Genomic DNA, 115343 nt, shown 5'->3' with positions numbered 1-115343 from the left:
TTGGCGGCGGAACCGCGACCCTGGCAGAGGATGCCCTGCGCCCGCGCGAAGCGGACGATCTCGTGCACCGTCAGGAAGTAGCGGGCGTAGTCGAGGCGGCCGATCAGCGAGAGCTCCTCGCGCAGGCGTGCCTCGATCGCCTCGGGCACCACGGTCCAGCGTTCCGCCGCGGCCGCCGCGACACGCGCCGCCAGGGTCTGCTGCGCGGTCCGCCCGGGGTCGAGGATTTCTTCCGGATATTCATAGCGCAGCTGGTCCAGCGAGAAGCCGCGCGTCGCTTCCAGCACGCGCAGGGTGTTGCGCACGGCCTGCGGCGCGCGGCGGAACAGGCGCACCATCTCGGCGGGGGATTTCAGGTGGCGCTCGGCATTGGGCTCGGCTGCCTCGCCGAGGTTGTCCACCGTGGTGCGCAGCCGGATGGCGGTGAGCAGGTCGGCCAGCGGCCGCCGTTCCGCGACGTGGTAGCGCACCTCGTTGGTGGCCAGCAGCTCGATGCCCAGCACCCGCGTCAGCTCGTCGAGGGCCTCCAGCCGGTCCTCGTCGATGTCGTCGAAGCGGATCGTGGCGGTGCAGAAGAGCGGCAGCGGCAGCCGCCCGCGCAGCGCCGCCGCGTCCCGGCCGAGCTGTTCCGCGAAGCGCAGGTCGGGCCGCACCGGCGACACGGCGGCGAGGCAGAGTCCTTCGGCCGATCGCAGCAGGGCGTCCCGCTCCACCGCTTCCTCGCCCTTGGGCGCGCGCATCCTGGCCTCCGACAGCAGCCGGGTCAGCCGGCCGTAGCTCGCGCGGCTGGTGGGCCAGGCGAGGTATTCGCCCCCGTCCGCGAGGCGCAGCCGCACGCCGGGCACGAAGGGCAGCTCGAGTTCGCGCGCCGCGACATGGGCGCGCACGATGCCGCCGAGGCTGTTGGTGTCGCACAGCCCGATCGCGGCATGGCCCAGCTCCTGCGCGCGCAGCACCAGTTCCGCCGGGTGCGACGCCCCGTCGAGCAGCGAGAAGTTGGAACGCGGCGACAGTTCCACGTAGCCGGGAAGCATGGCGTTTTTCACGGGCCCAGCCTCAGGCGAAGTAGCCGTGCAGGAACCACCGGGCCGGCGCGTCGGCGCGGTTCTCGCCCAGCCGGCACACCCAGAGGCGTGGGCCGCCGGCGGTCTGCAGGCGGAAGTAGTCGCGCCGCGCACGGGGCGGCCCGTCTTCCCACCAGGGCGGTTCCAGCCGTTCCGGCCCGGCCGCGCGCAGGACGCGATAAGTGTTCCGCCCGAGGATGAGGCGCAGCGGCGGCCCGTCCGGGACCTCGGCCAGCACGCCCAGCGGCCTGGGGCGGCGCAGGAGGCGCACCGGCCGTTGCCGCAGGCCCCAGCCGGATGGCAGCGGTGTTTCGGGGGAGAGCGGCGCGGCGCGGGCGACGGCGTGTTCCGGCAGGTGCGCGGGCCGCGGCGCCGCGCGCCACACGCGCGTGCGCTGCCGCAGCCGGTCCACCAGCGCGGCCAGGGCCTGCCGCTCCGCCCCGGCCGGGCCCAGGGTGGCGGCGTGCAGCTGCTCCGGCGGGAGGGGGTTGGTTTCCGTGGCCTCCAGCACGAGGCGCTCGAAGCCCAGATCCGGCCGCAGCGTGCCCAGCGGTTCCCGCAGCAGCCGCGCGAGGTGGGCGGGGTCGGCGCTGGGCAGAAGCGTGCCGACGGCGAGTTCCTGCACCTCGCCATCCACCCGGAACCCCGCGAAGCGCAGGCGACGCGCGCCCTGCCCCGCCTGTCGCAGCGAGGCGCAGAGCTCGTGCAGCAGGCGATCGGCCTGGAGGTCGATGGCGGCGCGGGTAAGGATCGGCTCCGGCAGGTCGCGCGCCGCGGTGAAGTCCGCCGGTGGACGGACGGAGCGCAGCGGCCGGGCGCGCTGCCCGGTGGCGTCGTCGAGTGCCGCCATCACCTCCGCCCCGAAGCGCCGCACCAGGGGCGCGCGCGGCTGGGCGGCGAGCTCGGCCAGGTTGCGCAGGCCGAGCCGCCGGAGCTGCGCCACCGTGTCGCCGGGCAGCCGCAGCACGCCGATGGGTGAGCCGCGGAGCGCCGTTGCTTCCTCGCCGGGCGGGACGGCGAGGTCGCTTTCCACGCTGCGCGACAGCGCCGCCGCCATGCCCGGCGTGGCCGCGGCCACCACGCGGGCCGTGAAGCCGGCGCGCCGCAGGGCGTCGCGCAGGCGCGCCACCAGCGCGCGCTCCCCCCCGAACAGCGCGGCCGAGCCGGTGGTGTCGAGCAGCAGGCCGTCGGCCCCCTCCACCGCCACGACCGGCGTGAAGCGCAGGCACCAGAGCGCCAGCCGGTGCAGCAGCGCCGCTTCCGCCGCCGGGTCCGCAGGATGGAGGAGGAGGTCGGGGCACAGGGCCTGGGCATCCGCCAGAGCCTGCCCGGGGTGGAGCAGGCCGGGCGGCAGGGCCGGTGCATCCACGCTGTCCAGCAGGCGGCGGTTGCCTTGCACGCGCCAGGTGGCCAGGGGCCGGGTGGCAGGGTCGCCCGTCGCCGTGGGCGGCTGGTCACAGGGCGCCCGATGCAGCCGCCGCAGGCGCTGCGCCCCCAGCCGGGGCAGAAAGGCGGCCAGGATCCGGCGGCTCATGCCCGGATCGCCCCCGGTCCTGTTGGTTCATGCCCGAGCGGTTCATGCCCGGCCGATTCACCTTCGGTCGTCTCGACCGCGAGGCGGCGGGTCTCGGCTTCCCAGCGCACCTGCCACTGCCCGGCACGGCCCGCCCGCGCGCGCAGCAGTTCCAGCCGCCAGGACGGCTGCCAGGAGAACTGCCAGCGGGGCTGCCAGCGGGGCTGCCGACTGGGAGCGGCCGACCCCGTGGAACTTTCGTGCGCCGCCGCGACGCGCCAGCGGGTCAGCGCCGCGGTGGGCAGCGCGGCGCCTTCATCCGGCCGCAGCAGCAGGCCGAGCCCGCCCCCTGCCTCCGCCGCCAGCTGAAGGCGGCGCGCAGCGGCGAGGCCGGGCGAGGCGGTGACCAGCAGCGCGCCGGCCAGGGCGGAACAACGCAGTGCCTCTTCCATCGCCCAGAGCGCGTCGGCGGGCTCGGTGGCCGCGACGAACAGGATCGCGGCGGGTTCCAGCCCGAAGCGCCGCAGCCCTTCCGGTGCCGCGTCCGGCTCCGGCGCGATCCAGGCCACGGTGCCGCCGAGGCGACCGAGCACCATGGCGCAGAAGCCGACCGCCGCGCCCTCGTCGCCCGACAGCACCTCGTGCACCGCCCCGCGCAGGAGGCCGTTGTCGGGCAGCCAACCGTCGATGGGGGCGCAGAGCGGCACCGCGTCGCAGACGGTGGAGCCGCGTTCCAGCCGCGAAACCTGAGCGCGGAGCTGCTCCAGCACCGTGTTCCGTTGGGTGGCCGACACAGGGCGTCACCCTGCCGGCGTGGCGGGTCGGGGGATGCGAATCGGGGCGGCGTTGGGGAGGGATGCGGGGGGCATGGGCGGAAGCTAGCCCTCCTGCGCGAACCAGAACAAGACGTGAACAAAAACGCCGCCCGCCTGTTCCGGGCAAAGTGAGCGGGAGGGCACCGGCGCCGACGCTCGCCTGCCGCGCGGTGATGACGGGCACCGGGATGGTGCCTCGCAAAGGGATGCCGCCACTGCAGCGATTTCCGACGGCAGGCGCTCAGGGGCGTGTGCGTCGACCCTGTATCGCGAACCCTGCGCCGCGAATCCTGGGGTGCAGGGCCCCGTGGCAGCAGCTTGACGCGCCCGCGGTTCGGGAGTGACGTCCCGCCCGGAAGAGAAACATCCCCGGTGGGGTGCCCGGACTTCAAATCCGGTGGAAGGCGCTGCGCGTCTTTGGCGGGTTCGACTCCCTCCTCTTCCGCTTCAAACCCTTGCCGGTTTTTCCCCCTCTGTTCCCGTGCGTGTTGATTAACACCTTGATTCTGCCCTACGAGGGAGTTCCGTGTTTCCCCTTCGTTCCGGAATTTCCTGCCCTTGCGTGCGGCAAACCGGGCAAATGACCGGGTAATGATGGACGGTTCCGGATCTCGCGGCGGCTGCGGCGGCGCTGTCGAAGCTGACCGGGCTGCTGAAGCCAGTGGGCATCCCAGTCTCGGCCGTCGGCGCGGGGACCTGAGCCATGGCCGACATGATGACCCGCGCCGAGTTCGTGCCTTCTTCCTCGCCCTCAAGGTCAATGAGCGCGGCTTGTCCATGGTCTCGACCGACCCCGGCAACTGGACCGGCGGCCAGGTGGGCAAGGGCAAGCTCAAGGGCACGAAGTACGGCATCGCCGCCGCCAGCTACCCGGCGAGGACATCCAAAACCTTACCGATGAGCGGGCGATTGAGCTGTACTTTCGGGATTTCTGGACCCGCACTGGCTGCGACGAGCTATCGCTGCTGCTGCGCGACCTCGTCTTCGACAGCGCGGTGAACAACGACCCCGGCAACGCGGGGCGGTTCCTGCAGCGGGCGCTGGGGGTGCCCGATGACGGCAAAGTCGGCGCCATCACTCGCGCTGCCATCGCCACGGCCGACCCGCTGACGCTGGGGGAGGCGTTCCAGCGCGAGCGGACAACCTTCTACACGAAGCTATCCACCTGGAAGGGCTTCGATAGGGGCTGGGCGATCGGCTCGCTACAGTTCCGTTCCAGGCTATGCGCCTCGCCCAGTGAGTGCTTTGCCATCACCACGACCGATCCGCGCCTGTCTCAGGCGCCGCGCCGCGAAATCACGTGGTTGTGAGTATCTTAGATGAAGCAATGCAGGCAGTAGCGCGCGCCATCTTCCATCCCGGCTGCGGAACTTTTCACATGACAGATGAAGACGCAGCCACAGGGCATCTTGCCTCTCAGTGGGTGCAGACCCAGCAGGTGATTGGCGTGTTGCTGATCCAGTTTCAGGGGCACGAGCTCCCGCTCAGCCTGACCGAACTCGCTGAGCAGACAGGGTTGCGTAAGAGCGTGCTGCTGCGTGCGCTCGCCGCCGCCGAAACGCGAGGCGATGTTGTGCGTGTCGGCGACTTCACTTGGCGTCGTGGAGACTAGCCTGGGGCTGGCACTAGATTGGCTGACGCGACCTCGGTGTTCCCGGATCAGGCGTCTGCCTGCTGTCGTGCAGCGTTCCCCACTGCTCCTGCCACAGACTTTCATCGTCGAGGACCACGATGTCATTTCGATCGATGGTGCGCTTGAGTGCCTGCAGGATTGCCTCCGGCATCACCCAGACCGCGTCCTCACAGTCATCTGGCCCGATGATCTCGGCCAGAACCCGGTCGCCTTCACTGAACAGTATCAGCGTCACGCCCTTCGGAAGAAGGTCGCGTGTCGTGCGGAATTCCAGCCCAGCCATGCTCGTCCAGAGTAATAGTTGGAGAACCGCAGGTTGTGCTCACGAGAATGTTTCGTCAACCACACAAAACGTTGGGTGGATGCGGTTACATGAGGTAGGCATGCTCGCGGTCTGCCGCTGGGCTCCTACCTAACCTGCTGCCCCCTGATCGGGTCGTGGCCGCCCGGTGGCTAGGGGAGTTCCCTTAGCTGCCGGGCGTTTTGCGCTGTTGTAGCTGCCGCGGCGGACATGGCGCAGCGGCTGGTTCCGTCCGGGGGTACTGGGTAGCCCAGCGGGGACCTCGCAGCATACTTTTCGGCCAAGTAGCTTTCCTTGCCATCTTAAACCCACAAAGCCGTCCTGAGTTCAGGCATCTCCGCTAGGCCATGGCCAGGAGGCCTTGAACAGAATGCAGGCAGAACTTGTCGGGCAACCTGGCCCTGATCAGGTAAACACCCACTACGTCAGTCTGATCCTGATCCAGCTGCAGGCGCATGACCGGCCGCTCAGCCTGGCGGAACTACGGGCAGCGACGGGACTGCTGAAAAGCGTCTTGCTGCGCGTCCTCACCGTGGCCGAGCATCGCGGAGAGGTGGCGCGGGTCGGGCAGCTTCAGTGGATAGCAGGTGAGCCAACCTGAGAGTGATCCAGGTTATTCGGAGATGTTCCGGCACTGAGCTTCTGGTCACGTAGCTTCCCCCATTCGGGCTGCCAGAGTGCCTCGTCGTCCAGGACTGCGAGGTCCTTCTTCCCCTGACAACGATCGAAGGCGTATTTGATCGCGGCCGGCATTGCTATGACAGTGTCTTCGTGACCCTCAGGGCCGATGATCTCGGCCATGACCTGATCGTTCTCGCGAAAAAGGATCAACGTCACGCCGTCTTCCAGAAGGACGTGAGTGATCCAGAACTCGCCTGGGCTGACCATCCTTTTGCCCTCCGCAACTACTGCAGGCTGTGCTCCGCTGATCGTTGGGTCAACGAACCGGCCATGCGCAGTTCGTCGCATCACAGAGGTTTGCTGCTGCTCTGCAGCGATGCTGGCGCGCTGCCGACGGAGCGCGACGAGGGCTGGGCCTACTACCAGCGTAACTGGCGCCCGGGGAAGCCGCACTCGGTGACCCAGGAAGTGAAGTGGGCAGCCGCCTAGACTACGGGCTGCGCCTTGCATCTTTGTCACCTCTCGGGACCTGTGGTGGAAAGGTGCCGCGGCTCAGATCATTGCCCCTACAAGGAGATGGTTTGATGTCGCGCCGGGTTCTTCCCACTACGCTGGTTGCGGCCGGGCTCGGCTTGGCTGGATGCGTGTTGCCACCTCCGCCACCGCCTCGCCCACCCCAAGCGGTGTTGCTGCCTTATCCGCCCGTGCCACCGCCGCGACCTGAGCAGCGCCCACCCCCGCCAATCGGGCAATATGTCTGGCAGCCAGGTGCCTGGCACTGGAACGGCGCAGCCTATGACTGGATTGGCGGCCGGTGGATCGTTCGCCCGGTGGCAGGTGAGCACTGGGTAGCGGGCCGCTGGGTCTGGGGACATGAGGGCCGCTGGGTTTGGCTGCCGGGCCACTGGACCTGATCAGGCCTGGGACAGCGCGGACGAGGTGTCGCTCGTGTTGAGCGCTTACCTAACCCGCCGCCCCCGATCAGGTCATGTGCCGCCTGGTGGCTAGGGGAGTTCCCTCGGCTGCCGGGCGGTTTTTGCGTTGTAACTATCACACTAGAACCGCGCCATGTCCTACAAAGTCAAGTAGCAGGATGCCATAAGCCTGAGGTCACCCAGTTGCCGCGCACCGCCTCCTCAGCTTTCTTGCCACTTCGAAAAGAGGTGGAGCAGCATGGTTATCTGGAGTGGCTGGGGCATCCTGACGGTGGTGATTGTGGCGCTGGTGGGTGGCTCGGTGACAGCGATCCTGGCCAACCTGGCCGGGCCTGGAAGCAGTGCTGCCGGTTATGCCTTGGCGGTGGGCCTGCTGGTGTCGGCGGTAGTCAACTGGTTCGTCGGACAGCGCTTGAACGCTGCCCCTGGGCGCGAGCTGGTGGACCCGGCTACGGGGCAGAGGGTGACGCTCCGCCGTCGGCACAGCCTGTTCTTCGTGCCGATGCAGTGGTGGTCGGTGCCGCTCGTGGTTGTCGCATCTGTAGCGCTCGGAGCGATGCTGTTCGGCAGATAGCAGCGCCGATGTAGGAATAGTGTTCGGGATTTCGTGCAAGCGCCCTAGCCAGCCGCCGAGCAAGCAGCTCAGTGGCCTGACCGTCACCAATCTCAGGCAGCCTTTTAGGCCCCTCTGCGTCGTCCGCGGCAAGGATGGTGGCCGGGCTTCGTCGTCCTGGGCGAGGCGGAACTCGAGCGCCGCTGGTACTGCTACGCTCACCGCGACCAGGGTGAGACGTGGCGTACGGAGATGCTGTGGGGGTAGCTGCGCATCCTTTGGACAGTTCGGCGCAGCACCTGCCGTGGATCTGGCAGCCTGCTATGGTCAGCCAGGATCACCCGCCGGAGGAGCCCTGTATGTCCCGTGTCGTGGCCAGCATCGGCTTCCTGGCCGCCATCTCGGTGAGTGGCTGTACCCTTCCACCGCCTCCAGAGTTCGTGTTGGACCCGCAGCCGCCGGGCACTGTCCTGCCGGCCGATCAAGATCTGGCACGAGCGAATGGCAATGTGGCAGTGTTTGTTCGCCTGAAATGCGGCTCTCGCCGGGGGACGGCGACTTGCGAGGTCTTCGTGCAGGATAGGCCTGGGGCTTTTGCGCCCTATGTGACCATCACGTCCAGCCAACAGGACACTATGCTAGAGGGTCTGCCTGAGAACCACAGTCGTACCGGTTGCACTTCCTGGAACTTCCTACGCGCTCCATCGGGGCAGCCGTTGCGTGCCGATCGAGACTTTGACGTCGTAGTGAAGCGCACCAACTCAGATTTGGTGGGAAGCGTGGAAACAAGAAGGTTCGTCCATTACACAGACGAACAGCACATTTCGCGATCTGGCAACGTGCTGCGGCTTCAGGAAGTAGGCGACTACCGCTGCTATCCGGATCAGCGAGTCGACGAGACTTGGCGACGCTTAGGCCTGTTGCGAGGCTAACCGCGCGGCTTGAAGAGGTCGTGGCCACCAGGCCGAGACATGTCGCAGACGACGCGTTGCTCTCGCGCCACCTCGGCACCGTGCAGCCCAATGATGACCTCGCTGCCGCGGCGGTGGTGCGCCGGCGCCAGGATCGCCCCCCTTTCGGGCCTGCGCAGACAGTGGCGGCAACGGAAGCGGCGGATCAGGTCAGCGAAGGTCGCGTGCGGGTAGTCCTCCGCGATACTGCCCATCGTCACCATCAGCCGGTGGCCGCGCCGACATCCTCCGCCAGGATCTCGTGCACGCCGCCCAGGGCGAGGCCGCCATCCGGTGGCGCAGCGTCGATTTCGGTCGAGACGGATACCACTGGCCGGTCCAGGCTGGCGATTTGGACACCTCGCTCGATCACCAAAACCCGGGAGCGCATCTCCTCGAGGAGGGCGCGGCGGTCCGGCGCGGGCTCTGCGGCGCTCATCAGAACGGAAGGGCGGGCCAGCCGTCCGCCGGGCGCAGCATGACGTAGCCTTGCCGCACCAAGTGCACCGCCAGCTTCTCCGCCGTCAGTGCAGCCGCAGCATGGGTCCGCCGCGCCGGTCCCGGATGTTCTTGCCTGCGAGCAGGGCACGCTCCAGCGCCTCTGTGAGCTCTGCTGGCGTAGCTGGGGAGAGTGCCGGACTGGGCTTGAACGAATCCATGGTGGGCTTCCGGGTGAAGGAGGCTCAGGGTTAGATTTCATTCTAATTTTGTTCTTTACAGAAGTCGCTCTGAGCTGCGTTCCTGAGCCATCATCAATGCGTTCCAAGGATCACATTTTGGGCGAGCCAGCACCTCGCTCCACAAGGTGGTGTATTGGGTAACAGCGCAGGATATTTAGCTATAAGTGAAGTGAAAACAACGCACTAATATTCCGCGTTGACTTCTTTCTTCTCTGCTTCGAAGCGTCCCACCCCATCTCCGCGCGTTCCCGTTCGCTCTGCTCCCACCCTGTTCGCGCCCCGCGACGAGGCTTCGCGCTTCCTCACCGGTTCCCGGACATTTCGGGCTTGCCGCGGCGGCGTGGTCGGACCGTGCTGCTCCGGACCCGACAATCCGGATCGCCATGCAGGAAGAGCCGGGCTCCTTCCGGCCGGGCAAACGCTGGCAGTGCCGTCACTTCGCGTGATGAAGCCTCACATGGCTTGGACCCGCACGCGCGGCATGGGCCTGGCCGTTCCGGTGCGACGCGAGGGGATTGTTCGTGCCCCGGGCTCTGACCACGGGCGGTGCGGGTCGGAAAGCACTCGTTCATAGCTGAACGGCGAGTTGGGTCAGGCGCCTGTGGCCTGGGCGCCCGTCGCGTGAGCCTCGTGGGAGCGTGGTGCCTTTAACAAATTTTGCGTTTGCCTCACGGGCACATTGCATGCAGTAGCAAGCTGTAAGTCCTACCTAGAGCACGAAGCCCCCGCGTGACAGAAGAAGAAGCCGCAAGGCACCGAGACTCCGATCCGGAACGGACGCAGCAGGTGATTGCTTTGATCCTCAGCCACCTCCAGGGACATTCTCTGCCCTTGAGCCTGGCGGAACTGCGGGAGATGACAGGATTACGGAAGAGCGACCTGTTGCGTGCCCTCGCCGCGGCTGAGCAACAGGTCAGGGTCGTGCCGGCCGGTCGGTTTCAGTGGCGGATTGCACAATCCGGGCCGGACAATCTGAACCGGGCGTAACGGGTATCACCGCCGCGTCAGGCGAAGCGCGGCTTGTCGCCCCGCAGATGACCCCAATGCCGCTGCCACAGTTCCTCGTCATCGAGGACCAACAGGTCATCCCGGCTGGGCACCCGCGCCATGGCGATCTGGATTGCCGCCGGCATCACCATCACCGCGTCATCATGACCGTAGGGTCCGATGACCTCCGCCATGACCTGCCCGCTTTCCTGAAACAGGATCAGCGTCACGCCATCTTCCGCGAGGCTGTGGGTGGTCCAGAACTCGTCGGCGGCATCGGTCATCGGGCCGTATGGTAGGGCAGTGTCGGACCGTGAAGATTGAAACGTTCAGTCAACATTCGGGTAGCGGCGAGCGTCCGGCCCCCACGACGTGACGTCTCCCTGCGGCGCTGCCGATCGCTGCCGGGCCGCACGAGCGCCATGCCACCGGAGTGGCGATACGGCGGTGGAAAGCAGCACCCAGCCTGGACGGGTCACGATGCAGGTCACCGCACGCTGGATACGGAGCAAAACAACGCACCAAGGCCTGGGTGCGCGGGCCACCTCATCCGCCACGCTCGCGGTAGGCCGGCCGTTCTTCCGGACTGCGCTTCCCGGATCGCGGCCGCCACGGCCCCGCGGATCTTTCGGGGCCTCAGCTCCGCCCGAGCCAGCGCCGCAGCCGCCCCAGCAGCCCGTCCCCCGCGGAACCGTCGCGCCGGGGTGGTGGCGCCTCCGACGATGAGCCCTGGTGGGTGACGTGCGGTCGCCGTGCCGGTGGCGGCAGGGCCGAGGCCAGGGTGTGCCGCCCATCATCGTGGGCCGCGATCAGGCGCGCTTCCAGCCCCAGCACCTGCGTTGCCGGATCACTCGGGAGGCCCCCGCCGGGCGACGCGCTCAGGCCGGCCTGGGCGTTCCGGCAGGAGGAGGCGGCATCGTCCCAGGCCCCGGCGCGCCGCAGCGCGTCCACCACGCGCACCGACTGTTCCTGCGACAGCGGCGGACCGGAGCGCCACAGCGCCACCGCTTCCAGCCGCCAGGTTCGGGCGAGTTCGGGCATGGCCTCGTCATCGGCGACCCAGGCGGCCTGCAGCGTGGCCTCGGCCGCGGCGTGCAGCGCGCCGCTTTCCTCCAGCACATGCGCCCAGGCCAGGAAGCGGCGGGCGAGGAGCGGGTGGGCGGTGTCGTTCACCAGGGCTCGGAACGGCGCCGCCGCGACGGCTTGCGCCACCGCCGGGTGGGCGCGGGCGATGTCGGGCGCGCTGTAGCCACAGTGCGGGCACTGCTGCAGCCAGAACTCCATGGTGGAACGCAGCGGCTCCCCCGGCCGGAGGTCGAGGTCAGGGGCCTGTTCCGGCGCCACCGGGCGCGGGCGTGGCTGCCGGCTCTCGGTGCCGCAAACGCCGCAGCGCGGGCTGTTGGGGGCCGGCTTGCTGCCCGCCCGCGCGGCGGCCGCGCGGCCCGTACCCGGCTTCGACGCGTCCGGCCCGGAATCGCCCGCGGCCTCCCCGCTTCCAGAGGCGGTGTGATCCGGAACGCCGTTCTTCGGACGGTCCGGTCCCGGCATGCCCCAGGCCGGGGCGCCGGGCGTGCCGGAGCCCGCCTGCGCCCCGCCACGCGGAGCGGCGGGGCGCCTGGGCTTCGGGTCGCCGCCGGGCGGCGTGCTGGAAGGAGGAAGGCTGGGCATCGACCTCAATTTGGTGCGCGGATGCCCCGGGCGAAGAGGGCCGCACGGGGGCGGAAGCGTGGCCGGACGACTGAGGGGCCGATCGCGGCACGCATGATTGCGCCATCCTGCCGGTTCGGGCCACAAGGTGCCATGCCGCGCGGCGACCTTTTCCCCGATATTGCCCCCTACGAGACGGGATTGCTGCCGCTCTCGCCGCCCTCCGACGGCGTCCGGGACAGCAGCCCGGCGGACGCGCCGGGGGGCACCCGCCACCTGATGTACTGGGAACAGGTGGGCAATCCGCGCGGGCAGCCGGTGCTGTTCCTCCATGGCGGCCCCGGAGCGGGGGCGGGTGCCGTGCATCGCCGCTTCTTCGACCCGCACCACTGGCGCGCGGTGATCTTCGACCAGCGCGGCGCCGGACGCTCCCGCCCGCTGGGCGAGCTGCGCGAGAACAGCACGGCGCACCTGGTGGAGGATATAGAGACCCTGCGCCGCTTCCTCGGCATCGAGCGCTGGCTGTTGTTCGGCGGCTCCTGGGGATCGACGCTGGCGCTGGCCTATGCCCAGGCCCATCCCGAGCGCGTGGTGGGCTGCGTGCTGCGCGGCGTGTTCCTGGGTCGGCAGTCGGAGGTCGAGTGGTTCCTGTACGGGCTGCGACGGGTCTTTCCCGATGCCTGGGCGGGCTTCGCCGAGCACGTCCCGCCCGAGGAGCGGCACGACCTGCTGGGCGCCTACCTGCGCCGGCTGTGCGATCCGGACCCGGCGGTGCACCTGCCGGCGGCGCGCGCCTGGAGCAACTACGAGGGGCTGTGTTCGACGCTGATGCCCTCGCCCGAGCTGGTGGCGAGCTTCGCGCAAGACCGTTCCGCCCTGGGACTGGCGCGGATCGAGGCCCATTACTTCGCCAACGCACTGTTCCTGCCCCCTGAGAAGACGGATGGCACGGGACCGGGCGGGCTGCTCGGCGGGATGGAACGCATCGCGCATATCCCGGCCGAGATCGTGCAGGGTCGCTACGACATGGTCTGCCCGCCGGTCAGCGCCTTCGAGTTGCTGGACGCCTGGCCTTCCGCCCGGCTGACAGTGGTGCCCGATGCGGGGCACTCGGCGCTGGAGCCCGGGGTCCGCACGGCGCTGGTGGCGGCGGTGGAGCGGTTCCGGCGCCGCGGGTGAGGTCGGGGTGCGTCACGTCGGGGCCATGGCAGGCGTCCCGCCAGTGCCGTGCGCGGACGCGGCGGAGCACACGCCGCGCCTTGCCACTCGGGTGTGCCCTCGGGTAGCCTGCGCCCGCCCGTCCCCTTCTTCGGCCGGGCAAGTGTCCGCGTAGCTCAGCAGGATAGAGCACAGGATTCCTGAAAATTGGGCGTCGCCAGGGGAAACCGGGCGGCGGATCTGCTCAAATTCGGGGAACGCGCCGGGGCTCTCGCCCCACGCCGATCCCGAGCCAAGCCCTGCGCGCGAGCATGGGGAAGGTGTAGAGACTGGATGGGCAGCGCCTAAGGGTTCTCGCGGCGGGTCGCACCGCCGGAGGTCTAGGGTGAAGGGACAGTCCAGACCACGAACGTTTCGGCCACCGGCCGGGGCGGCGGCGAAAGCCGAAGTGGGATGAATCCTGGGGCCGTGGGTTCGAATCCCGCCGCGGACACCATTTTCCCGCAGATTTCTGCGGGTTCCCGGTGGTGACGCACCATCAACATTCCCCACCTTCGGCAACAGCGGCCTGCTCTTCAAGCACCCGAGGTCGGCCGGTAGAAAAAGTATCTGCGGAGACAACCTCTTCCTAATTGTTCTGCCAGGTGGCACAACCTCCGAGGACGTCGTGGTGTCGCAGATGGCTCTCTATCAAAACGTTGGCTACGTTACTCAGGCTGACGAGAAGGCTTTCACCGTAACCTACCAGGCCGGGCGCACGGCGCCCTATGCCGGAATCTACCGTTGCCAGAGCTGTGGGCACGAGATCGCGAGCGCCGAGGGCCAGGTGCTCTCACCGGAGCCGCACCCGCACCATCCGCAAGGCAAGCCCATCGCGTGGCAGCTGCTGGTGTTTGCCAAGCCGAACCGGGGATAGGTGCTGCTGCCGGTCCTGGTTCAGGAACCAACCGGTCGCCCATACATCCCCCCTGCGGATCCATCGACACAGGACGATGTGCGGTACGTCCTGCATCGCGGACACAATAGCCGGCGCCGCGCGTGGTCATGGCCGGCAGGCTCTGCCCTGATCATCGCGCAGGTGCGTCCGCCGGGCACCTCGCCAAGGCGGAGCCCTTCAGCGGCTCATTTGTTGTTCTCCGCTTTGCCGAGAACGGCATCCAGCCAAGCGGCTCCACAGCGTCGCCCCGAGGCATCGCCCTGAGGCATCGCCCCGAGGCGTCGCCATGATCCATGGGCTGCCGATCTCACGGCGGAGAAGCTGCGCCGACCTGTTCCGGCGGACGCCGATCGTGGTCCCTTTCGCGCGGCCGCGGCTCCAGACCCTGGTGTTGAAAGAGGCCGTGTCGGGTGACCGCCAGTTGCAATGCAACATGGCCAACGCGAAGCACCGTGCCTGCAGCAGATGCCACAGCGCCGCGGGCTGTTCCGGCTGCGGGTCAGCATACCCCGGTGGATTGGCGGAAAGGATCGTTCCTCCCTCGGAATCGCGCTCGTGGAAGCGTCGCTTCTAACCTACCTTATAGCGATATCGTATCGACTGGTGCTCGCCTTGCGCGAGTACTGTTCAAGGAGATCGTGCATGGCTGACCCCAGAGACATCTCCCCCTCGATCTGCGTGCAGTTCGGTCCTCAAGGAGGACCGGTCTGGCGCTACCGGGGTGCGCTCATCGAAACGGGTTCCACCAGGAACGGGGCCCAGAACTACCTTCGTTTGTTCCGGCATCCCTGCGACGGCCTTCGCTTCGATGATCCGTCCGACATCGTCAACCTCGTGGACTGGTGGATCGACGGCAACCAGACCGACGAGCGAGCCCTCCAGATCCTGGAGATCGGCCGGGCGCTGCAACGCCGGGACTTCTGAGGTCCGAGGAGCAACGGGGCGCCCGGGCTTTGCTGGGCGCTGCCCCGGACTTGCTTCACGGCGCCCTTGCTGCAGCGTCAGGGCCGCCGGGTGGACGGCAAATCCCGCCCTGCCCGTCTCGAATGCTTTTGCTGGGCCCGATCCGTGAGCCCAGGCGTTGCGGGCAGGCGTCCCGCGACGATCACGCCAGGGCGCTCCGGCCTGCCTGGAACAGCGCTCGATCGAAGCACTGCGGAACCGTGCCGTTCACTGCGCGAAAAGGCGGGCCGGCACCAGGTACAGGCCTGGCGGGGGCGGAGCACGGAACTGCTTCCACAGGGGTCCGGCTGGCAACAGGCCTTTGGAACGGTGCACCAGCCACGCGCGACGGCATCGTGGGCAGAGTGCCCGTGGCCATGATGGAAGCGCATTTCATCATGCTGCGGCGCAGGAAAATGCAATCATAGGACCCGCGACGCGGCGTGCCATGCCTCCGGCACAGGCTATGATGCGCCAGGCTCGTATGATTCGTTCCGATCCACGAGGACCCGCACGCATGACCGCCTTCAGGCCCAAGTACGTCACCTTCGACTGCCATGGAACGCTGATCCACTACCGGATGGCGGAAGCGGCGCGCGCGCTCTACGGCGAGCAGCTCGACCAGGCACGGATGGAGAAGTTCAACCGCAACTTCACCGCCTATCGGCTCGACGAGGTCATGGGCGACTGGAAACCCTATGCCGAGGTCGTGCACGACGCGCTGGAGCGCAGTTGCCGCGCCAACGGCGTTTCCTTCCGTCCCGAGGATGCGCGGAGCATCTACGACGAAGTGCCGCGCTGGGACCCGCATCCGGACGTGCCGGAAGGCCTGGCGCGGGTCGCCAAGGAGATCCCGCTGGTGATCCTGTCCAACGCCATGAACGCGCAGATCCACGAGAGCGTGGCGAAGCTCGGCGCCCCCTTTCACGCCGTCTACACGGCGGAACAGGCCAGGGCCTACAAGCCGCGCTTCCGGGCCTTCGAGTACATGCTGGACATGCTGAACTGCGGGCCGGAGGACATCCTCCACTGCTCCTCCTCGTTCCGCTACGACCTGATGTCGGCGCATGACCTGGGCATCAAGCACAAGGTCTGGGTGAACCGCGGGCACGAGCCGGCGAACCCGTATTACGGCTACACCGAGATCAGGGATATCTCCGCGTTGCCCGGCGTGGTCGGCCTGTAAGGACGCGCGGTGAAATACACCTCCTACTGGCACGACACGGCGCCGCGCTTCACCGGCGCCGCGCAGGGGCCGGTGCAGGGGCGCTGCGACGTGGCGGTGGTGGGTGGCGGCTTCACCGGCCTCGCCGCCGCCTACACGCTGGCCAGGGCCGGTGCCAGCGTGGTGGTGCTGGAAGGCAGCACGGTGGGCGCCGGCGCCTCGGGCCGCAACGGCGGTCACCTGAACAACGGGCTGGCGCACAGCTTCCCCGCGGCGGTGGAGGCGCTGGGCAGGGAGCGCGCGGTCGCGCTCTACCGCAGCTTCGACGACGCGGTGGACACGATCGAGCGCCTCGTGGCGGAGGAAAACATCGACTGCGCGTTCCGTCGCTCCGGCAAGCTCAAGCTCGCCTCCAAGCCCGGGCACATCGCGGCGATCGAGCGCAACTTCGAGGCGATCCACCGCGAGGTCGATCCCGACACCGCCCTGCTGCGCCGCGCCGACCTCGCGGGTGAGATCGTGACCGACGCCGCGCACGGCGCGATGCTGTTCCGCAAGAGTGCCATGATGCATATGGGCCGCTTCGTCACGGGCCTGGCGGAGGCCGCCGTGCGGCAGGGCGCCACGATCCACGAGAATGCGGCCGTCACGGGGCGACGCATGGCAGAGGGCCGGCATATCTTGCAGATCACCCGGGATGGAATGCCGGGAGGCGAGGTTTCCGCGGGCGAGGTGCTGCTCGCCACCGGCGCCTATACCGGCACCTATCGCGGGGCACCGTTCCAGTGGTTCCGCCGCCGCATCGTACCCGTGGGCAGCTTCATCGTCGCGACGCGGCCGCTCACCGAGAACGAGATCGCCCGCACGATGCCCGGCAACCGCACCTGCGTGTCCTCGCTCAACATCGGCAACTACTTCCGGCTGGCACCGGACAACCGGCTGATCTTCGGCGGCCGCGCACGCTTTTCCGCCAGTTCCGACCAGCGCTCCGACGCGAAGAGCGGCGCGATCCTGCGCGCCGCGCTGGCGCGGATGTTTCCGCAGCTGGGCGATGTCGAGATCGACTACTGCTGGGGCGGACTGGTGGACATGACCCGCGACCGCTACCCGCGTGCCGGGCGCGAGGACGGGCTCTGGTACGCCATGGGCTATTCCGGTCACGGCGCGCAGATGTCGACGCAGATGGGGGTGGTGATGGCCGAGGCCATTCTCGGGCAAGCGGACCGCAACCCGGTCAAGGGCCTCAACTGGCCCGCCGTGCCGGGATATTCCGGCAAGCCCTGGTTCCTGCCGCTGGTGGGGCTCTACTACAAGGCGCTAGATCGCTTCCGGTAAGGATGCATCGCGGCCAGGGGAGAAGGACCTCCCTCCCCCTGGATCGCCGCTCGTCCGGTCACGCGCAAATGCCACGCGGCGATGAAGGCCATTGCAACGGCACATGAGAACTGCGCAGCAGCCGACAGGCTTCGAGCGATGCGCAGGATCCATCAGGATCGTGCTTCACGATCGCTGCGACGCACGAAAGCGATGGTATTTCCTTATCCCGCCGCTAAGATCGTTGCCATCATGCACACAGATTCCGCTGTCGGTCACGGTCAAGGACACACGATGTCGCAGGCGACGAGTCCGGTCCGCACGCCAGTCTGGCAGAACAGCCTGATGCGGCAGCTGGCCGCATCGGCCGCCTACCCGCTCCTCTGGGCCATCAACAGGCCCTCTGCCGCCTGGCTGGGCAGAGCAATCTATGATTTCGCGCTGCGCTGTAACGGCATCGCCATCAACTTCAAAGGCAGGCACGGCCTCAACGTCGCGGAAGAACGCTTTCTGCGCAGCATGGCGGGGCGCCTGCAAGGCGGCGTGTTGTTCGATGTCGGTGCCAACTACGGTTCCTACGCGGATTACCTCGCGCGCCTCGCGCCGACCGCGCGCATACACGCCTTCGAACCGCATCCCCGTACCTTCGAACGCCTTTCGCGGCACCTGTCCGGCCGCAGCGTCACGCTGGTGCAGACGGCGCTGTCCGATCAGCGCGGCGAACTGGAACTGTTCGACTTCGCCGATGGCGATGGCTCCACGCAGGCCAGTCTCAGCCGCGACGCCGTGGACATGTTCGCGGACCGGGTCGTACGGCACGTGATCGAGTGTACCACCCTTGATGCCTACCTGGAGCAGGCGGGAATCGACCGGGTCGATTTCCTGAAGATCGACACCGAGGGCTTCGACCTCAACGTGCTGAAAGGTGCCGAGCGCGCCATCCGGGATCGCCGGATCGGCATGATCCAGTTCGAATTCATTCCCGCCAACATCGCGACGCGCGCCACGATGCGCGACTTCTTTACTGCCCTGCCAGGCTACGAGATTTACCGCCTCTGCCTGAACGGTGCCCTGCTGCCGCTTTCCCCCTACGACGTGAAGCGCTGCGAGATCTACGTCACGCAGAACCTCATCGCCTTTCCCGCATAAGGCGGCGACAGGTGTTCCGGGCCGAGGCCGAAGCCGCTGCGATAGTTGAACACCAGGGCGCGATCGGAAACCGGCGATCCATCGCGCGAGCGCCCGCGCTGTAGTCCGCAGAGGCAGAGCGGTCGTCGTCGATCAGCACCGGCACGCCGCCGGCAACCGGGCAGGCGGTGCCACATCCACAGCAGCGCAGCATGGCACCCTTCACCTCCAGGGCCCGGCCGTCCTTCGGACAGGCGAGCCGGATTCCCCGCAGGGTCGCGAAGATCTGTGCCGCGCCGTCCATCATGGTCTCATCGTTTGTTCGATCAGTCTGGCATGGGCCTGGAACATGTTTTCCTGGTCGTAGTCGCGCTCCGCCTTGAAGCGGTTCGCGCGGCCGATGCGATGCCGCAGCGTGGCGTCGAGCAGCAGCGGCCGCAGCGCTTCGGCCAGGGCGGCGTCGGAGCGCGCCGCCAGAAACGGCGCATTCCCTTCGGACAGCATCAGGCGGACATCGCCGACCTCGGTCGCCGCGACGGGCAGGCCCGTCGCCATCGCCTCCAGCACCGAGAAGGGCATCTGCTCGGTGTCGGAAGACAGGGCGACAATATCCATCGCCCGGTAGGCCGCCGCCGGGTCCGCCACGTGGCCCGCGAAACGTGTCACGCCACCGATGCCGAGTTCCCCGGCCAGGGCTTCCAGCCGCGGCCTTTCGGGTCCGTCGCCGATCAGCACCAGACGGAATGCCACGCCCTGTTGCCGCAGCAGGGCCGCCGCGCGCAGGAGCCGCGCGAGGTTCTTTTCCGGCCGCAGCGCCGCCACGGTGCCGATCAGCGGCCCCTCGCCGCCTAGGCCAAGCTGGGCCTTCAAGCCGTCGGGCCGGAAGCGACGGAGGTCGATGCCGTTGGGAAGGTGGCTGAGTTGCTGCGTCGGCAGCCGCCAGACTTCCTGCGCGGCCCGCAGCAGGGTTTGCGACGGCAGCATGACACTGCTTCGCCGCAGCACGAGGCGGCGGAACAGGATCCGCCGGCGGAACTGCCCACCGCTTTCCTCCGGCCCGAAGCCATCCTCCGTGTGCAGATGCGGCAGGCGAGGACCGAGGCGGTTGGCCATGGCCCATTCGATGCTGCCCCAGTTGCTGGTCACCAGCAGCGCGGGGTTCAGCCGGCGCAGCAGCGCGGCGATGCGCGCCAGCCGCTGCGCTGGTCCTGGCGATACCTCCCAGGGTGGCTGGATCGTGGTGACGGACGCCCCGGCCTGGATGCGCTTCAGGCAGTCGGAGCGGCCGTCCAGGGTGACGACGACGTGCCGCCAGCGCGCGCCGAAGCGGTTCGCCAGCGCGGCGAAGCGCACCTGCGCGCCGCCGACCGCGAAGCTGGGAAAGACGTGCAGCAGCAGCGGTGCCGCGGCGGGTGCGGCCGTGGGTTGCTCCTCTTCGGGCGCAACCTCGTCCAGGATGGGTGCGGACAGGGACATCAGGCGGCGGGCTCCGGCGCGGTGCCGGCGGCGGGTCGCGCGCCACGACGGCTCGCTTCCGCGGCGGCGAGGCGGGCGACGCGCCGCGCATGGCCCTGCCAGGTCAGGTCGCGGCGCAGGATCTCGGCCCTTGCCGCCTCGCCGAGCCTGCGGCGCAGCGCCGGATCGCCCGCCAGCCGCATCGCGCCGCGCCAGAGCGCATCCGGATCGGCGGGATCGAAGAGCAGGGCCGTGCGGTCATGCTCCAGCAGTTCCCGGATGTTCGGTTGGTCCGGGGCGAGAATGGGGCGGCCGGCGGCCATGTATTCGAGCACCTTCAGGGGGCAGGCATAGGCCACCGCCGCCGGCTGCAGCGCGATGTCGAACCCTGCGATGACCTCCGGCACCTGCTCACGCGGGATGAGGCCGGTGAAGCGCACCCGGTCCGCCACGCCGCACTCGGCGGCGGTCCGCTCCAGCCCTGCGCGGGCCGGCCCGTCGCCCGCCACGTGCAGCACGGGACGCAGCGCTGGCTCCACCGCCGCCACGGCGCGCACCACCGAGGCCAGGCCATGCCAGTCCCGCAGAAAGCCGATGAAGCCCAGGACGATGTTGTCCCGCGATGGTGCGGTGGGACGGGCGGGGAAATCCTCCGGCGCGATGCCGTTGGGCACGACGGTGATGCGCGAGGCCGGCACCCCCGCCTGCGCGACCTGCGCCGCGAGAACCGCCGTGACCGGCAGCACCCGGTCCGCACGGCGCCACACCAGGCGCTCGAACAGGGCCGCGATCGGGCGCAGGGCCAGCCCGCCGAAGCGCGCCCGCTCCTCGGCCAGCGGGGCGTTGACCTCCAGCAGGAGCGGCAGCCCGCGCCGCGCCGCGACGACGGTGCCGGCGAGGTGGAACAGGTTTGCGCGCTCATAGATCGCGTCTGGCCGGAAGGTGGCGGCGGCGCGGTCGAGGCGGATCGTGGCCGGCACGGCGTAGGCCAGTTCCGCGAGCTCCCCAACCCAGGCCGGCAGGCGCCGGCGGATAAAGGACACGGCCTGGCTGTCGCCCCCGAGGGAGCCGCGCTCGAAGCCGGCGGGGCCCACGACCCGCACCTCGTGCCCTTCCGCGCGCAGGGCCGCGACCATGGCCTCGAGATGCACGGCCTGCCCGTCGCGCGAGCGGATCCGGTGGCTGTAGAGAATCCTCATGCGTCCTCCCTCTGCGCTTCCCCGGCAGGAACCGCCCGCCGCCAGGCCATGACCTTCCGCCGCCCCCGCCCGGCCAGCTGGTGCGCCAGTTCCAGCATCCCCGCGGGGTGCCAGGGATCCGTGATCACCAGCCCGACCCGCTGCCGGCGCTCCGCGACCCAGAGCCGCTTGTAGGGATCGTCGCCGCGGCCGAAGTCGAGCTCGCCGACATCATCGTCCTCGATCAGCGCGCGGATCATCAGCGCGGTCAGCGCAGTGCCGGGGGATGCCGCCCGCTCCGCCTCGTCGTGCGACAGCTTCAGGAGGGTGGCGCGGCCGCCCGTGACGACCCAGTACTGCGCGGCCAATGGCCGGGCGTCGGCCGCGCGGTGCAGCAGGCCGAGGCGCAGGGTGCCAACGGCCGCGGCGGCGCGCATCAGGGCGGCGTCGAAATCCGGCGCGGGCTCGGGCGGCTTCCAGCTACGCGCCCGCACGGCGTGGTAGTCGCGGATGGCGGCGTCCAGCACGGCGCCCGGCGCCGTCACGAGCGTGAAGCGCGACTCTCGCGCGGCGCGGGCCAGCTTGCGCTCGATGGTGGTGCGCAGCGCCGGCGGGCGGTTCGCCAGGTAGCGCGACCAGCCGCCGCCGGGCGTCAGAACCTGCCGCCAGTTGCCGAAATGGCGGTAGCGGTCGAGGGCGAGCCCGCCGGCCCGGAGGCCGCGCGACATCCCCGCCATCACGGGCGACGCATCGTCCATGGCTTCCAACCGGGTCGGCGGGCGGCCGCGGAGCAGCCCGGCGAAGGCGCGACCGGCATCGCGCAACGCGGTCTCGCCGGTGCCCGAGGCGGCGAGCGGCTCCCAGCGCAGCGTGTAGGGCGTGGCCAGGGCGCGCAGCCGCCGCCCCTCGCTCAGCAGCGGAAGCACCACCGTGCCGCACACCGCCAGCAGCGGCGCGGCACCCGGCGGCACGGCATGGGCCAGAACGGTGTCGTACCAGTCCCGCGCGGCGAAGAAGTCGTCCCCTGGCGGCGCCAGGTAGCGGTCGCACCAGGCCGGGAGGCGCGCGTCCTCCAGCCGCACCAGCCGGGCGGCCGTGCTGGCCCCGGTGCCGGTTTCAGCCACGGATGGCATAGAACAGCCTCCCCACCCATTCCCGCAGGGCGAACCAGCTTTCGGCCAGGTAGTCCGCGCGGGGCAGCCACTGCGGCAGGCCGAAGCGGGGTGCGGCGTCCAGGTCCGGCGCCTCCGGCACGGCGGCCAGCCCGGTCCGCCCGAAGGCTTCCAGCGCCCGCGGCAGGTGCCAGGCATGGCTGACGACGAAGGCGGCCTCGATCCCCTCGGCGCGCAGCATGGCGGCGCTGAACACGGCGTTGTCGCGCGTGTCGGCGGCCCGCGGTTCCACCCACCGGACGGGGGCGTGGAAGTCCTCGGCCAGGCTGCGCGCCATCAGGGCCGCGAGCGGGGGGTCACCGGGCGACAGCACGCCACCCGTGACCAGGAGCGGCAGGCCCGTGCGGCGGTGCAGGGCCGCCCCGGCACGCAGCCGCTCCAGCGTCAGCGGCCCGACCGTCGCGCCGTGCCGGCCATGCGTCACCTCGGCCCCGAGCACGATAATGGCCGCCGGCACCACGCCCGAGACGGGTGCGGGCGCGGCGATCTCGCGCTCCAGCGAGGCCATGAGCAGGGCGGAGATGGCAGGCGTGGCCAGCAGCAGAAGCATCGAGGCGATGATGGCCACGCAGAGCCCCGCGGCCCGCGAGCCGCGCCAGGCCAGCAGCCCCCCCGCCACGCAGGCGAGAACGAGAACCAGCGGCGGCAGGCCGAGCGCGGTGAGCACCTGACGGAGCGGGATGCTGTTCTCCATCATGACGCCAGCGCCAGCGGCGACGCGGCCGCCGCGGCCGTCCCGAAGCGCACCTCCCGCCAGGTGGCGTTGCGGCCACCCACCTCTTCCCGGAAGAAGGTGTAGTAGGCGTCCAGCCAGGCCAGGAAGCGGTCCCGCTGCGCCACCGTGCGGACGTAGGGCGTGTTGCCGGGCTCCAGCGAAGGGGAATGGTAGGTCAGGACAAAGACGCGGTGGCCTTGCGCCAGCATGGCGCGCGTCAGCCGCTTCGCTTCCTCGACCGTCATGCCTTCCGGGCTGAGGCGTATGCGCTCCAGCAATCCCAGCCGGGCCGCGGCACCGGCGAGGCGGAGCCGGTCCGCCCCGGGGCGGAACAGGAACGGCGCCACGCGTCCGCCATGCCGCGCCAGGCGACCGACCAGGGCCGCGGAGACCGGGATCTCCATCAGCGTCCGCTCCCCGTCCACCCAGTAGGGCCCGGGAGGGCTGGCCCAGGCGCCTGGGTCGTGGCGCTGCGCCGCCGCGGGCCAGCAGGGGGAAACGCTGCTGTCCGCGACGTAGCCGAGTTGCTTGAGCACGTCCGCGGTGCGCGGGCCGACGCCGAAGCGCCCGGTCCGGTAGATTTGCGGCGTGATCGCGAAGGCGTCCTCCAGCGCACCCGTCAGGCAACGCGCCTTTTCCAGCTCCACCGCGACCGGCAGGTTGCCGGCATAGCTGTTGGCCTCGCCGATCGCCTCGGTGAAGGGCGGCGTGACCCAGGGGTGAAGCTGCGCGCCGAGATCGCAGAGCCCACCCTGCAGCAGTTCCCGCAGCGGCGCCCGCCCGGCGTCCTGCGACGCCACCGGATGGTCCGCCAGGTAAACGGGCACCACGCCGTGACGGGAAAAGACGCGGTGGGCGAGGTGCTGGCTCCGCATGGAGGTGACGTCGCGCGCATCGCGCGAGAAGGGATGGGTCCAGTCGAAGGCTTCTTCCGCATCCACCATGGTCAACAGCAGCGGGACGCCCTGCGGATCGGCGGCGGCGGTGCTGGCCTGGGCGTGGAAGCGGCTGTCGGTGATGGAGGCGGTGCAGCCGAGCCCGCTTTCCGGTCCCTCCGGCGATGGCACACCGGCCTCCGCCACGCCGTAAACCCCGAGGTAGCGTGCCGCCACCTGCCGCATCCCGAACTTGCGGGCGCAGAGCGCCTTGCCCGCCGAGCCCAGCCGGCGCCGCAGCGCCGCGTCACCGGCGAGGCGCAGGACGGCCTCCAGGTAGGCAGCCTGGTCTTCCATGAGGAAGCCGGTTTCCCCTTCCAGCACGAAGCTGTCGTTCACCCCCGGCAACCGGCGCGCGACCACGGGCAGCCCGTGCGCCATCGCTTCGGGCACCACCGTGCCGAAACCCTCCAGCCGGGACGCGAAGACCAGCAGGTCGGCCGCCTCGAACCAGGGATGCGGGTCCAGCTGCTCGCCCGCGAAGACGACCGACGCGCCGGTCCCGGCCGCGGCCGCCGCCTCCAACTTCTGCACGTAGTCCGGCTCCAGCGGCGGCCCCACGAGGACGAGCCGGGCCCCGGGATGACGCGCCAGCACGGCCGGCATCGCCTCGATCAGGAAGAGCGGGTCCTTGCGGGCGCAAAGGCCGCCGACGAAGAGCAGCACGGGATCGGCCGGCCGGACGCCGAGCGAGCGGCGCACGCGCTCCCGCGTTCCGGGCGTGGCCAGCGGCACGGTGACACCGCAGGGGATGAGGTGGCAGCGCTCCGGCACGGCCGCGGCGGCGCGGTTCTGCTCGTGCAAGCGGGGGCTGATGCCGACATAGGCGTGAAACAGCCGGAACCCCACCGCCACCAGCCGCCGGAGCCCCGGCCGGTAGTGGTTGATCAGCACGGGCAGGCTGTCGTCCAGCGTGGCCGAAAGCACCAGCCGCCGCCCCGCCAACCGGGTGAGGAGGTAGGTGACGAAGTACCAGTCCGCGTGGGTGCGGAAGTGCACGGCGTCGTAGCGCCAGAGGTTCCGCAGGAACCACCATGCCAGCCTGGCGTGGTGCAGGACGGTTGGGACCGGCCCGGCATTGAGGTAGAGCACCCGCCGCAGCGTGGAACAGAAGCCCGCCGCCTCTGGACGGCTCGGGCGTGGCGTGTGGGTGACGAGGAGGTCGTGCTCCACCGTTCCCGCCAGTTCCTGCATCACGGCGCTGCAGCGCTCCAGGAACACGCCCTCGCCGGTGAAGGCCGGACGGTAGTACTTCAGCACGTGCAGGACGCGGCGCGACGATCCGGTCATCGGCGCGGCCCCCACGTTGTGCGGTGCCGCCATGGCGGGGCAGGATCGTTCCCGTGCAGATCACCGCCCATCCCGTGCGCGACCTCGCCCAACTGGAAGCGGAATGGCGCGCGCTCGAGCCCGAGGTGGCGGAGCTGTCCTTTTTCCAGTCCTGGAGTTGGGTGGGATGCCTGGCGGAGGAGCGCTACGGTGACCCCGTCCTGGTGCGGGTGAGCGAGGGCGGGCGCAACCTCGCGCTCGCCCTGTTCAACCGTCGCCGCGGCCGCCTCCATCTCGCGGAAAGCGGCGATGCGGCGCTGGACGCGCCCTTCATCGAGCACAACGCGCCCCTGGTGTCGGCACGTGCCCCGGAAGGAACCGCGGCCGCCGTGCTGCGCGCCGCGTGGCAGGTTCCCGGCGTGCGTCGCCTCGTTCTCGGCGGCACGGCGCCGGCGCTGGCCGCCGCGGCCGGGGGCACCGTGCTGCGCGAGATGGAGCGCCCCGTGCCGCTGCTGGACCTCGCGGCCGTGCGGGCTTGCGGCGGCGACTACCTCGCGACCCGCAGCGCCAACACGCGCCAGCAGCTGCGCCGCTCCGCCCGCGCGCTCGCGCAGCGCGGCCCGCTGCGGCTGGAGCGCGCGGCGGAGGCCGGCGAGGCGCTGCAATGGTTCGAGCGGCTCCGCGCGCTGCACGACCGGACGTGGGCGGCACGCGGCGCGCCCGGCGCCTTCGCCACGCCCTTCCTGCTGCGCTTCCACCGCGCGCTGATCGCGACCGCCGCGGCGCGCGGGGAGTTGGACATGCTGCGCGTGACCGCAGGGGAAGCCGAGGTGGGCTACCTTTACAACTTCCGCCTGAGTGGGCGCGTGCTGGCCTATCAGAGCGGGCTGGCGGCGGCGGCACCCGCGGAAAAGCCGGGGCTGACCTGCCACGCGATGGCGGTGGAGCGCGCGCTGGCGGCGGGCGATGCCGTGTACGATTTCCTGGCCGGGGACGCGCAATACAAGCGCAGCCTGGCGAACGGCGCCGGGCGCCTCATCTGGTCGGAGCGTGTGCCGGCGCTGTCGCCGCTCGCCCTCGCGGCGCGGCTCCGGCGGCTGGTGAAGGGCTGAGCGCGGGGTCATGCGGCCTCCGTGTCCATGACGAGGCGCGGCGCGAGGTCACCCCAGGGCGCGGCGCGGCGCATCCGGCGCAGGGCCAGCGCCGCGAAGGGATCGCGCCAGAACCGCGGCGCCCGTGCCGTGGGGTCACGCGCGATCCATTCCAGCACGTGCCGGTCGGCATCCCCGGGCATGGCGCCGAAGCCGCCGCGCCCGTCCGCCGCGTAGAGCACGTCGCGCAGCGCCGCCCATTGCAGCCGCCCGCGCCCCTGTTGCACCAGGCGGTGCCAGTGCCGACGCGCGTCGCGCCAGCGCAGCGGGCTCAGGGTCGGCGCCCGCCAGGTTGCGCCTTCCTCCACCAGCAGGCGATCGGTCCGCCAGCCGCCATGCGCCGCGTCCAGGTCGTGCATCACCAGCGAGCCGACCAGCCCGTCGCCGCGGTAAAGGCCGAGCGGCAGCCTTACCCCCGCCGCCGCGACCCGGTCCAGGAAGCGGCCGCGCAGCGCGAAGAGCGAGCCGTGCAGCCCGGGCTCCACCCGCATCCGCTCGCGCAGGGCGGCGGCGCTGCGGCCCGTGCTCGGCACGGCCGCACTTGCCAGGGCGTCCGGGTGCGTCTGCAGCCGCGCGGCCAGCCGGCGCAGCGCGTCCGGCTCCACCGCGGCGTAGGCATCCACGAAGAACCCGACCTCCGCCCTCGGCCGCAGCGCGTGGATGAACTGGTTGAGGGCGTTCGCCTTGTCGGCCTGCGGGATCAGGAAGACCCGGCCGCGCAACCCGGCCTCGCGCAGGGCCGCCGCCGCCAGGGCTGCGGAACCGTCGGTGGTGCCGTTCAGCAGCACCGTGACGTGCAGGTTTCTGCCCTCCCCGGCCCTGGCCAGGGCGCGGATGCAGCCGGCGATGAAGGGCGCCTCGTTCCGTCCGAACACGGCCGCCGTCCATTCTGCCTCCCCGCGATCCGCGCCCACGGGCAGCAGCTCGTCGCGCGACACCGGCATGTCCATGTCAGCTTTCCCGCGCCAGCGAGGCACGCCCGCGCAGGCGCGGGAAACGCCCGGCGATGCGGCGGATCAGCGCCGTCATGTCCGCTTCCGCGCCCACCGGCCGCCCCATGGCGAGCCAGCACAGGGCAAGCACGGCGACGAAGACCGCGGCGCCGAGCGCGACGCCGGCGAGGAGCAGCGGTGCCGCCGCGGCCGCCGTGTCCGGGGCAGGCGCCCAGCCCAGCCCGGTCCACCAGAGCACGGCGGCCATAACCGCCGTCGCGATCACGGGCCGCCGCAGCTGCGCCAGGAAGCGCCCGAGCGGCATCCGGAGGGCGCGCAGGGCCAGGCCCACGAGGAGGAGGTGCTCCGCCATGACCGCGAGGCCCACTGCCAGGCCGGCACCGGTGAGGCCGTAGGGCCGCGTCAGCAGCACCAGCAGGACCACGCGCACGGTGGCCGCCGTCACGGTGACGCCGAGCAGGGTCCGCAGGGCAACTCGCGCGTTCAGCATCGCCGCGCTGACGCCGCCGAACAGCGTCAGCGTGCAGGCGACGCCGAGGATCCGGACCACCGGCACCGCCTCCACCCAGGCCGGCCCGAAGGCCAGCGCCACCACCGGCCCCGCCACGAGCGAGATGCCGAAGCCCGCGGGGATAGTCAGCAAGGCCGTCAGGGCGACGATGCGCAGGTAGGCGTTTTCCAGCATCACCGGATCGCCGTGGCGCAGGGCGGCGGCGAAGCCGGGCATGCAGGCGCGGCAGATCGGGTCGACCATCTCGGTGGTCGGCAGCACCGCGACCTCCGCCCCCACGGCGTAGACGCCCAGCCGCGCCGGGCTGAGCACGCGGCCGATCACGAAGCTGTCCGCCCGGTCGCGCACCACGGTCGCGAGGCTGTTCGCCCAGCTCCAGACCGAAACGCCCGCGAGTTCCCGCCAGGCCGTCAGCGACAGGCGCGGCCGGTAGGGGTGCAGCCAGTGGCTCGCCACCACCAGGCCGAGGCGGTTGACGAGGATGCCCAGCACCAGCGCCCAGTGGCTGCCCAGCAGCCAGGCGCCCGCCACCGTCACCACGATGCCCACCACGCGCGGCAGGAACTGGAGGTGGAATTCCTTCTCGAAGCTCAGGTGCCGGCGGAAATCCGCGATGCCGACATTGGTCAGCCCCGTCGCGGCTGCCGAGGCCGCGAGGGCGAACAGGATGGGCGCCAGCCGCGCGTCCCCGAAGAAGCCGGCAGCCGGCACGGCCGCCACCGCGATCAGGACCGCGAGCAGCAGGCAGCGCAGGACGTTCAGCGTAAAGGCGGTGTCGTAGAGCTCCGGCCGCGGATCGTGCGAGCGCACGATCTGGTCCTCCACCCCGATCGAAACGCAGACGTCCAGTGCCAGGGCGAAGGCCGTGGCCAGGGCGACGAGCCCGAACTCGCCGGGCGGCAGCAGGCGCACGAGGATCAGCGTGCTCAGCAGCCCCAGCAGCCGCGTCATCATGCGCCACGCCATCACCCAGCCCGCGCCGCGCGCCGTGGCCGCGAGGATGCCGTCACGCGACGGCGGCACCGTGCCCTTCACCACGCCAGCGCCGCAGCGTCGGGCACGGCGCGCTCCTCCGCCGCGGCACCCGCGAGAAAGCCCTCGAGCACCAGCAGTTGCCAGAGCACCTGTGCGTGGTCGAAGCGGCCATCGGCGTGCTGCGCGATCAGGCGCGCCAGCGCCGCGCCGTCGAACAGACCGCTGTCGAGCATGGCCGGGCCGAGCAGCCGCGCGCGCAGCTGCGGCATCCGGGCGCGCAGCGCCTTGCCCATCGGCGCGGCGAAGCCCTGCTTGCGCCGCGCCGGCACCTCGTCGGGCAGCAGGCCGTGCACCGCGTCCCGCAGCACGCGCTTGCCGGTGCCGCCGCGCAGCTTCAGCGCGGCCGGCAGGGCGAGGCCCCATTCCACCAGCGTGTGGTCGAGCAGCGGCGGCCGCACCTCCAGCGACACGGCCATGCTGGTGCGGTCCACCTTGGTCAGGATGTCGCCGGGCAGGTAGGTGTGCAGGTCGGCGTACTGGGCCTGGAGCAGCGGCTCGTCCGGGTCGCATTCCTCCATCAGCGCGCCGAAACGCGCCGCGGGGTCGTGCCCTTCCACCGCGCTCCGCATCGCTGGGGAAAGCAGGGCGCGCCGCCGTTCCTGCGCGATGCGGCAGACGGTGTTGTAGTAGCCGAGCGCGCTGTCGAGGCTGATCTCCGTCAGCGTGTGCTTGGCGCGCAGCCAGCGCGGTGCCCGGTCCAGCTTGGGATAGGCGCGGGCGAGCGAACCGATCAGCGGGCGGCGGATCCGCGCGGGGATGTGGCGCCGAACCGCCTCGGCCAGCTGGTGCCAGCGGTAGCGGCGGTATCCCGCGAAGACCTCGTCCCCGCCATCGCCCGACAGGGCCACGGTGACGTGGCCGCGCGCCAGCCGGCACACCGCGAGGGTTGGCACGGAGGAGGTGTCACCGAAGGGTTCGCCGAACAGGGCAGCCTGCGCGCGGGCGTCTTCCAGTGGGTCACTTGCGGCGGCCTGGGCGCGGTGCGTGCCACCGAGCAGTTCGGCCAGCGACGCGGCGGCGGGCCGCTCGTCCTCCGCGCCCTCGAAGCCGATGGTGAAGCTGTCCAGCGGCTGCCCCGCGCGCGCCGAGGCGGCCGCGACGGCGCTGGAATCCAGGCCGCCCGACAGGAAGCAGCCCAGCGGCACGTCCGACATCAGCCGCAGCCGCACGGCCTCCTCGAGCCGCGCCGCCAGTTCTTCCGCCGGTGCGCCGCCGGGCGCGACGACACCGCGAGGCGGTTGCCAGTAGCGCCGCAGCGGCGGCAACCGCGTTTCGCCCCTGCTCAGCCGGAGGAAGTAGCCGGCCGGCAGGCGCCGGATCGCGGCATGGATCGTGTGCGGGTCCGGCACGTAGCCGAGTGCCAGGAAATCATCGATCGCGGCCGGGTCCAGGCGGCGCGGGAGTGACGGCAGCGCCAGCAGCCCGGCAATCTCGGAGGCGAAGGCGATGCTGCCATCCGGCAGGGCGGCGTAGTGCATCGGCTTTTCGCCCAGCCGGTCACGCGCGAGGAAAAGCTGTCCGCCGTCGCGATCCCACAGCGCGAAGGCGAACATTCCGTTCAGGCGGTCGAGACAGCCCGCGCCCCATTGCCGCCAGCCATGCAGGATCGCCTCCGTGTCGGAGCGGGTGGCGAAGCGATGTCCCAGCGCCTCCAGCTCACGGCGCAGCGCGGCGTGGTTGTAGATCTCGCCGTTGAAGGAGATCACCAGCGCACCGTCGGGCGTCGCCATCGGTTGCGCGCCGCCGGCCAGATCCACGATCGCCAGGCGCCGGTGGCCGAGCGCGAGGCCGGGTTCAGCGTGGAAGCCGTCGCCGTCCGGGCCGCGATGCCGAACGGCCTCCGCCATGCGACGGACCAATGCGAGGTCCGGCGTTGCGAAGGATGGTTGGAAGATGCCGACCACACCACACATGCTGAGCAGATCCCCTTTGCAACCGCTGACGACCTTCGTCCGTGCTATGGACAGCCTGTCCAGGACGGCCACGGAGGAGGGCCGCCGCGCATCACGGCTCGCTCGCGCCGCAGGAGACATCGTATGAAACCTGGCCGCACCGACCCCGGGCGGACCGCTCCCGACCGGGGCACCAATGGTGCGGAGCCGGCTGACACGACCAGCCCGCGGCGGATGTCCTGGCCTGCGGCCTCGCTGCTGATCGCGGCGCTCTCGCTGCTCGGGTGGGGGCTCATCGGCCTTGCCGTATGGGCGCTCTGGCGCTGAGGCCGGAGTGAGCCGATGGTGCCAGCCCTGGCCGTCCTTCCCGCATCCAGGCCAGGGTCGCTTCCAGCCCGTCGCGGATCGCCACGGTGGAGCCCAGGCCGAGATATTCCCGCGCGCGAAGGGGTGAACCGATCGAGTGCCGCACCTCTCCAGCCCGCGCGGGCTGGTGGATGATCTCGGCTTTTACGCCGCAAAGATCCGCCACCAGGGCGGCCAGCTGCAGGACCGAGGTGCCTTGCCCGGTACAGATGTTGAAGACGGGCGCCGTGGTGTCCGCACGCGCCATCGCCGCGAGCAGGGCACGCACGACGTCCTCGACGAAGATGAAGTCGCGGGTCTGCTGGCCGTCCCCGAAGATGTTCAGCGCCTGCGTCCGCAGAAGGCGGTCGCAGAAGATGGAGATCACGCCCGAGTAAGGCGAGGTCGGGTCCTGCCGCGGACCGAAGACGTTGAAGAAGCGTAAGCCCACGGTGGGGATGCCGTGGACGTGGCCCGCCACGCGCGCGTGCTGCTCGCAGCCCAGCTTGTCGGCGCCGTAGGCCGACAGCGGACGGACAACTGAATCCTCGTGCAGGGGCAGGGCACCGGTGCTGCCGTAAACGGCGGCGGAGGAAGCGTAGACCACGGGAATGCCGCGGCCACGCGCCGCCTCGAACAGCGCCACCGTCGCGGACAGGTTGGTGCGATGGGTCACCAGCCATTCCCGCTCGCCACGCTGCACGGAGGCGATGGCCGCGAGGTGATAGCAGCCGTCGACGCCGTCCAGGGCCTCGCGCAGCGCCATGGGTTGGCAAACATCGCCGAGCAGAAACGTGCTGCCGGGCACGAGATTGGCTTCCGAACCGCTGGAAAGATCATCTAGTACCCGCACTCCATGCCCATTGGCACGAAGCGCGGCGCAAAGGTGGGAACCGATGAACCCGCAGCCACCGGTCACGAGGAACGTCGCCATCGCTGTGACTCCCTTCGACAAGACCACAAAGCGGAAAATAACCTGACAGCGGCGCCAGCATAAGTATTATTGTGATATTTACATTATTTACATTTTACATTCGCTTAGTAGGGCTAATTTTCTTTAAAATTGACGCTGATACACTTAGTTTTTGCCCGTTTTCATTGATGAATTTCCCAGGTTGTCAGAGATTGTTTCCAAGGCTCCTCCTTTTGGCGGTCAGGACCGGCCCTTGGAACTCAGCGTCATCTGTCCCGTCTTCAACAGCGATCCGGCGTTGCTGCGCGCCGCGGCACGGTCGGTGCTATCGGAAGGCGAGAAGAGCGGCGTCGCGGAGCTCATCCTCGTCGATGATGCGTCGTCGAAGCCCGCCACGCTGGAAGCACTGCGATGCCTGCACGCCGAGCCGCGCGTGCGCCTCGTCCGGCAAGACAGCAACGGTGGCCCGGCCTCGGCGCGTAACCGCGGCATCGGCGAGGCACGGACGGAATGGATCGGCTTCCTGGACGCGGACGACCTCTGGTTGCCGGGGCGGATGGAAGCAGCCCGGGCGCTTGTCACGCGGCAAAGCCCGGAATGGATCGGCGGCCGGCACGTCACGCTGCATCGCGACGGCCGTTTCTGCAGTGAACCGGGCATCGCTGAAGCAATGGGCAGCGTGGAAGGTGCCGTGCATCGCGGCCCCGCCCTCACGCGTCAGCTGATCGCAAATTTCTGGATGCATCTCGGCGCAGTCATGGTGAAACGCGATCTCGCTTCGCGCATAGGCGGTTTCGCGGATGGTCTTCGCTACTACGAGGACTTCCTGTTTCTCGCCAAGCTCTCGGTTCTGGCGCCACTGCACCTGCTCAACGCCGATGTTTATGCGTGGCGGCGCACCGGCGCGGGCCTGACCGCCTCGTCAGCCCGTCTCCTGCCCTCCTCCCTGCGGATGCACCGCCTGGCGGCCGCGGATCCGTTGCTGCGTGACGTCCGGCGGGAGCTGCGCTGGGCGCGCTACAGCGCGAGCAAGGGGCTGGCACTCAACAACCTTCTTGCGGGGCACCGCTTCCGCGCGCTGCGCTTGGCCCTCCAAACCTACGGCATGGACCCGCGCGAGATCGGTGATCTCGCCGTCTTCCTGCGGATGTGGCTCGGCGGCGGCACCGGACCGGCCCAGCGACTCCGCTACGCCCGCACCGAGATCTTTCCCCTTCAGGACATCCGATGAACGCGACCGTGCTTTCGCAAGGCTTGCCCATGGTGCTGCGCGCTGCCTGCAGCGGGCTGCGGCTCTACTTCCGGCACGTTCCGCTGCGCTCCGGCAAGGAATGGCTCTGGCGACGCATCGTTCACCGCCACATCCTTTGGCGCTCCTTTCGCATCGAGGCGCGGACGCGCTTCGGGGCAAGGCTGGAGGGTGCCTTCCCGGACGTGGTGCACAGCTACGTCTACTTCTTCGGGGTTTGGGAGCCTTCGGTCACGGCGCTTCTCCGCGCCGCGCTGAAGCCGGGCGACGTGGTGATCGACATCGGCGCCAATGTCGGTCTGCACACGCTGCTCGCCGCCAGCCTCGTCGGGCCGCGCGGGCGCGTGCACGCGGTGGAAGCCTCGCCCGGGATCTTCCGCCGTCTGGAGCGGAACCTGCGAGCGAACGGCGCCTCCAACGTGCACGCCTACAACATGGCGGCCACGGCGGAAGCGGGTCCGGTAACCGTCTTCCTGCACGATGACACGAATCTGGGCGGCACCACCATCGTCGCCGAGGAAGCGGCCCGCAACGGCGCCCGGCGGGAGGCGACGGTGGAAGGGCGGCCCCTCGCGCAGATCGTGCCGGATGAGGAGATCGCTGCGGCACGGCTGATCAAGATCGACGTCGAGGGTGCGGAGTGGATGGTGCTGCAGGGCATGAAGGACGTCCTGCCGCGACTACGCGCGGATGCCGAGGTGCTCGTCGAGGTGAAGCCGGCGGCGCTGGAAGAAACGGGCGGATCGCTGGAAGCGCTGCTCAGCCTGTTCCGGGAGGCCGGCTTCCATCCCTTCGAGGTCGCGAACGACTATCGTCCTGGCTTCTACATCCGTCCCGTGTCCACCACTCTGATCCCCTTCACCCGCACTTCCTTCGACATGGCCGACCTCATCTTCCGGCGGGTCGGGTGACGCCGTGCCGCCACGGGCAGCAGCGGCCATGACCGGACCGGCGGAAGGCATGCCTTCGCCGGAGCATCCGTGCATCAGCGTCGTCGTCCCGACCTACAACCGCGCGGCGCTGCTGGGCGAGACGCTCGACGCCATCCTCAACCAGAGCCTGCGGCCGCACGAGATCATCGTGGTGGATGACGGTTCCACGGACGGCACGGCCGCCATGCTGGCCGCGCGCTACGGGGGCCTCGTCACGGCCTGCCGCATCCCGAACTCCGGCGATCTCGCGGCGCGCAACTTCGGGCTTGCTTCCGCGAGTGGCGATCTGGTGGCCTTCTGCGACAGCGACGATCTCTGGCATCCGGATTTCCTCGGTGCCATGGCGGCGCTCTGGGCGGCCGAACCCCGCACGCGCGTCGCCTTCGCCAACTTCACCATCCTCCAGGACGGACAGCACGGCACGGCACGGAAGTTCGATGCGGCGCCGCCCGGCTACTGGGGCGGCCTCCGCCCCGTGACACCGGACGGCGGCGCGGTGTTCGACGCGCCGATCGTGGACCGGCTGATCCACTTCCAGCCTTTCTTTCCGTCCTGCATGGTGGCGGACCGGCGCTTCCTGCTGGGTATCGGCGGCTGGGACGCGTCGGTGGGGCGCGTGGTCGGCACGGATTTCGCGACCGCCCTCTTGCTGGCGGAGCATGCGCCCTTCGGCGTGGTGTCGCGGCCGCTGGTCGAGATCCGCAAGCACGCCGGCAACTATTCCGCCGACGTGCAGGCGATGAATCTCGGCGACGCGGCGATCCTGGAGCACGTGCTCCGGCGGCGCCCTTCCCTGGTGCAGCACGCCGCCGCCATCCGGGACAGCGCCGCGCGCCGGCGCGCCGACGCGCTCGACATCGCTTTCGGGCGCCACGACCACGCGGCGGTGCGGCAGATCTACGCGCAGCTGCCCGGCGGGCACCGGGGGTGGAGAACCAGGCTCAAGCTGGGGGTTTCCACCCTGCCGCCGCCGCTACCGCGCTTCCTCGGCGGCACGCTCCTCGCCCTCGGGTCCTGGCGCGCGGGTGGCGGCCGGGGCTGAGGCGTGCTGCCGGGCGGGTGACGGGACTGGCCCGCCGGCGGGGCGGAACAGTTCCGGAAAGCCACGACGCAGGATGGTCCGGTACGCCACCGCCTGCGCTTCCGGCCCGCGGCCCTCGCGCAGCCGGCGCAGCGCCGCCACCTGGGCCTCGTAACGGGCACGGTCGGGGCCCCTGGCCAGCACATCCTCCAGCACCGCCTGCATGCCCGCGAGATCGTCGCAGAGATGGCCGATGTCGCCGCCCTCGTCGAACAGCGCCTCGGTGATGGGAACCCGGGCGGCGATCACCGGCTTGCACCAGGCCACGGCATCCATCAGCCCGCCGCTGGGCGAAAGGCTGTAGTAGCCGGGCTGCAGCGGCAGGAACACGTAGTGCAGCTGCGCCAGCCGCGCCACGAAGGTATCGCGGGGGATGTGCCCGATCTCCACGGGATGCGCGATGTCGGCGAAGCACTCGGCCGGAATGGTGTGCGGGCGACCGCCGACGATGTGGAACTCGATCCGGTCGCCGTGGCGGGCGCGGAACAGCCGCGCGGTGCGCAGGAAGGCGTCGATCCCCTTGGAGCCCGTGGCCATGCCCACGATGCCGATGCGCAGCGGCCCGTCCAGCAGCGGCGGTGGGTGACCCGCCGCTTCTCGCGTGTCCACGGGATGCGGCAGCACGTCGGTGCGACGCAGGCTGCCGGGAATGATGGATTCCAGCGCTTCGCGGATCACGGTCTCGAAGACCAGCAGCCTCAACCGTCGCGCCGGCCGCGCGAGCATGGCGTGCAGGTCGAGCCGGCGGATCAGCGGATGGCGCGATCGCCAGCCGACCACCTCGTTCAGGTTGCCGTGCATCCCGACCTGCACGGAGATGGACTGCCGCGCCGTGCGCGCCACGATCAGCGCCGCCAGGATGGCCGTGGGCGTGGTGGAGGCGAGCAGGATGAGGTGCGGCTCCGCGCTGCCCGCCTCGCGCGTGGCGGCCCGCAGCGCGGTTCGGATCGTCCGCAACTCCCGCCAGAAGCGGCGTGCCGAGACGATATGCGTTTTCCAGCGGTGCAGCGGCGAGAGCGTGATGGCGGCGAAGCGCAGGTTCGGCAGGCGCCGCATCGCCGGATCGGCGCGCAGCGCGTCCAGGTGGTCTGCCTCGGCATAGAACCGCACAGCGGTGCCGGGAAGGGCGAGCGCCACGGCCTGCAGCAGGCCGCGGTTGATCGGCACGTGGGCGGTGCCGCCGTTGGTCATGTCGAAGACGAGGATCATCGCTTTGCCCTTCGCCCGCCCCTCATGCCCAGCCGCTCATGATGCGCACCGGGAACCGCCGCGCCCACGCGGGACGATGTGGAAGGTCGGGTCGCGGGCGAAGTCCTGCGGGCGGGTGAAGGGCGCGCCGGCACCCGCCAGCCAGGCGTAGGCCTGTTCTGCCTCCTCGGAGCCGAGCGCGTCGGAAAGGGCCGCGAGCGATGCGAGTGCCAGCTGCGCGTAGTCGCCCTCACTCTTGCTCCAGCCCCCGCCGTTTGAAAGGGCTCTGGCCCGCGTCGCGTCCCCGATCGCCGCCCAGCTGCCCAGGGACTGCCCGGCGGAGGACAGGTTCGCGATCAGGTAGGCGGCTCCGTCGTTCCGGGCAAAGCCGCGGTTCGCCGCCCCGAAGCGCCCGACGAGGAAATTTGCCATCCAGGCCAGCACGGCACGCGCTGCCTCGTCCCCCCGTCGCGCGGCGATGGCCGCCGTGGAGGCAAAGTAGTCCTGCTGCCAGGGCGGCAGCACGCCGGGGGTGCCGTACTCGCCTGGGATCCAGCCGTGTGCCTCGCCCTGGGCTGCCGTCCAGCCGGGGATCTGCGCGCGGATCCAGGCCCAGTTCCCGGCGGCCGCGGCCCGCAGCCAGGGGCGGTCGGGATCATTGTCCGGGCTGGCCCAGGCCGCGTTCTCGAGCTGGCGCAGGGACCAGGCGGCGCCGCGCACCTGGTTGCCGCGCACCACGTTCACGCCCTCCCCCGGCCCCGCGGCGCCGGACGTCCCGCGCGCCATCGGCGAGGGCCACTGCGACACGACGCACCACGAGGCCTGGGCTTGCAGGTTGTCCAGCAGCGCCCGGCGCCCAGTCAGCAGGAAGGGCACGAAGTTCAGGTCCGGCTGGTGCGCGCAGTCGGCCCGCCAGCCGGTATCGCCCGCGATGGGCTGCATCAGCCCGCCCGGCGCGGGGCCGCCCCGCCCGTCGCTCCAGAGCCGGGGCCAGCGGCGCGTGTCGATCCAGCCGCCGGCCCCGCTGCCGCCGGAAGGGTCCCAGTAGTGCCAGGGGATGGAGCCCGCCGCCTCGGCCTGTCCCAGGGCATAGGCGGCCGCGCGTGGGTCGCCGGTGATCAGCCAGGCGGCCTGCGGCATGGTGGCGGGGCCGATATCGGCCCGCCCGCCGGTCTGCGCCATGTCCTGCGTGATCCCCCGCCCGGTCAGGGCCGCGGCCCAGCCGGGCGAGGTCACTGCCTGTCCCATCCGCGCCAGCACGCCCTCGTCGACCCCGGTCGCGAGATCGTAGCGCGCGACTGCCGCCGCGTCGGCGAGGTAGGCGGCGTCGTGCCGCACCCAGGGCGGGGCGGGGGCCGCGCCCTCGCGAACAGTGCCGATGAGACGGCCCCAGCCGGTGTACTGGAACTGCCGTGGAATCCTGGCCTCCAGCGCCACGCGCCCGTCCATCACCAGCTGTGCCGCGTAGGCGGCCTCGCCGCCGTTCGGGCGCATTGCCACGTCGTTGCGGAACCAGGCCTCCACCCAGAGTGATCCATCGGCCCGCAGCGCCACGTCCGCGACGAGCCGCAGCGAGGCGACGCCCCCTGTCGCGGAGGCGGGCACGGCGGCCGAAACCCGCGCCGCCACCGCCAGCGGTCCGCTCTGCCAGGGCGCCTCCGCCAGCGCGGCCCGGAAGGCGGGCAGGAGATCCATCCTCCACTCCGCCCCGCCGGCCGCCCCGCCGGCCGGACGCACCGTGACGATGGCCTGCCGCCCGGCCAGTGCCGCGGTGAGGTCCAGCGGCGGCCCCGCCGCCTCCACGGCGGCTGAAAGCACCACTCCCTGCCGGCTGCCGCGCGACAGGGCCGGACAGGCCAGGGCCACCACTGCCCAGCGGGCCGAGCCGTCGGGGTGGCGGGTCTTCACGTCGAGCTGGACCGGCAGGGGCCGCCCATCCGCGAGCCGCGCCCGCAGCCCGGCGCCCCTGTTCGGCACGTCGCCCGGCCGGAAGGCCTGGCCGAACACGGCGACGCTGCCGGCCGGCCCGCCCGTTCCTTCCAGCACCAGCCCGACCACGTCGCCGGGCTGTGACGCGCAGGCCGGCGCGGGGGCGCGCACCTGCGCCACCGCTCCGCCGGGCACGGCGCAGGCCGCCGCGGCGGCCAGGAGGTCGCGGCGACGCATCACGCCCCCGCCCTCGCCGCCAGGACGCGCCGGAACACCGCCATCTGGCCGGCGGTGGTGTCATCCCAGCCGAAGCCCTCGGCATAGCGGCGGGTGGCGGCCCGGTCCGGCGAGTCGGCCAACAGGCGCCGCACCCCGGCGGCCACCGCCTCCGGCGTCGTTTCCTCCAGCACCAGCCCCGCGGCGGGCGAGCGCACCGCCTCGCGGCTGCCCCAGGCCGGGCTCGCCACCACCGGCGTGCCGCAGGCCATGGATTCCAGCAGCACGTTGGCCCAGCCCTCGCGGCTGGAGGCGAGCACCATCGCATCCGCCGCGCCGTACCATTCCGGCAGGGCCGCATGCGGCTGTGCGCCGACGAGCCGCACACGCTCCTCCACCCCCAGTTGCCGCGCCAGGGCGAGCAGCGCCGCGCGTTCCGGCCCTTCGCCCAGGATCAGCAGGCGGTGGCCCGGCAGCATCGGCAGGGCAGCCACGACGTGATGATGTCCCTTGCGCTCAATCAGATGGCCGACCGAGATGAGCACGGGCTCCTCGCCCAGCCCGAGAGCCGCGCGCGCGGCCTGGCGGGAGGGCGGGGGGTGAAACAGGTCCAGGTCCACGCCGTTGCGCAGCACGGTCACCTTTTCCGCCGGCGCGCCGAGCGCCATCAACCCGTCCCGCAGCCCCGCGCTGACGGCGATCAGCGCGTCGGCTCCTTCGATGGCCCGGCGGATCGCGCGCCGTGGCAGGCGATAGTTCGGGAGCTGGCTCACGTCGGAGCCCCGCGCCGTGATCACCACCGGCTTGCCGAGCTCCTGCCCGAGCCGGAGGGCGGCCACGCCGTCGGGGTAAAGGTAGTGCGCGTCGATCAGGTCGAAGTCGAAGCCGCCCTTCCGCAGGCGTGCCAGCGCCGCACGGGCCGCGGCGTAGAGGGTGGCGGGCGCCGTCAGCATCCCCAGCCCGGGCGGGGCGAGGAAGCGGGGGTGATGCACCCGCAGCCCGTGCCGCAGCACCTCCGCCGGGCCTCGCCCGCCGCGCAGGGGGAACCACGGCACCGGCGCCAGCACCGTGCTTTCCGCCTCACCGCCCGCGACGAGATGCCGGAGACGGTTCTCGACGAAGACGCCATGGTTGGGGCGGCCGGGGCTCGGATAAAGGCTGCTGAAGGTCAGGAGCCGGATCGGACTTTGCGCGCGCCGCATCGGCATCGGAATGGGCGCGTCGACCGCGCGCGACGCGCTCACGACGCTGCCGTCCCGACGCGCGCCGCACCGGCGGCGTCTCGCCTCGCATGTCGAAGGGCGACCAAGAGGCGTTGTCCGGATCCCGCACCGCCCACCAGGTGAGCCACGCGATGCCCGCGAGCATTGCCAGGAAGTAGAGGCCGTCCATGCGCGCGCTCCTTCAACAGCCAGGTCATGCGCCGGCCTTTCCCGCGACGCGGGGAATGGCCGGTCGCCCCGCCAACGCCCGCCAGCCTCGCGCCGCGCCCATCGCCGCTTCGGCCGGCGCAGCGGCTCGCCCGGACAGCGCTGCGCGCGCCAGGCCATGGGTGGCGCCCACGACCACCAGCAGCGTCCAGTAGAAGTCCCAGTAGGAGAGCGACAGGAAGGTGCCGCTGACGAGGTAGGCGGCCATCGAGACCTGGGCCATGCGCCCGAGGTCCCGCGCCCAGGTCAGGTCCGGCCGGTCCCGCGCCACGCGGCCGAGCCGCCAGGCGTAGAACAGCCCCGAGACCGTCAGCCCCACCCAAAGGAAAAAGGTCGGGAAGCCGTGCTCGCCCAGCAGCTCGAACCAGATGCTGTGCACGGCGCGCGCCGGCCCGCCCGGTGCCACCGTGTCCACCGCCGCGCGGTTGTAGGGGCCGGTGAAGCCCGCCCCCACCAGCGGCCGGCTGAGCGCGAGGTGGAACGAGATGTTCCACAACACCAGACGCTCCGAAGCTGATTCGTCCTCCTGGTAGGTGGAGATGGTGTTCATCCGGTCCGTCCAGGCGGCCGGCATGAAGGTGATGGCACCGGCCAGGCAACCCGCCAGCACCGCGCCGGAGATGATCTTGCTGCTGGTGCGCAGCCACATCACGAAGGCCGCCGCCAGTAAGCCGAGCAGCGCGCCGCGCGAGTAGCTGGCCACCGTCGCCAGCAGCGTCAGTGCCATCGCGACCGCGAGCCCGTTGCGCACCAGGCGGTGCGCCGAGTGCATCCGCAGCCAGTTCATCAGCGGCAGCGTCACCAGCATGGCCGCGGCCAGGTGGTTGTTGTCGGTGATCATCGTCTGCGCCGGGCCCCAGACCCGGTAGTTGCCGCCGTTGACGATCGCGAAGATCCCGCCGCGCACGCCGTAGTAGCCGAGCGAGATCACCATCACCCACACCAGCGCGTGCACCCGCCGCCGGTCCGTCAGCATCGATGCGGTGACGAGCAGCACCAGCAGCACCTTCATGGTCTGCTCCCACTTCGCCCAGACCGCCGTGGGATCGCCCAGCGCCGTGACCGAGGTCACGGTGAAGCACGCCATCAGCCCCAACAGCAGGATCGTCACCGCGTTCCAGACGGGCCTGCGCACCTCGCCCACCGCCACGCAGCCGATCACCAGCGCGGCGAAAACGGACAGCGCCCAGGGCATTTCGGAGGCGGGTCCCCAGACCAGCCGGTGCGGGTTCATGAACGATATCCAGGACCACAGCAGGATCCCGGCGAAGGGCCGGGCCACCACCATTGCCAGCAGCGCCACCAGCGTCGCGGCGAAGAGAAGGTCGCGCATCGCCGCTCCTCAGCGAGGCGAGCGCAGGTCGACGAGGAGGCGCTCCGCATCAGCCCGGTCGGGAAAGGCCGGCGCGCCGTCCAGGGCAGCGGTGAGCACCGCCAGCGCTTCCTCCCTGCCACCCGCGGCACGGAGCGCGTAGGCCAAGCGGTAGGCGGAGCCGGGATCAGGCCGCCCCGCCGTGCGCGCCGCGGCGGATTGCCGCAGCAGGGGCACCGCCTGCGCCGCCTGGCCGTCGCGCGCCATGATCCAGCCCAGCGTGTCCGCGGTGTCGGGGCTGGGCGTCAGGAAATACGCACGCTCCGCCAGGGCCAGTGCCCGGGACTGGGCCACCGCGTCCCCCGTGTGCTGCCCGAGCAGCCAAGCCAGGTTGTTGAGCGAGACGGGATCCCCCGGACGGCGCGCCACGATCTTCTCCAGGCGCTGCTCCGCCTCGGCATTCCGCCCGGCCTGTATGTCGAGCTGCGACAGGAAGAGCTGGGCGTTCTCGTCGTCCGGCTTGGTGGCCAGCCAGGACCGCAGGGCGGCGGCCGCCCCGTCCGCGTCGCCCGCGCTGCGCAACGCCGAGGCCTGGCGTATCGCCAGCTCTCCCGACGGGGACCGCGCCAGGGCCGCCGCGTAGGCCGTCGCCGCGTCCCGCGCTCGCCCGGCGGTGGCGAGCACGTCGCCACGCAGCGACAGGCTGGCCGGCTGCGTACCCGGCTGCCCGGCCAGCTGGTCGGCCAGGGCGAGCGCCGCGTCCAGGCCCCGCGCCTGCAGCGCCAGCACGGTCAGCGTCTGCTGCAGCGCCGCGTCGGCCGGGTGCGCCCGCAACCCCTGCTCGATCAGCATTTCCGCCCCGCGCGCATCCCCGGAGCGGACCAGCAGCCCCGCCAGCTGCCGGCGCGCCGGCGTGGAGTCCGGATCCAGGGCCAGGGCCGCGCGGCTCTGCCGCTCCGCTTCCGCCCATTCACCGGCCGCCGCATGGGCCTCAGCACGGGCCAGAGGCAGCGCGACGCCACCCTGGGACTGGAGCGGCGGCGCGGCCAGGATCCGCGCGGCGCCGGCGGCATCACCGGTGCGCATCATCACGCCGGCCCGCGTCACCGCCAGCGGCAGCACGCCGGGCGCGGCCTCCTGCGCCGCCGCCAGCACGGCCCCGGCCTGGGCGGCCCGCGGCGCCCCTGGCGCTGCCGCGGCGGCGAGCTGGCCGATCGCCTCGGCATTGGCCGGATCCGCCCGCAGCACCTCGCCGAGCAGCCGCTCCGCCTCCTCGGGGTGACCATCGATCCGCGCGACGCGCGCCAGGCCGTTCCGGGCGGCGGTGGAAGCGGGATGGTCGCGCAGCACGTCGGAGAAGACCGCGCGTGCGGGCTGCAGTTCGAACCGCGCGAGGTGGAGCGTGCCCTGCAGCACCCCCGCCGCCTCGCCACGCCGCGCAGCCGGGTCCAGGCGTCCCAGTTCCGCCTCCGCACCCGGCAGGTCGCCGCGCTGGATGGCCGTGAAGGCGAGCATCTCCCGGACGCCGGGCCGGTTCGGGTCGCGTTGCAGCGCCCCTTCCGCCGCCGCCGTCGTGCCCGCGGTGTCGCCCGTGGCCATGCGGGCCGCGGCCAGGCGGCCGAGGATGCCGGCGTCGTTCGGCGCGAGTTCCGCGGCGCGCGACAGGCTGGCCGCGGCGTCCCGCGGGCGCCCCGCCTGGCTTTGCAAGCGCCCCAGCATGTCCAGCGCTTCCGCGTCCGCCGTTCCGCGCTCCGCCACGCGCGACAGAACCGCGATGGCCTCCTCGGGACGTTTCGCGTCGATCGCGAAGGCGGCGACGAGGCGCGCGCCGCGCGGGTCTTCCGGGTGGCGTGCCAGATGGCGCTGCGCGGCGTCCTCGGCCTGCGCCGTCTGGCCCAGCCCGCGCTTGGCCAGGGCCAGCATCAGGAAGCCGTCGGGAAAGTTGCCGAGAACCGCACCGATCGGCTGCAGGGCGGCGTCCACGCCCGCCCAGTCCTGCGATCGGGACAGCATGACAGCGCGGAGGTAAAGGCCGGGCGGGCTGTTCGGCGCCACGGCCAGGGCTGCGTCCAGGTCCCCCTTGGCCCGCGTCGCGTCGTTGAGCTGGAGCAGCACCTCGGCCCGCCGCAGATGCGCTTCCACGTTGCCGGGCGCGGCGGCAACGGCGCGAGAGAAGCTGTCCAGCGCCGGCTGCAGCTCCCGTCGTTCGAACTGCAGCGAGCCCTTGCGGAGCAGCCCGTCCACGGATCTGGGATTGCGCGCCAGCAAGCGGTCCAGCGTCGCCTCGGCCCCGGCGCGATCGCCGGCCACCATCGCGAGCGTGGCGTTGGCCAGTTGCACCTCCTCCGCGTCCGGTGCCAGGCGCAGCGCCGCCTCGCCCGCCTCGCGCGCCGGCCCCTGTTGCCGGGTCGAGAGCAGCGCCAGGACCCTGCCCGCCTCGATCTGCGCCGCCACCGCCGGATTGGCCGGGCTGGGGCTCGATGCGGGGAAGTCGCGCAGCAGCTCCTCGAAGCGGCCGGTCACGAGATAGGCCCGGATCAGCAGCGCGGTACCGCGCACGGGATCGTAGCCGCGTTCCATCGCGGCCCGCGCCTCGCGCTCGGCGACCTCGCCGTCGCCGAGCTCCAGGCTGGTCTGCGCCAGCGACGCATGCGCCGTCGCCGAGCCGGGATCCTCGCGCACCGCGTTTCGCCATTCCAGCTGGGCAGCCCTCAGGTCACCCCGCGCCGTGGCCTCCTGCGCGCGCTCCAGCGCCGCGGCCATGGCCGGCGGCACCAGCGCGGCGCTGCCGAGCAGCATGACGCCGGCCAGGATCGCACCTCGCGCGCCTCGCCCCGCGATGCCGGCATGGGTGCGCGCTGAGATCGGGCAGGACATCACGGAGCTCCGGCTCATTTATCGGTATTGGGTGGGTTCGCGGGTGGCTCGACGTAATGGCGGCCGCCGCTCAGCCCGTGGGTTTCCAGCAGCGCGTAGATCGTGGGGCGGCTGACGCCGAGCAGGCGCGCCGTCATGGTGAGGCTGCCGCTGCTGCGCGCCAGCGCACGCTCGATCGCGGTTCGCTCGGCCCGCAGCCGCGTGGCGCGAATGTCTAGGTCGTCTTCCGGCGCCGCTTCCGGCTCGCGCAGTTCCAGGTCGGCCGGCGTGACCAGCTGCGCATCCGCCATCAGGGCTGCGCGCCGGACACGATTGGACAGTTCCCGCACGTTGCCCGGCCAGGTATGAGCCTGAATGGCCTGGGTCGCGGCGGGGTCGAAGCCGCGGAGGCGACGGGAAAACTCCCGCGCGTAGCGGGCCAGGAACCAGCGCGCGAGAAGCAGGGGGTCCTCGCCACGCTCGCGCAGCGGCGGCACGCGGATGGTCAGCGAGTTCAGGCGATACAGGAGGTCGGCGCGGAAGCGCCCCGTTTCCGTCTGCTCCTCCAGCGGCTGGTTGGTCGCGGACACCACCCGCACATCCACCCGGATCGGCGTGCGTCCGCCTACCCGCTCGATCACCTGTTCCTGCAGGAAGCGGAGCAGCTTGGCCTGGAGGGATGCGGGCAGGTCGCCCACCTCGTCGAGAAACAGCGTGCCGTTGTTCGCCGCCTCGATCCGGCCGGTGACCTGCCGCACCGCGCCGGTGAAGGCGCCGCGCTCATGGCCGAACAGCTCGCTTTCCAGCAGCGGCTCGGGAATGGCGGCGCAGTTGATCGCCACGAAGTTCGCCTTGGCGCGCGGCCCCATCTCGTGCAGGGCGCGGGCCAGCGCTTCCTTGCCGGTGCCGCTTTCCCCCAGCAGCAGAACCGGAACGGACACCTGCGCCAGGCGTTCCACGATCCCGCAGACCCGCAGCATGCCTTCGTCGGCCGTGATGATGTCGCGCACCGGACTCGGCCGCGGCGCGGCGGCCAGGCGGAGATTCTCCTCCTCCAGTTCCCGCAGGCGCAGCGCCCGGTCGATCACCGTGCGCAGCAGCGCCACGTCCACAGGTTTCTCGCAAAAGTCATACGCACCGAGCGCGATCGCGCGCAGCATGTTCTCGCGTTGACCCTGGCCGCTGCAAACCACCACGGGCATGCCCGGTGCCACGCGACGCAGGACCTCGAGCGTCGCGAAACCTTCGGTCACGCCCTCCGGATCGGGCGGCAGCCCGAGGTCGAGCAGGGTGACCGCGGGCTGCTCCTTTTCGGCGAGCTGCTTCGCCTGCGCGCGGTTCTGTGCGAGCACCACGCGGAATTCGGGAAAGGCCCAGCGGTACTGGGCGGCGAGGCCGGCATCATCCTCGACGATCAGAAGCTTCGGCTTGCTCAAGGGCATGCCTCCGCGGCCAGTTCAGCCGGCTTCTGCGCGGCGGGGATGGGCGCCGAGGGCTCGGTCGGCACCAGCATGCGCATGGTGGTGCCGCTTCCCAGGCTGCTCCGGGCCAGCAGGTCGCCTCCGGCACGTCGCAGCAGTTCCCGCGCCTGCCAGGCGCCGATGCCGTTTCCATCCGGCTTCGAGGATGCGAGCGGTCGGAACAGGACGTCCCGCAGGAAGGCCGCCGACATGCCCGTACCACGGTCCACGATATCCACCGCCATCATCTCCCCCTGTCGCTGCAGCCGGATCACCACCGGCTGCCCCTGGGAGGCCTCCACCGCGTTGTCGAGCAGATGGGTCACCGCAGCGTCGAACGCTTCCGGCGCCATGGCCACCAGGGTTTCCTCCTCGTCACCGGCCTCGATCAGGATCGGGACAGGCCGGCGCCCCACCAGTTGCTTCAGCCGTGCCCCCGGCCGGATGCGAGACGCGGACGACGGCGTTCCCTCTTCCGGCATCCGCAGCCTGGCGATCAGCGTGTTGATCCGCTCCGCCGCGGCGCGAACCGTGACCAGCATGTCCTGCTGAAATTCCGGATCCCCGATGTTGGCATCTGCGTTGGCCAGCAGCAGGCTGAGCTGCGTTCCCACCGTTTTCACGTCGTGCGCGACGAAGGCGAAGCGCCCGGCATAGGCCTGGATACGCTCGGCATCCGCCACGCGCTGGGCAGCGCGGCGTTCGGCCAGAAACATGGCAACCTCGCGCCCCAGGGCGCGCAACAGAGCGAACACCTCGCCGTCGGGCGCAAAGGACGCCCGAGGCGGGGAAAGCAGCACGACGCCGAGCAGCCCGTCGCGATGATGCGTCAGCGGCACGGCAAGCCAGATCGGACCGAAGCAGCGCCGCAGGTCCTGGAACTCGCCCGGGCCTGGCTGCGCCACCCAGGCCCCGTTCCGCAACGCCAGGACCAGCGCGTGCCCGGCCGGAAGCGTCATCGGAACCGCCGGGCCATTCCAGGACCCCGCCCAGGAAAGCGCCGGCGCGCGCGACGGCGCGTCGCCGGGATCGCGCAGCAACAGGATGCCCGCGGGGCTATCGGCGGGATCGGCCACCGCGCGAATGGCCCGGACCTCCGGCGAAGCTTCGGCATCCGGCGCCGAGAGCGTGGCAACGCAGCGCAGCCATTCCCGCCGATAGTCGTAGCGGGCATGAAAGAAGTGATCCACCACGAGCCGGCGCAGGCGAGAGCGGATCGAGCGCGCGGTAACGGCCACGGCCAGCGTCATGACCGTTCCCGCGAGCAGCCCCACCTGCGCCACGCGTGCCCAGGGACCGCCCAGCCTGTGCAACGCTTCGCCCACGACGCCGGCCCCCAGCAGGAAGGTGCCGGCGATGAGCAGGGTGGCACCGTGGAACACCAGCCCGCGCGACGCGGGCGCTTCGCGCTGGGCCCTCCGGTCACGCATCGCGGCGATCGCGAGCAGCGGTGCCGCCAGCGCCGTCAGCACCGCGCGGGAGTCAATCAGCACGTCCGAGAAAGCGCCGGACAGAGCAGCATCCGCGTAGAGCCAGAGGTCGAAGGCGGCCAGCCCACCGAGCGCGATGCAGGGCAGCACCACGTGCCACCGCATGTCCTCGGGCGCGTTGCGATAAAGGTTCTCGCCGACCAGCACTACGAGCAGCGCCAGGGCAGGCCGCGCCAGGGTGAGCACGGGAGCGAGGCCGTGCAGCCTCGCAGCCTCCGCGGTGGCGGGCAGGAGCGACGCCGCGGCGAGCACCGCCGTGACGAGGCCGAGCGCACCGAAGCTCCGCAACAGGGCCGCCCCGCCGGAACCCGTCAGCCGCCGGCAGAGCAGCAGCAGCACCGCGAGCCAGGTTGCGGTCCGCAGCACATCCGCGAAGCCCGCGATGCCGTCGAGAGGATTCTCCGGCGTCAGCGCCACGGTCGTTGCCCAGAGCACGATGGTGGCACCCGCCACGGCCGGTGGCCGGGCCGCGGCCCCGCGTCCGACCACGAGCACGAGCACCGTCCAGGCCGCGCTGATCGCCGCGCATCCCGCATGAAGGGTGAAGGAAGCGGTGCCGCTCACGCCGCGCGCCCTGTCACGCCGGAAGTCACCGTGCGCCATCCTGGAACAGCACGACCCGCACCGTCGACACCATGATGATCAAGTCAAGGAAAAGGCTGCGGCGGCAAACATAGTACAGGTCGTAGGCGAGCTTCATCCGTGCATCCTCGACCGAGGCACCGTACGGGTAGTTCACCTGCGCCCAGCCGGTGATGCCGGGCTTGACCAGGGCACGGTCGTTATAGTGCGGAATGACACTGCCGAGCTGCTCGACGAAGCTCGGGCGCTCGGGCCGCGGCCCAACGATGGCCATGTCGCCGCGCAGCACGTTGATGAGCTGCGGCAACTCGTCGATGCGGCTGAGGCGCATCAGGCGGCCGAGACGCGTGACGCGCGGGTCGTTGCGCATGGCCCAACGGGCTGCGCCACCCGCCTCGGCATCCACCACCATGCTGCGGAACTTGTAGAGGGTGAAGTGTTTCCCGTGTTGGCCGACCCTGACCTGCCGGTAAAGAACAGGTCCCGGACTATCCAGCCGCACGAGCACCGCCGTCACCGCCCAGACGGGGAAGGTGACCAGAAGGATCATCAGCGCCACCACGACATCGACCGCGCGATGCAGGGCCTGGCCGAGCTGCGAGCGCCGCAGGCCGCGCGCCGTTGCTAGCCAGTCCGCCGGCAGGCGCTCGGGCGCCACGCGGTTCAAGCGGCATTCATCGAGTTCGTCCGGGCTGAGGATCCTTACGCCGGCTTCCTGGAACTGCTGACGCATGGCGGCGGTCACGGCGGCGGATTCGGCCACTACGGCCCAGATCCGCTGCGCCCTCAGCCAATCCGGGCTGGGGGCCTCACCGGCGGCGAGATCGGCCGGCATGTTCACCGGCACCAGGAGGTCGCGTCCCGCCTCGCCTTCCCTTAAGCCGACCAAGCGGGCCGGCACGTTGGGAAGAATGAGCAGGCGGCGGGTGAGCAGGCCGTAGCGCGACGCCGCGATGCAGCCGAGGCGCGCCACGGCCACCCCGAGCGCGCAACCCAGCAGCACCGCACCCACCATACCCCAGGAAAACGGATCGCGGGCGGGAACGAGGAGCTGGAGGCCCAGCCAGGTAAGAATGAGCAGCAGCAGGGCAGCGACGAACCCCCCGGCAACGAGCCGCCTGGCGCGCGACAGCACCTCTGGCCTGTAGAGGCCGCTGGCGCCCACCACCACGCCGCAGCAAAGCGCGACCGCCATCGCGACGAGTCCGGCGTCCAGCGTGTTGACCGGCGTGTCCTGCGCTACGCCCAGCACTGCCAGCGCGTAGACGGCGAGGAACACGGAAGCCGTTTCTGCCAGGTACAGGATCAGCAATTCCGAACGGACGTCATGTCCGAACATGCTCGTCATCAGGCCGCTCCCGAAGAAAAGCCCTCTCTGTCCGTAGTATTTACCATTGTGGCCCAGGAGGCGGAAGATTTTATAACAGCAATGAGATTTGATTGTTGATTGAAAGAAGCAAAAAATCTGGTACGTAATTTCATGAAACGTGAGAAAAAATCTTTCAATTCAATATTTTTTCTGATCAATACTTTTATTTTCGTTCAGAGTTATTCAAATGTTGTAAGATATTCATTGATGGCGGTCCTAACGCTGGTAAGTTTCCCTGCGTCCGACAGCGGAGATAACGGCCGTCGGACAACAGCATCCACCCGGCACAGCGTCGGAAAGGGGAGCGGAAGCCCGCCATGTCCCGCATCGGATATCCACTCCTGCTTCTGATGACAGGGGTTTCCCTGGCAGGCTGCAGCGGGCCATCGGGCGCGCCACGCGACATCGCGGCGGCCTCGCAGCCCTCCTCCGAATACGTGCTCGGTGCCGGAGACACGCTCTCCATCTTCGTTTACCGGGCCCCGGAGCTGAGTGCGCCGGACCTGCCGATCCGGCCCGATGGCCGGCTCTCGCTGCCCCTTATTCCGGACATCGAGGCGGCCGGGCTGACCGCTTCGCAGCTGGGCAAGCACATCGAGGAAAGGCTGCGCACCTACGTGCGCGATCCCGTGGTGACGGTGATGGTCCGGTCCTTCCAGGGCCCGCCGGATCGCCAGATCCGCGTGATCGGCGAGGCTGCGCAGCCCATGTCGATGCCTTACCGGGAAGGCCTGACCGTTCTTGATGTCATGATCGGCGCGCGCGGGCTGACCCGCTACGCCGCGGGCAACCGGGCGGAAATCATCCGGCGCGACGCGGGCGGCCGTTCCACCGCCATTCCGGTCCGCCTGTCGGACCTGCTGCGGGACGGGGACATTTCCCAGGATGCCGCGATGCGCCCGGGCGACACGCTGGTCATCCCGCAGGGCTGGTTCTGAACCATGCAGGCAACCGCTTTTCTTCGCCGTCACGCACGGGCCGGCTGGCGACACCGCTGGGTGGCAATGGCCATCGCCTGGCTCGTCTGCCTGGGCGGCTGGGCCGGCATCCACGCGCTGCCCAGCCAGTACGAATCCAGCGCGCGGCTCTACGCCGATGCCGATGCGGTTCTCGGCCTGCTGCTGCGCGGCATCGCGATCGATGGCACGCCGGCCGGACAGGTCGAGGTGCTGCAGCGCACGCTGCTGAGCCGCCCCAACGTGGAAAAGGTCATCGCCCGCACAGGGTTGGACGAGCAGGCACCCGACACCGCTTCGCGCGACATGATGATCCGACGGTTGATGCGGGACATCCACATCACCACGCAGACGCGCAACCTCTTCACCATCGATTATCGTGACCCCAGCCCTCACGTGGCGCGCGCCGTGGTGCAGACCACGTTGAACCTTTTCATGGAGGCTGCGACGGCGACCGACCGGCAGCAGATGGAAAGCGCGCGCACCTTCGTCGCCCAGCAGATCGCCTCCTACGAGCAGCAGCTGCGGCAGGCGGAGCGGCGCAAGGCCGAGTTCCAGGCACGCTACATCGACCTGCTGCCATCCGATGCCAACGGCGGCATCTCGCGGCTGGAAGCGGCGCGGGCGCGGCTGCAGCAGGTGCAGGGCGAGCTGCAGGATGCCCGCACCAAGCGTGACCTGACGCAGCAGCAGATAGACGCCACGCCGGCCCAGATCGTCGCGGAAACGGGCGGCGGTGGCGGGGGTGGTGACGGACGCATCGCCGAGGCGGAGCGCAACCTGCGAGAGCTGCGCCTGCGCTACACCGACCAGCATCCCGACGTGCAGGCAGCCCAGCGTACCCTGGCGGCACTGCGCGCGGGCGGAGGTGGCAGCACGGCGCCGCGCGTCGCCGCGCAGCGCATCACCCGCTCGAACCCGCTCATGGAGCAGCTGCGCGTCCGGCTCGTGGACGTGGAAGCCCAGATCGCCTCCCTCGAGCGTCAGGAGCGCACGGGCCACGCGGAGGTGGACCGGCTGGACGCCGTGGCCCGCAGCGAGCCAGAGGTGCAGGCGCAGTACCTGAACATCGACCGCGACTACACCGTGCTGCGGCGGAACTACGAAGAGCTGCTGGCCCGGCGCGAGTCCATTCAGATCGCCGGCGCCGCGCGTACCAACTCCGACCGGATGAGGCTGGAGGTGGTGGATCCACCGACGCTGCCGCTTGTACCGGTCGCGCCGAACCGCCTGCTTCTCGCGGCCGGCGTGCTGATGGCGGGGATCGGGGCCGGGGTGCTGGCCGCGGCGGCCCTCGTCCGGCTGGATCGCACCTTCTACACGGTCCATGACCTGCGCAGCCTCGGCCTGCCCGTGCTGGGCGGCATTTCGGCACCCGCGGCCCCGCGCCGCCTTCTTCCCGCTCTCGCCTTCGCCGGGGCCTTCGTCCTGTTGCTGGCGGGTTTCGGCGCAATACTCGGCGGCGTGCCGGGTCAGGTCATGAGGATCCTGGCATGAGCCCGGCCGCCCCCCAACGCACCCACCTGGTTGAACGCGCCGCCGAGTTGCTGGGCGGGCATGGCGGGACGCAGGACTGGCGCACCGCGCGCCCTGACACGCCGCCGATCCCGGAAGCGCCCGCCAGGCCCGCGACGGTGGTGCCGCCGGAGCCGCCGCCGATCGCGTCGGAAAGGCTTCAGGCCACCGGCCTGATCGTGGCGCAGAACGGGCCCGGACGGAGCCGCGCAGTCGAGGAAATCGCCGTCGTCCAGCACCAGATGCTGCGGACGGTGCAGGAAGGTCCGCGATCCTCCACGCCGCAGGGCCGCATCGTGGTGGTGACCAGCGCGCTTCCCGGCGAGGGCAAGACCTTTGCCGCGCTCAACCTGGCCGCCGCGGCAGCTGGTGGCGCGGCCGGCGTGGTGCTGGTGGATGTCGACGGGCGCCAGGGCGGTTGCAGCCACGCGCTCGACGTCGCCGGGCGACCCGGGCTTTACCAGCTGGCCTCGGACCCTGCGCTCCGCCCGACCACGCTGCCGCTGCGCACCGCGGTCGATCGCCTGCTCTTCCTTCCCCACGGCGTGGGCGGCGTGGCTCCGGAGCCGGGCAGCCGCCGCGACCTGCCTTCGGGCGCGGCGATGGCGGACGCCATCCTGCGCCTGGCTTCCGCCCTTCCGCGGCACGTCATCGTGCTCGACACGCCGCCTAGCCTTTCAACCAGCGAGGCGAGCACGCTGGCCTCCATTGCCGGCCAGGTCATCCTAGTGGTGGATGCGGAGCGGACGCAGCGTAACGAGGTCGAAGCCGCGCTCGACATGCTTGAAGCCTGCCCGGTGTTGCAGCTCCTGCTGAACCGCGTGCGCTTCTCCGCCAACGACACCTTCGGCGCCCATGGAAGCTACGGTGCGCCCGATGTGGGCTGAGACCGTACGGAAGTTGCTCGCCAGCAGGTGGTTTGCCCTCGGCACCGCGCTTGCCCTGGCGTCCCAGGCGCATGCCGAGCCGCCGCTGCCCCTCCTTTCGGAACCCTCCCTGCCGGTGGATGCGACGGCGCCGGAGCCGGGCTCGGGCACCACCGCGGGCACGGGTGCCGCCGCCGGGCCCTTCACCCTGCCGCAGGCCGCGGACAGCGGCACCGTCCGGCTCGATGCGGCCAACTTCCCCTACGGCGTGGTGGCGCCGCCGCCCGAACCATCTGGACGTGGCTGGAGCATCACGCCCAGCCTCGGCCTGGAGCTTCTCGCCACCGACAACCTGTATCAGAGCCACACGAACCGGCGCGCGGACTTCGTCACCAGCGTCGTCCCCGGCCTCCTCCTGTCGGTGGATACGTCCCGTCTCCGTGGTCTGCTCAACTATGAGCCCAGCATCGAATTCCACGTTGCGCGGGGCGAGCAGAACCGCGTGGACCAGAACTTCAACGGGCAAGTGCTGGCCACGGTGGTGCCGGACTCTGTTTTTCTCGACATACGCGGGGCGGGCGCGACCCAGGCCGCGAGCGGCGGCTACGCGCCGCAGGGCCTGGCCGTCACGGACCGGAACAATCGTGTCCAAACAAGCAGCGTCCAGATCTCCCCTTACTTCGTCCACCGCTTCGGCGGCCTCGGCACGGTGCAGATCGGCTACGCCTTCCAGGCCGTGTCGCAGGATATCGGCGGCAACGGCATCGGCGGCGGCCGGGACGACGGCGGTTTCACGCCCAACGGTCAACGCTACTTCTCCGACCAGGACTTCACCGCGCACGAGTTCTACGCTGTGGGCCGCACGGGCGAGAACTTCGGTCCCCTCGCCTTTCAGACCAGATTGGACTCGACCAGCTACGACGGCACCGGCGTGCTCGACGGCGCCTACCGGCGGATCGCCTCGGTGGAAGCGCGCTACGCCGTCACCCGCACCATCCTGGCCCTGGTGGAAGGCGGCTACGAGGGGCAGCGCTACAGGGGCGTGCCGGGCATCGAGATCAGCGAGCCGGTCTGGGCCGTCGGCGGGCGGCTGAACTTCTCGCCCGACAGCTGGATCACCGCCAAGTACGGGCACCACGACGGCTTCAACTCGGCCACGGTGGATGCCGTGATCGGGGTGGGCGGGCGTACGCAGATCTTCGCGAACTACGCCGAGCGCCTGACAACCAACGCCCAGCGCGCCGTCGACCTCCTTGCCGCCACCACGCTGGACGAGCAGGGCAACCCGGTTGACTCCGAGACCGGCGCACCGACGGCGCAGCCCTTCGCCGACTCCTTTCTCGGCGTGCAGAGCAATCTTTTCCGTGTCCGCCGCGGCGCCATCTCGGTCAGCCAGACCTGGCCGCGCGACCGCATCACGCTGACCCTTTCGCGCGAGGATCGCCAGCCCGTCTCGGTCGAGGCCGGAACCACCGCCTTCAGTCAGCGCGGCACCTCCGGAAGCCTCACATGGTCGCACGATCTGACCCCGGCGACCTCCACGGTCGGCAGCGTCCAGTACGGCCGCTTCAACTCCCCTGGCTCCGGCCGAGGTGACGTGTTCAGCGCGAGCGCTGCGCTCGTCACGCAGCTCATGCCCAGGCTCAGCGCCTTTGCGCAGTACGCGTTGACGACCCGCGGCGACGACTACGCTTCCGGCAGGGCGTTGCAGAACGTCGTGCTCGTCGGATTGCGTCAGACCTTCTGAGGGATACGCCATGCAGATTGACCGCTACGGCTTCCGCGAGCAGCCCTTCCAGATGACGCCGGATGCGCGGCTCTTTTTTCCCAGCTCCGTTCACAGCCGCGCCTATGCCCATCTCACCTACGGGCTGGCGCAGCGGGAAGGCTTCATCGTCGTCACCGGCGAGGTCGGCGCGGGCAAGACCACCCTTGTTGAGCGCCTTTGCGGCACGCTGGACCCGGAGGGCTTCGCCGTCGCGCGCATCGCCACCACGAAGGTTTCGGGCGACGACGTGGTGCGCCTCGTGGCCGACGCCTTCGGGGCGCCTTCGGGCGGCACCAAGGCGCGCGTGCTGCTGGGCATCGCCGCCATTCTGCGCAACGGGGCCAAGCGCCACCTGCTGATCGTGGACGAGGCGCAGGGCCTTCCACTTGCGGCGCTGGAGGAGCTGCGGATGCTTTCCAACGTCACCGATGGCGGCCAGGCGCCGCTGCAGACCGTGCTGCTGGGCCAGCCGCAGCTGCGCCGGATGCTCGCCAGCCCCGATCTCGACCAGCTCCGCCAGCGCGTTCTCGCCTCCTATCACCTCGGCGGCCTGTCCCGGGAAGAAACGCACGCCTATGTCGAGCACCGCCTGCGCGCCGTGGGCTGGACCGGCACCCCGAGCTGGGAAGCGCCCGCGCTGGATCTCGTGCACCGCTACAGCGGCGGTATCCCCCGCCGGATCAATCGCCTTTGCGCCCGCGTCCTCCTTGCCGGCGCGCTGGAAGACACCGACCAGCTGACCGGACCGATGGTGGAGGCCACGGCGCTGGAACTGGAGGACGACCTCACCGGCGGCACGGCGGACCTAGCCGGGCCCGAAACCTTCCGCCCGGGCGTGGAATCGCTGGACCGCCTGACGCACCGGGTGGAAGCCCTGGAACGCCTCACGGCCCGCCGCGAGCGGGTCCTGGATCGCATCTCCGAACTCTTCGGCGATGGCGCCTGGGCGCGGCGCTGAGGCCGTGATGGACAGCCTCACCAACGCCATGAGCGTGGACGTGGAGGACTGGTTCCAGGTCCAGGCCTTTGCCGGCGTGATCCGCCGCGACGACTGGGATGCGCTCGCGCCGCGCGTCGTCGCCAACACCGACCGCGTGCTGGACCGTTTCGCCCGCGCCGGGGTGCGGGCGACGTTCTTTACCCTGGGATGGGTGGCGGAGCGCCAGCCGGCGCTGATCCGCCGCATCGTCGCGGCCGGCCACGAGCTGGCAAGCCACGGCTTCGGGCATGAGCGGGTCTACGAGATCGGTCCCGATGCCTTCCGCGCCGACATCCGCCGTGCCCGGCGCGTGCTGGAGGATACCGGAGGAACGGCGGTGACCGGCTACCGGGCGCCCACCTTCTCCATCGGCCCCGCGCTCACCCCCTGGGCGCACCGCATCCTGGCCGAGGAAGGGCATCGCTACAGCTCTTCCGTCTTCCCGGTCCGCCACGATCTTTACGGCGCGCCCGACGCCCCGCGCGGGCCGCACCGCCCGTTTCCCGACGGCGTGGTGGAACTGCCCATGACGACCCTGCGCGCCCTGGGCCGCAACCTGCCCTGTGCCGGCGGGGGCTGGTTCCGCCTGCTGCCCTATCCCGTGTTCCGCGCCGGGCTGCGGCGGGTCAACCGGGCGGAACGGCGGCCGGGCATCTTCTACTTCCATCCCTGGGAGGTCGATCCGGGCCAGCCCCGCATCGACGACGCCCCGCGGCTGTCCCGTTTCCGCCATTACAGCCGGCTCAGCAGCATGGCGCCGCGGGTGGATCGGCTGCTGCGGGATTTCCGCTGGGACCGGATCGATCACGTGCATGCCGCCCAGATCGGCGCGGTTCAGGAATCCTAGAATGGCCGTCCGCATTCGCCCCCTCGAGGACAGCGCCGCCGGCGCCTGGGACCGCTTCGTCCACGCCACACCCGACGCCACCTTCTTTCATCTTTCCGCCTGGCGCGGCGTGATCAAGGAGGCCTTCAGCCACGCCACGCACTATGCCCTGGCGGAGCAGGATGGCGCGGTTGTCGGGGTGCTGCCGCTGGCACGTCTTCGCACGCGGCTCTTCGGCGACGCGCTGGTTTCCACGCCATTCTGCGTCTACGGCGGCCCAGTCTCGGCCACGCCGGAGGCCGCGGCGGCACTGGAGGATCACGCGCGCGACCTGATGCGCCGCACCGGCGCGCCATCCCTCGAGTTCCGTCGCATCGGCGCGCCCGACCCCGGCTGGCAGGAGCGCCCGCCCCTCTACTACACCTTCCGCAAGCCCATCACCGGCGACGCGGAGGTGGACATGAAGGCCATCCCTCGCAAGCAGCGCGCCATGGTGCGCAAGGGTCTGGGCAACGGTTTGACCTCGGTCGTGGACGGCGACACGGACAAGCTGCACCGCGTCTACGCCGAGAGCGTGCGCAATCTCGGCACACCCGTCTTCTCGCGCCGCTACTTCCGGCTGCTCGGCACCGCCTTTCCCGGCATGTCGGAGGTGTTGACGGTGATGCACGAGGAACGTCCGGTAGCGTCCGTGCTGAACTTCCATTTCCGTGATGAGGTGCTGCCCTATTACGGCGGCGGCACGCGGGCGGCACGCACCCTGGCCGCCAACGACTTCATGTACTGGGAGGTGATGCGCCGCGCGGGCGCGGAGCGCGGGGCGCGGCTCTTTGACTTTGGCCGCAGCAAGTCGGGCACGGGCGCCTTCGACTTCAAGCGCAACTGGGGCTTCCAGGCACAGCCGCTGAACTACTGCTACCAGTTGCGGGAAGGCGCGCGCCTGCCGGACAACAACCCGACCAATCCCCGCTTCAAGTTCATGATCGCCGCCTGGCGCCACCTGCCGCTGTCGGTGGCGAACCTGCTGGGGCCGCCCATCGTGCGCGGCCTGGGGTGAACGCGATGCGCCCCAGGCTCCTCTTTCTTTGCCACCGGATCCCCTACCCGCCCGACAAGGGTGACAAGATCCGCGCGTGGCACATGCTCAGCCATCTGGCACGCCGTTGGAGCGTGGACCTCGGCTGCCTGGTGGACGATCCGGCCGATCTTGCGCATCTGCCGGCACTGCGCGCGGTCTGCGCCGAGGTGGAGTGCCGTCCGACCGGGGCGCGCGCCTCGGCCGCCGCCCGCGCCCTGCTGCGCCTGCGCCCGGGCCTTCCGCTCACGCTCGGGTGGTTCCACGCGCCGGCCCTGCAGGACTGGGTCGCGGCAGGCCTCGCGGCCGGGCGTTACGACGCGATCCTCGTCTACTCCTCCGCCATGGCCCCTTACGTCATGGGCCCGCATGCCGCGGGTCGGGGCGGGCGGGCGATGCCGCGGCGCATCCTGGACCTGGTGGACGTGGACTCCGCCAAGTGGGCTGCCTATGCCGTCGGTGCCGCACCGCCGATGCGGCAGGTCTGGGCCCGCGAGGCACGCACCCTCCTCGCCTTCGAACGCCGGGCTGCGGCCGCCTTCGACTGCACGCTCCTCGTTTCGCGTGAGGAGCGGGATCACTTCGCCACTCTGGCGCCCGAAAGTGCGGCGCGGCTGGACTGGGTGGACAATGGCGTCGACCTCGCGCGCTTCGATCCCAGCCTGCATCACGAGAATCCGTATCGCAGCGGGGCGCGGCCCATCGTCTTCACCGGGACGATGGATTACCGCCCGAACGTCGAGGCGGTGAGCTGGTTCGCGCAGGAGGTCATGCCAATGCTGCGTACCGCCGCGCCGGACCATCAGCCGGAGTTCCACATCGTCGGTGCCAACCCCGCCCAGGCCGTGCGCGCGCTGGCAACGCTGCCGGGGGTCTACGTCACGGGCCCGGTGCCCGATACGCGCCCCTACATCGCCCATGCCGCGGCGGCGGTTGCGCCGCTCCATATCGCGCGCGGCATCCAGAACAAGGTGTTGGAAGCCATGGCGCTTGCCCGCCCCGTTGTTGCCTCGCCCCAGGCCTTCGAGGGTGTGCGCGCCAACGCCGGCCAGGACCTTCTGGTCGCCGATGGCAGGCTGGCGACGGCGACCGCCCTTTCCGAGGTGTTGCGAGGCCTGCACCCGGATCTCGGAGCCCGTGCCCGCGCCGCGGTCGTGCGTGGGCACGACTGGTCTGCCACCCTGCGACGACTGGACAGGCTGTTGCCAGGGGAGCCGGCTGCCTACGCGCCCCAGGCCGCGGAATGAGCACGACCCGAACGGCGCTCCCCGGCACCGCGGCTGCCCGCCTGCCGCAGGGCTGGATGACTGCCATCCTCGTGCTGCTCGCCGCCCTCGTGGCGCTCGGCGTTCTTTTCGCGGAGGAGGCGGAAGCGGCGATCAACACCTGGGATCGCTCGACGGCCTATAATCACTGCTGGCTCGTTCTTCCGGTCGCGGCCTGGCTCGCCTGGAGCCGCCGGGCGCGCCTCGTCGGCCTGAGACCGGCACCGACAGCGCTCTTCGTGCTTCCGGCCCTCGGAGCCGCCGTCGCCTGGCTTGTGGCGGAGCGGCTCGGCATCATGGAGGGCCGTCAGCTCGCCGCCCTGGCGCTGACGGTGCTGGTGGTGCTGTCGGTGCTGGGATGGCGGATTGGCTGGGCCATGGCGGCCCCGCTCGCCTACCTCGTCTTCCTCGTGCCGTTCGGTGCCTTCGCCGTACCGTCGTTGCAGAAGGCGACAGCCTGGATGATCGTGCTGGGCCTGAGGCTCCTCGGCATTCCGCATTATGCCGACGACCTGATCATCGAAATCCCTGGCGGCACCTTTCTCGTCGCGGAAGCTTGCGCCGGGCTGCGCTTCACCATCGCTTCGCTCGCCTTCGGTGCGCTCTACGCCGCCGAGATGTTTCAAACCACCGGGCGGCGGCTCACGGTGCTCGCCCTGGCGCTGGCCGTGCCGGTCGTGGCGAATGGCTTTCGAGCCCTGGGGATCGTGGTGCTTGGCTACCACCTGGGCAGCGCGCAGGCAGCGGCGGCAGATCACCTGGTTTACGGCTGGCTCTTCTTCACTGTGGTGATCCTGGCGCTCGTGCTCCTCGGTCTGCCGTTCCGGCAGGATCAGCCACGACCTGCCGCCCCTGCAGCACTTGGCGGCGCCCCGCCTCGTCCAGCCCTGCTTCTCGGCATTGCCGGACTACAGCTGGCGGTCACCGCCGCCGCGCCCGCCCTCGTGACCCGGCTGAGCGCCGATGATAACGGACAACCCTCGACGATAACGGCCGCGCTGGTGGCACCGGAAGGCTGCGCCACCCTGCCCACCGGCGAACTGCGCTGTCAGGACCTCACGATCTCCGGGCGGCTTCTGGTGTTCTCGTCTCACGTCACATGGTCGACCGTCACAGCCGAGAGCAACCGCCTCACCGGCGAGGACGACGAGGCAGTGAGTTTTCGCGTGGCGGAGGGAGATGCGCTGTGGCGGGCGCGGCAATCGCCCGACGGTACGCGCCTCGTGGCGGTGGGGGCCTGGCTTCATGGCCGACCGGCTGATGGCGGACTCCGCAGCCGTGCGGAGCAGGGCTGGAACAGTCTGCGCGGCGGAAGCAAGCCGGTCCTTGCCGTGGTAACCCTGCAGGAACGCACCGGCAGTCAGGATGCGGCATCGCGCCTTCGCGATCGTACCCTCGTGCGACGCGTGCTGGAGGCACAGACCCCCGGGCCCGTGCAACGGGCGGCGGAACTGTCCCGCCGCCCTTGAGCAGGCCGGAGCCGTGCTAGTCCGTGTGGCTGCTGCTTCCGGCAGGGCGGCCGCCGTACTGTGCGGCCATCATCCTGGCCACGGCGACCAGGGCGCCGCGATGCTTCGGATCGGTGATCATGCCGAAGACCTGGATTAATTCGACGATGTCGTCCCCCGGACCGGATTGGCTGATGGGCGGGGGTGGGCTCGCGACATCGCCGGTCGAACCGGCCGCGAGCAGCGCATCGGGGCGGACGCCCAGGGCATTCGCGATGGCAATCAGGCGGCTGGCCGCGATCCGGGTCGTTCCCGTCTCGTAGCGGTGCAGCTGGGCGCCCGTCACGCCGACCATCCGCGCCAGCTCCTTCTGGGTCCGCCCTTGTGCACGGCGCAGTTCTCGGAGTTCCCGCCCGACGGCGGAGTCCGACACGGTTGGCGATCGCTGGTTGGCAACCGCCAGATCCCGCTGCCGCTGCACATCCAGACTCTGCGATAAGCGGCCCACGCGGTCTTCCTGCCCGGTGATCCTGGCGATGATGCTTGTTCCTGAGGGGGCTGGTGAATTTACGATGTGTCGCGCCAGCGTCGCGGCTGTGTCGATAGAGTTGCCTGCCATGGACGGTCCTCCCTCGAATACAGCTCAGCGGTCCCACGCCGCTGACCCTGCCCGATGTAAGACCGTAAGGGACAGCTGCTCCCCCTAACTTCAAAGCACTCTTTTCATTTCTTATCGCGAATAAAATCGTGCCGCCGACACGAACTGAAAACCAATTCCACAACTTCCGCGTGCTAGCCGATACGTTCTGGCAGCCATAGGATACTGTCAGGCAGGCCGTTCTTACACTAAATTTTAGGAACAGACGTCTCTCTGTTCATCATAATAAGGCATTGCTAAAAAATTCGGCATATTGGCGTCGTGGAGGTTGCTCTGGGGCAGCTGAAGAGCTTTCAAGGTGGGAAGGGATATCACGATCTTGTGATATTTACGGTGCGAATTAGTGGACCTCCGTTCCGTGAGATCAACGGAGCAACGCACACTGGTTACGTGTTCAGAGATTGCCCTTGTGAATTTATGCTGAACTCCGACGCAATCGCTGATGCTGAGAGCAGGTCCGGGCCGCCATGGTGGTTGGGCTGCAGTTCTGGCCCTTGATGTACCGGCATGACTTTCTCGCAGAGCGAATACGTGTCTGCAGATCCTACGCGCTACGCAATTCCGACCGCAGATGCGGCGTCGCATGCGACTTCATCATGCTGCAGTTGCGTAATCCACAGCGCGGATCGGCGCGGAAGATTCTGCTCTGCTTTTGGTTCGTTCTTGGGCCAGACTGCGAGAACGCAATGGCAGGCTCGTAGATGTCGGATGTGTCTGGCTGGCCAACACGTTCGCCACTCTCATAGCGTGCATTTCCTAGCATGAGGTACACGTGCCACAATGGCTGATCAGCCAAACGGGGAAGCGCTGATCGTCCCACCCGTATCCGGTACCAACTTGGCCAGGTATGGCGCGATCAGCGTTGGGATCGAGATCCTGTCAGCCGAGCAGGCCGGCATCTTCCTCGCAAAACGCCGCGCGGAAGCTCGCCTGAACGCCTCCGCCATCGAGATTTACCGGCTGGCCATGATCAGCGGCCGGTGGAGCTTCAACGGCGCCCCCATCATCCTTTCCCGCTCCGGTGTGCTGCTGGACGGCGTGCAACGTCTCGCAGCTTGCGTGGCGGCCGGCATGTCCCTCACCGCAGCCATTGCGCGGGGCGTGGATGACGATGTCCTTCCCACCATAGACCAGCGCCGCCGTCGCTCCTTCGCTGCCATACTGGCTGCACGCGGGGTGCCTCATGCCCGGGCGCAGGCCGCCTTGATCGACCGGCTGATCCGCTACGATGACGGCACGCTCCTTGCCACCTCGGGAGCAGCCCCGGACTGGGACCGCCTGGAGAGCGCGCTGCACGCCAACCCCGGCATCGAGGCCGCCGTGATGGCCAGCCAGGGCATGACGACCTCACCGCTTCCCGAGCCTGTCCGCTCGACCATCCTGTACATGGGGCATCGGGTGGACGGCCCGTTGACCACCCGACTGCTCGAAGCCTTGCGCCACCCGGAGCGATTCGATCCCACGGAGCCCGGTGTCGTTCTGCGCGCGGAGATCGACCGCCTGGGAGAGGACGCAGCCAACCCCGCAAATCGCGTAAAGCTGTTGGCGCTGGCGGTCGAGGCGCTGAACGCCCTGCTGCGAAACGAACGTCCGCGCCGGATCATCTGGCCTTCGTCCGAGGTTTTTCCCCGGCTCGCGGGTTATCCAGGACTGGTCACGGCTCCTGCCGGGCCGGCACCAGCGAAGCCCGTCGTGGCAGCGCCTGCACCAGTTGGCGTCAGCCTGCAGTTTGAAACCATCAGCGCGCAGGACGCCGGCCGTTACCTCCTGATGGGCGCGGAAGATGCCACCCCTTCGCGCAAGGACGTCGACGCCATCGCGCGGGACATCGCGACCGGCCGTTGGAAGGTCAATGCCCAGCCAGTCTGCTTCTCACGCAGTGGGCGGCTGCTGGACGGGCATCACCGGCTGATGGCCGTCATCGCCGCGAACATCGCGGTCCCTGTTCTGGTGGTTCGTGGATTGGCCGAAGAGGCTGAGAGAACCTTTGACTACCACACGCAACGGAGTTCCGCGGCACGGCATCCGCTCAGCAACTTCGGGGACGCGGCGCTCGCGGCTGCCATGGCCAATCTCCTTTGGCGCCGGGAGCATCGAAGAGCGGCCATGCGCGCCAAGAAGGCGACGCCAGCGGAGGTTCAACAGATCCTCGACAGGCATCCGCGGCTTCTCGCCCTACGCGGCTTTGGCCGGCGGATGATTGCGTATGGCCGGGCTTCCGTCATGGGCTATGCAGCCTACGTCGTTGAGCGGGAAGATCCCGCGATGGCTGGCCTCTTCCTCCGAGCCCTCGAGACGGGTGCCAACCTTGCGGAAGGTCATCCTGTTCTGGCGCTTCGCGATCAGATGCAGAGCCTCCGCCGCGAGCAGGCCACCCAGGACAAGCAGTTCGAGGCGCTGATGGATGGCTGGCGGCGCTTCAAGGCCTATCAATCCGGGAACACCGCTCCGGAACCACCAGCCCCTTCGCCAAAGCCGGACCGGGTGGCTCTCCGTACCGCCGCACCGAGCGGGCGAAGCTGGCAAGCACCCGCCGGCGTCTCGATCCCCGGGATCGGCAAACCTCGACAGGTTGTCACGGATCCTGTCGCTGATCCGGATCGTGCCATGCGGCAGCAAGCCTTGCTGGCGAGCTTCAGCCGCTCCGCCCTGCGGAGCGGCGACCTTGCCACCATCATCCGGGACGCGGCGCGGCTCGCCGCCGAGGAAAGCGGAGTGCCCTTCTCGAGAGTCCTGCAGTACGAGGCGGAGACAGGCACGCTGCTGCTCCGCGAGGGAGCCGGGTGGGGAGCTGAAAGCCTCGGGCAGGTTCGCTTCCATCTCGACCCCCGCTTCCCCGCCAGCCAGGCCTTCACCACGGGCCGGCCCTCTCTCCACCCTGCTCAACCCGGTGCACGCCGTATCGCCCTGCCGCCTTTCCTGCTGAAGCACGGCGTGCGGCGCAGTCTCGACGTGATCATCCCAGGCAGCGGCGGACATTTCGGTGTGCTGGGCATTGATGACATGACAGGCCAGACCTTCGGACTAGCCGATATTGGCTTCCTTGACGCGCTGGCGAGCGTCCTCGGGCTTTCGATTGAAGCGGCTCGAAAGACGCACAGCCGCTAAAGTCCGCCTGTTATCAACGTGGCCCACCTGGCCGCCACCACGGCGTCGTGGGCCTGCCTCTTGTTCTCCCTCGTCGACAGCAGTGCTTTTCGTGAACAGCTTGGTCGCCTCTGTCGACATCCGGCAGCAGCTGGCCCGTGCGATCACCGCGACGCTGGACTGAGAATCTTAAGGATGAGGCGCGCGGTGCCCGGCCTCATCCGCCCCGGCTGCCTGATCTAGAGCGTGTTACGCACTGGTGGCGAGTTCTGTGGCGCGCTCGAGGAGCAGGACAGTGAAAGCGACGAGGTGCAGGCCTACGAGGGTGTCTGGCAGTCGCTCGTAATCGCGGGCGAGGCGGCAGAAGCGGGCGAACCAGCCGAAGGAGCGCTCGACGACCCACCTCCTGGGCAGCAGCACGAAGCCGTGCCTCACCTCGGGTAATTTAGGGCGATGCCATGGGCGGCTGCGGCCTGAGAGACTGTTTGAGCGGCCCTCAGCCGCGCGTCCCCATCTTCTCCTGAGGTGACACCGAGCACCGCCTGGCGGGGCGCAAGGGTGGGAGAGATGTGGACGCAGCGACATCGGGCGCGCCACGCGGCGCGCCTGGAGCAGGTGGTATCGTGACACGCGATCCACCTGCCCGCCGGTTTGCGCCAGGCAAGGATGGCCGGCTCTCGCCCCTTGAGAGTTCAAGGCGCGACCGATGACATTGCCGACGATTGCGCCGCACGCGCCTGGGGCAGACGTTGCCGCCGCGGCTGCTGCCATGAGGGCGCGCTGTCGACCAACCAATCTTGAAGGATGAACATCCTTTGGCGCGCCGGGAGCGCCGGCGCCCGTGTGGCAAGGTTGACACCGCGAGGACGCGCTATGCTCGTCGGCTTGGTCACGGAGGGATCAACAAATTGGTCGCTGAGGCTCGGCATCAGCCCTCGCAGCGTGGAATTTTACCAGCCTATGTCATGAACCGGCTGCCGCCAGCATTCAGTCCTAACTACTCTCGATTGCCCTGAAAATCGTCGTCTCGCCAGCGGGTAGTGATGGCAGGGTATATTGCAAGGATACCTAGGATTTGTCCGGATGTCCAAACGGACAAGCTTACGGCACTGAAATCCTACACTTCGAAGGGTTAAGTGGATGAAGCAAGATTTTCTCCTGCCTCAACCTCGGTCCTCGCAGGACGCTGTTCCAGCGTCGCGGCTTCTGCCGTCGGTGGTACCGGGAAATTCTGCAGAAGCTGCCTGTGCGGCGTTCTTCGCGAACAATGTGCCAGGCGGGTTGCTCAGCGCAGACGACCGTCGTGCCATGATCGAAGCGCTGGTTGAGGTCTGGTCGGTAGGCAGCAATCAGTCGATCCCTGTCCGTCCACGGTCACATGCTCACCTGCACCTTCTGGTCGAAGGTTGGCTGGTTCGTTCCCAAACGTTGTCTGACGGCGGGCGCCAGATCACCGATATTGTGTTGCCCGGAGACTTGTGTGGTTGGGCAGCAGCGGAATTCCAGGGAACGGGTGAGGACATCAGGGCATGCGGACCAACTCGCATTGCCGTGCTGCGGAAGGACGTCGTTATTGAACGGGATTTGTTCGCCGTCTGGCGAAGTTGGGAACGGGCACGCGATGTCGAAGCTCGCATTCTGCGCTCACGGTTGGTCAGCCTCGGCCGCCGAAATGCGCGCGCACGGACAGCGCATCTTGTGGCCGAATTGTACCATCGGCTGCGTCGAGTGGGCCTTGCAGATAGCGGATCCTTCAGGTGTCCGCTCACGCAAGGTCAAATTGCAGATGTTCTTGGTGTGAGTCCTGTCCACATCAATCGGGTGCTCCAAGAACTTCGGCGCGAGGGGTTGATCGCCTTCAACAAGCAGCAGGTCATGATCCCGGATCTTGCTCGCCTACATGTAGCAGCCAGCTTCGACGAGGGGCTGGACGATGTTGGCGTCGAGGCCTTTTGTAGTTTGATCTGATCATGATTGTCATTGGAGGCTCCCTCCCCCAGTGGACGGCAGCGGCGCAAGCCGACCGGAACCGGTACCTCGCACGGGTCAGGGCGAGTGAGACCAGCCTCTGGCAGTTGGCATTCTTGCCAAACACCGTGGCATACTAGGAAACGACATCGACTGAGCTGCGGTCCCCAGGTCACCCTAGTGGGGTGCTCACGCGAGTTACCGGCTTTATACCGGCCGCCAAAGCAATTTGCAGCAGCTCCGTCAAACTGCCCGCGTTGAGACGGTTCATCACCTGGGCGCGGTGCAGCTCCACCGTGCGGGGACTGATGCCGAGCTTCTTGCCGATCGTCTTGTTGGTTCCACCCTCGACCAAGCCTAGGAGCACGTCACGCTCTCGCGGCGTCAACCGCTCGACGCGCGAAGCGGCGCTTTCATCGCGTGCGGCTGGCCGTGCTGCGCCGTGACATTCCGCCACGGCGTTCGCGATTCTGCCGCGGAGCGACTCATCATCTGTCATGGTCAGGTAGTCGATCGCTCCTGCCTTCATCGCGGTGACGGCAGAGGCGACGTCGGCCGCAGGCCCGTCGAGCAGTATCGCGGGCAGTGCGCTAGAGCGAGCCTTGAGTTCTCGGGGAATCGAGAGACCCTGCAACTTCGCCCCCCGGAGATCGACGAGCACACAACCCGGCGCGAGCACGGGTGCGATGTCCAGAAATGCTGAAGCGCTTTCGAAACTCCGGGCGCGATAGCCGACGCTCCGGACAAGGCCCACCAAATGACGCGCTTCGGCCGCCTTTGTGCTGACGAGGTAGACCTGATGGTTGTCCTCCGGGGTGAGGTCCTCGGCGATGCCGCCGATCCGGCTCACCGCGCCATTCTCGTCGCGAATAGGAAAGCTGGTGTCGCGAAGCCAGCGGATCTTGCCGTCGCCTGGTCGAATAATCCGGTACTCGTATTGAGCAACCTCTCCAGCCCGGACAGTGGCCAGAGCACGCTCGACCTGCTGGCGGTCGTCAGGATGGACGGCCTCGATCCAATCGGCGAGAGCGGTCGGCGCGTTGTCGCACGGCAAGCCCCAAATTCTTTCGAAGGCGGCGCTGCGATACACGATCGTGCCCGCGACCGGATCTCCGATCCAGATCAGGTTGCTGCTGTGCTCGGTGAAGCTGCGGAACTGCGCCTCACTCGCTTGGATCGCCGCCTCGGTGCGGCGATGCGCGCTCACGTCGATGGCAGCGCCGATGAAGCTGATGGCACGACCTTGCTCGAAGGTGGCCCGGCCGGAGGTCGCAATATGACGGGTGACGCCGTCGTCACGGCCGATCACGCGATATTCGATGTTGTAGTGTCCATCTCCGGCCGGATCGGCGCAGGCGGCGATCGCGTCCTGGACGCGGGCCAGATCATCCGGATGAATACCCGCCTCGAATACGGCCGTGTCCACTGGCACATTGGACGGCAAGCCCCACATCGCGCGGAGCCGGTCGTCCCAGTCGAGCACGCCAGTGACGGGGTTCCAGGAATAGATGCCAAGTCCAACCAGTTCGGTCGCCGCGCGCAAGCGGGTTTCGTTCTTCTTGAGCGCCTCCTCCATGGCGCGCCGCTCTGTGGTGTCGCGCGATACACCGACCACCAGCTCGATCGAGCCATCCTCAGCGTAAACGGGACCCCAGAGGAAGGCGAAATAAGCCCCGTAGCCGGTCGGGCTTCGGTAAAACACCTCGTCCTGCACGGTCGCACCTACGCTCAGGACCCGGTCGATGTGAGCCTCCAGCCGCTCGGCGAGGTCTCTGGGATAGTTGAGATCGGCGAAGGTCCGCCCCAACATCTCTTCCATCGACAGGCCGAATAGCGCCAGCATCGCCTGGTTGGCGTAAACGAAGCGTCGCTGCGGGTCGAAAGCGTAGACGAAATCAGGAATCGACGAGAGCGTTGCCTGAAAGAAACGGGACTGGCTCGCAAGTTCTGCCCCTGCCAACTCGACCCGCTCGGCCGCCCGCTTGAGGTCGTCCACGTCTTGGACGACGACGATGGCTCCGCTTGGCTCTTCGCCCTCGGGTCGGAACGGAACGGCACTGATCCGCATCCACCGCTCGGCCGCACCCTGCTCGCAGTACAGGAAATCCACACCTGGCGTGACCACCTCGCCGCGTAACGCGCGGGCGCCGGGATAGCGGTCGGGTGGAATAGGTTGGTTGTCCGCATCATAACTCCGCCAGCGTCGCGACGAGACAGGGTCGCGTGAGGGAAGCCGGGCCAGGCTGGTATAGTCGCGCATGCGCTGGTTGGAATGGATCAGATCGCCATGGCGATCATAGACACCGATCCCCAGTGGGAGGTTGTTCAGGACCGACGCGAGCAGCATCTGCTGGCTGCGGAGCGCCTGCTCAGCTTGCTTGCGCGCGGAGATGTCGTTGGTAAAGCAGGCAGCGCCGATCAGGTCACCAGTCTCGTCGCGCAAGGCAAAAGCCGACCAACGCACCTCCATTTGCCGAGATGGATCAGTGAAGTGACGGAAGCACAGTTCCCCTTCCCACTGCCCCTCGCGCAGCATCGTCGGTAGACCGATCTCCGCAACCACGCGACGGTGCTGCGGTGCGAAGAAGTCCAAGAGCGCGTAGGCAGTGATGTCAGCACCGGAGGACAGGCCCACCATCACCCGGCCGGCGGCGTTGAGGAAGGAGAGGCGGAGTTGCGCGTCGCACAGTCCCACAAAGGTCGGCGCTTGACGCACCGCCGCCGAGGCAATCGCGGCGAAAGCGGCTTCGCTGTCCCCCAACCCGGCCGCTGAACGTGGGATATCCAAGGTCATGCCGGGCTCCTCGGGTAATTTGCCGGCAGGACGATAGAACCCGAACCCTCGGAAGGTTCCATAGGTATCGTCCGCATGGCCGGCCTATGCGGCAATTAGATAGGAAGGACGCGCCCATTCGAGGAGAGCCGCATGAGAGCCCTGGTCTGGCATGGCAAGGAGGATATTCGGTGCGACAGGGTGTCCGACCCTGGGATCGAGCATCCCCGCGATGCGATCATCAAGGTCACGAGTTGCGCGATTTGCGGCTCGGACCTCCATCTCTTCCATAACCTCATTCCCGCGATGCTGCCGGGCGACATCATGGGCCATGAAGCTATGGGTGAGGTGGTCGAAGTTGGCAGCGCGGCCAAGGACAAGCTCAAGAAAGGTGATCGCGTCGTCATTCCTTTCACCATCATCTGCGGCGAGTGCGAACAGTGCCGGCGCGGCAATTACTCGGTCTGCGAACAGACCAATCGAAAGAAAAATCTCGGCGATAAAGCATTCGGCCACACGACGGCGGGGCTGTTCGGCTACACTCACTTAACCGGAGGCTATCCGGGGGGACAGGCAGAGTATCTTCGGGTGCCATTCGCCGATACAACCCACATCAAGGTGCCCGACGGTATCGATGACGAGAAAGTGCTGTTCCTTTCCGATATCCTGCCAACCGGCTGGCAGGCGGCCGTTCAGGCCGACATCCAACCCGGTGATACGGTCGCAGTCTGGGGTTGCGGGCCTGTCGGCCAGATGACGATCCGCTCAGCAATCCTGCTCGGTGCCGAGCAGGTGATTGCGATCGACCATCTGCCCGAACGCCTGTCCATGGCCGCCGCCGCGGGCGCCATCACCATCGATTTCGAGCAGGAAAGCGTCATCGACCGGCTCAACGAGCTGACCGGAGGCAAGGGCCCGCACAAGTGCATCGATGCAGTGGGCACCGAGAGCCACATCAATTTCGGCCAGCCCGACACCGTACTCGACCGCGCCAAGCAGATGTTGATGGCCGAGACTGATCGCCCGCATGTGTTGCGCGAGATGATCTACGTCTGCCGCCCGGCAGGCGTCATTTCGATCATCGGGGTTTACCTCGGCTTGGTCGACAAAATTCCCATGGGCCAGGCGATGAACAAGGGCCTGACCTTCCGCATGGCTCAGGCTCACGTCCCACGATGGACGGCCGACCTCCTGCGCCGGATCGAGGATGGGCAGATCGATCCTTCTTTCGTGATCACGCACAAGGCCAATCTCGCCCAGGGACCTGAAATGTACGCCAAGTTCCGCGACAAGGCGGATGGCTGCGTCAAGGTCGTGCTCCAGCCCTGAGAAGGTCCTCATCATGTTGCTGACCAACCTCTCGCATATCGCCCGCTCCAAAGGTGACCCGCGGGTCCTGCGTCCCGGCCCGAGTTCGCTTGCCAGCGCCGACCGCCTGGCGCGCGCGCTCGGTTGGCTCTCGGTCGGGCTCGGGGTCACCGAGTTGGTGGCACCAGGACGGCTCGCGCACATGCTGGGCTTGGATGGCCGCGGCGGGCTCATCCGCTTTTACGGCGCGCGCGAGCTGGCGAGCGCGGTCACGACGCTGTCGGTCAATAAGTCAACCGGTTTGGCGGCACGGATCGCTGGCGACGCGTTAGATCTCGCGACCCTTACCTCGGCCCTCGGCCGCAACAATCCCAAGCGCGGCAATGCCGCGCTGGCGACGGCGCTGGTGGTCGGGATCACGCTACTGGACGTGGTTGCCTACGCCGGTGTCACGGTCGCGCATCGCCGCGCGCCGGGCAGCAGGCGGGACTATTCGGACCGTAGTGGCCTACCGCGCGGCGTGCCCGTCTCACGCGGCCTCGCCCGCAAGGACTTCACAACGCCGGCGGATTACCAGGCAGAGGGGTCAGTCGCTGCCATGCTACCTGCGGCCTAGAGGGTGTTACGGCCCTGCGATCGTCCTCGTTCGGGGTGAATGCCCTTTCGCAAGCCGTATCCGTCCGACGTGTCCGAAGAAGAGTGGGCGCTGGTTGCGCCCCACCTATGGCTGAGTTGTACGTGACCAAGCCGGGCGATCCCCGTTTCTCGAAACACTCCACCTTGCTGTTGCCAGTCCTCCCAGTGGTTCACCGACGGCTTCCTGACGACGAACGCAGATCAGCAGCGACCCAGCGACGTCGGAGTTCTTCGCCGGATCTATGGCAGCCAGATCGATCAGGTCGAGTTCTTCGTCGGCCTGTTTGCGAAGGAGTTGCCACCACGATCGGCCGTGCCGCCGCTGATCGGCCGGATTGTCGCGGCGGACGCGTTCTCGCACGCGGTGACCGATCTGTCGCTGCCGCCTGCCATGTGCAAGGCTGAGACTTTCACCCGCACGGGCCTCCACATCACCGAAGGCACGACGCCGCTGGCGGAGCTGGTCCAGTGGAACACGCCCCACTCGGGCGCGGATCCGATGTCGATGGAGTGGCCCGGCTACGCATCGTCCGCCTGATCGGACACCCGTCGGTCGTCGACCCTCACCGAGGCCCACCGCCCACGAGACGACCTCAGCGCCACATGGCTTCGGCATCCGGGTTTATGTTGCGAATTTACAACGAAAATGAGAGAGTACCGCGCTCGAGGATGGGAGGGAATCAATCTCATGCTGAAGGCAGTGCTTTCAATCGCGCTGGTTCTGAGCACCACCTCGATGGCCGGCGCACAGACGATCACCAAACCCGACGAGATCGCCTCGCGACTTCGATTCTGGGTCCAGGATCCGGGTGAACCGGTTTACTACGGGGAGGTCAGGAACGTGGACCCGCGGAGCATGCGGGTCATGGGGCATTACCAGTGCCTGGCCCTCGCGTTCATCAGGTACGAAGGTGGCGTGTTCCAGTATGCTCACAAGATGTGGGCAAAGTCGCGGGACGGGTCCTGCCATTATGAGGACGTGACCTCGCTCAAGGTCGGAAATCACGGCGCCTGTGTCAGGGACACGAATGCAGGTTTCGGCAGGGCGGTCGGTACGGCCCGCATGACGAAGAACAACATCGACTACATGCGCAGCATCTTCAGAACCATCGACACCAACGCCCGCCGCGTTGGTGAGACCCGGGCCTGTGTACCGCCTAACGGCGTCGGGGCTGGTCTCCACTCCATCAAGATCGAGAACGGCCGCTTCAAGGTCATGACCAACAGGCCTCTGGACTACGAAGTGAACATCGAAGCCCAGGACCCACAGCGCCCTCCAACCAGTCCGGTCTTCTGATGTTCCCCTATGCAGCTTCCGATGATCCGGCGGAACGGCGACCAGAGATACACATGGACGCCTGCCGGGTGGAGGTGCGAGGTGCCATCAACGACGATCTCGCCGCAGCCCGTCGATGAACACGTCCACGACGCGCAGGACGCTGGATTGCCAGTCCGGTCCGTCCTGCATGTAGCAGATGCCAACGAGTGCGCGCAGGATGTTGTCGGCGCCGATGTCGTCGCGGATCTCCCCTTCCGCGGCCGCCCGTTGCAGCAGGGTGTCGAGTGCCTGCGTCATCTGCTCCACCATGCATATCGCAAGTTGGGAGGAGCTCTGCGCCACCACGGCCAGCGCCGCCGACATCCCCTTCTTGACGGATATGAAGCCCACCAGCGCATGCACCCAACGCCGCACGGCGCCGAGGGAGGAAGGGTCCTTGCGCAACTGCTCCGCCAGCGCGACCAGTTGCTGCACCTCGCGTCGGTAGATGGCTTCGAACAGGGCCTCGCGCGTCGGAAAATGCCGGTACAGCGTGCCGATGCCCACGCCGGCCTGCCTGGCCACTGCTTCGAGGCTGCCTTCGGCCTTGCCCAGGTTGAAGACTTCACTCGCCGCTTCCAGCAGACGCTCGCGGTTGCGTTCCGCATCGGCGCGGGGCTTCCGGCGGGTCCTTGCAACCTGATCGACCATGGCCTTGCGTTTCCCGCCCCTTGATAAGCGGAGGTATCCTCCGTATAAATATGGACACTGCATGGGCGCTGTTGAGAAGCCCGTGGGATTTACCTGTTTCGCCCGGACCGGAGAGGCGAGCAAGTTCACCCCGCTCCTGTTTGCTTCAGACGTCCCTGCCACAATCTTCCGCGGAGGTCCGAATGAGCCTGCCCATTTCGCTGACCGTGAATGGCGCACCGCGCCACGTCGCGCTCGATGATCCCCGTGTCACCCTGCTGGACCTGCTGCGCGAGCGCCTGCACCTCACCGGAACCAAGAAGGGCTGCGATCGCGGTCAATGCGGTGCCTGCACCGTTCTTCTGGACGGGCGACGCATCAATTCCTGCTTGACCCTGGCGGCGAGTTGCGACGGCAGCACCGTTCAGACCATCGAGGGCGTGTCGCAGGGCGACGTGCTGCACCCCGTGCAGGCCGCCTTTATCGAGCATGACGCCTTCCAGTGCGGCTTCTGCACGCCGGGTCAGATCATGAGCGCCATCGGCCTGATCCAGGAGGCCCAGGCTGGCAATGACCCGGAACGGGTGCGGGAGGCCATGAGCGGCAACCTGTGCCGCTGCGGCGCCTATGCCGGTATTGCCGCCGCTGTGCTGGATGCCCAGGCACGTATGGAAGACGCATCCCGGAGTGAGGCGGCATGAAGCCCTTCGACTACATCCGCCCCGACAGCATCGCCGAAGCGGTGGCCGCCGGTGCCGCCCCGGGCACAGCCTTCCTCGCCGCCGGCACCAACCTGCTGGACCTGATGAAGGGCGGGGTCACGACGCCGGACCGGCTGGTGGATATCACCCGGCTGCCAGGCCTCGATCGGGTTGAACCCACCGCCGACGGCGGCCTGCGCATCGGCGCCCTGGTGCGCAATGCCGCGCTGGCGCACGACCCCGCCTTCGCGCGCGCCTATCCCGCCGTCGCGGAAGCACTGCTGTCCGGTGCCTCGGCGCAGTTGCGCAACGCGGCGACGGTGGGCGGCAACCTGCTGCAACGGACGCGGTGCAGCTACTTCTACGACCCTGCCAGCGCCTGCAACAAGCGCCAGCCGGGCAGCGGCTGTGACGCGCGCGGGGGCGAGAACCGGCTGCATGCCGTGCTGGGCTGGAGCGAAAGCTGCATCGCCACCAATCCGTCCGACTTCTGCGTGGCCTTGGCCGCGATGGGCGCGGTGGTGGAGATCGCGGGCCAGCAAGGCGTGCGCGAGGTGCCGCTGGAAGACTTCCACCGGCTGCCCGACCACACACCGGAGCGCGAAACGGTGCTGGCGCCGGGCGAGCTGGTGGTTGCGGTGCGGTTGCCGGCCGAGGCGGCCGCTTTCGCGGGCCACGCCCGCTACGTCAAGCTACGGGAGCGCACCTCCTACGCCTTTGCCGTGGTTTCGGCTGCGGCTGCCCTGCGCCTCGAGGGTGGCGTGATTGCCGAAGCGCGGCTGGCGCTGGGCGCCGTGGCGCTGAAGCCCTGGCGCGCCCATGCGGCGGAACAATCGCTGACCGGTGCGCGACCCGGCCCCGAGGCGTTCCGGCAGGCGGCCGCCCTGGCACTGGAAGGCGCGGCCCCTTCCGGCGAGAACGGCTTCAAGATCGAGTTGGCCCGTCGCATCGCCGTGCGCGCCCTGCTGCTGGCTGCCGCCGGGACACCGGAGCGCCTGCCACCACTGCCCGCTTCCCCCTTTTCCCACCTGCCGGGAGTGCCGCTCCATGCCTGATACCGCCCCCACGCAGGCGCCCGCCCACACCCGGCACGGCTCCAGCATCGGCCAGCCACTGACACGGCGGGACGGCATCCTGAAGGTCACGGGCAGCGCGCGCTACGCCGCCGACAACAATCCCGAGGGGATGCTGCATGCGGTGATGGCCGTCAGCAGCATCGCGCGCGGGCGGGTCGCGGCACTGAATGTCGCGGCGGCCCGGGCGCATCCCGGCGTGGTCGAGGTCATGACGCCGGCCAACCGCCCGCCGCTGGCAGCCGACCCGGACGAAAAGACCAACCCCTTCGCCTTCCGGCTGGACCTGCTGCAGAGCGACCATGTCCGCTACGCCAACCAGCCTATCGCCGTGGTGATCGCGGAAACGTTGGAAGCGGCGGCCGAAGGCGCGCGCCTGCTGGCGCCGCGCTACGAGGCCGAGGCGCCGCGCGCGTCGCTGACGACGGGCGAGCGTTTCGTGCCCAGGACTGTCGGCGTGGGCAACCCGCCCGAGGTCCGCAAGGGTGACGTGGAGGCCGGCCTGGCCGACGCGACCCGGCGGGTTGAGGCGACCTACAGCACACCGGCGCAGTTCCACAACGCGATGGAGCCGCACGCGATCGTAGCATCCTGGGATGGCGACCGGCTGGTGCTGGACACGCCCACGCAGGGGCTGGCCCTGGCGCAGATGCGCGCCGCTGAGCTGCTCGGCATCTCGGCCGAGCACATCCATATCCGCAGCCCCTTCCTGGGCGGCGGTTTCGGCTCCAAGGGTCTGCTCGCTGGGCCGCAGATGCTGGGCATCCTGGCCGCGAAGCTGGTGGGCCGCCCGGTGAAGCTGGTGCTGCGGCGGGACCAGATGTACGGGCCGGTTGGCCACCGCGCTGCCACGCAGCAGACGCTGCGGCTGGGCACGGACGAGGCTGGCGCCCTGCAGGCGATCAGCCATCACGCGCTGACCTATTCCTCCTCCTTCGATGATTTCTTCGAGCCGGCCGCCGATACGTCCCACACGCTTTATGCCAGCCCGGCCATCGCCACGACCTACGAGGCCGTGCGGCTCGACACCGGCACGCCCTTGTTCATGCGTGCGCCCGGCGAGGCCACCGGTAGCATCGCGCTGGAAAGCGCGATCGACGAGATGGCCTGGGCCTGCGGCATGGACCCGCTGGAGTTCCGCCTGAAGAACTACGCCGATGTGGAGCCGGTCTCGGGCAAGTCCTTCTCCTCCAAGGCGCTGCGGGAATGCTACGCGCAGGGAGCGGAACGCTTCGGTTGGGCGTCGCGCCCGGTGCAGCCGCGGCAGATGCGGGATGAGGCCGGGCTGCTGGTGGGCTGGGGCATGGGCACGGCCACCTTCCCGGCGCTGATGTTCCAGGGACAGGCTCGCGCGGTGCTGCGCCAGGACGGCAGCGGCCTGGTGGAGAGCGGCGCGCATGACATGGGACAAGGCGCCTGGACCGCCCTGGCGCAGATCGCCGCCGACGGGCTTGGCCTGCCGCTGGAGCGCGTGGAGTTTCGCGCCGGTGATTCCACCCTGCCCGATGCCGGCATCGCGGGTGGCTCCGCCCACACGGCCACGGCCGGCATCGCCATCCACGCCGCGGGCGGCGACGTGATCGCGAAGCTGGCAGCACTGGCCACCGGCGACGAGCGGTCGCCCCTGTTCGGCGCCGGCAATGTCGGCGTCATCGCGCGGGATGGGCGACTGCATCGCCGGGACGATGAGAGCCGGAGCGAGCGCTACGAGGACATCCTGCTGCGTGCGGGCGTTGCCGAGATCGCGGGGCGCGGCAGCAGCGCGTCGGACCCTTCCGCACAGGAGGCCCATGCCATGCACGCGCACGGTGCCGTCTTCGCCGAGGTGAAGGTTGATCCGGAGCTGGGGCAGGTGCGCGTCACACGGATGGTGGGCGCCTTCGCCGCAGGCACCATCATCAATCCGCGCATGGTGCGAAGCCAGTATTACGGCGGGATGATCTGGGGCATGTCCTTCGCGTTGCATGAGCATGCGGCCATGGACCGGCGCACGGGCCGCATCATGAACGCCAACTTGGCCGACTACCACGTGCCGGTGAATGCCGACACGCCCGCGATCGAAGCCATCCTGGTCGAGGAGCACGATCCCTACGTCAACGCGCTCGGCATCAAGGGCGTGGGCGAGATCGGGATCACCGGCTCGGCCGGGGCGGTTGCCAACGCGGTCTGGCATGCGACCGGCATTCGTGTCCGGCATTTCCCGATCACGCCGGACCAGCTCATCTGACAGAAGGGGGCGACCAGCAGTCAGCTCCTCTGGCTCCGGCCGGATCGGACGAGAGGATCAAGGAGCCGCCGCTGGGTCGCCTTTCCGGCGGCGTGGCTTCATCCAGTTCACGCAGCGCTGTTGCGTGAACCATCAACATCTGGGGCGGCGAAGCCGGGCGCGCTCACGGCTGCTCCCCCTCGTCCGGTCATTCGGCCGACTCATACTCCGCCAAGCCGACAATTCCCTGCAGGGCATTGCTTGCTGGGCCGCGCTCACGAAGACGTTTCTGCCTTCGAATCGAACAGGAAGGGGGGGAAGACTTGGGCACCCTGGCCTTTCTAGGATAGCTGGCAAAGCTCGTCCGGGAATCGTCAATGTTCCGCAAGTTGCTGCTGGCTCTGCCCCTTCTGGCTTTGACAACAGGTGCATCCGCCTGGGCCGACGAGTTCAACCTGCCAGGACTGGGTGGCGACGCCCGACGTTACTTGGGTGAAATCCAGCGCCGCAACCCTGCCGCCCAGGGCAATCCGCAGTCGCGGCAGCAGGCCGAGCAGCGCGCCCTTGCCGCCGAACGCACCAACAACTGGGCCGCCGCCGCCACGGCCTGGGAAGACCGGATCGCTGCCGGCGACGTCACGGCCGACCAGTGGCAGGCGCTGGCGCGGGCCCAACTGCGGCGGCAGCCGCCGGAAGCGGAACGCGCGCTGCAGGCCGCCTGGAACGCCTTCGGCACCTCGGATGCGGGTCCTGCCGAAATCCCTGCCCTGCTGCTGATCATCGATGCACTGGGCCGCCTCGACCGCCCGGTGCAGCTGGTACAGGCCTGGCAGGCGGTGCTGGAGCGCGCGCCGGACGACGCTGGCTATCGCGACCGCCTCGCCGCCGCGCGTCGCGCTGCCGGCGTTCTCGTGCAGAGCGTGAGCGTGGACAACGAGGCCGAGCCCGCCCGCGCCTGCCTGAGCTTCACCGTGCCGCCGTCGCACCGGCAGGACTGGCAGCCCGCCGACTGGATCCGCACCGAGCCCGCGGTGCCGGACCTCGTGGTGACGCGCGAGGGCGATGCGCTCTGCCTCGCGGGCTTCCCCTACGGTCGGACCACAAGCGTTACGCTGCGGGCCGGGATGCCGGGCGAGGATGGACTGAAGCTCAACCGCGACGCCGTGGTGCCGGTCACCACCGGGAACCGGTCGCCTCGCATCGTCTTCGACAACCGCCGCTACGTCCTGCCGCGCGGCCAGGCGCCGCGCGTGGCGGTGACCACGGTGAACCTGTCCTCGCTCAAGCTCCAGGTGCTGCGCGTCGGCGAGCGGGGGCTGGTGGCGCTGCGCAACGACTGGCGGCTGGGCGATGGACCGGATGATTACACGGCCGGCAGCCTGTCCGACACTGCCGGCCGCGTGGTCTGGGAAGGCCGTGCCGACATCCCGAACTTCCGCCAGAACGAGACCCGCCGCACCGCCCTGCCGCTGCCCGACGCGGTCCGCGCGGCCGGCCCGGGCCTGTTCGTGCTGGTGGCGCGCCCTGGCGATGGCACGAGTTCCGATGAAGGCTCGCTGGTGGCGGCGCTGCCGGTCATCAGCACCGACCTGGGTCTCGTGGCGTGGCGCGGCGCGGACGGGGTGGCGGTGCAGGCACGCTCGCTGAGCGATGCCCGTGCCCGGGCCGGCGTGCGGGTGACGCTGCTGGCCCGCAACAACGACATCCTGGCCGAAGCCACGACCGACGCCGACGGGCTGGTGCGCTTCCCGGCACCCGTCCTGCGCGGCGATGGAGCGGCCGCACCGGTCTCGATCCACGCGGAAACAGGGGACGGTGCGGCGTCCGACCTCGCGCAGCTCGACCTCGACACCGCCGCCTTCGACCTGTCGGACCGTGGCGCCACGGGCCAGCCGGTGCCCGGGCCCGTGGACGCCTTCCTGTGGTCGGACCGCGGGATCTATCGCCCGGGGGAGACGGTGCAGGTGGCGGCACTGCTGCGCGACGGCGCGGGCATGCCGCTGGCGACCGACCTTCCGGTACGGCTGCGGCTGCGCCGTCCCAACGGGCAGGTGTTCGCCGAGGCAGTACCCGAGCGTGGCAATGGCGGCGCGATCTTCTGGCCGGTCTCGCTGTCGCGCACCGCGCAGGCCGGGCAGTGGACGCTGGAAGCCCTGACCGACCCGGATGCCGCCCCGATCGCCACCGCGAACCTGCGCGTGGACGCTTTCGTGCCTGAAGCCCTGGCGGTCACGCTCGGCCCGGCACCGGGACCGCTGGTACCGGGCACCACCCTCAACGTGCCGGTGAACACGCGCTACCTGTACGGCGCACCGGGTGCCGGCCTCGGCGGCAGCGCCACGCTGCGCCTCGCCGTGGAGCAGGAGCCCTTCCCCGAATGGAAGGGCTGGCAGTTCGGCCAGGTGGGCGAGAGTTTCGCGCCAGACCTGCAGAGCATCGACCTGCCGCCCGCCGACGACGCGGGCAATGCCACGCTCGCCCTGTCGCTGCCGCGCGCGCCCGACACCACGCACCCGCTGCGCGCCGAGGTTCAGCTGGAGGTCGCCCAACCCGATGGCCGCAGCACGCGCGCGGCGCTGACGGTGCCGGTCCGTCCGACCGGCACACTGGTGGCGATCCGCCCGGGCTTCGCCGATGGCGCGGTGGACGAGAACGCCGAGGCCGCATTCGACGTCGCCGCGGTCAGCCCGGACGGCAAGGCCCTGGCCGCGCCGCTGCGCCTACGGCTGGTGCGGGAGCGTCCGTCCTTTCGCCTCGTGGTGCGCGGCTCGCTGGCCCGCTACGAAACCGTGTTCCGGGATGAGCCGGTGGACGCGGCCGAGATCAGCCCTGCCCCCGGCAAGCCCGCCCACTACGCCCGCCGACTGCCCTTCGGACGCTACCGGCTGGACGTCGCGGACCCGAAGGGGCTCGGCATTTCCTCGGTTCGTTTCCGCTCCGGCTGGGCGGCTACGGCGGATGATGCTGACGTGCCCGACCGGGTGGAGGTTTCCACCGACCGCCAGGGCTATGCGCCGGGTGACACGGCACGGCTGCGGGTGCAGCCGCCTTTTGCCGGCCGCGCCACGGTGGCGGTGCTGACCGATCGGCTGATCTCGGTTCGGGAGGTTGACCTGCCCGCCGGCGGCAGCGAGGTCACGGTGCCAGTGGAGACCGGCTGGGGGCCCGGTGCCCACGTCGCCGTCACGGTGTTTCGCCCCGGCGAAGCGCAGAACGGCCAGCCGGCCCGTGCACTGGGCTTGGCCTGGGTCGGGCTCGACCCCGCGGCACGCCGGCTGGAGGTGGCGATCGAAGGGCCGCAGCGCGTGGTGCCGCGCACCCGTGTCGAGGTTCCGGTGCGCGTCGCCCCGCCCGCGGGGCAGGCGGGCGGGGAAACCTTCCTGACCCTGGCCGCCGTGGATGAGGGTGTCCTGCACCTGACCGACTTCCGCACGCCCGATCCGACCGGGCATTATCTCGGCCGCCGCCGCCTCGGCCTCGACATCCGTGACGACTATGGCCGCATCATTCCCCCCGCCGATGGCGATGCGGTGCAGCTGCGTCAGGGCGGCGATGACATGGGCGGGCTGGCCGGGATCGACATCCCGCAGCGCGTGGTGGCGCTCTTCTCCGGCCCTGTCTCCGTGGGCGCGGACGGCCGCGCGACGGTGCCGCTCGATATCCCCGACTTCGCGGGCGAGCTGCGGCTGATGGCCGTGGCCTGGAGCGGCAACCGCGTCGGCGCGTCGGCCCGTCCGCTCACCGTGCGGGACCCCGTGGTGGCGCAGGCGCTGCTGCCTCGCTTCCTGGCCCCGGGCGACGAGCAGCGCCTGTCGGTGCTGCTGCACAACGTCGACCTGCCGGCAGGCACGGTCACGGCCGAGATCTCGGCCACCGGTGCCGTGGCGCTCGGCGGTCCGGCGCAGCTCTCGGCCAATCTTGCGGCCGGGGCGCAGGCGATCCCCAGCACCACGCTGCGCGCCACCGGCAGCGGCGAAGGCGTCATCCGCCTCGTTGTCACGGGGCCGAACAACTTCCGGGCGGAGCACGAATCCCGCATCACCGTCCGCTCCTCGCGCGGCACGGTCACGGAGACCGCTTCGGTGGAACTGCCGCCCGGTCGCGACACCCCGATCGCGCTGCCGACCGAGCGCTTCCTGCCCGGCACCTGGAAGGCCAGCGCCACCTTCGGCGGACCGGTACGCTTCGACCCCGCCGCCCTGCTGCGCGCCATGGAGGACTACCCTTACTTCTGCGTGGAACAGGCGGGCAGCCGCGTGCTGGCGCTGGCCACCGTGCCGGAAGAAGGAATTGGTGGAGCCGACCGCCTCGTGCGGCTGAACCGGGCGGTGAGCTTCGTGCTGGACCGCCAGCGCTACGATGGCAGCTTCGCACTCTGGTCCGCCCAGGGTGAGGAGCAGCCCTGGCTCACCGCCTTCGCCACCGAAGCGCTGCTGCGCGCCCAGGCCTCCGGCGCCACCGTGCCGCAGGCGCCGCTGGATCAGGCGCTGGCGCAGATCGCAGCGGCGGTGGAACAGGCCGACACCGACACACCCGAAGGGCGCGCCGACCAGGCCTACCGTCTCCACGTCCTGTCGCTGGCGGGCCGTCCTCGCCTGGGCGCCGCGCGCCGGCTGCTGGAACAGCTGGATCAGCTGCCGACGCCGCTGGCCAAGGCGCAGCTGGGTGCGGCCTTCGTCCGTGCCGGCGATGCGGAGCGTGGGACGCGTGCCTTCGCCGCGGCGCTGGACATGCCGGCGCGGCGCCCCTGGGTGCATGATTACGGCTCCGCCGCGCGCGACAACCTCGCCGTGGCGCTGTTGCTGGAGGAAGCCGCCGTGCTGCCCGATCGCCGCACTGCCGTGCTGGCCAGGCTGCCGAGCCGTGAGCTGACGCCGGATGCCACCAGCACGCAGGAACAGGGCTGGGCCGTCGCCACCGCGGCGGTGCTCGGGCGCAACGGGCTGCCGACGCGGGTCGCGATCGACGGCCGCGTGTTGCCAGAGCAACCGATCGTCAGCCTCGCGCTCACCGCGCCCACGACGGTGCGCAACAGCGGCAGCCAGCCGGTCTGGCAGAGCGTGTCGGTCACCGGCATTCCCGCCACGCCCCTGCCGGCCGGCCGGTCCGGGATGCGGATCACCCGTCGCTTCTTGGACGAGGGCGGCAACCCGCTGAACCTCGACGACCTGCACCAGAACACCAGCTTCGTGCTGCTGATCGAGGGCTCGGCCGAGACCGGCGAAGCACACCACGCCCTGCTGCAGCAGGGGCTGCCGGCGGGCTGGGAAATCGCGGCCCGTCTGAGCGGCGGCGAGGTCACGGGGATGCCCTGGCTCGGCACCCTGTCCTCGCCCGCGGCGACGCCGGCGCTGGATGATCGCTACGCCGCAGCCGTCGACCTGACGCCCGACGAGAAGGGTTTCCGCCTCGCGGTGCGTCTGCGCGCCGTGACGCCGGGTCGCTACGAGCTGCCGGGGGCGGAGGTGTCGGACATGTACCGCCCGGCGGTCTTCGCGCGGCAGAACACCGGGATGATCACGGTGCTGCCGCCACGGTGACGCGCCTTAGCGGAGGACCGGCCTCGTGGCCGGTCCGGGGCACGATGGGAACCGCGTCGCCACCCACGCCATCTTCAGTGGCCGGGACGCGGTCCGATGCCGCGCGCCCATCGTCAGCCGCCGATCCACGCCCTGCTCCCTCACCACGAACATCGCCTGCGCGCTTCACCTCCGGCTGGGTTCTGGTGCCGGCCCTGCTGCTCTGCGTCGCCGCCTCGCTGCTTGTCCTGGACCGGGCCTTTCCACCTGACCTGCGACGCCTGGAAGTCGTGGGCGAGGAGGTGGTGGACCGTCAGGGCCGCACCCTCTCGGTGCTGCCCGCCCCTGGCGGCACATGGCGGCTGCCAGCCAGCGTCGGCGATGTTCCGCCCGCGCTGGTGGCGATGCTGGTGGCGGCCGAGGACCGTCGCTTCCGCTGGCACTTCGGCGTCGATCCGCTCTCGCTCGCGCGCGCGGCAGCACAGTGGGTGCGCAGCGGGCACGTTGTTTCGGGTGGCTCGACCTTGACCATGCAGGCGGTACGCCTGCTGGAGCCCCGCCCCCGTACGCTGCGCTCCAAGCTGGTCGAGGCCCTGCGGGCCATGCAACTGGAGCGGCGGTTCTCCAAGGACCAGATCCTGGGCATCTGGCTGACGCTGGCGAGCCAGGGCGGCAACATCGAGGGGGTGCGTGCCGGAGCCATCAGCTGGTTCGGCCGGCCGGCCGCACAGCTGACACCGGCTGAAGCTGCGCTGCTGATCGCCATCCCGCGCCGCCCCAACCAGCTGCGTCCCGACCGTCATCCGGAGGCCGCGCGGGTGGCCCGGGACGACATGTTGCTGCGTCGTGCCCGGGCGGCTGCCGGAGCGGAGGCCGCCCTGACGCCGCAGGATCTCCTCGCAGCCGCGGCCCAACCCGTGCCGCGGCATCGCTTTCCGATGCCGACGCTGGCGCCGCACCTGTCGCGGGAGCTGGCGGCGGCTCGCACCGGTGGCGACACCCCCGGCCTTCGGTCCGGACGTATCCTCACCACGCTGGACCAGCCCTTGCAGCGCGCGGTGGAGGAATTGGCGGAGAACACCCGTCGGAACCTGGCACCTCATGTTTCCGTGGCGCTGCTCGTGGCCAACCTGCGCACGAGGGAGGTCCAGGCGCTGTCCGGCGGCTACTGGGGTGATCGGGAGCGCGCCGGGGCGATCGATCTCAGCCGGGCGGTGCGTTCGCCAGGGTCGGCTCTGAAGCCCTTGCTCTATGGCCTGGGCTTCGAGGCAGGCTTCATCGCGCCTGGTACGGTGGTGGCGGATCTGCCGCGACGCTTCGGCACCTACGCGCCTGAAAACTTCGACCGGGGCTTTACCGGTCGCGTCACGGCGGCCGAGGCGCTGCGGATGTCGCTCAACCTGCCCGCTGTGGCGTTGCTCGACCGCCTGGGGCCTTTGCGCTTCGCGAGCGCCATGAAGCTGGCGGGCGCCCCGCCGCGCCTGCCGGAAGGAGCCGACCCATCGCTGCCACTGGCGCTGGGGGGCGCCGGCACCACCCTGCGCGAGATGGGGGCTCTTTACGCCGCGCTGGGTGATGGCGGGCGCGGCGCCGCGCTCCGTGTCATTCCCGGCCCGCCGCTGGAAACCCGCCCTGTCCTCGAGGCCCGGGCCGCCGCGACCGTGGCGCAGGTGCTGGTGCAGCCCTTTCCTGGCGGCGGTCTCATGGGCATTGCCTGGAAGACCGGCACCAGCTGGGGTGGACGCGATGCCTGGTCCCTGGGCTTCGACGGGGCCCATGTGGCCGCTGTCTGGGTCGGGCGGCCCGACGGCACGCCGATGCCGGGCGCCACGGGCCGCGCGCTTGCCTTGCCAATCCTGTCACGCCTCTTCTCGCTGCTGCCCCCCGCACCCTTGTCCCCGCTGCCGGTACGCCCGCGCTTCGTGGCGGGTGGGGAGGCCCCGGACCATCTGCGCCTGCTGTTCCCGCCCGCAGGCGCCGTGCTGCCGGGTGACGAGGCGGTGACGCTGCGCGTGCAGGGAGGCCGCCGCCCGCTGCATTTCCTGGTGGATGGCGTGCCGATTGCCTCGGAGCCTGCGCGACGCGAAGCCAACTGGACACCTCCGGCCGCCGGCTTCTACCGGGTCACGGTACTGGACGCCGATGGCGTCGCCGCTTCCGTGCCCGTCCGTGTGCGCGATGCCGCCACGGTGTTGTCGGGAGACCGCTTACCAGAAGCGGTTTTGCGACAGGAAACAACGCGCTGAGCACCGCCGAGCGAAGAACGAACCCGGGCCCGTGGGGCCGGGGCGCGTCAGCGGTGCATGGGATTACATGCTGAAGGCCAGGCGGATGCCGAAGGCCTGGAAGTCACGGTTGCGGGTGTCGAGGTTGATCTTGCCGTTCTCGTACTCGGCCTGGACCTTCAGGTTTGGCGAAAGATACCAGTTCAGGCCGCCCGTCCAGATGCTCTGCTCGCCACCGCGCACAACACCGTCACGCAGGCTGACAGTGCTGTAGCGGCCGACCGCTTCCAGCGCGCCCCAGTTGCCGTTCAGCGGGTCGATCAGGCCCTGCGTGCGGGGGCGCGACCAGGTGCCGGTGTTGCGCACCCGCTGCCGCGGCGGTCCGACCAGGGGCACCGCGGTTTGCACGTACCAGCCGTCGAAGTCGCGCGAGCCCGCACCCGGCACGTCCACCACGACATGCTGGTAGAGCGCCTCGAGGTACACGGGACCGATCTTGCCCGCGGCCTCCGGTCCGTAGGCATAGGCGTCCTTGGCGCGGATGCCGCCAGTGTCGAGGAAGCGGTTGGCATTGTCGCCGCGCAGCTCGGGATAATCGCGCAGGCGGATGCTGTCCGCCCCGGGGCTGGTGCCAGGGTCGAACTGCGCCGCCCCGTCGAAGCCGAGCTGGAACTGTGCCACCGGGTTGTCCACCAGCAGCGCCACGGCGCGCCCGACCAGACCGCGCTGCTTGTTGTCGTGCAGGGTCGAGGTGACGCCCGCGGTGCCGTAAACGCTGGTGTTCCAGCGGTCACCCCGCGCCTCGAGCCCCACCGCCTCACGCGTGTCGCCTGAGGCCAGGCTGGCTACGATGTTGGTGATGGATGCGCGCTCGAGGAACAGCAGGTCGTAGGAGCTGGCCGCGTATTCCGGCAGGTGCTGGATGGTGAAGGTACCGGCTCTTACCGTGCCCCAGCCCAGGCCGTTCCACGCCACCTGCGCCTCGAACAGCGTGTTGGTGCGGCTGGGATAGCTGCCGAATTCCCAGGTGACGTTGTACTCGAAGTCGCGAAGGAAGGTACCGCGCACGCCGACGCGGCCGCGGCGCACCTGGGTGCCGCTGTCGAAGCCGTTGGGCGAGTGCTGGTCGAAGAAGGACACCCCGTCCAGGTCGAAGCGCAGCAGCGGCGAGATCGTGAAGTCGCCGTCGGCCAGCGTCAGCGTCAGTCGGTCGTTGCGCCAGGCCAGCCCGTTCGCGGGCTTTTGCGCCTGCGTGCTGGACTGCGCCTGGCCGGAGGACTGTCCCTGCGATGGCGTGGCACCACCATCGGTGGGCTGGCCGAAGCTGGGCTCGGTCGAGTTCTGATCCCGCAGTGTTTGCGCCATCGCGGGACTGGCAAGGCTTAAGGCAAGGATGGCGGTCAGGTGGTAGCGGAACAAGGCCGGGGCTCTCCGGAGAAGCGGCGTCAACGCGGGCGCTATCGGCCCATTCCGGACCTTTTTGTGTGATGTTGCCGTGAAACTGCGAACAATCCTACCCCGTACCAGAAGCCGAAACGGTGCCGCATCACAGCGCCGCACGCGACGGAGTGTGCTTCTGCACCTCCGTGAACTTCCCGCTACAGTCGCAATATTCACGGGATTGCAACGAGCCTTCCTCGTGGCGTTGCGGCAAAGCTTGACCACTCACGGCCACTGGAATGCGACATGTCCGATGCCACACTCGACGCCCAAACGGGCGACTTCCGCTCGTCCGGCCCAGACCTAGATCGAAAACCCCACAGGTACGGCGGCGTCGCCTTCCTGCTGGTGCTGGTGGCTGGCCTCGGCTACGCCGCCTGGAGCATCACGACCGACATCCAGAACGTGGGCGAGCATGGCCTCGCCGTGGGTGCACTGGTGTTACTCGGCCTCGCGCTGCTGATCGCGCTGGGCTTCGAGTTCGTCAACGGCTTCCACGACACCGCCAACGCGGTGGCCACCGTGATCTACACCCATAGCCTGCCGCCGCTCACGGCGGTGATCTGGTCGGGCTGCTTCAACTTCCTCGGCGTGCTGACCTCCAGCGGCGCGGTGGCCTTCACCGTGGTGACCCTGCTGCCCGTGGAGCTGATCCTGCAGGTCGGCAGCGGTGCCGGCTACGCGATGATCTTCGCGCTGCTGATCGCGGCCGCCATCTGGAACCTGGGCACCTGGGCGATGGGACTGCCCAACAGTTCCTCGCACGCGCTGATCGGCTCCATCATGGGCGTCGGCTTGGCGAACCAGTGGCTGGCGCCGCGAGGCTCGGCTACTTCGGGCGTGGATTGGGCACAGGCCGTCGGCGTGCTGAAGTCGCTGCTGTTCAGCCCGGTGATCGGCTTCATCCTGGCCGCCCTTCTGTTGCTGGCCATGAAGATGGTGATCCGCAATCGCGCCCTCTACGCGGCGCCCGAGGGCAACCAGCCGCCGCCCTTGCCGATCCGCGCCCTGCTGGTGCTGACCTGCACCGGCGTCTCCTTCTTCCACGGCAGCAACGACGGACAGAAGGGCATGGGGCTGATCATGCTGATCCTGATCGGCGCCGCGCCCACCGCCTATGCCCTGAATCGCGCCATCCCCGAAAGCACCACGCCCGCCTTCCTGCAGGCGACCCAGGATGCGCAGGGCGTGTTCCGCGCCCACGCCGATCCTTCGGCCACGCCCCCCGACCCGGCCGCGGCGCGTGCCAAGGTCGGTGACGCCCTCAAGACGCGCGAGGTCAACAATGCTGAGGTCCACGCCGCCCTGGCGGTGCTGACGGGCGACATCGCCCGTCAGGTACGCGACTACGGTGCCATCCGTGCGGTGCCGGCCAGCGCGACGCAGAACGTGCGCAACGACATGTACCTTGCCTCCGACGCGGTGCGGGTGATGGGCGAGCATCCGCAGGGTTTCTCGGACGAGGAAGCCACCAAGCTGCGCTCGCTGCGCTCCTCGCTCGACAGCGGCACCAAGTTCATCCCGACCTGGGTCAAGGTTTCGGTGGCCCTGGCCCTCGGGATGGGTACCATGGTTGGTTGGAAGCGCATCGTGGTGACGGTGGGCGAGAAGATCGGCAAGACGCATCTCACCTACGCCCAGGGTGCCTCGGCCGAGATCGTGGCCATGGCCACGATCGGGCTGGCCGACGGCTACGGCCTGCCGGTATCCACCACTCACGTACTGTCGAGCGGCGTGGCGGGAACCATGGCGGCCAATGGATCCGGCCTGCAGTGGAGCACGATCCGCAACATGGCATTGGCCTGGGTCATGACGCTGCCGGCCGCGATGGTGATCGCCGGGTCGCTCTACGTGCTGCTGCGACAGGTCTTCTGAAGCAACAGGCACCGGAAGCTTTAACCGGTGCCCGCTCCCTGGCTCCGTGAGATCGTGCCATGCGCCGCATCGCCCTTTCGGCCAGGCATGGCGCATTGGTCGCGTATGATGGACTGGTGTTCCTCGGCACTGCGGCGAGGCTGAAGCGGTTCCGGACCGACATGTCTGCCTGCTTCTGCTTGCACGGCGGGAGGCGCTGGATCTCCCGTCACATGCGCAGCTACTTGGTAGGCTTGTTCACGGATCTTGGCGGTAATGGCTTCTGCGCCGTTTTAGCCGTTTGCCGCCGCCCTCCCTCACCTGGGCTGTGTAGGCCGTGGTGGGTTGCGACGATGCCTGAGGCACATCGCAACCCCTACCCTCAGGCGCAGAACCGGCCCGCCCCCCCCCTGCTTACACGAAGCGCAGGTTATCCGGGCGAAGGTCCATGAAGTAGAAGGTGTAGGGTCGCCACTGCACCGACTTGCGCACCGCGTAGAACTCTGCCGGCTGATACAGGATCGTCCCGGGCGCTTCGTCCTCCCAGGCGTCGAGCATGGCTGCAAAGTATTCCCGACGCTTCCCGAGATCCGTTTCCGCTTCCAGTGCCCGGCCGGCGCGGTTGAAAGCCTCCGTGGAGGTCCAGCCCTTGCCCGCCTGCGGGAAGCCGCCCGGTCCCCAGGCGATCCAGAGCGAACCCAGCGGGTCCGGCAGCCGCGTCGAGTTCGACCAGTTGCTGACCTGCGATCCTGCCGCACGCATCTGGGACGAGTTCTCGACCACTTGGACGCGAGCGTTGACACCGACGGCCTTCCACATCTCCACCAGCACCTGAGCGGCCTTGAGCGCGTTGGTGTAGTAGTTCGGCTGCGTGCGGTAGACGATTTCCTCGCCACGGTAGCCCGCCTCGCGTAGCAGCTGCATCGCGCGCTCCGGATCATGGCGCAGGCTGCGGCCCTGCAAGAACATGTCGCCGTACTCAGGAAAGTTGTGACTGGGCGGCACCACGGCGGTGCCGTTCCACAGCGTGTCCGCCAGCAGCTGCCGGTCGATTGCCAGCGACAGCGCCTGCCGCACGCGCTTGTCGCCCATGGCCGCGCCCCGTGCGTCGTAGACGAGGACGTGAACGTTCGCCAGCACCACGGAGCGCAGGTCGATGCCGGACATGTTGCGCAGCGCATCGACCTGATCCGGCGGCAGGTTGGTGATCAGGTCCACATCGCCGGACTGCAGCGCCGCCACCCGGGCCGCAACCTCGGGCATCTCGCGGAACTCCACCGCACGCGCCGTAGGTCGGCCCATCCAGTAGTCGTCGAAAGCGTCCAGTGCGATCAGTTGGTCGCGCCGCATCTCGCGCAGCTTGTAAGGGCCGGTGCCGACCGGAGCCAGCGCAAACCCGTCCATCCCCAGCGCCTCATAAGCACGCTTGTTCACGACCCAGGAGCACCAAGACGCCAGGCGCTGTTCCAGCAGCACGTCCGGCACCCGCGTACGGAAGCGCACCGTGTAAGGATCGAGCGCTTCCACGGAAGCCAGGGTGTCAAAGTAGGACCGTGCCTCGGTCAGCAGCGGCCGATCGCCGGTCATGCGGGCGAAGGTGAAGACCACGTCCTCCGCCGTCATCTCATCGCCGTTGTGGAAGCGCACGCCGCGGCGCAGCTTCACCACGAGTTCCTGCGGATCGTTGCGCGTCCACTCCGTCGCCAGGTGCGGCACGAGGCGCGAGCCGCCACCGTCGGGGGAGCTCAGGAAGTCACGGCGGATCAGCGTATCGAACACCGAGTAGGTGACGCGCGTACCGACGTTGCTGAGTTCCTTCGCGGGCTCCAGGGTCGGCGGCAGTTCCGCCACGGCAATCCGCAGGGTTGGGCGTCCGTCGGCCTGTGCTCGCACCGTGGGCGCCACCATCATGGCGGACAAGGCCAAGGGAGTCCCAAGCAGGGTGCGTCGCGTCAAGGGCATGGAAAGCTATCCAGTCAAACCGCTACAGGCCCCACAGGAGCCTGATGTTGCCGGAGCATGACCGATGTGCGTGACAGGCAGGCGACAGGTCGAAGGCAGCAGGGTGAAGACCATGTGACGCGCTCGCACTGGAGCACTTCGCCCGCACGGCTCGGGGGACACCAGCCGTCGGCAGACGCCCCCCCGCTTCAGCGGAGCTCGGCGTCGGCGCCGGCCAGCACACGACGGGTGGCCAGGGGATCGTTGACCAGGAATGCAGCGGCGCCCTCCTCCGCCATCCGCAGCAGCGCATCCGCGCCGTGATCTCCGACCCGCCGACCGGTATTGCCCTCGCCCATCGTGATCCAGGCCGGCCGCCCTGCCGCGGCCTCGCGCTGGAGGCGGCCGGCCGTGGCATCCCACTCCCAGATGCGCAGCACGTCACCGCCGGCGTCGAAGAAGCTTTCTTCCGCCGCCGGATTGCCGGGCTTCAGGAAGCCCAGGACATGCCGAGACCAACCCGCCGCCCGGACATGACCGACGGAGGCTGGGGCGTGCAGCCCCAGCAGCATCTCGCGGTCGGAATACTGCGCGAGTGCCTGCAAGATGACATCCAGCGCCAGGGAGCGTTCGTCCTTGATGTCGAAAAGCAGCGGCACGTCACCGGGCAAGCTCGCGAAGAGCATGTCCAGCGGTGGCGCGGCCGGGTGGCCGCCGGAGAAGAGCGTTGCCAGATCCCGGGCGCTTGTTTCCGCGACGACTGCGGAACGGCCGATGAGGCGCCGCAGGTCCGCGTCGTGGCAGCAGACCACTACTCCATCGCCCGAAACGCGCAGATCGACCTCGACGTAGTCAGCGCCCGCAACGACCGCAGCGTCCCAGGCGGCGGGGGAGTTTTCCCGGTGCAGCGCGGAGCAACCACGATGCGCCACGATCAGCGGCATACTCGGCATGGTGACAGCTCCCCTAGCACTCACGGCGCCGTGTGGGCTTTTGCTGACTTGCGCGGCTTCGGCCAACGTGAAGTCGAATGATTACGGGCTCAGCATGGGGAGTGACACGACATCTCGGTGAAGATTGCGCCGTCTCGCGACAACAAGTTCGGTGCGGTTTTGCAATGTCATGGATTCGCCTCATGAGGTCGAAGCTTTGCCCTGATAGGTCGACCATGCACGACGTCCACGACAGGGGACGCCTCGATCCAGGAACGAAGCTTTGTCCGACCAACGTGATTACTCCTCAGCCGCCCGCCCCCGGCGGGTTCTCGTGGTTCTGTTTGACGGCCTGCGGCCCGACGTCGTCACGGCCGAGCGGATGCCGACGCTGCATCGCTTCCTCGAAGGCGCGCGACGCTTCACCGAAGCTTCCTCGGTGTTCCCCTCGATCACCCGCGTCTGCGCCACCGCGATCGGCACCGGTGCACCGCCGGCGGTGAACGGCATCATCCACAATGGCTTTCCCGACCCCGCCGCGCGCGAGGGTCGTTTTCTTGACACGGCGCTGGCCGACGACATGCGGCGCGGCGCGGCCCACCACGGCGCCGCTTTCACCGCGACGCCGCGCTTCGCCGACGCGCTGGCCGGGGCTGGACGTCGTTTCGCGCTGGTGCACAGCGGCTCCTCGGGCGGCGCTTACCTGCTGGATCCGCGGGCGCGGGACAACGGCTCCGCGGTCTTCAGCGTGCTGGGTCGCGACCAGACCGAGACGCCGGACACCTGGGACTTGGTTGTGGAACGGCTGGGCCCGCCACCCACGGCACCGGCCGACAAGCTCCCTTTCCTGCGCTACGCGGGACAAGCGATGGCCGAGGTGCTCATCCCGGAGCTGCAGCCCGACGTCGCCTTCCTCTGGCTGACGGAACCGGATTGGTCCTTTCACTACCGCGGCATGGACACGCCCGCGACCGCCGAAGCGATGCGCTTGGCCGACGAGGCCTTCGCGCGGACGCTCGCTGCGATCCGGCGCCTCCCAGGCGGCGAGGACACGGCAGTGATCACCATGTCCGACCACGGTCATGTCGGCACTACCGAGAGCTTCGACCTCGTGGCGGCGCTGCGGGAGCTGGGCTTCGAAGCCACTCTGGACCGCCCAGGAGCGGATCTTTCGGTGGCGGCAGGAACGCTGTGCTGGCTCTGGCCGACGGAGCGTGACGAGGCGCGCCTCGGCCGCCTCGCCGCCGCACTGCAGGAGATGCCCTGGTGCGGGATGCTGTTGTCGGACGGCGGCAATGGGTTGGAGGGGCGCTTCCCCGGCACCTTCGACCTTGCCCTGGTGAATGCGGATCATCCACGCTCCGCGCCGTTGCTGGTGGGAATGCGTGGCGGACCGGGACCGGACCTGTTCGGGCTGCCGGGCAGCAGCCCGCTGGTGGGCAAGGACCTCGCGCGTGGCGGCGGGATGCACGGCGGGCTGCACCGTCGCGAGATGGCCAACCTGATCGCCCTCGCCGCACCGGGCGTTTCGGCTGGCGAGGATGTGAGCCCGGTCGGTCTGATCGACATCGGCCCCACCATCCTGGGCCTGCTGGGTATCGCGGCGCCGGCGTCGATGGTCGGGCGCGATATCACCAATCCCGCGCTGTCGCCGCGCTCATCCCGCACGGTGGAGGTCGGGTACGGGAGCTACCGCCAGCGTCTCACCCTGGCGGGTGAGGGGCGCGGCACCATCCTGCGGGATGGCGAGCGCATCGCCTGACGCGCACCCGGCGGCAATCCGGCGCGCTGGATTGCCGCACACCGTGCAGGCCAAGCGGCCCGCAGGCGAACCACGAAAGATCTTCCCGCTTCGCGCAGCCGGTTCTGCCGCGTTAAGCCGCAAGTTCTGGTGATGCGGCACCGGGCTACTCCTTCCAGTCCCACTGCGCCCTGCTCGCACCCGGAGCAGCGGAACCGAGGAGGGCGCTTCTCAGCGCAGCGTCGGGTCCAGCCGATCTCGCAGCCAGTCGCCGATCAGGCTGACGGAAAGGGTGGTCAGCACGATCACCACGGAGGGTGACAGCAGGATCCAGGACGCGCGGGTGATGTACTCGCGCCCGTAGCCGACCATGTTGCCCAGCGAGGTCATCGGCGGCTGCACGCCCAGGCCCAGGAAGCTGAGGCCGGATTCCAGCAGGATGATCTCGGGAAAGCTCAGCGTCATCGACACGATCAGCGTCGAGGCGATGTTGGGCAGCACGTGCCGCCCGTAGACGCGCCAGGGCGAAGCCCCGAGCTGTCGCACCGCGGCAGCGTAGCCCTGCGCGCCGGCGCTGATCGCCAGGCCGCGCGCGATGCGGGCGTAGCGTTCCCATCCGTTCAGTCCCAGCAGACACACGAAGAGCGGCAGCGAGTTACCGAAGAAGGCCAGCACCGCGAGCGCCAGGATCAGGAAAGGCATCGCCGCCTGGAAGTCCACCAGCGCCAGCACCGCCTGTTCCACCAAGCCGCGGAAATGCGCGGCCAGGAAGCCCAGCGCCACACCCAGTGCTGCCGAGATCGCGCTGGCGCCGAAGGCGATCAGCAGGCTCATCCGGATCGAGGCGAAGAGGCGGCTGAGCACGTCGCGGCCGAGTTCGTCGGTGCCCAGAGGGTGCGCCCAGCCACCGCCGAAGCCGACGGGCGGCGAAAGGCGGCTGCGCAGGTCCAGCGCGGTGATGGAATACGGGCTGATCCGGTCCGCCAGCAGCGCCACGAGCAGCATCGCCGTCACCCAGCACAGCGCCAGGACCACCGATGCCGGCAACCGCCGCTTCCGGCGAGTGGCGACGGAGGAGGACGCCGTACCGGCCGGCACGATGCCCGGCGGCGTCGCGGTGTTGGGCGGGGGCGCAGCGACAGGGCCGGTGGGTGCCGCGGCGTTGAGGGAAAGCTCTGACATGGTGCCGTTTCCGCCTCAGCGCGCGCCGGCCGTGGCGCCGACGCGCAGCCGCGGGTCCAGCAGCCCGTAGAGCAGGTCCACCGCGAAGTTCGCCGTCACCATGGTGGCCGCCACCAGCAGCAGGATGCACTGCACCACCGCCAGGTCGCGGTTCGCCACCGCAACCACCAGCAGCCGTCCCACGCCGGGCCAGGAAAACACGCTTTCCACCACCACCGCACCGGCTAGCAGGCTGCCCACCATGAAGCCCACGATCGTCACCGTCGGGATCGCGGCATTGGGCAGGGCGTGGCGCCGCACCGCGACGGGCCAGGGCACACCCTTGGCCAGCGCCGTCCGCATGTAGGGCTGGCCCAGCACCTCCAGCATGGCGGAGCGCGTGAAGCGCGCCAGCACCGCGGCGCCCCCGATGCCCAGCGTGATGACGGGAAGGATCGCGTGCCGCCAGCTGTCCTGCCCGCCGGACGGCAGCCAGCCCAGTTGCACTGCGAAGACCAGCACCAGCACCAGGCCCAGCACGAAGGAGGGCACGGTGAAGCCCGCGACGGCGGTGAACATCACCGCGCGGTCGATCCAGGAGCCCCGGTGCAGCGCCGCCTGCACGCCGGCAGGGATGCCCAGCAGCAGCTTGATCGCCAGCGCCGGGAGCGTCAGCGCCAGCGTCGCCGGCACGCGTTCGGCCACCAGTTCCAGTGCCGAGCGGCCGTCGCGCATCGACTGGCCGAGATCGCCGTGAAAGATCGCCCCGAAGTAGCGCAGGTACTGCGTCCAGAGCGGATCATCGAGGCCCCAGGCCTTGCGGAAGGCGGCCACGGCCTCGGGCGGGGCATCGGCGCTCATGATCAGCAGCGCCGGGTCACCCGACAGGCGCAGCACCACGAAGGCGAAGCTCACCACCAAGACCAGCGTGAGTGCGGCGCGAAACAGCCGCACACCGAGGAAGCGGAACATCAGGCGGCCTCCAAGGCAGTGGATCGGGCGGGTTCGCTCACGCCGGTGCCGGGGGCGACCTCCCCTTGCGCGACGTGGCAGGCCACGAGGCGCCCGTCACGGCGCGGCTTGAGCTCGGGCGAGACGCGGGCGCAGAGCGGCACGGCCACGGCGCAGCGGGGATGAAAGGCACAGCCGCTCGGACGCGCGGCCGGGTTGGGCGGATCACCGCGCAGCACGATGCGCTGACCTTGCGCGCCGGGTCGGGGGATCGCCGAAACCAGGGCCCGGGTATAGGGATGCGCCGGATCGTGCAGGATCGCGTCGGGATCGCCTTCCTCGACGATGGAGCCAAGGTACATCACCGCGACGCGGTGGCTCACCTGCCGCACGGCGCGCAGGTCATGACTGACGAACAGCATGGCGACGCCGGCCGTCGCCTGCACCTCGGTCAGCAGGTTCATCACCTGCGCCTGAATGGACACGTCGAGCGCGCTGATCGGCTCGTCACACACCAGCAGCGTCGGATCGGTCGCCAGCGCCCGGGCCAGCACGGCGCGCTGGCGCTGCCCGCCCGACAGTTCGTGCGGGTAGCGCGCGCCGTGATCGGCCCGAAGCCCCACCGCCCTCAGCAACGCCTCGACGCGCGCCGCGCGCTCAGTGCGTCCGCCCAGGCCATGAATCTCCAGCGGCTCCGCTACCTGCGCCGCGACCGGCAGGCGTCGGTCCAGCGCGCCGAGCGGATCCTGGAACACCATCTGCAACCGTGCTCGCTGGCGCCGCCACGCGGGTGTGCCGGGCGACGGCATCGGCGCGCCCTCGAAGCAAACCTCGCCGGCGTCGGGTGCCTCGAGACCCAGCACGAGGCGGCCCGTGGTGCTCTTGCCGCAGCCGCTCTCGCCTACCAGCCCCAGCGTCTCGCCAGGGGCAAGCGCCAGCGACACGCCGTTCACCGCCCGCACCTCCGCCGCACGGCCGAACATGCCGCGCCGCATGGCATAGCGGCGTACGAGGCCTCGCGCTTCGAGAACGGGTGTCACGCCCACGCCTCATGATGGCCGAGCGCGTAGCCCAGGGGACGCCGGACAACATGACCCGTGGTGGACGGCTCCGCGACCGAACGGCCCACGCCGGAATGGCTCAGGGTGGAGTGCCCCGCGGGCTGGCCAGCGATGCGGGACATGCCTCGGTCTGCGGGTCGATCCCGATCGGCAACCGTGGCTGCCATGCTGCCTGCCGGAGCACCGCGCGCCGGCACCGGGCGGAAGCAGGCGGCACGGTGGCCGGGTTCCACCGTGGCGAGCAGCGGCACGGCGTCGTCGCAGGCCCCTACGTGGCGGGCGCAGCGCGGCCCAAAAGCACAGCCGGGTGGCATGGCCGCGGGGTCGGGCACGCCGCCGGGAATGGCCAGCAACGGTCGACGCGCGCCCTGCATCGGTGGCAGGGCACCCAGCAGCCCCACGGCATAGGGATGCGCAGGCCCGTCAAAGAGGCGCCTGCTCGATACTTCCTCCACGATGCGGCCGGCATACATCACGCAGACCCGGTCGCAGGTCTCGCCCACCACGCCCAGGTCGTGGGAGATCAGCACCAGCGCCATGCCGGTGTCGCGACGGATCTCGCCCAGCAGCTCCAGAATCTGCGCCTGAATGGTGACGTCGAGCGCGGTGGTCGGCTCGTCCGCCACCAGCAGCTCGGGCTGCCCGGCCAGCGCCATGGCGATCATCACGCGCTGGTTCTGCCCGCCCGACAACTCATGCGCGTAGGCGTCCAGGCGTCGCCGCGCGTCGGGCATTCCCACCTGATCCAGCAACCGCCGCGCTTCCTCGCGCGCCGCCGTACCGTCGAGGCCACGATGCAGGCGCAGCGCTTCCACGATCTGCCGACCGATGCGATGCACCGGATTGAGGCTCGAGGCCGGGTCCTGAAAGATCATCGCGACACGCCCGCCGCGCACCCGATCCAGCACCGCGGGTGCTGCGCCCAGCAGCTCCTGCCCATCGAGGCACACGCTGCCCGTCACCCGTGCCTTGGCGGAGGGCAGCAGCCCCAGCGCGGCCAGCCAGGTGACCGACTTGCCGCAGCCGCTCTCGCCCACCAGCGCCACGGCCTCGCCGCGCCGTACTTCCAGGTCAATGCCGCGCAGCGCGGGCACGCCGTCAAAGCTGACTGCGAGATCACGCAGAGTGATCAGCGGCATGGACGCCGCCGCCTTATCGGCCGGAGGCGATGCCGTGGCGGCCGCCGGCGGGGTGGCCCAGAGGAACTCCATCACGCCACCCAGTTGTTCGCACGGAACTCCATCGCGAAGGCGGGTGCCGCCTTCCAACGAATGTCCTTGCGCTTGGCCGTGAAGGTCGCGTTCTGGTGCAGCACGGTGTAAGCTGGGTCTTCGCGCTCGCAGATTTCCAGCATCCGCGCGAAGGCCTTCTTCCGCTCGGCGCGATCGGTGCCGGTTTCCAGCACCGCCGCCATGCGGTTGCTTTTCTCGTTGGTCCAGGCGCCGACCTGCTGCACCTGCCCGTTCGGTCCGAACTGGTTAACGATGCAAGACACGGGGTCGTTGAAGGGGGCCGAGGCCGACCAGTCCCAGATACCGCGCGTGCCGTTGCGATCGAGGATCTGGGTCCAGTTCTCCTTCATCTCGATCTGGACGTTGAGACCGATCTGGTTCCACATCTCCACCAGCACCTGCGCCGTGGGCGTCTGATTGGTGTAGTAGTTGTTGAGCAGCCGGTAGGGGATCGCCTCACCCTTGTAGCCGGCCTCCTTCAGCAGCCGCTGCGCTTCCGCCGGGTCATACTTCGGTACGCTCCAGTCGCTGACGAACATGTCGCCGTAGTAGTCCCACTGCAGCCCCTTCGGCACCGCGGTACGGCCGGACCACAGGCTGTCCACGATCGCCTGCCGGTCGATGGCGTGGGTGAAGGCCCGGCGCACGCGCGCGTCGCGCAGCACCGGGTTGGTCTTGTCGTAGCAGGAGATGCGATGGTTCAGGATCGTGCCGCCCTGCACCTCGTACTTCGTGTCGCCTTCGATCGAGCTGATCTGGTCGGGCGGGATGTCGCAGGCGAACTGCACCTCACCGGAGCGCAGCGCGTTGATGCGCGCCGGCACTTCCGGCACTTCCAAGAAGCGGATCTGCCGGATCGGCGGCCGCCCGCCCCAGTAGTCGTCGTGCGCCACCAGCGTCAGCGACTGATCCGGGCGGAACTCCACCACCTTGTAGGGGCCGGTGGTGACGGGTTTGCGCGCCCAGTCGAACCACGTAGGGGCTTCCGAATACGCACGACGGGAGATGATCTCGCTGCCGTAGCGCGCGAGCCGACCTTCCATCGTCACGTCGGGGGAAGCGTTGCGGAAGCGCACGGTGTACTTGTCCACCACCTCGACCCGCTCCAGCGCCGGCCAGGAGCGGCGCGCCACCGCCGGGATCTCGGCCGGCAGCTCGCGCCCCGCGCGCGTGGGGATGCTGTCGCCGCGCACCGGGATGGTGCGCCCCTGCGCCGTGGCCGGCGTGTCGCCGAACATGCGTTCCGAGCCGAAGGAGAAGGCCACGTCCTCGGCCGTCATCTCGTCGCCGTTGTGGAAGCGTACGCCGGGGCGAAGCTTCAGCTCCACGGTGCTGTCGTCGAGGCGCTTCCACTCGGTCGCCAGCAGCGGCACGGTCTTCAGCCCGCCGAGCCAGTCGCGCCCGATCAGCCCTTCCCAGAGCGAGGAAAAGAATACCCGCTCACCAACGTTGCTCTGCTCGCGCAGGACTTCCAGCGTGTTGCTGTTGCTGATCTTCTGCACGGCGATGGTGATGCTCGGCCGCGTGTCGGCCTGCGCCACGGCGAAGCGCGGCAGGGCGGCAGCGCCCAGCACGCCACCGGTGCCGAGCAGGAGGGAACGACGAGAGGCGGTCATCGGCTCTTCTCCTGCAGGCCCTCGGGGCCGGAGCGGAAATGGGTCAGCGTGCGCTCGGCGTGGCGCATCCGGTGCGACAGGGCGCGCTGCGCGTACTCGGCCACCACTACGGCGTGCGCCGGGTCGTCCGCCAGGTTGCGGAACTGCCCGGGATCGTTCCCGAGATCGAAGAGCAGCGGCGGGAGTGCTGCGAAATGGACGTACTTCCAGCGCTCATCCTGCACGACGCAGAGCGAGCAGTCGTCCTGCCCGAGACCCAGTTCCTTCTGCGGGTGCGAATAATACACGTCGCGGAAGTCGTATTCGTAGAACAGGTGCTCCCGCCAGTCAGCCGGCTTCTCGCCGCGCAGGATCGGGCCGAGCGAGCGTCCGTCGCAGGCGCGCGGCACCTCGCCGCCCAGCCAGTCGATGATGGTCGGCAGCACGTCCACGCTCTCGGTGAAGCTGCTCTCGATCTGTCCGGCCCGGTCGCACGCGTCGGGGTCCACCACCACCAGCGGGATGCGGAAGCTTTCATCGTGGAAGCCGATCTTGCCGAGTAGGTGATGGTCGCCCAGCTGCTCGCCATGGTCGGAGGTGAACACGATCAGCGTGTCCTTCCACTGGTCCGTGGCGTCGAGATGCGCGAAGACCTCGCCCAGCGCCGCATCAACCTCGGAGATCAGCCCGGCATAGGTCGCGCGCATCTGCCGGATGGAGGCTTCCTCCATCTCGTTCGCAGCACCGCCGGCGCCGTGAAAAAACGAGCCCTGGCCGATGCCGCGCAGGTAGAACTCCAGCAGCGGGTGCTGCGCCGCTTCGTCGCGCCAGTGCTCGCTGCGCACCGTCGCCGGCATGTCCTCCGGCCGGTACATGCGGTTGTACGGTTCCGGCGCGATAAACGGCGGATGCGGCCGCCAGTAACCGAGATGCAGGAACCACGGCTTCGTGCCGCGCCCCTTCAGGTAGGTCAGCGCCCGCTCGGTGAAGTACGCCGTGTCCGACAATTCCGCCGTGATGCGGCTCGGCCGATCCGTGGCACCCGGCACCGCGTCCTCACCTTCCGGCAGCCAGATATCCTCGCGGTTCTCTGGCAGCGGATAACCCTTCTGCGCCAGCCAGCCGAAATACCCCTCCATCGAGGGTTCGAAGGCGCCGACGCTGCGGAAACCTTCCATCAGGTCGCCCAGCAGCGTGAAGCGCGGGTCTTTGGCACTGGTGGTGCGCGGATCGGGAACCGTGGTGGTGTAGCCGATCAGCGCCGGGTCGTAGCCCACGCCGCGCAGCGCCTTGCCCAGGTTCATGTGCCGCGCATCCAACGGCACGGTGTTCTGCACCGCCCGGTGGTTCATCAGGTACAGGCCGGTCAGCAGGCTGGCGCGCGCCGGGCCGCAGGGCACCGCGGTGGTGACGTGGTTGCGGAAGGTCACACCCTCGCGGCACAGCCGGTCAAGGTTGGGAGTCTTCAGGAATCCCGCGCCAAGCGCCGGCACGAAGTCTGCGCGCCACTGGTCCACGACGATCAGCAGGACGTTCCGCTTCCTGACCATTCGTTGCCCTGTCCAATCTGTTGGTGGGCGCGGCTTAAGTTTGCTGGGCGACAGGACGATGACACATACATCACAGTACCGTGACAGACAGTACTGTTGGGCATTCTCCGTGAACCGTTGCGGATCTAGGGGAGGAGCAGGCTGAGGACTATGGTGCGGGCAGACCAGCGCAGCCTAAGAATGCACATGGCCATTGCGGCGGCAGCATGCTTCTAGCTGGAATGCTCTGCCTCCCCGGGGCGATACCCGTCACGTTATGGCTCGTTGAACCTCTTCCACAGCCAGGCTCAGGTGGTCGACCAACGGATCGTGGATACCCAGGCGCTGCAGGCCAGCCTGTGTCTGGAACAGGTACTCGGCTGCCGATCCGAGTTGTCCCTCGGCCGTGGCAAGACGCTGGATGATCACGTCCTCGGCCAGGGTCGTATATTGCGGCCCATCCCGGTTGATGGTGAAGGCAATGGCATTGCCGAACACCTGCCCCTCTCCATCGATCAACTCGACCCAGTGCGGGATGTAGGCACCGGTCAGCATTTCCCGCCGCCACACGATGGAGAGTTCTTCGAGAAGCACCTCCTCCGCGATCCGGAAGGCAACTCCGGCGCATTGCCCGCCACTGTCCAGGGCGAGCACCAGGCCGGGATTGTCCGGGGTTCCGCGTCCGACTGGAACCGAGAGGCAGAAGGCTCTCTGCCAACCCTTTACCGTGGCGGTCCGGCTTTCCACGTAGTGAAAGGTCGGATTCCAGATCAGCGAGCCATAACCGAACAGCCAGACCGGTTCCCCTCCCTTCGGTCGGGCTGCCAACGTATCCTGGAGAGACTTCTCACGCTCGGCGTCGGTGAGGACAACGATGCCGGCATCATGGACCATCTTCTCCACCGCCCCGCTCAGCAGCCGCTCGCGTGTCAAGGCATGCGGTGCGTCCTGGCCTTCACTTTCGGTGACCTCCTCCGTTGGAGCGAGTTTGTCAGGATCCGGATGAGCTGGATGCGGCGCCCTGCTCCCGTCGCTCACCATCCCATCGGGATGCGATCCGGTATGAGTTGGTGAGTCCGGGAGAGTGGGTGGGTTCAAGGTTGCTCGGCGCGTGTCATCGCCGCGGGCTGGTCGGGGCATCAGTGATCTCGGGAGAACCAATTCAGAACGACGGAAGCTCAAGAAAGATCGCGCCGAGCGCATAATCTTGATCAACGTGGAGTGAACACTCCCGAACAAGCTGTGATCCCGTGACACGACTACTCGCAACCAAGCCCAGACTCGATCGGCTGCTTTTCAGCGGTCACGGTGCCTGGCGCGGGTGCAGGGCTTGAAGCTGCAACTCCGCAGGAGTTCGCACCCAAGTTGCAGTTGAGAAAAGCTCATCCGATCGAACAGGACGCCCGAGCAGAAAGCCCTGGACCCGTGGGCACTTCCAGTCTCTCAGCATCCTCATCTGCTCCTCGGTTTCCACCCCCTCGGCCACGACGCTGAGGCCGAGGCTCCGGCTCAGGGCAAGCACGGCTTCGATGATCGCTGCCGATCCCAGGTCACGCCCGAGACCACCGACGAAGGACTGATCGATTTTCAATTCGTCGAACGGGAAACGTCGAAGGTAGCTGAGGGAGGAATAACCGGTGCCGAAGTCGTCCAAGGAAAGAAAGATGCCCTTCTCCTTCAGGGCATGTAGCAGGGTCAGCGCACGCTCAGTGTCACTGATCAGCAATCCTTCCGTCACTTCCATCTTCAGCCGCTGTGGTGGCAGCCCGGATCGCTCCAGAATGGCGGTGATGACCGCGATCAGGTCGGGCTGCCGGAACTGCGCAGGGGAAAGGTTCACGGCCACCCGGCAGGGCACCGGCCAGCTTGCCGCCTCCGTACAAGCCCTTTCGAGCGCCCACAGACCGAGAGGAAGGATGAAGCCTGACTCCTCGGCGAGGGGCACAAAATCCGCCGGGGGAACGATGCCCCTCTCTGGATGGCACCAACGCAGCAGAGCCTCTTGTCCTACCAACTCTCCCGTCATGGTATCGAACTGCGGCTGGTAGACGAGATACAGCTCGTTCCGCTCGATCGCGGCACGCAGGTCGCGCTCCATCGCGCGACGCTCCATCAGGCGTTGATCCATCGCGGGCTCGAAGAAACGGTAAAGGTCACCGCCCTCACGCTTGGCACGGTAGAGCGCCGTGTCGGCATTGCGCAGCAGCCGCGGCACGGTCTTGCCATCAGTTGGGAACAGGGCGATGCCTATGCTTGTCCCAACCTCAAAAACCTGCCCGTCCAGTTCAAACGGTTCTGAAAGCGTGGCCGCCACGCGCTCTGCCAGTGCAGCTGCGCCTTCCGGGTTATCGAGACCGCCCTGAACGATGACAAACTCATCGCCACCCAGCCGGGCAACAGTGTCGCTGGCACGCAGGACCGCACGTAGCCGCTCGGCCACCTGAATCAGTAACTGGTCACCGCCGTCGTGCCCCATGATGTCGTTGACGGCCTTGAAGCGGTCGAGGTCGAGGCAAAGAATGGCCACGCCGTTTCCCTCGCGTGACGCAAGCTCCAGAACCTGCCGGGACCTGTCCGCTAGCAGAATGCGATTGGGCAGACCGGTCAGCCCGTCATGATGCGCAAGGTAGCGGATCTGGGCTTCGGCCCGCCTGCGCTCGGTCAGGTCCCGCACCGCCACGGCACAGGCTGGCAAATTCTGCCTTTCCGTCACGTCCACGTTCTCGATCGCGCGTGAAAGAATTTCGACAGGGATGCTGCGTCCTGCCTCGGCGCCGAGTTCCACCTCCATCGTCGGGAGTATGTTGTCGTCAGTCGGCACATCGTAGTCAGTGCGGAGCCGGTCGGCCGCCTCGGCCGGGAGGATAGTCGCTATATCCTGGCCGATGAGAGCTTCGGCGGGCCGGCCGACCAGCCGGACGAGCGCCTCGTTGACATCGAGGATCATGCCTCCGCGATGGATGAACAGGCCCTCGAAGGTGCCACTGGCAAGGCGGCCCAGTCGTTCCGCATCACGCGTGCGCTCCCCTTGCAGTTTTTCCTCGAAGATCACGCTGCTGAGTCCGACAACCGCAATGGCAGCAACGATGGCTGCGACAGTGAGGGCGAGAAGGCGTTCGTCCAATCCTCCAGAGGCGACCACGACGCCGGCACTGGGAAGAATGGTCGTTCCAGCCATGCCGGTGAAATGCAGGCAAAGAATCGATGCCGCCAGCAAGCCAGCGGCAGCCAGCCGTCCCTGCCGCTGGTTGAGCCGACATAACAGTGCCAGGACCGCCAGTATTCCTCCGCCAAGCACGGAGGTGACAACGTAGAGCGGAGCGAATTCGATGGTGCCCGACAAGCGTATCGCGCTCATCCCCATGTAGTGCATGGCCCCGACTGTCAGTCCGAGCACCGTCCCCCCGGTCAGGGCGCGCCTCCCCACCGCATGTCCCGGAGGCTGCCCGAAAAGAAAGGCCAGGGCTGCTCCCGTGGCTGCCACAAGCGCGGAAACGGCCGTGAGACCCGGCGCGTAGGACACCGGCAGGCCTGGCTCAAATGCCAGCATGGCAATGAAATGCGTCGCCCAAACACCGGAACCGTATACGAGCCCAGCGCCAACAGCCCAGCGCGTTCGGTGGACCGGCGCGACGATTTTGAGCTTCCAAAGGAGGTTGGCAGACACGAAGCAGGCCATGCAGCAGACACCGACGGCGAGCAGCAGCAGCGCGGTATTGTGCTCATGGTGAAGGTGGTTCAAGGCGTGGGGCATCATCCCTTGCTACATATGTTCTGTCAGATAGAATGACGCTTGGAAGGGCAGGCGTAAAGTCTCCGCTGGCAACGTGCGGAACGCGGTATTTGTTCCGCTGACCTTTGGTCCGAGCCAAAGATCAGCACTGTGATTTGTCAGTCCGTTCCCCACGGCGATTTCACAAGAGGTGAATCCATCATTGATTTTAATCTGGCAATTCTCTGAGCTTTAAGCAGCATGAGTTGTGCAGAAAAGATAAAATTGTTTAATGGAGTGGCTTATAATAATTTCCGCTCCCGTAATTTCGCAGTTACGGGTTCCACCAACGTCGATGGGTTAGGTGAGCTGTGTCAGGACGCTGCGCAATGGGCGAAAGGCGCCCGGACCGGACCGCCGTTATCGTGTCGCTAAATCCTGCTGCCGAGGTCAAGTTGCGGCCGTCTAAGATACGGCGCTTTCTGCCCTGCAGGAAAGAGAGCCACCCAGCTGCAGCGAGTACAAGACAGCCGAGCAGCTCTTCTCCAAACGCGGCGTATTAGCTGATCAGGAAGTCATCACGGTTTTTACCTGCGGCTTCGTGGGCGGCAATCCAGGCCGGCCGACGGCCACGTCCACTCCATTCCTGGCCCGCAGGACCACGGTACTTCGCTTGGCTCGGCGCGCCATCGCACTTGTTCCGGTCAGGTGCCGGGGGCCTGGAGGCGGCAACGTCATCTCCCACCACACCCTCCACCGAAAGACCCAGGGCAGCGGCTTTGCTTTCGAACTCGGAGAGCAGATCAACCTTTGCCTGGTTGAGTGCGGCTGAGTCCTGGATCGCCGCGCTGCTCGCTGCTTCACTCTGCTCTCGAAGCAGCTTGCTGCGCGGCCGTGGCTTGGGTGCTGGTTGATGCGGCTCAGCGAATTCTCTCTTCTGCTCCGGTGCATCCGGGACAGCTTCAGATCGATCGCCTAGCGAGACATCTTCAATTACAGGCTTAACGGGCTCAGGCAATGGAGATGAGGAGCGTGTCACCACCTCCGCCCGCGCCTCCGGCACACGAGGAACTGCTTCGGTGCTCATCGCAAGGGCCTGCGCCTGCGCATGCTGCTCCAGCAACATGCCAAGCGTTCCATAGGTCTCCAGAAAACCATCCTGGCGCCGCACCACCACGTGCTGATCGCCCAGAGCGAAGATACGCCGCTGCTGCGAAAGGTGCCAAATCTGCCAAGGCGTCGCCGGGAGCAGCTGGTAGCCGCACGCCAGGAGCGCCGTATTCTGCTCGGGAGTAAGCCGCATCAGGTAATCTCACTGTGTATACGAAGCCGCCAGGGCGTGGCCTGACCCAGCTCCATGTTGCAGAGCCAGGAGGCAGGCAAATTGCTTGGCAGCCAGGCTCCGATCGAAGCTCAAGTGGAGCCCATGGCCGTCAAGCGATTCAGCAAAGATAGCGCTGCATTTGATGGCTGTCGTCGTCCTCCATGGTTTGTCAGATCCGAATTTTTGGAGGGTGACATGAGTGCGACAGTAAGAGGCGTGAGGATCGGTTCGAACCTCAAACGGCTACCGGGACCCCCGCGCCATGTTCCGACCACCTGGATCACAAGATTGTCTTACGCGAGCCGACCACCAGCCTGAGCGATTATCATGCCGTGGGACCTGACCAGCCAGCCACCCGCCCTGTCCTGAAAGCGCCATCACGCGGATTGCCGCCGATGTGCTGTCCTACTTTACCGTCTTGGACATGATCGCGGCGTGGAGCATCACCACCAGCCTGTTCGGTGCTCCCGCAGCAGTTCGCGGGCCGCTGCTTAGCGCGTGGTCATACTGAGGGTTTCCTGCGCAACCCAGCGTCACCCCTTCCGGGAAAAACCTTGCTGCACTCCCAAATAGATACTGACCAGTCGGTATTTAAATGCGAACGTCACGGCGATGTCACAGCCAGCCCGACGCTCGCAAGCCGACCGCAGCACGGAAACCTGCGAGCTGCTGATCCGCGCGACCGTCGAGCTGTTGCAGAGCGCGGGCTTCGCCGGCGTCACCACCGCCCGCGTCGCCGCGCGCGCCGGCGTCACCACCGGCGCCCTGCACCACCACTTCACGACGAAGGACGACCTGCTGCTCGGCGTCTTCGAGCACGTGTCCGAACGGGTGCGGCGCCGCCTGGAAGAGGGTGACGACGCGGCCGGGCCGTCCGGCCCCGACGCGGCGGAGCTCGTGGCGCATCTGTGGGAGGTCTACGGCGACCCGGCCTACTGGGCGATCTGGGAGATCATCATCGGCACGCGGGCGGAAAACGGCTTCCACGGGCGCGTGGTCGCCGACCGTGCCGCCACCATGCGCACCGTGATCCATCCCTGGGTGCGGCGGCAGGTGCTGTCCGAGGACGCGCGGCCGGAAGCGATCGCGCTGTTCGAGTTCATGCTCGTCGCGATCCGCGGCCTGAGCCTCGAACGTTTCCTCGACAAGGATGCCGCCTATTTCGAGCGCAACCTCGCGCTGCTGGCGGACACGGTCGGCCGCCGCTTCGGGTTGCTGACGACGGCGCGACAGGGCGCCGGCACGAAACCAACCAGGGCTGGGAGAAAGGGATCATGAGTGACGCCGTCGGGGTCGGCCGCGCGCCGACCGGGCTGATGAGCCGGCAGCGGATGCTGTGGGGCGGTGCCTTCGGGCATTTCATCGAATGGTACGACTGGTCGATCTACGGCTTCCTGGCTGGGATCTTCGCGTCCCAAATGTTTCCCGCGGACCAGCCGGCGACCTCACTGCTCGCCAGCTTCACCGTTTTCGCGGTCGGCTTTCTCGGCCGCCCGGTGGGCGCCTTCGTGCTTTCGCCGCTGGCGGACAAGTACGGCCGGCGCGTCATGCTCTCGGCCACCATCATTATGGCCGGCATCGGCAGCCTGCTGATCGGCATCTGCCCGACCTACGCGCAGATCGGCCTCGCCGCGCCGCTGTTGATCCTCCTCGCCCGGCTGCTGCAGGGTTTCTCGGCAGGCGGCGAGTACCAGATCGCCATCACCTTCCTCAACGAGCATGCCAGCCCGCGCAACCGGGCCTTCGCCGCCTCGCCGCAGCAGGTCTCGATCGGCATCTCCGTGCTGATCGCCACCGCCGTCGCGAGCCTGACGACGAAGTTCATCGGCCCCGACGACCTGGCGAGCTGGGGCTGGCGCCTGCCCTTTATCTTGGGCGCGGTGCTGTCGCTCTTCGGCCTCTACCTGCGCTCCGGCCTGGAGGAAACGCCCGCCTTCGAGCGCGCCCGCGGCGAAGATGCGCGGAGCGGCCGCGCGGTGAGCGCGGCGGGAATCCTCGCCTCCATCATGGAATACCCGCGCGAGGTCTTCATCGTCTTCGTCGTGCAGCTCAACGGCCTGCAATACTATCTCTGGATGATCTTTCTGCCGACCTACGCGAACATGGTGGGCGGGCTCGACCGCGCCTCCGGCTTCGCGGGCAGCATCCTGGCCAGCATCGCCTATTGCATCGGCGTGCCGCTCTTCGCCTTTATCTCCGACCGCATCGGCCGCAAGCCCTTCCTGATCGGCGCCGCGGTCTGCTTCCTGCTGTTCACCTATCCCATGCTGTCCATGCTGGCGGGGCCCTCGCTGACTTTCGGCGCCTTCGCCTTCGTGGCGGTGGCCGGCGCGCTCTTCGTGTCACTCAACAATGCGGTGCTCGGCACCGTCTTCGCCGAGCTGTTTCCCACCCGCGTGCGCGCGTCGGGCATCGGCATCCCCTACGCAATCTGCGCGGCGATCTTCGGCGGCACGGCGCCGATGGCGGCGACCTACCTGCATGGGATCGGCGGGCCCCTCTACATCTCGCTCTACGTGATGCTCGTCTGCATCATCACCATCGCGACGCACGTCTTCCTGACACCCGAAACGCGCGGCCGGATCCTCGACTGAGCCGCGCCACTCCTTAACGCCGCCCCCTCCAAGAAAGGAGATGCCAGATGCTCGTCGTCCATCACCCGGACCAGGCCCTGCACGATCCCGACACCGTGTTCCGCACCGGCAAGTTCATCGCCCAGCCCGACCGGGCCGAGCGGTACCGGATCTTTCTGGACATTGTCCGCTCCGACCCGCACGAGATCATCGAGGCGCCGCTGAACCGGCCCGAGGCGATCACCGAGGTGCACGACCCCGACTACGTCGCCTTTCTCAAGGGTGTCTACGCGCGCTGGATCCAGAACCCGGATTTCGGCCCGGTGGCCATCCCCAACGTGCATCCCACGCACCGGATGTTTCGCAAGCCCACGGAACTGCTGGGCGAGCTCGGCTGGTACAGCAACTCCACCTCCTGCCCGATCACCGAGGGCACCTGGCCCGCCATCTTCGCCAGCGCGCAGGTGGCCGTGCACGGGGCGGAGCGCCTCACCGCAGCGGGCGGACCGGTCTATGCCATGTGCCGCCCGCCCGGGCACCACGCCTATCCCGACCTGATGACGGGCGTGTGCTATTTGAACAACGCCTCGGTCGCCGCGCAGCAGCTCACCAAGCGCTTCGGCAAGGTCGCGATCATCGATATCGACGTGCACCACTGCAACGGCACCCAGCACATCTTCTGGGAACGGCCGGACGTGCTGGTCTGCTCCGTCCACGTCGATCCGCGCCTCACCGCGCCCTTCTATGCCGGCCATGCCGACGAGACCGGCGGGGACGCCGCCAGGGATTGCAACTTCAACCAGCCTCTGCCCTGGGCCACGCCGAACGGCCCCTGGCTCGACGCCATCGACGCGGCCCTGGCGCGGATCCGGGCCTTCGCGCCGGGCGCGCTGGTGGTCTCGCTCGGCTTCGACGCCGGGGCCGATGACCCGACGGGCACGCTGAAGATCACTGACGCCGGCTTCGCCGAGGCCGGGCGCAAGCTCGCCGCCGCGAACTTCCCCACGCTGCTGGTGCAGGAGGGTGGCTATCTCAGCCCCTCGCTGGGCGGCTACCTGCGCTCCTTCCTGCGCGCCTTCGAGGGCGCGCGCTGAAGCGCGCCCCGACACCCCCGTTTCCCTGACCACGCAGCGAGGCCAGATGCTCAGGATCGGCATCGATATCGGCGGCACCTTCACCGACTTCGCCATCTGGCGGGGCGAGCCCGCGGGCTACGCCGATGTCGAGCCGATGAAGACCCCCTCCACCCCGCCCGACTTCGCCGAGGGCGTGAAGCGGGGCCTGCTGGCGCTGCTCGACGCCGGGCGCATCGCGCGAAACGAGCCGATGCTGATCGTCCACGGCACGACGGTCAGCACCAACGCGGTGATCGAGCGGAGCGGGCCACCGCTCGCCCTGCTCACCACCGCGGGCTTCCGCGACATCCTCGGCGTGGCCCGGCTGCGGCTGGACCGCCCGACCGATCTTTTCGCGACGCGCCCCGCGCCGCTGATCCCGCGCCACATGGTGCACGAGGTCGAGGAGCGCATCCTGGCCGACGGCAGCGTGGACCGGCCGATCAACCGCGAGCAGGCGGTCGAGGCCGCGCGGGCGGCGCAGCGGGCCGGGGCCGCCGCCCTCGCCGTCTGCTTCCTCCACGCGCACCGCAACCCCGCGCACGAGCTGGCGGCGGCGGAGGCGATCCGCGCCGCCCTGCCGGAGCTGGATCTGGTGCTGTCGCACGAGGTCTGGCCGCAGCAGGGCGAGTACGAGCGCGCCAGCGCCGCGCTGCTGAACGCTTATGCCCGCCGCGCCATGTCCGGCTACATCGCCGAACTCGACCGCTTCCTGGCGGAGCACCTGCCGCGGGCGCGCCTGCTGGTGACCAAGTCCAACGGCGGCGTCATGTCGGCGGCCGAGGCGACCCGCATGCCCATCCACACCCTGCTGTCCGGCCCCGCCGCGGGGGTGACGGGATCGGCGGTGCTCGGCGGGATGCTGGAGGTGCCGGCGCTGCTGACCATGGACATGGGCGGCACCAGCACGGACATCTCCATGATCCGCGGCAACCGGGTGATGTCCTCCCACGATGGCCGCGTCGGCGATTTCCCGCTGATGATGCCCGTCACGGCGATCGAGGCCATCGGCGCCGGCGGCGGCTCGATCGCCTGGATGGACGGTCCCGTGCTGAAGGTTGGGCCCCGCTCGGCGGGCGCGCGGCCCGGCCCGGCCTGCTACGGCGCCGGGGGAACCCAGCCCACCGTGTCCGACGCCTATCTGCTCTGCGGCTTTCTTTCGGAGGACGCGCCGCTCGCCGGCGGGCTGCGCCTCCGGCGTGACCTGGCGGAGGCGGCGATGCGCCCCGTGGCCGCGGCCCTGGGGCAGGACGAGACGGGGGCGGCGGAAAGCTGCATCGCTATCGCCTCGGCCAACATGCTCGCCAATGCCCTGCCCTTTATCGCCCGGCTGGGCGTCGAGCCCTCGGAGCTGACGCTGATGATCTTCGGCGGCGCCGGCGCCATCCACGGCCCGCTGCTGGCCGAGGAGATGGGGATCGGCCGGGTGGTGGTGCCCCGCGTCTCCGCCGTGTTCTGCGCCTTCGGCTGCCTGGTGTCCGACCTGCTGCACGATGCCGTGCAGACCGTGCACGGCACGGCGCCGGACGATGCGGCGATCGCCGCGACCTTTGCGCGGCTGCGGGACGACGGCCGGGCCTGGCTGGCACAGCAGGCGGCCGGGCTGGAACCTGCTTTCGAGTACCACGCCGATATCCGCTACGCCGGCCAGTCCTTCGATGTGGACACGCTCCTGCCGGTCACGGTGGCGGAGGCGGGCGACCGCGCCGGCATCGCCGCCGCCTTTCACGCGGAGCACGAGCGGCTCTACGGCCACGCTCATCCCGGCGCGGAGATCGAGATCATCTCGCTGCGGCTGCGGGTGCGCGGCGCCCTGCCCAGCCCCGGCGGCACCGGTGCCGCGCGGCGGCCGGGCACGGCACCCGTTTCGCGATCCCGCCCTGCACGCTTCAACGGCGCCTGGCACGAGACGCCCGTCTTCGACTGGGCGTCGCTGCCCGATAGCTGGCAGGCCGCCGGCCCGCTGATCGTGGAGCAGGAAACCGCGACCGTGCTGGTCCCGCCCGGCTTCGCCGCGCAGCTCGGGCAATTCGGTGACCTGATCCTAGAACGGAGGCGCTGAGATGGATCCCGTCCGCACCGAGGTGATGCGCAACCGCTTCGCCGCCATCGCGGAGGAGGCGAGCAACGTCGCCTACCGCACGGCCTACACGACCTTCGTCAAGCAGACCCAGGACTACCAGGTGGCGCTGGCCAGCGTGGAGGGCGAGTTCTTCGCCTATCCTGTGCGCTCCGGCGTCACTTCCTCCGTGTGCCAGAACGTACGCGGGCTGCTGGACGAGATCGGGGCGGAGAACCTGTCGCCGGGTGACGTGATCATCACCAATGATCCCTTCTCCGCCGACGCGCTCTGCACGCATACGATGGACATCCACCTGATCCGGCCGGTGTTCCGGGACGGGCGGATCGTCGCGCTGGGCTGGGCCTTTATCCACGCGTCCGACATCGGCGGCTCGGTTCCCGGCAGCATCTCGCCCACCAACTACGAGGTGTTCCAGGAGGGCGTCCGCATCCGCCCGAGCCTGCTGTACAAGGCGGGCGTGCTCAACGAGCAGCTCTGGCACTTCTTTGCCGACAATTCGCGCATCCCCGATCTGATCTGGGGTGACCTGCAGGCCATGATCTCCGGCCTCACCCTGCTGGACCGGCGCACGCAGGAGCTCTGCGACCGATTCGGCACCGAAGGGTTCCTCGACAGCGTGCGCGACGTGATCGCGCTGTCCGAGCTCAAGGCGCGCCAGGCGATCGCGCGGCTGAAGGATGGCGAATACGTCTTCCACGAATACCTGGAAGCCTTCGACGGCAGTCACGTCTTCATGCACGCGCGAATGATCGTCGCGGGCGAGACACTGGAGATGGATTTCTCCGGCAGCGACCCGCAGGTGCGCTACGCCCTGAACTTCACCACCAGCGAGCGGCCGCATCCCTTTCTCTGCATGCCCGTGGTGAACTGGATCCAGACGGTCGAGCCGACCATTCCGATGACGGGCGGGATGATCCGGCCGATCCGCACCCACGCGCCCCGCGGCACCTTCATGAACGCCACCTTTCCCGCCGCGATGGGCAATCGCTGGGTGGCCGTGATGCGGGTCTACGACGCGATCCTGGGTTGCCTGAATCAGGCCGTGCCCGGCGGGCTGGCGGCGGCGGGGTCCGGGCAGGCCGGCATCATCTCCGTCGCCTCGCTGGACCCACGCACCGGGCGCCAACACGTCAGCGTGGTGGAGCCGTTTATCGGCGGCAGCGGCGGCCGCGTCCGGGCCGACGGGGTGGACGGCATCGACCAGCCCGTGGCCTTCCTGCGCAGCGCGCCGGTGGAGGTGGTGGAGGTCGAGACGCCGCTGGTGATGCGGCACTTCGCCTTTGAGCCGGGCAGCGCCGCGGCCGGGCGGCATCGCGGCGGCCACGCCATGCGCATCGAGTTGGAGAACCGCGCCTGGGCGGCGACGGTGACGGTGCGCGGGCTCGACCGCTTCCGCTTCCAGCCCTGGGGCGCCGCCGGCGGCGCCAGCGGTCACTCGGCCAGCGCCGTGCTGAACCCCGGCAGGCCCGGCGAGCGCGACCTCGGCAAGATCGACGTACTGGACATGGGACGCGGCGACGTTTTGCGCATGATCACCCCCGCCGGCGGTGGCTTCGGTGACCCGCTGGACCGCCTCCCGGCCCTGGTGGCCGCCGACGTCCGCGACGGGCTGCTGAGCCACGCGCAGGCGGAGGAACGCTACGGAGTGGTGTTGCTGCCGGACGGCGAGGTAGCCTCCGAGGCCACCGAAATGCTGCGAAGGGGGCGCAGGGATACCGCAACGCCTGGCTTCAGCCACGGAGCAGCACGAGAAGATCTGGAGGCGCGGTGGCCCGCCTCAGCGAGTATCGCCCTGGCCAATGCGATGCTGTCCGTTGCGCCGAGACTGCGGACATTCTGGATAAAGGAGCTTCGCGCCTTGCTGGATCAGCAGGAAGAGCAGGTGACCGCGGAGGCGGTGCGGCAAGCCTCACAGCGCCTCATGTCCGGATGAGGTGGCCGTAGCCTGAGTACCTCCACCCGCAGATTGAGCAGGTCTGGGTGCGATCGGCGATCAGAGATGTTGATCGGTCAGACCGGCCTGTCCGTCTTGGTCGCTGCGGGTTCAAGACAAGAGACCGGCCAATAAAGCTTGCAGCCAGGCCGCAGGTTGACGCTCACTGCCATGACCGGTCACCAGACGGGGAACCGGTTGCCGTAGCTGCGGGCGCAGCTTTGGCTGCATGAGCCGTACAACCTGGCAACAGCGATGCGAAAAAGCTGGCTCCTGTGATACTGCCGGCGGCAGCAGGCTCATCCCAGGACGGAAACGTTACAGCTTCGATTGGATGGAGCATCAAGCGGCATGAGGATTACCTTCTACGCCCACGCGAGCTTCCGGCTGGACTCCGCAGAGCTGAGCGTCATCACGGATCCCTACGATCCTGCGGCATCCGGCTTCACGCCCATCGATGAGCCGGCGGATCTGGTCATCATGAGTTCGGCAACCGATAGGTTCCACTCAGACCCGAGCCACGTTCGCGGTGAACCCGTGGTGGTGAACGCGCTCGTGGATGTTCCACCAGGGGGCGTCACCGTGCGGGATGTGCCGATCCGCGCCTTCCCCACCAGTGAAAGCCTCACCTTCGATTTCGGGCGGGATCCGGATGCGAACGCGATGTACCTCTTCACGGTCGGCGGCGTCCGGGTTCTGCACATGGGCGACGTCGGCAATGCGATCGAGCCCGCGGTGCTGGACAGCCTCGTGGGACAGGTGGACGTGCTGCTGGCGCTGACCGGCGCCCACGCGACCATCGCGCTCGACGATCTCGACCAGGCGATCGCGGCCATCGCACCTCGCATCGTGATCCCGATGCACTACTGGCACCCGCGCGGCGTGCTCAGGATCGAGCCCGTGGAGCGCTTCCTGCAGCGCTACCCCGAGGCGATGATCAGCCGTCCTGGCTTGACGTCGATCACGGTCGATCCCCACGACCTGCCACAGGCGCGCCGGATTATTGTGCTGGATCAGGCGCGCTGAACGAGGCGGCAGGGGTGGTGCGGGGCTGGCACGGCATGTGCGCCTGTCTTCAGGTATGCGCCCCGCACCGCACCAACCCGCATCCCTGAGCCACCAAGTCTTCTGCCCCGGCGAACCCCTGCGCGACGGCGAAGCCGCTACCACTCCCGGCGACTGGTGATCTCGTCGATTGCCTCGGCCAGGGAGTGTAGCTGGGATGCGACGGCCTCGTCGGCGCGGCGGTCGTCGGACAGGTCCGGGGCGGTTCCGTCCTGCGGGGCGTAGCCGATCACGCGACGGGTGGTCTCGATGTCCCACCGCATTCCGGGATTGTTGCTCATCAGGTTCAGCACGGCGAAGCCGACCCCCTCCGCTAGAACTGCCTGCTCCATGGCGTGGCAGAGGTCACGGTTCGAGAGCCACATCAGCTGGCCCCAGCTGCCCCAGTGCATGTGCGGACCCGGCCGGTTCTCCCCCTGCTGGCAGTAGCCGATCCGGAAGCACACCACCGACAAGCCCCAGCGCTCGTGATAGGAGCGCCCGAGCCGTTCGCCGATCAACTTGGAAACGCCGTAGGGGTTGACCGGCCGTGGCTCGACCTCGGGAGTGAGTAAGCCGTCCTCGAAGCGGTGCCCCGCCACCACCCAGTTGGAGCTGGCAAAAATCAGTCGGCGGACGCCGCTGCGGGCAGCGGCTTCGTAGACATTCTGTGTCATGTCGATGTTGTAGGTCACCGCCTCCGCCCAGGAGGTTCGCGGGCTGGGACGCCCAGCGAGGTGGATCACGGTGTCCACGCCGGCGAAGAGGCCCGCCCACGCCTCATCCCAGACGGACAGGTCGGCCACCGCCACGGCGGGGTTGCCGCCGTTCACGACGTCCACGAGGCGCAGCGGCCAGCCCAGGGACTCGAAATGCTGTCGTAGTTTGGTACCGATATTGCCGAGCGCCCCGGTGATCAGAACGGTTTTCGCCATGCGCTGCTGCCTTGTCGGTGCGGGGCGGAGCCGTAGGCCGGCACAACCGGGAACGGCTCCGACGGAGGTCCTGCTCAGTCGAAGAAGCCGCGATCCGCCTCGGCCAGGTAGGGCAGCGCCTTTTCCGCATTGATCTCGATTCCCAGACCAGGCCGGTCCCAGACCTCGATGAAGCCGTCCTTGACCACCGGGTTCGGCAACCCCTCCACGATGTCGGCCCACCACTCGGTGCGGCCCCACGGAAGCTCGAAGGCGATGTAGTTGTCCGGCAGGGTGGCGCAGACCTGCACCAGCGCGGCGAGGCCGATCATGCCGTTGGCGACGCCGTGCGGCGCCATCAGGATACCGTGCAGGTCGGCGTATTCCGCGATCCACTTCAGCTCCGCGAGGCCGCCGACGTCGCAGGGATCCGGCCCGATCACGTTGACCGCGTGACTCTCGATCAGCTGCTTATAGTTCTGACGGAGGTAGATCTGCTCTCCCGTGTGAATCGGCGTCGAGGTGGCGCGCGTGACCTCCCGGTACAGGTCGGCATTGACGTAGGGCACGTAATCGCCCGTGATCATGTCCTCCAGCCACATGAGATTGTACGGCTCCACCGCGCGCGCCAGGCGGATCGCATCCGACACCGACATGCCGGGCCCGCAGTCGAGCGCGAGGCCAATGCCGTCGCCCAGCACCTCTTTCATCGCAGCGACGCAGGCGACGATATGCTTCAGCCCGCGCTCGGTCAGCGGACCGCGGGTCAGCGCACCGTGTAATGATCCCGCCCGTGATTCACCGTAGTGAAAGTCTGGCATCGCCTGCTTCATGCCGCTGTGAAAGCCGATACCCTGCTTCACGATGGTAAAGCCCTGCGGCGAATCCTTCATCGCCTGGACAGATTCCGCGAAATCCTCCGGCTGGAAGCGGCTCATCGGCGCGCGGATGGCACCGTTATACACGCGCACCCGGTCGCGTACCTTGCCGCCCAGCAGCTTGTAGACCGGCACTCCCGCCGCCTTGCCCGCGAGATCCCACAGCGCGATCTCGATGGCGCTGACCGCAGCCCCAAAGGGCTTGAAGGCTCCGCGCTGGCGGATCTTGAGCATCACACGCTCAACGTTGGTCGGGTCCTCCCCGAGGATCGCGTCGCGCAACTGCATGACGTGCGAGATGATGTAGGGTTTGGTGTGCTCGACCGGCCCCAGGCCGCTGAGGCCGGAATCCGTGATGATGCGCAGAATCGGGTTGTGCCCCAGCACTGCGCAGCGCAGGTCAGTGATTTTCATGAGCTCTCCTCCGCCCCGCCGCGCGGAGCGCATGATGCCGCGGCCCGTCCCGGAGCCGCTTGGGGGTCTAGGGGAGGTGCGTCAGGCGTAGGGCTGATCGCCAAAAAAGCTTGATCCTGGCTTCAGGTGCGCGCGCGCCACGTCCTCGTCGAGCG

90 protein-coding genes, 1 tRNA gene and 1 pseudogene (2 of these 92 running past the window's edge) are annotated in these 115343 nt (G+C 69.1%); 47 read left to right on the top strand and 45 right to left on the bottom strand.

What is annotated here, in order from left to right:
* The 3 genes in view from ACFFGY_RS00835 to ACFFGY_RS00825 are tightly spaced (at most 22 nt apart) and all read right to left on the bottom strand, a layout consistent with a single transcriptional unit that may run on beyond the window.
* Positions 1-1034: the start of an error-prone DNA polymerase gene (locus tag ACFFGY_RS00835; RefSeq protein ID WP_377042455.1), read on the bottom strand. The gene continues 2140 nt to the left of window position 1, outside the view; the window shows 1034 of its 3174 coding nt (coding positions 1-1034); it begins with the start codon at positions 1032-1034; its stop codon lies beyond the left edge, outside the window.
* A gap of 22 nt (positions 1035-1056) precedes the next feature.
* Positions 1057-2598: a Y-family DNA polymerase gene (locus ACFFGY_RS00830; protein WP_377042454.1), complete on the bottom strand. Its 1542-nt coding sequence runs from the start codon at positions 2596-2598 to the stop codon at positions 1057-1059.
* Entirely contained in the window at positions 2595-3371 is a 777-nt protein-coding gene (locus ACFFGY_RS00825; protein ID WP_377042453.1) for an ImuA family protein, read from the bottom strand. Before ACFFGY_RS00825 ends, ACFFGY_RS00830 begins: the two co-directional genes overlap by 4 nt.
* 375 nt (positions 3372-3746) lie before the next feature.
* On the opposite strand from ACFFGY_RS00825, the gene ACFFGY_RS00820 reads away from it, so the two are divergent.
* The 4 genes from ACFFGY_RS00820 (at position 3747) to ACFFGY_RS00805 (ending at position 5004) form a co-directional block, all read left to right on the top strand.
* Positions 3747-3838, top strand: a tRNA-Sec gene (locus tag ACFFGY_RS00820).
* Between the two features lie 145 nt (positions 3839-3983).
* The gene (locus ACFFGY_RS00815; RefSeq protein ID WP_377042452.1) at positions 3984-4391 is read left to right on the top strand and encodes a hypothetical protein; all 408 of its coding nucleotides are present in this window, start codon (positions 3984-3986) and stop codon (positions 4389-4391) included.
* A complete protein-coding gene (locus ACFFGY_RS00810; RefSeq protein ID WP_377042649.1) occupies positions 4274-4702 on the top strand; it encodes a putative peptidoglycan-binding domain-containing protein in 429 nt (142 codons plus the stop codon). The genes ACFFGY_RS00815 and ACFFGY_RS00810 overlap by 118 nt, the downstream gene beginning before the upstream one ends.
* Before the next feature lie 68 nt (positions 4703-4770).
* Positions 4771-5004: a hypothetical protein gene (locus ACFFGY_RS00805; protein ID WP_377042451.1), complete on the top strand. Its 234-nt coding sequence runs from the start codon at positions 4771-4773 to the stop codon at positions 5002-5004.
* Between the two features lie 13 nt (positions 5005-5017).
* On the opposite strand, the gene ACFFGY_RS00800 is transcribed toward ACFFGY_RS00805, so the two are convergent.
* Positions 5018-5308: a hypothetical protein gene (locus ACFFGY_RS00800; RefSeq protein WP_377042450.1), complete on the bottom strand. Its 291-nt coding sequence runs from the start codon at positions 5306-5308 to the stop codon at positions 5018-5020.
* A 388-nt stretch (positions 5309-5696) separates the two neighbouring features.
* On the opposite strand from ACFFGY_RS00800, the gene ACFFGY_RS00795 reads away from it, so the two are divergent.
* The 4 genes from ACFFGY_RS00795 (at position 5697) to ACFFGY_RS00780 (ending at position 7456) form a co-directional block, all read left to right on the top strand.
* Entirely contained in the window at positions 5697-5927 is a 231-nt protein-coding gene (locus ACFFGY_RS00795; protein ID WP_377042449.1) for a hypothetical protein, read from the top strand.
* 170 nt (positions 5928-6097) lie between these two features.
* Entirely contained in the window at positions 6098-6436 is a 339-nt protein-coding gene (locus tag ACFFGY_RS00790) for a hypothetical protein (RefSeq protein WP_377042447.1), read from the top strand.
* A 95-nt stretch (positions 6437-6531) separates the two neighbouring features.
* Positions 6532-6861, top strand: coding sequence for a hypothetical protein (locus ACFFGY_RS00785; RefSeq protein WP_377042445.1), 330 nt, complete (start codon positions 6532-6534; stop codon positions 6859-6861).
* 259 nt (positions 6862-7120) lie between these two features.
* Entirely contained in the window at positions 7121-7456 is a 336-nt protein-coding gene (locus tag ACFFGY_RS00780; protein ID WP_377042443.1) for a hypothetical protein, read from the top strand.
* Between the two features lie 907 nt (positions 7457-8363).
* Here ACFFGY_RS00780 and ACFFGY_RS00775 read toward each other — a convergent pair.
* Both ACFFGY_RS00775 and ACFFGY_RS00770 read right to left on the bottom strand, forming a co-directional pair.
* Positions 8364-8600: a hypothetical protein gene (locus tag ACFFGY_RS00775; protein WP_377042441.1), complete on the bottom strand. Its 237-nt coding sequence runs from the start codon at positions 8598-8600 to the stop codon at positions 8364-8366.
* A gap of 8 nt (positions 8601-8608) precedes the next feature.
* Positions 8609-8824, bottom strand: coding sequence for a hypothetical protein (locus ACFFGY_RS00770; RefSeq protein WP_377042439.1), 216 nt, complete (start codon positions 8822-8824; stop codon positions 8609-8611).
* Between the two features lie 970 nt (positions 8825-9794).
* On the opposite strand from ACFFGY_RS00770, the gene ACFFGY_RS00765 reads away from it, so the two are divergent.
* Positions 9795-10052: a hypothetical protein gene (locus ACFFGY_RS00765; protein WP_377042438.1), complete on the top strand. Its 258-nt coding sequence runs from the start codon at positions 9795-9797 to the stop codon at positions 10050-10052.
* 17 nt (positions 10053-10069) lie between these two features.
* Here the strand turns inward: ACFFGY_RS00765 and ACFFGY_RS00760 are convergent, their stop codons facing one another.
* Both ACFFGY_RS00760 and ACFFGY_RS00755 read right to left on the bottom strand, forming a co-directional pair.
* On the bottom strand, positions 10070-10336 hold the full coding sequence (locus ACFFGY_RS00760) for a hypothetical protein (protein ID WP_377042437.1): 267 nt from the start codon (positions 10334-10336) through the stop codon (positions 10070-10072).
* Positions 10337-10688: 352 nt separating this feature from the next.
* The gene (locus ACFFGY_RS00755) at positions 10689-11720 is read right to left on the bottom strand and encodes a hypothetical protein (protein ID WP_377042436.1); all 1032 of its coding nucleotides are present in this window, start codon (positions 11718-11720) and stop codon (positions 10689-10691) included.
* Between the two features lie 132 nt (positions 11721-11852).
* Here ACFFGY_RS00755 and pip point away from each other — a divergent pair, with 132 nt between their 5' ends.
* From pip to ACFFGY_RS00725, 6 genes are all read left to right on the top strand, one after another.
* Positions 11853-12878, top strand: coding sequence for a prolyl aminopeptidase (gene pip, locus ACFFGY_RS00750; RefSeq protein ID WP_377042435.1), 1026 nt, complete (start codon positions 11853-11855; stop codon positions 12876-12878).
* Positions 12879-13527: 649 nt separating this feature from the next.
* Positions 13528-13773, top strand: coding sequence for a zinc ribbon-containing protein (locus tag ACFFGY_RS00745; protein WP_377042434.1), 246 nt, complete (start codon positions 13528-13530; stop codon positions 13771-13773).
* Positions 13774-14436: 663 nt separating this feature from the next.
* The gene (locus ACFFGY_RS00740) at positions 14437-14718 is read left to right on the top strand and encodes a hypothetical protein (protein ID WP_377042432.1); all 282 of its coding nucleotides are present in this window, start codon (positions 14437-14439) and stop codon (positions 14716-14718) included.
* A gap of 535 nt (positions 14719-15253) precedes the next feature.
* Positions 15254-15922, top strand: coding sequence for a haloacid dehalogenase type II (locus ACFFGY_RS00735; protein WP_377042430.1), 669 nt, complete (start codon positions 15254-15256; stop codon positions 15920-15922).
* 9 nt (positions 15923-15931) lie between these two features.
* Entirely contained in the window at positions 15932-17236 is a 1305-nt protein-coding gene (locus tag ACFFGY_RS00730; RefSeq protein ID WP_377042429.1) for an NAD(P)/FAD-dependent oxidoreductase, read from the top strand.
* A gap of 273 nt (positions 17237-17509) precedes the next feature.
* Positions 17510-18364 carry an FkbM family methyltransferase gene (locus ACFFGY_RS00725; protein WP_377042428.1) on the top strand — a complete coding sequence of 285 codons (855 nt, stop codon included), beginning with the start codon at positions 17510-17512 and terminating at the stop codon, positions 18362-18364.
* On the opposite strand, the gene ACFFGY_RS00720 is transcribed toward ACFFGY_RS00725, so the two are convergent.
* Genes ACFFGY_RS00720 through ACFFGY_RS00695 form a run of 6 tightly spaced genes read right to left on the bottom strand, consistent with a single transcriptional unit; the run spans position 18345 to position 25121 of the window.
* Entirely contained in the window at positions 18345-18650 is a 306-nt protein-coding gene (locus tag ACFFGY_RS00720; protein ID WP_377042427.1) for a hypothetical protein, read from the bottom strand. The two genes, ACFFGY_RS00725 and ACFFGY_RS00720, sit on opposite strands and share 20 nt — an antisense overlap.
* Positions 18647-19819, bottom strand: coding sequence for a glycosyltransferase family 4 protein (locus ACFFGY_RS00715; RefSeq protein ID WP_377042426.1), 1173 nt, complete (start codon positions 19817-19819; stop codon positions 18647-18649). Before ACFFGY_RS00715 ends, ACFFGY_RS00720 begins: the two co-directional genes overlap by 4 nt.
* The gene (locus ACFFGY_RS00710) at positions 19819-20997 is read right to left on the bottom strand and encodes a glycosyltransferase family 4 protein (protein WP_377042425.1); all 1179 of its coding nucleotides are present in this window, start codon (positions 20995-20997) and stop codon (positions 19819-19821) included. The genes ACFFGY_RS00715 and ACFFGY_RS00710 overlap by 1 nt, the downstream gene beginning before the upstream one ends.
* Positions 20994-22109, bottom strand: coding sequence for a GNAT family N-acetyltransferase (locus ACFFGY_RS00705; RefSeq protein WP_377042424.1), 1116 nt, complete (start codon positions 22107-22109; stop codon positions 20994-20996). Before ACFFGY_RS00705 ends, ACFFGY_RS00710 begins: the two co-directional genes overlap by 4 nt.
* A complete protein-coding gene (locus ACFFGY_RS00700; protein ID WP_377042423.1) occupies positions 22093-22845 on the bottom strand; it encodes a YdcF family protein in 753 nt (250 codons plus the stop codon). Before ACFFGY_RS00700 ends, ACFFGY_RS00705 begins: the two co-directional genes overlap by 17 nt.
* Positions 22842-25121 carry a glycosyltransferase gene (locus ACFFGY_RS00695; protein WP_377042422.1) on the bottom strand — a complete coding sequence of 760 codons (2280 nt, stop codon included), beginning with the start codon at positions 25119-25121 and terminating at the stop codon, positions 22842-22844. The genes ACFFGY_RS00700 and ACFFGY_RS00695 overlap by 4 nt, the downstream gene beginning before the upstream one ends.
* Before the next feature lie 20 nt (positions 25122-25141).
* Here ACFFGY_RS00695 and ACFFGY_RS00690 point away from each other — a divergent pair, with 20 nt between their 5' ends.
* Positions 25142-26179 (top strand): GNAT family N-acetyltransferase, encoded by a 1038-nt coding sequence (locus ACFFGY_RS00690; protein WP_377042421.1) that lies wholly within the window; start codon positions 25142-25144, stop codon positions 26177-26179.
* Between the two features lie 8 nt (positions 26180-26187).
* Here the strand turns inward: ACFFGY_RS00690 and ACFFGY_RS00685 are convergent, their stop codons facing one another.
* The 4 genes from ACFFGY_RS00685 to ACFFGY_RS00670 form a co-directional block, all read right to left on the bottom strand.
* Positions 26188-27168 carry a glycosyltransferase gene (locus ACFFGY_RS00685; protein WP_377042420.1) on the bottom strand — a complete coding sequence of 327 codons (981 nt, stop codon included), beginning with the start codon at positions 27166-27168 and terminating at the stop codon, positions 26188-26190.
* Between the two features lies 1 nt (position 27169).
* Entirely contained in the window at positions 27170-28717 is a 1548-nt protein-coding gene (locus ACFFGY_RS00680; RefSeq protein WP_377042419.1) for an oligosaccharide flippase family protein, read from the bottom strand.
* Positions 28714-30630 carry an asparagine synthase (glutamine-hydrolyzing) gene (gene asnB / locus ACFFGY_RS00675; RefSeq protein ID WP_377042418.1) on the bottom strand — a complete coding sequence of 639 codons (1917 nt, stop codon included), beginning with the start codon at positions 30628-30630 and terminating at the stop codon, positions 28714-28716. Before asnB ends, ACFFGY_RS00680 begins: the two co-directional genes overlap by 4 nt.
* Before the next feature lie 271 nt (positions 30631-30901).
* Positions 30902-31888: an NAD-dependent epimerase/dehydratase family protein gene (locus ACFFGY_RS00670; protein WP_377042417.1), complete on the bottom strand. Its 987-nt coding sequence runs from the start codon at positions 31886-31888 to the stop codon at positions 30902-30904.
* 232 nt (positions 31889-32120) lie between these two features.
* Here ACFFGY_RS00670 and ACFFGY_RS00665 point away from each other — a divergent pair, with 232 nt between their 5' ends.
* Genes ACFFGY_RS00665 through ACFFGY_RS00655 form a run of 3 tightly spaced genes read left to right on the top strand, consistent with a single transcriptional unit; the run spans position 32121 to position 35090 of the window.
* Positions 32121-33098: a glycosyltransferase family 2 protein gene (locus ACFFGY_RS00665; protein ID WP_377042416.1), complete on the top strand. Its 978-nt coding sequence runs from the start codon at positions 32121-32123 to the stop codon at positions 33096-33098.
* On the top strand, positions 33095-34027 hold the full coding sequence (locus ACFFGY_RS00660; RefSeq protein WP_377042415.1) for an FkbM family methyltransferase: 933 nt from the start codon (positions 33095-33097) through the stop codon (positions 34025-34027). Before ACFFGY_RS00665 ends, ACFFGY_RS00660 begins: the two co-directional genes overlap by 4 nt.
* Positions 34028-34055: 28 nt before the next feature.
* On the top strand, positions 34056-35090 hold the full coding sequence (locus ACFFGY_RS00655; protein ID WP_377042414.1) for a glycosyltransferase family 2 protein: 1035 nt from the start codon (positions 34056-34058) through the stop codon (positions 35088-35090).
* Here ACFFGY_RS00655 and ACFFGY_RS00650 read toward each other — a convergent pair.
* The 8 genes from ACFFGY_RS00650 to ACFFGY_RS00615 form a co-directional block, all read right to left on the bottom strand.
* Complete coding sequence (locus ACFFGY_RS00650; RefSeq protein WP_377042413.1) at positions 35022-36338, bottom strand: glycosyltransferase family protein; 1317 nt, start codon at positions 36336-36338, stop codon at positions 35022-35024. The two genes, ACFFGY_RS00655 and ACFFGY_RS00650, sit on opposite strands and share 69 nt — an antisense overlap.
* 36 nt (positions 36339-36374) lie before the next feature.
* Positions 36375-38483, bottom strand: coding sequence for a hypothetical protein (locus ACFFGY_RS00645; RefSeq protein WP_377042412.1), 2109 nt, complete (start codon positions 38481-38483; stop codon positions 36375-36377).
* Entirely contained in the window at positions 38483-39706 is a 1224-nt protein-coding gene (locus ACFFGY_RS00640; protein WP_377042411.1) for a glycosyltransferase, read from the bottom strand. Before ACFFGY_RS00640 ends, ACFFGY_RS00645 begins: the two co-directional genes overlap by 1 nt.
* A gap of 172 nt (positions 39707-39878) precedes the next feature.
* The gene (locus ACFFGY_RS00635) at positions 39879-41225 is read right to left on the bottom strand and encodes a putative O-glycosylation ligase, exosortase A system-associated (RefSeq protein ID WP_377042410.1); all 1347 of its coding nucleotides are present in this window, start codon (positions 41223-41225) and stop codon (positions 39879-39881) included.
* 9 nt (positions 41226-41234) lie between these two features.
* Positions 41235-44081, bottom strand: a complete 2847-nt coding sequence (gene prsT / locus ACFFGY_RS00630; protein ID WP_377042409.1) for an XrtA/PEP-CTERM system TPR-repeat protein PrsT — start codon at positions 44079-44081, stop codon at positions 41235-41237.
* A 14-nt stretch (positions 44082-44095) separates the two neighbouring features.
* Positions 44096-45496, bottom strand: a complete 1401-nt coding sequence (gene prsR, locus ACFFGY_RS00625) for a PEP-CTERM-box response regulator transcription factor (RefSeq protein ID WP_456316139.1) — start codon at positions 45494-45496, stop codon at positions 44096-44098.
* Complete coding sequence (gene prsK, locus ACFFGY_RS00620; protein WP_377042407.1) at positions 45493-47574, bottom strand: XrtA/PEP-CTERM system histidine kinase PrsK; 2082 nt, start codon at positions 47572-47574, stop codon at positions 45493-45495. Before prsK ends, prsR begins: the two co-directional genes overlap by 4 nt.
* Before the next feature lie 25 nt (positions 47575-47599).
* On the bottom strand, positions 47600-48940 hold the full coding sequence (locus ACFFGY_RS00615; protein ID WP_377042406.1) for a sugar transferase: 1341 nt from the start codon (positions 48938-48940) through the stop codon (positions 47600-47602).
* Between the two features lie 338 nt (positions 48941-49278).
* Here ACFFGY_RS00615 and ACFFGY_RS00610 point away from each other — a divergent pair, with 338 nt between their 5' ends.
* The 9 genes from ACFFGY_RS00610 to xrtA are packed head-to-tail and all read left to right on the top strand — an operon-like array spanning position 49279 to position 59680.
* On the top strand, positions 49279-49899 hold the full coding sequence (locus ACFFGY_RS00610) for an XrtA/PEP-CTERM system exopolysaccharide export protein (protein ID WP_377042405.1): 621 nt from the start codon (positions 49279-49281) through the stop codon (positions 49897-49899).
* Between the two features lie 3 nt (positions 49900-49902).
* Positions 49903-51414: an XrtA system polysaccharide chain length determinant gene (locus ACFFGY_RS00605; protein WP_377042404.1), complete on the top strand. Its 1512-nt coding sequence runs from the start codon at positions 49903-49905 to the stop codon at positions 51412-51414.
* Positions 51411-52319, top strand: a complete 909-nt coding sequence (locus tag ACFFGY_RS00600) for a P-loop NTPase family protein (RefSeq protein ID WP_377042403.1) — start codon at positions 51411-51413, stop codon at positions 52317-52319. The genes ACFFGY_RS00605 and ACFFGY_RS00600 overlap by 4 nt, the downstream gene beginning before the upstream one ends.
* 13 nt (positions 52320-52332) lie before the next feature.
* Entirely contained in the window at positions 52333-54045 is a 1713-nt protein-coding gene (locus ACFFGY_RS00595; RefSeq protein ID WP_377042402.1) for a porin family protein, read from the top strand.
* Positions 54046-54055: 10 nt separating this feature from the next.
* Entirely contained in the window at positions 54056-55024 is a 969-nt protein-coding gene (locus ACFFGY_RS00590) for an AAA family ATPase (protein ID WP_377042401.1), read from the top strand.
* A gap of 7 nt (positions 55025-55031) precedes the next feature.
* Complete coding sequence (locus tag ACFFGY_RS00585) at positions 55032-55892, top strand: XrtA system polysaccharide deacetylase (protein ID WP_377042400.1); 861 nt, start codon at positions 55032-55034, stop codon at positions 55890-55892.
* A 1-nt stretch (position 55893) separates the two neighbouring features.
* Positions 55894-56928, top strand: a complete 1035-nt coding sequence (locus ACFFGY_RS00580; protein WP_377042398.1) for a FemAB family XrtA/PEP-CTERM system-associated protein — start codon at positions 55894-55896, stop codon at positions 56926-56928.
* A 5-nt stretch (positions 56929-56933) separates the two neighbouring features.
* Entirely contained in the window at positions 56934-58193 is a 1260-nt protein-coding gene (locus tag ACFFGY_RS00575) for a TIGR03087 family PEP-CTERM/XrtA system glycosyltransferase (protein ID WP_377042397.1), read from the top strand.
* The gene (gene xrtA, locus ACFFGY_RS00570; RefSeq protein WP_377042396.1) at positions 58190-59680 is read left to right on the top strand and encodes an exosortase A; all 1491 of its coding nucleotides are present in this window, start codon (positions 58190-58192) and stop codon (positions 59678-59680) included. Before ACFFGY_RS00575 ends, xrtA begins: the two co-directional genes overlap by 4 nt.
* A 16-nt stretch (positions 59681-59696) precedes the next feature.
* Here xrtA and ACFFGY_RS00565 read toward each other — a convergent pair whose 3' ends face one another.
* The gene (locus tag ACFFGY_RS00565) at positions 59697-60278 is read right to left on the bottom strand and encodes a helix-turn-helix domain-containing protein (RefSeq protein WP_377042395.1); all 582 of its coding nucleotides are present in this window, start codon (positions 60276-60278) and stop codon (positions 59697-59699) included.
* An 819-nt stretch (positions 60279-61097) separates the two neighbouring features.
* On the opposite strand from ACFFGY_RS00565, the gene ACFFGY_RS00560 reads away from it, so the two are divergent.
* Positions 61098-63425 (top strand): GAF domain-containing protein, encoded by a 2328-nt coding sequence (locus ACFFGY_RS00560; protein WP_377042394.1) that lies wholly within the window; start codon positions 61098-61100, stop codon positions 63423-63425.
* Between the two features lie 228 nt (positions 63426-63653).
* Here ACFFGY_RS00560 and ACFFGY_RS00555 read toward each other — a convergent pair.
* Positions 63654-63851 (bottom strand): annotated as a pseudogene (locus ACFFGY_RS00555) (transposase); the annotation flags it as partial.
* Between the two features lie 861 nt (positions 63852-64712).
* Here ACFFGY_RS00555 and ACFFGY_RS00550 point away from each other — a divergent pair.
* A complete protein-coding gene (locus ACFFGY_RS00550) occupies positions 64713-65372 on the top strand; it encodes a Crp/Fnr family transcriptional regulator (protein ID WP_377042393.1) in 660 nt (219 codons plus the stop codon).
* Positions 65373-65544: 172 nt separating this feature from the next.
* Here ACFFGY_RS00550 and ACFFGY_RS00545 read toward each other — a convergent pair whose 3' ends face one another.
* Entirely contained in the window at positions 65545-68166 is a 2622-nt protein-coding gene (locus ACFFGY_RS00545; RefSeq protein ID WP_377042392.1) for a PAS domain S-box protein, read from the bottom strand.
* 132 nt (positions 68167-68298) lie between these two features.
* On the opposite strand from ACFFGY_RS00545, the gene ACFFGY_RS00540 reads away from it, so the two are divergent.
* The 4 genes from ACFFGY_RS00540 to ACFFGY_RS00525 all read left to right on the top strand — a co-directional run bounded on the left by ACFFGY_RS00540 (position 68299) and on the right by ACFFGY_RS00525 (position 71386).
* Positions 68299-69474 carry a zinc-dependent alcohol dehydrogenase gene (locus ACFFGY_RS00540; protein ID WP_377042391.1) on the top strand — a complete coding sequence of 392 codons (1176 nt, stop codon included), beginning with the start codon at positions 68299-68301 and terminating at the stop codon, positions 69472-69474.
* A gap of 13 nt (positions 69475-69487) precedes the next feature.
* A complete protein-coding gene (locus tag ACFFGY_RS00535) occupies positions 69488-70069 on the top strand; it encodes a hypothetical protein (RefSeq protein ID WP_377042390.1) in 582 nt (193 codons plus the stop codon).
* 333 nt (positions 70070-70402) lie between these two features.
* Positions 70403-70627 (top strand): hypothetical protein, encoded by a 225-nt coding sequence (locus tag ACFFGY_RS00530; protein ID WP_377042389.1) that lies wholly within the window; start codon positions 70403-70405, stop codon positions 70625-70627.
* Between the two features lie 150 nt (positions 70628-70777).
* The gene (locus ACFFGY_RS00525; protein WP_377042388.1) at positions 70778-71386 is read left to right on the top strand and encodes a hypothetical protein; all 609 of its coding nucleotides are present in this window, start codon (positions 70778-70780) and stop codon (positions 71384-71386) included.
* A gap of 87 nt (positions 71387-71473) precedes the next feature.
* On the opposite strand, the gene ACFFGY_RS00520 is transcribed toward ACFFGY_RS00525, so the two are convergent.
* Positions 71474-72058 (bottom strand): TetR/AcrR family transcriptional regulator, encoded by a 585-nt coding sequence (locus ACFFGY_RS00520; RefSeq protein WP_377042387.1) that lies wholly within the window; start codon positions 72056-72058, stop codon positions 71474-71476.
* A 182-nt stretch (positions 72059-72240) separates the two neighbouring features.
* Here ACFFGY_RS00520 and ACFFGY_RS00515 point away from each other — a divergent pair, with 182 nt between their 5' ends.
* From ACFFGY_RS00515 to pbpC, 5 genes are all read left to right on the top strand, one after another.
* Positions 72241-72738 (top strand): (2Fe-2S)-binding protein, encoded by a 498-nt coding sequence (locus tag ACFFGY_RS00515; protein ID WP_377042386.1) that lies wholly within the window; start codon positions 72241-72243, stop codon positions 72736-72738.
* Positions 72735-73793 (top strand): FAD binding domain-containing protein, encoded by a 1059-nt coding sequence (locus ACFFGY_RS00510; RefSeq protein ID WP_377042385.1) that lies wholly within the window; start codon positions 72735-72737, stop codon positions 73791-73793. Before ACFFGY_RS00515 ends, ACFFGY_RS00510 begins: the two co-directional genes overlap by 4 nt.
* Positions 73786-76038, top strand: a complete 2253-nt coding sequence (locus ACFFGY_RS00505; RefSeq protein WP_377042384.1) for a xanthine dehydrogenase family protein molybdopterin-binding subunit — start codon at positions 73786-73788, stop codon at positions 76036-76038. The genes ACFFGY_RS00510 and ACFFGY_RS00505 overlap by 8 nt, the downstream gene beginning before the upstream one ends.
* Before the next feature lie 356 nt (positions 76039-76394).
* Entirely contained in the window at positions 76395-81557 is a 5163-nt protein-coding gene (locus tag ACFFGY_RS00500; protein ID WP_377042383.1) for an alpha-2-macroglobulin family protein, read from the top strand.
* 185 nt (positions 81558-81742) lie between these two features.
* Positions 81743-83782, top strand: a complete 2040-nt coding sequence (pbpC, locus tag ACFFGY_RS00495; protein ID WP_377042382.1) for a penicillin-binding protein 1C — start codon at positions 81743-81745, stop codon at positions 83780-83782.
* A 63-nt stretch (positions 83783-83845) separates the two neighbouring features.
* Here pbpC and ACFFGY_RS00490 read toward each other — a convergent pair whose 3' ends face one another.
* Positions 83846-85180 carry an OprO/OprP family phosphate-selective porin gene (locus tag ACFFGY_RS00490; RefSeq protein ID WP_377042380.1) on the bottom strand — a complete coding sequence of 445 codons (1335 nt, stop codon included), beginning with the start codon at positions 85178-85180 and terminating at the stop codon, positions 83846-83848.
* A gap of 267 nt (positions 85181-85447) precedes the next feature.
* On the opposite strand from ACFFGY_RS00490, the gene ACFFGY_RS00485 reads away from it, so the two are divergent.
* Complete coding sequence (locus ACFFGY_RS00485) at positions 85448-87076, top strand: inorganic phosphate transporter (RefSeq protein ID WP_377042378.1); 1629 nt, start codon at positions 85448-85450, stop codon at positions 87074-87076.
* 393 nt (positions 87077-87469) lie between these two features.
* Here ACFFGY_RS00485 and ACFFGY_RS00480 read toward each other — a convergent pair whose 3' ends face one another.
* Together ACFFGY_RS00480 and ACFFGY_RS00475 are read right to left on the bottom strand one after the other, a co-directional pair.
* Positions 87470-89017, bottom strand: a complete 1548-nt coding sequence (locus ACFFGY_RS00480; RefSeq protein ID WP_377042377.1) for an ABC transporter substrate-binding protein — start codon at positions 89015-89017, stop codon at positions 87470-87472.
* A gap of 188 nt (positions 89018-89205) precedes the next feature.
* Positions 89206-89949, bottom strand: coding sequence for a glycerophosphodiester phosphodiesterase (locus tag ACFFGY_RS00475; RefSeq protein ID WP_377042376.1), 744 nt, complete (start codon positions 89947-89949; stop codon positions 89206-89208).
* Positions 89950-90211: 262 nt separating this feature from the next.
* Here ACFFGY_RS00475 and ACFFGY_RS00470 point away from each other — a divergent pair, with 262 nt between their 5' ends.
* Positions 90212-91690 (top strand): alkaline phosphatase family protein, encoded by a 1479-nt coding sequence (locus tag ACFFGY_RS00470; RefSeq protein ID WP_377042375.1) that lies wholly within the window; start codon positions 90212-90214, stop codon positions 91688-91690.
* A 210-nt stretch (positions 91691-91900) separates the two neighbouring features.
* Here ACFFGY_RS00470 and ACFFGY_RS00465 read toward each other — a convergent pair whose 3' ends face one another.
* The 9 genes from ACFFGY_RS00465 to ACFFGY_RS00425 form a co-directional block, all read right to left on the bottom strand.
* Positions 91901-92851, bottom strand: coding sequence for an ABC transporter permease (locus tag ACFFGY_RS00465; RefSeq protein WP_377042374.1), 951 nt, complete (start codon positions 92849-92851; stop codon positions 91901-91903).
* A 15-nt stretch (positions 92852-92866) separates the two neighbouring features.
* Positions 92867-93802, bottom strand: a complete 936-nt coding sequence (locus ACFFGY_RS00460) for an ABC transporter permease (RefSeq protein ID WP_377042373.1) — start codon at positions 93800-93802, stop codon at positions 92867-92869.
* The gene (locus tag ACFFGY_RS00455) at positions 93802-94821 is read right to left on the bottom strand and encodes an ABC transporter ATP-binding protein (protein WP_377042372.1); all 1020 of its coding nucleotides are present in this window, start codon (positions 94819-94821) and stop codon (positions 93802-93804) included. Before ACFFGY_RS00455 ends, ACFFGY_RS00460 begins: the two co-directional genes overlap by 1 nt.
* Positions 94818-95981 carry an ABC transporter ATP-binding protein gene (locus ACFFGY_RS00450; protein WP_377042371.1) on the bottom strand — a complete coding sequence of 388 codons (1164 nt, stop codon included), beginning with the start codon at positions 95979-95981 and terminating at the stop codon, positions 94818-94820. Before ACFFGY_RS00450 ends, ACFFGY_RS00455 begins: the two co-directional genes overlap by 4 nt.
* A gap of 71 nt (positions 95982-96052) precedes the next feature.
* Positions 96053-97690 carry an ABC transporter substrate-binding protein gene (locus ACFFGY_RS00445; protein WP_377042370.1) on the bottom strand — a complete coding sequence of 546 codons (1638 nt, stop codon included), beginning with the start codon at positions 97688-97690 and terminating at the stop codon, positions 96053-96055.
* On the bottom strand, positions 97687-99219 hold the full coding sequence (gene pehA, locus ACFFGY_RS00440; protein ID WP_377042369.1) for a phosphoric/sulfuric ester hydrolase PehA: 1533 nt from the start codon (positions 99217-99219) through the stop codon (positions 97687-97689). The genes ACFFGY_RS00445 and pehA overlap by 4 nt, the downstream gene beginning before the upstream one ends.
* 249 nt (positions 99220-99468) lie before the next feature.
* On the bottom strand, positions 99469-100131 hold the full coding sequence (locus ACFFGY_RS00435; protein ID WP_377042368.1) for a gamma-glutamylcyclotransferase: 663 nt from the start codon (positions 100129-100131) through the stop codon (positions 99469-99471).
* 370 nt (positions 100132-100501) lie between these two features.
* The gene (locus ACFFGY_RS00430; protein ID WP_377042367.1) at positions 100502-102940 is read right to left on the bottom strand and encodes a bifunctional diguanylate cyclase/phosphodiesterase; all 2439 of its coding nucleotides are present in this window, start codon (positions 102938-102940) and stop codon (positions 100502-100504) included.
* 529 nt (positions 102941-103469) lie between these two features.
* Positions 103470-104213 carry an H-NS histone family protein gene (locus ACFFGY_RS00425; RefSeq protein WP_377042366.1) on the bottom strand — a complete coding sequence of 248 codons (744 nt, stop codon included), beginning with the start codon at positions 104211-104213 and terminating at the stop codon, positions 103470-103472.
* Between the two features lie 633 nt (positions 104214-104846).
* Between ACFFGY_RS00425 and ACFFGY_RS00420 the strand changes: the two genes are divergently transcribed.
* The 6 genes from ACFFGY_RS00420 to ACFFGY_RS00395 all read left to right on the top strand — a co-directional run bounded on the left by ACFFGY_RS00420 (position 104847) and on the right by ACFFGY_RS00395 (position 112964).
* Positions 104847-105512, top strand: a complete 666-nt coding sequence (locus tag ACFFGY_RS00420; RefSeq protein ID WP_377042365.1) for a TetR/AcrR family transcriptional regulator — start codon at positions 104847-104849, stop codon at positions 105510-105512.
* Positions 105509-106828, top strand: a complete 1320-nt coding sequence (locus ACFFGY_RS00415) for an MFS transporter (protein WP_377042364.1) — start codon at positions 105509-105511, stop codon at positions 106826-106828. Before ACFFGY_RS00420 ends, ACFFGY_RS00415 begins: the two co-directional genes overlap by 4 nt.
* A gap of 47 nt (positions 106829-106875) precedes the next feature.
* Positions 106876-107901 carry a histone deacetylase family protein gene (locus tag ACFFGY_RS00410; protein ID WP_377042363.1) on the top strand — a complete coding sequence of 342 codons (1026 nt, stop codon included), beginning with the start codon at positions 106876-106878 and terminating at the stop codon, positions 107899-107901.
* Between the two features lie 46 nt (positions 107902-107947).
* Positions 107948-109984 (top strand): hydantoinase/oxoprolinase family protein, encoded by a 2037-nt coding sequence (locus ACFFGY_RS00405; RefSeq protein ID WP_377042362.1) that lies wholly within the window; start codon positions 107948-107950, stop codon positions 109982-109984.
* Position 109985: 1 nt separating this feature from the next.
* The gene (locus ACFFGY_RS00400; RefSeq protein ID WP_377042361.1) at positions 109986-111938 is read left to right on the top strand and encodes a hydantoinase B/oxoprolinase family protein; all 1953 of its coding nucleotides are present in this window, start codon (positions 109986-109988) and stop codon (positions 111936-111938) included.
* A gap of 351 nt (positions 111939-112289) precedes the next feature.
* Positions 112290-112964 (top strand): MBL fold metallo-hydrolase, encoded by a 675-nt coding sequence (locus ACFFGY_RS00395; protein ID WP_377042360.1) that lies wholly within the window; start codon positions 112290-112292, stop codon positions 112962-112964.
* A gap of 137 nt (positions 112965-113101) precedes the next feature.
* Here the strand turns inward: ACFFGY_RS00395 and ACFFGY_RS00390 are convergent, their stop codons facing one another.
* The 3 genes from ACFFGY_RS00390 to ACFFGY_RS00380 form a co-directional block, all read right to left on the bottom strand.
* Positions 113102-113917 carry an NAD-dependent epimerase/dehydratase family protein gene (locus ACFFGY_RS00390; protein ID WP_377042359.1) on the bottom strand — a complete coding sequence of 272 codons (816 nt, stop codon included), beginning with the start codon at positions 113915-113917 and terminating at the stop codon, positions 113102-113104.
* A gap of 74 nt (positions 113918-113991) precedes the next feature.
* Entirely contained in the window at positions 113992-115188 is a 1197-nt protein-coding gene (locus ACFFGY_RS00385; protein WP_377042358.1) for a mandelate racemase/muconate lactonizing enzyme family protein, read from the bottom strand.
* Positions 115189-115269: 81 nt separating this feature from the next.
* Positions 115270-115343 carry the 3' portion of a mandelate racemase/muconate lactonizing enzyme family protein gene (locus ACFFGY_RS00380; RefSeq protein WP_377042357.1) on the bottom strand. 1105 nt of this gene lie beyond the right edge of the window, so 74 of the gene's 1179 nt are visible here — the last part of the coding sequence; the start codon falls outside the window, past its right edge — the gene reads right to left on this strand; it ends in the stop codon at positions 115270-115272.

The organism is Roseomonas elaeocarpi (genome assembly GCF_042433915.1).
GTDB classification, from domain to species: Bacteria; Pseudomonadota; Alphaproteobacteria; order Acetobacterales; family Acetobacteraceae; genus Roseomonas; species Roseomonas elaeocarpi.
This window is presented reverse-complemented; position numbering and strand designations above follow the sequence as displayed.

What these genes read in the sequence shown, in the direction of transcription:
- ACFFGY_RS00830 (WP_377042454.1), bottom strand. Translation starts at nt 2,598, where the DNA reads ATGAGCCGCCGGATCCTGGCCGCCTTTCTGCCCCGGCTGGGGGCGCAG.
- ACFFGY_RS00815 (WP_377042452.1), top strand. Translation starts at nt 3,984, where the DNA reads ATGATGGACGGTTCCGGATCTCGCGGCGGCTGCGGCGGCGCTGTCGAA.
- ACFFGY_RS00805 (WP_377042451.1), top strand. Translation starts at nt 4,771, where the DNA reads ATGACAGATGAAGACGCAGCCACAGGGCATCTTGCCTCTCAGTGGGTG.
- ACFFGY_RS00800 (WP_377042450.1), bottom strand. Translation starts at nt 5,308, where the DNA reads ATGGCTGGGCTGGAATTCCGCACGACACGCGACCTTCTTCCGAAGGGC.
- ACFFGY_RS00795 (WP_377042449.1), top strand. Translation starts at nt 5,697, where the DNA reads ATGCAGGCAGAACTTGTCGGGCAACCTGGCCCTGATCAGGTAAACACC.
- ACFFGY_RS00785 (WP_377042445.1), top strand. Translation starts at nt 6,532, where the DNA reads ATGTCGCGCCGGGTTCTTCCCACTACGCTGGTTGCGGCCGGGCTCGGC.
- ACFFGY_RS00780 (WP_377042443.1), top strand. Translation starts at nt 7,121, where the DNA reads ATGGTTATCTGGAGTGGCTGGGGCATCCTGACGGTGGTGATTGTGGCG.
- ACFFGY_RS00775 (WP_377042441.1), bottom strand. Translation starts at nt 8,600, where the DNA reads ATGGGCAGTATCGCGGAGGACTACCCGCACGCGACCTTCGCTGACCTG.
- ACFFGY_RS00770 (WP_377042439.1), bottom strand. Translation starts at nt 8,824, where the DNA reads ATGAGCGCCGCAGAGCCCGCGCCGGACCGCCGCGCCCTCCTCGAGGAG.
- ACFFGY_RS00760 (WP_377042437.1), bottom strand. Translation starts at nt 10,336, where the DNA reads ATGACCGATGCCGCCGACGAGTTCTGGACCACCCACAGCCTCGCGGAA.
- ACFFGY_RS00755 (WP_377042436.1), bottom strand. Translation starts at nt 11,720, where the DNA reads ATGCCCAGCCTTCCTCCTTCCAGCACGCCGCCCGGCGGCGACCCGAAG.
- pip (WP_377042435.1), top strand. Translation starts at nt 11,853, where the DNA reads ATGCCGCGCGGCGACCTTTTCCCCGATATTGCCCCCTACGAGACGGGA.
- ACFFGY_RS00740 (WP_377042432.1), top strand. Translation starts at nt 14,437, where the DNA reads ATGGCTGACCCCAGAGACATCTCCCCCTCGATCTGCGTGCAGTTCGGT.
- ACFFGY_RS00735 (WP_377042430.1), top strand. Translation starts at nt 15,254, where the DNA reads ATGACCGCCTTCAGGCCCAAGTACGTCACCTTCGACTGCCATGGAACG.
- ACFFGY_RS00725 (WP_377042428.1), top strand. Translation starts at nt 17,510, where the DNA reads ATGTCGCAGGCGACGAGTCCGGTCCGCACGCCAGTCTGGCAGAACAGC.
- ACFFGY_RS00720 (WP_377042427.1), bottom strand. Translation starts at nt 18,650, where the DNA reads ATGATGGACGGCGCGGCACAGATCTTCGCGACCCTGCGGGGAATCCGG.
- ACFFGY_RS00715 (WP_377042426.1), bottom strand. Translation starts at nt 19,819, where the DNA reads ATGTCCCTGTCCGCACCCATCCTGGACGAGGTTGCGCCCGAAGAGGAG.
- ACFFGY_RS00710 (WP_377042425.1), bottom strand. Translation starts at nt 20,997, where the DNA reads ATGAGGATTCTCTACAGCCACCGGATCCGCTCGCGCGACGGGCAGGCC.
- ACFFGY_RS00705 (WP_377042424.1), bottom strand. Translation starts at nt 22,109, where the DNA reads ATGCCATCCGTGGCTGAAACCGGCACCGGGGCCAGCACGGCCGCCCGG.
- ACFFGY_RS00700 (WP_377042423.1), bottom strand. Translation starts at nt 22,845, where the DNA reads ATGATGGAGAACAGCATCCCGCTCCGTCAGGTGCTCACCGCGCTCGGC.
- ACFFGY_RS00695 (WP_377042422.1), bottom strand. Translation starts at nt 25,121, where the DNA reads ATGGCGGCACCGCACAACGTGGGGGCCGCGCCGATGACCGGATCGTCG.
- ACFFGY_RS00685 (WP_377042420.1), bottom strand. Translation starts at nt 27,168, where the DNA reads ATGGACATGCCGGTGTCGCGCGACGAGCTGCTGCCCGTGGGCGCGGAT.
- asnB (WP_377042418.1), bottom strand. Translation starts at nt 30,630, where the DNA reads ATGTGTGGTGTGGTCGGCATCTTCCAACCATCCTTCGCAACGCCGGAC.
- ACFFGY_RS00670 (WP_377042417.1), bottom strand. Translation starts at nt 31,888, where the DNA reads ATGGCGACGTTCCTCGTGACCGGTGGCTGCGGGTTCATCGGTTCCCAC.
- ACFFGY_RS00660 (WP_377042415.1), top strand. Translation starts at nt 33,095, where the DNA reads ATGAACGCGACCGTGCTTTCGCAAGGCTTGCCCATGGTGCTGCGCGCT.
- ACFFGY_RS00655 (WP_377042414.1), top strand. Translation starts at nt 34,056, where the DNA reads ATGACCGGACCGGCGGAAGGCATGCCTTCGCCGGAGCATCCGTGCATC.
- ACFFGY_RS00650 (WP_377042413.1), bottom strand. Translation starts at nt 36,338, where the DNA reads ATGATCCTCGTCTTCGACATGACCAACGGCGGCACCGCCCACGTGCCG.
- ACFFGY_RS00645 (WP_377042412.1), bottom strand. Translation starts at nt 38,483, where the DNA reads ATGCGTCGCCGCGACCTCCTGGCCGCCGCGGCGGCCTGCGCCGTGCCC.
- ACFFGY_RS00635 (WP_377042410.1), bottom strand. Translation starts at nt 41,225, where the DNA reads ATGCGCGACCTTCTCTTCGCCGCGACGCTGGTGGCGCTGCTGGCAATG.
- prsT (WP_377042409.1), bottom strand. Translation starts at nt 44,081, where the DNA reads ATGTCCTGCCCGATCTCAGCGCGCACCCATGCCGGCATCGCGGGGCGA.
- ACFFGY_RS00615 (WP_377042406.1), bottom strand. Translation starts at nt 48,940, where the DNA reads ATGACGAGCATGTTCGGACATGACGTCCGTTCGGAATTGCTGATCCTG.
- ACFFGY_RS00610 (WP_377042405.1), top strand. Translation starts at nt 49,279, where the DNA reads ATGTCCCGCATCGGATATCCACTCCTGCTTCTGATGACAGGGGTTTCC.
- ACFFGY_RS00605 (WP_377042404.1), top strand. Translation starts at nt 49,903, where the DNA reads ATGCAGGCAACCGCTTTTCTTCGCCGTCACGCACGGGCCGGCTGGCGA.
- ACFFGY_RS00600 (WP_377042403.1), top strand. Translation starts at nt 51,411, where the DNA reads ATGAGCCCGGCCGCCCCCCAACGCACCCACCTGGTTGAACGCGCCGCC.
- ACFFGY_RS00590 (WP_377042401.1), top strand. Translation starts at nt 54,056, where the DNA reads ATGCAGATTGACCGCTACGGCTTCCGCGAGCAGCCCTTCCAGATGACG.
- ACFFGY_RS00585 (WP_377042400.1), top strand. Translation starts at nt 55,032, where the DNA reads ATGGACAGCCTCACCAACGCCATGAGCGTGGACGTGGAGGACTGGTTC.
- ACFFGY_RS00580 (WP_377042398.1), top strand. Translation starts at nt 55,894, where the DNA reads ATGGCCGTCCGCATTCGCCCCCTCGAGGACAGCGCCGCCGGCGCCTGG.
- ACFFGY_RS00575 (WP_377042397.1), top strand. Translation starts at nt 56,934, where the DNA reads ATGCGCCCCAGGCTCCTCTTTCTTTGCCACCGGATCCCCTACCCGCCC.
- xrtA (WP_377042396.1), top strand. Translation starts at nt 58,190, where the DNA reads ATGAGCACGACCCGAACGGCGCTCCCCGGCACCGCGGCTGCCCGCCTG.
- ACFFGY_RS00565 (WP_377042395.1), bottom strand. Translation starts at nt 60,278, where the DNA reads ATGGCAGGCAACTCTATCGACACAGCCGCGACGCTGGCGCGACACATC.
- ACFFGY_RS00560 (WP_377042394.1), top strand. Translation starts at nt 61,098, where the DNA reads ATGGCTGATCAGCCAAACGGGGAAGCGCTGATCGTCCCACCCGTATCC.
- ACFFGY_RS00550 (WP_377042393.1), top strand. Translation starts at nt 64,713, where the DNA reads ATGATCGAAGCGCTGGTTGAGGTCTGGTCGGTAGGCAGCAATCAGTCG.
- ACFFGY_RS00545 (WP_377042392.1), bottom strand. Translation starts at nt 68,166, where the DNA reads ATGACCTTGGATATCCCACGTTCAGCGGCCGGGTTGGGGGACAGCGAA.
- ACFFGY_RS00540 (WP_377042391.1), top strand. Translation starts at nt 68,299, where the DNA reads ATGAGAGCCCTGGTCTGGCATGGCAAGGAGGATATTCGGTGCGACAGG.
- ACFFGY_RS00535 (WP_377042390.1), top strand. Translation starts at nt 69,488, where the DNA reads ATGTTGCTGACCAACCTCTCGCATATCGCCCGCTCCAAAGGTGACCCG.
- ACFFGY_RS00525 (WP_377042388.1), top strand. Translation starts at nt 70,778, where the DNA reads ATGCTGAAGGCAGTGCTTTCAATCGCGCTGGTTCTGAGCACCACCTCG.
- ACFFGY_RS00520 (WP_377042387.1), bottom strand. Translation starts at nt 72,058, where the DNA reads ATGGTCGATCAGGTTGCAAGGACCCGCCGGAAGCCCCGCGCCGATGCG.
- ACFFGY_RS00515 (WP_377042386.1), top strand. Translation starts at nt 72,241, where the DNA reads ATGAGCCTGCCCATTTCGCTGACCGTGAATGGCGCACCGCGCCACGTC.
- ACFFGY_RS00510 (WP_377042385.1), top strand. Translation starts at nt 72,735, where the DNA reads ATGAAGCCCTTCGACTACATCCGCCCCGACAGCATCGCCGAAGCGGTG.
- ACFFGY_RS00505 (WP_377042384.1), top strand. Translation starts at nt 73,786, where the DNA reads ATGCCTGATACCGCCCCCACGCAGGCGCCCGCCCACACCCGGCACGGC.
- ACFFGY_RS00500 (WP_377042383.1), top strand. Translation starts at nt 76,395, where the DNA reads ATGTTCCGCAAGTTGCTGCTGGCTCTGCCCCTTCTGGCTTTGACAACA.
- ACFFGY_RS00485 (WP_377042378.1), top strand. Translation starts at nt 85,448, where the DNA reads ATGTCCGATGCCACACTCGACGCCCAAACGGGCGACTTCCGCTCGTCC.
- ACFFGY_RS00480 (WP_377042377.1), bottom strand. Translation starts at nt 89,017, where the DNA reads ATGCCCTTGACGCGACGCACCCTGCTTGGGACTCCCTTGGCCTTGTCC.
- ACFFGY_RS00475 (WP_377042376.1), bottom strand. Translation starts at nt 89,949, where the DNA reads ATGCCGAGTATGCCGCTGATCGTGGCGCATCGTGGTTGCTCCGCGCTG.
- ACFFGY_RS00465 (WP_377042374.1), bottom strand. Translation starts at nt 92,851, where the DNA reads ATGTCAGAGCTTTCCCTCAACGCCGCGGCACCCACCGGCCCTGTCGCT.
- ACFFGY_RS00460 (WP_377042373.1), bottom strand. Translation starts at nt 93,802, where the DNA reads ATGTTCCGCTTCCTCGGTGTGCGGCTGTTTCGCGCCGCACTCACGCTG.
- ACFFGY_RS00450 (WP_377042371.1), bottom strand. Translation starts at nt 95,981, where the DNA reads ATGCCGCTGATCACTCTGCGTGATCTCGCAGTCAGCTTTGACGGCGTG.
- ACFFGY_RS00445 (WP_377042370.1), bottom strand. Translation starts at nt 97,690, where the DNA reads ATGACCGCCTCTCGTCGTTCCCTCCTGCTCGGCACCGGTGGCGTGCTG.
- pehA (WP_377042369.1), bottom strand. Translation starts at nt 99,219, where the DNA reads ATGGTCAGGAAGCGGAACGTCCTGCTGATCGTCGTGGACCAGTGGCGC.
- ACFFGY_RS00425 (WP_377042366.1), bottom strand. Translation starts at nt 104,213, where the DNA reads ATGCGGCTTACTCCCGAGCAGAATACGGCGCTCCTGGCGTGCGGCTAC.
- ACFFGY_RS00420 (WP_377042365.1), top strand. Translation starts at nt 104,847, where the DNA reads ATGTCACAGCCAGCCCGACGCTCGCAAGCCGACCGCAGCACGGAAACC.
- ACFFGY_RS00415 (WP_377042364.1), top strand. Translation starts at nt 105,509, where the DNA reads ATGAGTGACGCCGTCGGGGTCGGCCGCGCGCCGACCGGGCTGATGAGC.
- ACFFGY_RS00410 (WP_377042363.1), top strand. Translation starts at nt 106,876, where the DNA reads ATGCTCGTCGTCCATCACCCGGACCAGGCCCTGCACGATCCCGACACC.
- ACFFGY_RS00405 (WP_377042362.1), top strand. Translation starts at nt 107,948, where the DNA reads ATGCTCAGGATCGGCATCGATATCGGCGGCACCTTCACCGACTTCGCC.
- ACFFGY_RS00400 (WP_377042361.1), top strand. Translation starts at nt 109,986, where the DNA reads ATGGATCCCGTCCGCACCGAGGTGATGCGCAACCGCTTCGCCGCCATC.
- ACFFGY_RS00395 (WP_377042360.1), top strand. Translation starts at nt 112,290, where the DNA reads ATGAGGATTACCTTCTACGCCCACGCGAGCTTCCGGCTGGACTCCGCA.
- ACFFGY_RS00390 (WP_377042359.1), bottom strand. Translation starts at nt 113,917, where the DNA reads ATGGCGAAAACCGTTCTGATCACCGGGGCGCTCGGCAATATCGGTACC.
- ACFFGY_RS00385 (WP_377042358.1), bottom strand. Translation starts at nt 115,188, where the DNA reads ATGAAAATCACTGACCTGCGCTGCGCAGTGCTGGGGCACAACCCGATT.